The sequence below is a fragment of the Pseudomonas sp. 1 R 17 genome (assembly GCF_900067035.1).
Taxonomy (GTDB): domain Bacteria; phylum Pseudomonadota; class Gammaproteobacteria; order Pseudomonadales; family Pseudomonadaceae; genus Aquipseudomonas; species Aquipseudomonas marginalis.
The window spans coordinates 1-100,917 of sequence record NZ_FKLB01000061.1 but is presented as its reverse complement, the minus strand read 5'-3'; the positions used below and the strand labels follow the sequence as shown (position 1 = coordinate 100,917).

Sequence of the window (100,917 nt, the reverse complement as noted above, 5' to 3'; positions counted from 1 at the left end):
GGCCTTTGCTGGCATCCGCTGGCACGGCGAGCATGCGCACCTCCATACCGGCTTTCAGCTCCTTGTTTGCATCCGCCATGTGCTGCGCCAACGTTTTCTCGCCGGTCGAGAGAAACAGCAAGCGCCACTCCTGCACCTGTCGGCCCGCTTGTCCTCGATCATTCGCCCGGGCCTTGCCGGTGCCGTTGCCGAGCATGTAGACCGTCTCGCCGATAATGCGCGGATCGCACATGCCGATTTCATCCAGCACCAGGAGGCCGTCTGAGTGTGCGGCGGCGATGGACTCCAGCGCGTTGTCTGTCGAGCGCCATGAACGCACCAGGCGAGGCCCGCCATAAACCGATGCAGCGACTTGCAGGTGAGTGGTCTTGCCCCCGGAGCTGTCGCCATACAGATGGAAACCGCCCGACTCATGCCCCAGCATGTTCAGCAGAGGCCCTGCAAACGCCACAGAGACGACAAACGCCAAGCGATGGTTACCAACGCATAGCGCGCCGATTTGCTGCTGCCATTGCTCCAGGGAGCCCGCTTCGCTGATTGGTGGAAGCTGCGCACCGGCTTCATAAAAATGCAGGTGTTCGGCGTGCGAGCCGATTTGCTGTTCGGGCAAAAGGAAGGCGTTGTCGTGCCAACCCAGGCGCGTTACCAAGCGTGCGCGCTGGGCGCTGTCGAAGCCACCGAGGTAACTCTGCAGATCATTGCGTGCGTTACGTCCAGACCGGCTTCCCGCGAGGCGCAGGCCCATGTCGACCAGCGGCCCGAGTACATCCTTGCCGAAGTCGCCGGTCATGGTTCGTGCTGGAATGTTCCAGCGTTTTTTGGCGCCGTCCGGGTCGTCGAACTCGACCAATAACCCCCAGTTGTGGCCCTTGTCGTCGCGAGTACGGGCGATGATTTCGAGAGGCGAACACACAGGACGCGCCTCGCCATCATCGCCGGAATAAAACACCCCTTCAGACGTCAGGCGAAAGCCGCCCGGCAATAGGTCATTTTTCGATTTCGCAGGGCGTTTGGCGGGCTCCTTGGCCTTCGGTTGTGGAGGTTCAGTTAGCTCAGCGGCACTGCCGAAAAACTCACCGCTGCCCACCAGCTCGGCGACGTGGCCAGCGGTCCAGCCTTTGGCTATCGCATCCGCTGCATCGTCGCCGTCTGCCCATTTTCCACCCTTAATGAGCGTGGGCTTTCCGCCTTTGCTGCTGGGCTTGAGCTTGAACACGTCGAGCGAGACTCGTTGTACCGAAGCGACGCCCAGCTCAATCAACTTGAGCTCGATGGCGTCCATGCAGGTCTTGCCGCTGGCATCGTTATCCGGCCATAGCACCACCGTGCGCCCTTTGAGTGGCTTCAGGTCGGCCTTGTGCCAAGAGTTGGAGCCGTTCGGCCAGCACGTGGCTACATGGTCGGGCATCAGTTCAGCGGCGGCATCAGCAGCCTTCTCGCCTTCACACAGCACCACAGGCGCATCGGCCCGCTTTGCCAGCTCATCCCGGCGCAGCAGTGGCCGAGGCTCCAGCAATCCTTGCCAGCGCCATTGCGTGGCTTGCCCATCGGAGCGCTTGCACCAGGTCAACGGTGCGAAAACCTTTCGCGGCTTGCCGTCTTCATCGGGACTCAGGTCGAAGCGATACAGCGCCATGACCGGCTGGCCCTGAGCATCGCGATAGATCCACACTTTGGACGGAACACCGTGTTGCCGGTGTTTGGTTGGACACTCGTTCATGGCCGCGGCCGGGATCGGTTGAATCGCGATCCACTCCGGCGTTGCGTTTTTGGCCGGTGCGCTTTTGGTGGTCGCGGAACCAGCGGAGACGTTGAGCAGATCCGCCAGTTTTTTGCAGGCTTCAACGTCCGTGCCGCCGTCGATGTAGCGCACCAAATCGATCAGGTCTCCGCCCTTATCGCCGGTGGCAAAATCTGCCCAGGTGCCTTTGCTCAAATTGACCTTGAGTGAGCCTGCACGTTTGTCCGTGCGCGTCGGGTTTGGTGCGGTGTATTCCTTGCCACCATCGACGCGTTTGCCGTTCGGCAGCCAATGCGCAAGCACACGGTCGATGTGCTTCAGGGCAACGCTTTTTACGTCGGCAAAGCTGGGGCGTTTTGAGGTGTTGCCGGTGCGTTGAGTCATAGGGCGGTCCTCGACTCAAGCAACGCCTCGTTCACGTCGTCGATCAGTGCCTTGGCCATCTCGCCGAGGTAGAACGCAGGCCAACTAAAACGTTCGCCCGCATCGCTGATGGCGGCATCGAGGATCAGTTGATTGGAGTGGTGCAGAATCTGGGAGACGGCTTCAAGTGCGTCCTCTAGCGGGACACCGGCATTCACCCTAAACAGCTTTTGAGTACCGCTGGCAACGCATGAGAACTCGGCGCGCCCAAGAGTAGTGGCAGTGTTCACAGTGCACCGCCTTTCTGGCCCATTGGCACAGAGGAGGCATCACCGTACAAGGCGAGTGTTTTGATCAAGCCTAAGGTTCCACGCACGTCCCAAATGACGGATGACAGCACGCGGTTGGAGAGGGCGGGTTTATCGCCATCTAAGTGATCTTCCAGCAGCATCAGAACTGAATCGGCACGGTCGAGGGCGCAGGTGATGGCATCGATGGGGATACCTGCTTCGGCGTCCTGGCTGACGCAGAGCAGATCCTCGGGAAGTGAGAAGCCTGGGAGCATGCTCATTGGGTACCCCCTGCGGCTTCCAAGGCGCGAGCCTTGGACATATGGGCGTTGTAACGGGAAAGGCGTGTAGCGAGGCTGGAGTTGGCATGTAAAGCGGCGAGAGCCATTGCTCGATGAGCGGCGGCGCGAATTTTGGACGGATTGAGGGCGTGTTTCATCTGTGTAGCTCCTTGATTTGAGGAGCTGCCACGTTCGTTACCAAGCGAATGGGTGGCAGCTGTGCGCAGGTTGGTAAACCGGGAATCAAGGAACCCGGCAGGCACGAATGCCTCCCACGCACAGCCGCCATAACACGTAACTGCGGGCACAAAAAAAGCGCCTGCAATCGTAATGGGGGCGCTGTTGCGCCTTGATTTCGTCGGGTTACCAAGCCCGGTCGCTGAATTTGCAGCGACGGCCAGAGAGTAACGCCGGTTTTTTGAAAGTGCAACTGTCCGGAACGCTTGCGGATTTTTTCGATGCGGCATAAATTGATCAGGCATGTAGATTTACCTCAACGCCTCCGGTTGCCGCCGGGGGCGTTTTCGTTAGTGCTGGGAAGCGACACGACTCAAGCTCATCCAGAACAGGTGATTGCCATGCCGAGAGTTCGTAAGCATGAGCTCCAGCGCAGTCACGTTGGCCCGGACACTCGGAATGAGCTGCTCGGTATCCTCAGCCGGGATCCCTTCTGACGGCTCGATTGAAAGCATCACCCAATCGCGAGACGGCCAGACGAGAAGCATTACGTGGGCCCCTTTTGAAATGGCGTCATCGCGCAATGTGCGGAGGCGGTCTTGGCCTTTGGCAGTAACGTTGGGTAGAAGGCCGATACCGAGTAAGTCGCCGGTGTCTAAATTCGTTTGTGGCAGGAAAATAGGAGTCATGCCGCCACCCTGTCGCGAGCAGCGATGCGTGCGTGAGTCCAATCCAAAACTTCAGAAAGGACCCATGCAACGGGGGCCCCACGAGCGTTGCTGTCGGTGAGTTTTACTGCTTGTGGAAAGCCGCTTTCAGGCTGGCTCATGAGCTTGTAAATGGTGGGGCGGGCGAGGCCTACAATGGCCATCACTTCAGTAACTCTGATCAACCTTGTTGCAGGCGCCAGATCTTTGGTGTGTATCGGTTTGGAGGGGAGAGAGCTCGTCATAGTCGTGCCTGTAAAGTGAAAGACAGGCACAGACTAAGAGGCAAAAAAAAAGCAAACATGGTTTGCTTTTCTTCCACTGCGTAAAAATTATCTTGGTAGAAAACCGCCTATCTTTAGGTATTTCCTTACAGTGGGTATAGAGCCCTTGCCCTGTTGAACGAGTATTTTGATGAGGTCGGCCGCTGATATTTTGGGGTCAATAGCGATTTGCTTTATTGCCGATTTGCTTATCTCTTCAAGAAGATTTTTTGTGTTCTCTTGCTTCGCTGTCCCCGGCTTGCCATTGGCTTTTCCAGCTGCTTTGGCCCTTTCCGACGCTTTTGCTGCAAATGCCTGATCGAGTGCAGTTCGTAGAAACCGAGATGCGCTTAAGTCGTTTCGGAGGTTGTCCATGTGGTCAGCTTCTTGGTACAGCGAAGCTAACATCAATGCTTTTGAGGTCTCGCCATACCGAATGGCGAACTCCTCCCGGGCCTCTATTTCAAGTTCGCTGCTACGCTCCCTTACCCTTTTGAGGAGAGAAGCATACTGGGTGGCGTCAGTTAGCCTGATCTGCTCAACCAGATCATAGTCAAGGTCATAGAGACGCAGCTCTAGGTTGAAAAGCCAATTGCCAAGTGCCGATACTGCCTCGACTACCTGAATGAGCGCATAGGTTGCTACAAGCTGGGTGTCGCTGGCTGGGTGACTGATCCCTAAGACGCCTCGAATGACTCTAGGTAGTGAGGTCGCTTCGGAAAAACAAACGTGCTGATCAATCACGCTTCGAAGATGAAACATCTTCGTCGTAGTTGATTCTGCGCAGTCAGCGTAGCGGCCGTCCTCTAGCCAGTAGGACATCGCGTTGTCGATGCAGTGAAACGCATCGCTAAATTTTTCGGAGAATTGGTGATACAACGACAACCTGCGAACAGCGACTTCAACATCGTCGAGATCCCAAAGTAGACAGTCGACATCCACACCGGCGATTTCTAGTTCCACACCTGGCTCAATGTCCATTGAGTTCTCCCCGACGCCCCGAGGCCAGTGGGCTAACGCGGCGGTTTTCGGAGGGAAACGCGGATGCCAGCAGGGTTGCAGGTGTGGCCTTTCTGTAACACGACTGTCCGACGTAACACGCGGCACTCAGAGGCTTTGCAATGCGTGTAACGCTAAATATATTCAATGAATACAATGGGTTATTGTTAGGCGTAACACGCGTAACACCCGTAACACGATTTTTGAGGGGGTATAGGGTTAACGGCTTCACACGGCCTTCCCAAGTTGACCTTGCACCACATTTCCTGCCTCCAGGGAATCGAGATGGTCTGCGTACCATTGCATCATCTGTGTGCGCTGCTCAAGGTACTGAGCCTTGTTGTAAATCCCTCGAACACCTTGTGCCTTGTGGCTGAGTTGGGCCTCGATATGGTCAGCAGGATAGCCATGCTCGTTGAGGATTGTGCTGGCGATGTGGCGGAAGCCATGACCTGTCTGGCGGCCTTCGTAACCAAGGCGCCGGAGTGCCATTAGGAAAACGGTATCACTTCGGGGTTTGGTGCGGTCGCTTCGACCTGGAAACAGGAGTGGGTAAGCGCCGGTAAGTTGCCGAAGCTCTATCAGTGCTTCCACTGCTTGAGTGCAGAGTGGCACCAGGTGCTCACGACCTTTCTTGCGTCCCTTGCGCTCGACTGGAACGGTCCACAGTCTTTTGTCGAAATCGAACTCTACCCATTGTGCCTCTCGGAGTTCGCTGGGGCGTACAGCCATCAGGGTCAACAGCCTCAGGCCGAGCTGAACATCTTTGGCGTGGGGGTAGGAGCGTATCGCTCGAAGTAACCCCGGAAGCTCATCGGGGGAGACGTGGGCGTAGTTCTCTGCTTTTCCCGAGGACAGAAATTTATGCACACCCTCCAACGGGTTGTTGACGGCTCTGCCTGTTACGCGAGCCAGGTCATAGATATCTTTGCAGTAGGCCCTCACACGACTCATCTGCTCCAGAATCCCCTGACGCTCAAGCCCTCTCAATAGCTCCATCCACTCCATCGACATGATAGAGGTGTAGGGGCGTTTACCGAGCGAGGGGAATACATGGCGTTCGAGTGCGCCAAGTATCCTTTTGGCCGTACCAGCATCCCAGCCGCTCAGGCGAGACGTGTGCCACTCCCTTGCCAATGCTTCAAAGGTATCGTTGGCTGCATCGATCTCGGCGGCTTGGCGAGCTTTCTTGGATGTGATCGGGTTCTTACCTTCCGATGCGTCTGCGCGTAGATCAGCCGCTTTCTGCCGAGCGAAAGCGCCGCCCACTTCCGGGTAGCCGCCAAGACCAAGCCACGACCATTTGCCGTCTGGCTTTTTGTAGCGTAACTCCCAGGACTTTTGGCCGTTCGGCTTGACCCTGAAATAAAGCCCTGGGCTGTCTAGTTCGCGGTATGCCCCGGCCTCAGGCTCCAGGCTGGAAAGTGTAGTGTCAGCGAGAGGGCGCCGCTTGATATCGGTGCGTTTCATCCTTGTATGCCTTCAGTTCAATTATTTATGAAGCATACACGTGGGCATACACGGTGGGGAAGGATAGGGGTAGATAGAGGTGGACAGCCAGAAACAAGAAAGCCCGCACTAGGCGGGCTTCTTGAGGTGATTCATAGACTGCTGTAGACATCTATGGATCGGTACTTGGTGGCTACACAGGGACTTGAACCCCGGACCCCAGCATTATGAATGCTATGCTCTAACCAACTGAGCTATGTAGCCAAGTGGCGCGCATTATTCGCGTAGAACGGGAATGCGTCAAGCATTTATTTTGAATTTTTATCTACGCTTTCAATTGTTTATCGGAAATGAGCGAGTTGGGCGACGAGTGGTTGCTGATTCGCTTCTCCCGTGAAGAGACATCCATGGCGCCGAGCAATCCTCGACCGCCGCGCAAACCTGCCCGCCGCTCCTGCTGGCAGCTGGACTGATCGCCCGAGAGCCGTGGGGCTGATGTTCGGTGTTGGTGGGATCGGTGCGGTACTGTCAGGAGGCTGGGCGATCTGCCTGGCACGTATGAAAGAGGTCTGGTTCGGTTGGGCAGATATCCTTGTCGCCCAACGCTTTGCCAGTCAGCCGGATTTACGATTGAAACGGATTCTGGGTGGCGCGCTTGAGTTGTTCGCGTGCGCGCGACAGTCGCGAGCGAACGGTGCCGATGGGGATGTCCAATACGTCGGCTGTGTCCTGATAGCTGCCGTCGGTTTCCAGGGAGGCGTACATCGTCTTGCGCATTTCCGCCGGCAGGTGGTCAATGGCGCTCAGGGTATTCTCCAGGCGGCGGTTGATCTCAAACTCCCAATCCAGGTTGTTGTTTTCTTCCTGTCCATGCCACAACGATTCATCAAATTCGCAATGCACGGGTTTGGCATACATGCGCCTGAAGTGGTTGCGAATCAGGTTTTGCGCGATGCCGCACATCCAGGTGCTGAGCGAGGCGTTACCGCAGAAGCGCTCGCGGTTGCGCCAGGCCTCCAAGTACGTCAGTTGCAGAAGATCATCCGCATCTTCGGGGTTGAGTACGCGCTTGTGAATGAAGCGCCTGAGTTTTTTCTGCTGGTCGTCTGTCAGGTGATGCATGAATTGAGGCGAGCTGCCAACGAGGTGAGCTAAAGCTTCAATGGGGAGGTTCATGTTTTTTTTCCTTAGGGTAGACGCAGTCGAGCGGGTGTCGACAGGTCCCCTTAGCACTCCCTGTGCCAATCGAAAAAAATACATAACTGTATGATTTACATATATAAATATTTTTGGCTGGTGGGTTTTTATGCAGTGATTTGCATGCGGCGCCGAAGGCTTTTGCAAGTTTTTTCAAATTCCCAGTGAGCACGGATTTTGATGGAACTGCATGGGGAGACGTTGCCACACAGGGAAACACTCTTCCTGTACTGGCGTGTCCATGGAACAAGTATCCCGTAAAACAACTGACCCTCGTAACGATGTGCGCACCCACCCCTCTGAGGGTGAAGCGGTTGTCAGCCATGCCTCAGCGCAAGTGCACACATCCGCGAAGGGCATCGATGAGCTTGCACATCTGTTTGGTCAGGAGGTGGAGCTCAACAGCCGGGCGCTGAGCGAACGGAAGATGGCGGTACGCGTGCTTCCGGCCGAGCAGCTTGCGCAACTTTATGATCAGTTGGGCCATCCGGCCAAGAAAACGCTGGCTTTCCTTTCACTGCTCTTCAGGCAGCAATTGCAGGACAGACCTACTGTCGAAAAATTGCTGAAGCTTGCGGACGGGGACCCGGCGCGCGCGTTCGTGGTGCTCAAGCATGTGGTGGCCAAGGCAGACAGCGAGGGCCGCCCGTCCGACACTACGTTGTTGGCGCGCGATGCAATTGCCAATCTTGAAGCTCGTTTCAAAGGGGAGATCCAGGCCGGCCTGAACATTGCCTTGGCATTGCAGTCAGCCGGGGTCGACCCGCAGGAGCGCCAGGCACTGCGTGTGCTCTACTATGCCAGTGTGGTCACGCGCCAGTCCCTGCCGACGATGATGCAGGCTTTGCTGGGTGTATACGGTGGTGAGCAGTTCCACGTCGGGCTCAAGGTGATGCGTAAGGCTTTGGCGGATGACATTGCGGCCGCGGTGTCGTCAATGCCCACACCCCTGTTGCGCACTTTGCTGATGGGCCTGCGGGACTGCGGGCAACTGAGCAGCGTATTGGGCGGTTGTCACACGCTGATCCAGCGCTTGAGTATTGAGCATAACGCCGTGAGCTTGTTGCAACGCCTGCTGGGGTACGCCGGTACCGGTATCGCGGTCGATGAATTGCTGCGCTTGGGGGACGAACTGGGAGGCGGTCCGCTTGACCGTCAACTGATGTCCCTCAATGCCCTTTACCCTCTGTTTCAGCAATTTCCCCTGGCATTGTGGTCCGAAAAGCGAATACGTCTGGAAACCCTGCAGATCCTGCTGACGGTGATCGATGAACTGGACCGCGCCTTGCGTGGACCCACACGGTATGCCGGTGAGCCGAGGCTGATGACGTGACCGCACTGTCGGCCATCAACCGTGGGTTGCTCAAAGTGGCACAACGCGCCGAGGTGCTGGGCGCTGTGGTGGTCATGGCCATCGTATTCATCTTTATTGTGCCGTTGCCCACCTGGCTGGTGGATATTCTGATCGCCCTCAATATCTGCATTTCGTGCCTGTTGATCGTGCTTGCGCTTTACCTGCCGGGCCCCCTGGCGTTTTCTTCGTTCCCCTCGATCCTGCTGTTGACCACCATGTTTCGACTGGCCCTGTCGATTGCAACCACGCGTCTGATCCTGCTGGAGCAAGACGCCGGCGATATCGTCGAGGCCTTCGGTAATTTCGTGGTGGGGGGCAACCTGGCGGTGGGGATGGTGATTTTCCTGATCCTGACCCTGGTTAACTTCCTGGTGATCACCAAGGGCTCCGAACGGGTTGCCGAGGTCGCGGCGCGGTTCAGCCTGGACGCCATGCCGGGCAAGCAGATGTCCATCGACAGCGACTTGCGTGCCGGCCTGATCGACGGCACGCAAGCGCGGGACAAGCGCGAGCAGTTGTCCCGTGAGAGCCAATTGTTCGGCGCGATGGATGGGGCGATGAAGTTCGTCAAGGGCGACGCTATCGCGGGGTTGATCATCGTCGTGGTCAACCTGTTGGGCGGCTTCTCTACGGGCATGTTCCAGCACGGCTTGAGCGCCGCTGATTCAATGGCGTTGTATTCGGTGCTGACTATCGGTGATGGCCTGATTGCACAGATTCCGGCGCTGCTGATCTCCCTGACCGCCGGCATGATCATCACCCGGGTGGCGCCGGAGGGGCGCAAGGGCATCAGTAACATGGGGGCCGAAATTGCCCGGCAAATGACCAGCGAGCCCAAGAGCTGGATAATCGCTTCGGTGGGCATGCTCGCCTTTGCGATAGTGCCCGGTATGCCGACCGGGGTATTTATCCTTATTTCGCTGATAACCGGCACATTGGGGTATTACCTGATGCGCCAGCGTCAGCGAGAGGCAGCGCCCGCGGCCGAAGCCTCCGAAGCCGTGCGTCCCGAAGAGAACGGAAAAGAGGACTTGCGCGGGTTCGATCCGTCGCGCCCCTACCTGTTGCAGTTTCCCCCGGTGTTGCGTGGGACGCCTGAGGTGACGGAGCTTATTCATGGGATTCGCCAGTCCCGAAATGCACTGGTTGCCAATATTGGCCTGACCCTGCCGCCCTTCGAAGTCGAACTCGATGACTCGCTGGCCGCCGACGAAATGCGTTTCTGTGTGCATGAAGTGCCGATGGTCAAGGCCTCGGTTGTCAACTATCTGGCCGTTGAGCGTAACGGCTTGACGGTCGAGCCCGAGCATGGAATACCCGGCCTGGCTGAGCGTGATGAACAGGACTGGGTCTGGCTGGCACCGGATGATCCACTGCTCGACGATCCGCAACTGGAGCGCTTCACCGCGACCAGTCTGATCATCGAACGCATGAAGCAGGCCATGATGCTCAGCGGCCCGCAGTTCCTGGGGATCCAGGAGAGCAAGTCGATCCTCAGCTGGCTGGAGCACAACCAGCCGGAACTGGTGCAGGAACTGCAGCGAATCATGCCGCTGTCGCGCTTTTCGTCGGTGTTGCAACGCCTGGCCAGCGAAGGGGTGCCGCTGCGGGCCGTACGGCTGATTGTCGAATCGCTGATCGAGTATGGCCAGCATGAGCGTGAACCGGAAGCATTGGCCGACTACGCGCGTATTGCGCTCAAGGCGCAGATTTTCCACCAGTACAGCGAGGCCGACGGCCTGCATGCCTGGCTGCTTTCACCGCATACGGAAAACATCCTGCGCGAGGCATTGCGACAGACCCAGACCGGGGTGTTTTTCGCGCTTGACGATGAGCACAGCGCTGCGTTGATCAGCCTGCTCAACCAGGCCTTTACCTTAAGGGCCAAGAGTAAAAGTGTGCTGTTGGTGGCGCAGGACCTGCGAAGTCCCTTGCGTACCTTGCTGCTGGAAGAGTTCAACCATGTCCCGGTGCTGTCGTTTGCCGAGTTGGGGAGCTCCTCCAAGGTCAAGGTGCTGGGGCGCATTGACCTGGGCCAGGACGAGCTGATGCGTGGTGCGGTGGCATGAGTATTCGGCCATGGCCAGCGTGGAGGTTGCGATGATGTTTGAGTTAAGGGTGCTTGATGGGCTGCGCCAGGGCGCTGCGTTGCCGTTATTTGGGGAGCGATGGAGTATTGGTGCGCACGCGGACGCTGACCTGATGTTGAACGATCCGGGAGTCGTCGAGCAGCATGCGTGCCTGCGGTTTATCGACGCCAACTGGTTGGTGCAGGCCGAAGCCGGACTGTTGCGAGACCCCGAAGGCCAGGTACTGGCGCAGATCGCCAAACTGGAACTGAACGTGCCGTTTACAGTGGGGGGGGTGCGGCTGTGCGTGACCTTGGCCGAGCAACCCTGGCCTCAACCCGCAGCCCCTGCGCCGGTAGTGCCGGTAGTGCCGCTAGCGGCCAATGTGCCTGCGCAGGCGATGACGTTATCGTCAATTTCGCCCTCCCAGCAAAGGCGCCTGATCAGCCTGGTGCTGGTGGTGACGGTAATCATTGTGGCAGTGGGCATGGTTTCCACTGGGGAGCGTGAGGCGCAGGCTTCGCTGATGCCGCCCGCGGTGCAGAAACAGGAATTGGCTTCGTCTTTTGAAGTCCGTCAGCAGTTGTTGAAGATGCTCAGCGAGCGTGAGTTGAGTCAGCGGGTCACCTTGCAAGTGATCAATGACCAGGTGGCGCTCAACGGAGAAGTCTCACAGGACGAGGTGGAGCTGGTAGCGCGCATGCTCAGCCGTTTTGGCGAGCAATTCGACAGCTCGGTGCCGGTGATCAGCCGTGTGCGTGTGCGCGACGGCACACTGCCATTCAGGATTGTGCAAATCGTTGGCGGGCCGAATGGTCACGTGGTCCTGGAAGAAGGCAGCCGACTGTTTGTGGGCGACGAAGTGGAAGGGCTGCGGCTGGTGCTGATCGACAACGGCAAAGTGGTTTTTGATGGTGCGCAGCGTTACGAGGTGCGCTGGTGAGTGCGGAACTGCAAGCTCGTCTGGACGCCTGGCAACAGCGTCAGGCCCAGTCACTGAGCACCTTTGCACCGGTGACGATGCGTGGCCGAATCCAGCGCGTCAACGGCATGCTGCTGCAGTGCCGGCTACCCCAGGCGCGTATCGGCGACTTGTGCCAGGTGGAAAAAAGTCCGGGCGACTACATGCTCGCCGAGATCATCGGCTTCGATCAGCAGGACGCGGTGCTCAGCGCCTTGGGTAATTTGGAAGGCGTGCGGGTAGGCGCTGGAGTGGAGCGCCTTGGGGTATCGCATCGAGTCCAGGTCAGCGAGGCCCTGTTGGGCCAGGTGCTGGATGGTTTCGGCCGGCCGATTACAGGGCAGGGCGTGAGTGCGTTTGTCGAGGCCGACTTACCGGATACCAGTGCGGTGTTGTGTGAAGCGCCGTTGCCCACCGAACGGCCGAGGATTAACCGTGCGCTGGCCACCGGCGTGCGTTCGATCGATGGCCTGATGACGATTGGCGAGGGGCAGCGTGTAGGCCTGTTCGCCGGGGCCGGTTGTGGCAAGACCACCCTGCTGGCCGAGATCGCGCGTAACGTCGAGTGCGATGTCATCGTGTTCGGCCTGATCGGCGAGCGGGGGCGGGAGCTGCGTGAATTTCTCGACCATGAGCTCGATGATCAGCTGCGCGCCAAGGCGGTACTGGTGTGCGCCACCTCCGATCGCTCCAGCATGGAGCGCGCCCGCGCCGCGTTCACGGCCACGGCATTGGCCGAAGGTTTTCGGCGCAAGGGTCAGCGGGTATTGCTGTTGATTGACTCCTTGACCCGTTTCGCCCGGGCCCAGCGTGAGATCGGCCTGGCTGCCGGCGAACCCCTGGGGCGCGGAGGTTTGCCTCCTTCGGTATACAGCCTGCTGCCACGGCTGGTGGAGCGTGCCGGGTTGACGCGTGACGGTGTGATCACCGCGATCTATACGGTGCTGATTGAGCAGGACTCCATGAACGATCCGGTGGCCGACGAAGTTCGCTCGCTGCTTGATGGGCATATCGTGCTGTCCCGCAAGCTTGCCGAGCGTGGGCACTACCCGGCGGTGGATGTGTTGGCAAGCCTTTCACGGATCTTGAGCAACGTCGCGGAGCCGGAGGACATCCAGGCGGGTACGGCATTGCGACGGTTGTTGTCGGCGTACCAACAGATCGAGCTGATGCTCAAGCTGGGAGAGTATCAACCCGGCAGCGATGCCCTGACCGATCTGGCGGTGGACAGCCGTCAGGCGGTCGACGGGTTCCTGCGCCAGGACTTGCGTGTGCCTACGCCGATGGTGGCGACGCTGGAGCAACTTAAGGATCTGACCGCCCATGTCCCATTCTGATGTGCTTCTCGGTGAAGTGGAGACGTTGCGGCGCCTGCGCAGGCACAGGGCTGACCGCGCTGAGCGCGCCCTGCGTGAGGCCAGGCGCGCCCAGCAGGCCCTGCTCGCACATATCCAGCAGGCTAAGGATGCGCTTGAGCAGACTCGGCAGGAGGAGGCCCGGCAAAGTGCTGAATTGCTCAGTCAGCATCAGGGTCAGGTGTTGAGCCTCAAGGCCTTGAAATCCTGGGGCGCGCAGGAGCGCTCCCTATCTGCCAGTACTCAGCGGGAGATAGGCCAGTTGGAGGCATTGCGGGGCCAGCAGGGGGAAAGCGAAAGTCGGGTTGGCAGCGCCCAGAAACACGTCACGGAGTGCCTGCGGCAGGTGGAAAAACTTCAGGAGTTATCCCTCTTACTGGCTCGGGAGCCGACATGACCCAGGTTTCAAATAAACCCACTGAGCGTCCGCGCCAGCGCGAGCCGCGGGAGGAGCGTGAGCCGGGGGCCACGACAGCCGTGTCCATGGAACTCGGGCGATTATTCACTCAATTTTTTACTGGAGACGATGGCGGCGCTGGTGCGGGGACTGCCTTATCGGGCAAACAGGCGTCCGCCGGTATAGCCCTGATCGAGGCGCTTGCCGAGCAACTGGCGCCTCGTGTGCAGGCTGCGTCGCAGTGGCCGTTGCAGGCGGTGCTGTACTTGCCTCGCCTGGGGCGGATCAACGCCAGCGTGCGCCGCGAGCAGGGCGCCTGGACGATTGAGCTGGAGGCAGAGCAGGACGCTACGGCGCGCTGGCTTTGCGGTGTACGCCAACAGTGCGAGGGTCGATTCGCGGGAGCGTTGGGGCTGCCGGTGAACTTGCTTATGCCCAGCGTCGGTTGCGCATGCTGATGCCGGCGCTGACCTTTCCCTTGATTAATAGCGATACGGTTGCCGCGCGCCGTCGATTGGGGCGCGGCCTGCGCCTGCCGTTCACGGTGGCCGGGCAGGCCGGCGAGTTGCTGATTGAGCCCGGGCGTGCCCCAGCTGGCGGCAAGGCTTTGTGCTTTGAGACGGTGTGTGGCGTGCTGGCGCTTGTAGAAGCAGGGCCGTTGCTCAGTCTGCTGGGTGAGTGCCCGGTGACCCTGTCCCAGGTTGGCAACGATCCGGACTCCTGGTTCTGGGCCTTGTACCAGTACCACATGAGTCCCCAGGTGCGGGCGCTGCTGGGTTATGTGCGCTTGCTGGAAACGGATCGACCCAAGGGGTTTGGCTGCCGGCTCAGTGTGACCCAGGGGGCGTCCCGGGTTGAAGGCTACCTATGGTTGACCCCCCAAAGTTTCCTGGCCTTGTGTGAGGCAGGGCCTTGGCGCGCCACTGCGGCAGCTTTGCCGGCGCCGTTTCAACTGGCAATCGCCGTGACCCTGGGCCGCGTGCAGTTACCGATTGCGCAGGTGCGCAGCCTGCGTACCGGTGATGTGCTGGTGCTCGGCCCGTATTTTTTTTCCGTCCAAGGCAGCGGCTACGTGCAGGTTGGCAGGCAACGTTTGCATGGCCGCATTGACGATGACACCGGGCCGTTGTGCCTGACGCTTACTTCTATCGAGGACTCGTCTGTGGACGAAAATTTTGCAGCGCCCCATTACTCGGAGCATGAGGATGATGAACCGGTCGTGGATGTATTTGGCCACGAACCATTCGATGAGTTGAGCATGGCGCTGAATGTGCGTTGTGGAACGCTGAACCTTACCTTGGGCGAACTGCGTAACCTCGCGCCCGGTTCGGTGTTGGGCATTAGCGGTTACGCTCCCGGCATGGCCGGCCTGTATTACGGCGATCGGCCGATTGGCCAGGGGCAGTTGGTGGAAGTCGATGGGCGCCTGGGGTTGCAGTTGTCTCGCGTGATGTTCGGCCGATGAGTTTGCAGGGGATAGACCCCCTCATTCTGGCGGTATTCCTGGGGGCATTATCGCTGATGCCCATGCTGCTGATCGTCTGCACATCGTTCTTGAAGATCGTCATCGTGCTGATGATCACCCGCAACGCCATCGGTGTGCAGCAGGTACCGCCCAGCATGGCCATCAATGGCATCGCGTTGGCGGCCACGCTGTTCATCATGGCACCAGTGGGTTATGAGATCGCCGAGAGCGTCAAGGCATCGCCCCTGGACATGAGTAACGTGCAAACGTTTCTGCAGACGGGCAATGAGGCCATCACACCGTTACGCGCATTCATGCTGCGCAATGTGGACCCGGATATATTGACGCACCTGCTGGAAAACACCACGCGCCTCTGGCCTCCACAAATGGCGCAGGAGGTGCAACGCGAAGATCTGATCCTGGTGATTCCGGCTTTCGTGTTGTCCCAGCTGCAGGCAGGGTTCGAGATCGGCTTCTTGATCTATATCCCCTTCATCGTGATCGACCTGATTGTTTCCAACCTGCTGCTGGCGCTGGGCATGCAGATGGTCTCGCCGATGACCATTTCCCTGCCGCTCAAATTGCTGTTGTTCGTGTTGGTGTCGGGTTGGTCACGGTTGCTCGACAGCTTGTTCCTTTCCTATCTCTGAGTGGCGTATGGACCCGATTGTGCTGTTCAAGCAGGGCATGTTGCTGGTGGTGGTGCTGTCGGCACCGCCATTGATTGTAGCGGTGGTGGTGGGGGTGCTGGTGTCTCTGGTGCAAGCATTGATGCAGATACAGGACCAGACGCTGCCTTTTGGCATCAAGCTGGTGGCGGTAGGGGTTACGTTGATCCTGACGGGGCGCTGGATTGGCGTGGAGTTGATCCAACTGATCAACTTGACCTTCGAAATGATTGGCCGCTCGGCCCGGAACTGAGGCCTCACCCGTGTTGGCTTATCTTGATTTCCTTCCCAGTCTGATTATCGGCATGGCGCGAATCTACCCGTGCGGAATACTCGTGGCGGCGTTCTGTTTCCAGCATATACGCGGCATGCTCCGGCACATCCTTGTGATGGTCATGGCGCTGATGCCCGCGCCGGGTATTCATGCTGCGTTGACGGAGCACGATTACTCAGCGTTTGTGCTCGCTGCATTGGCGCTCAAGGAGTTGGCGCTGGGGGTGCTGCTGGGGATGTTGCTTGCGATGCCGTTCTGGCTGTTCGAGTCGGTGGGGGCTTTGCTCGATAACCAGCGCGGAGCCCTGGCCGGTGGTCAGCTCAATCCTTCACTGGGGCCGGATGCGACGCCGATAGGGCATTTGTTCAAGCAATTGGCGATTTTTCTATTGATGTCCACCCTGGGGTTAGGCGCGTTGACTCAGGTGATCTGGGACAGTTACCTGATTTGGCCACCCACCGTATGGTTCCCACTCCCGGCGCCTGATGGCATGAGCGTATTTGTCAGCCTGCTGGGCGACACGTTCACCCATATGATGCTCTACGCTGCTCCCTTTATCGCGGTGCTGCTGTTGCTGGAGTTCGGCATCGCACTGCTGGGGGTCTACAGTCAGCAGCTACAGGTGAGTACGCTGGCGCCACCGGTCAAGTGCCTGGCGGGGATCGGTATTCTGCTGTTGTATTTTGCGCTGCTGCAGGACTTGATCGTGGGGAGTATGAGCCAACTGAGTGACCTGAAGCACTCGCTGGGCCTTTTATTCAAGGCCCCGATGCCATGAGTGACTCGGGGGAAAAAAAGCACCCGGCGTCAGCCAAGAAGCTGCGTGACCAGCGCCAGAAAGGCCAGGTCGCTCAAAGTCAGGATGTGGCCAAGTTGATGGTGCTGGCGGCCATCAGCGAGATCGCCTTGTTCACCGCCGATACCAGCTTGCAACGTTTCCAGCAATTGATGGTGTTGCCGATCTCACGCCTGGACCAGCCCTTTGTACGGGCGTTGGAAGAAGTGCTGATTGAAGGCCTGGTGGTGTTCTTCTCATTCGGCCTGCTGATGGCCGGTGTGGCGATTGCTATGAAGCTGATCGCCAGTTGGATGCAGTTCGGATTGCTGTTTGCACCCGAGGCTCTGAAGCTCGATTTCAATCGCCTCAACCCGATCAGCCAATTTAAACAATTCTTTTCTGCCCAGTCGCTGATGAATCTGTTGATGAGCATCGCCAAGGCGTTTCTTTTGGGGCTGATCGTATTCCTGGTGGTCTGGCCCTCTCTTGGGACGTTGATCAACCTGGCCAACAGCGATCTGCAAAGTTACCTCCTGGCATTGATCGCCCTGTTCCGTTATCTGCTGCATGCCTGTCTTGCATTGTTACTGGTACTGGCGGTTATCGATTTCACCTTGCAGAAGCACTTCTTCGCCAAGCGCATGCGCATGACCCAGGTCGAGGTCGTCAAAGAGTACAAGGATATGGAAGGCGACCCGCATGTGAAGGGCCAGCGCCGTGCGCTGGCGCAGCAATTGGCCCAGGAGGAACCGAAGGTCAAGCTGCCAAAGCTGGAGGAAGCCGACATGCTGGTGGTCAACCCGACCCACTTTGCTGTCGCCCTGTATTACCGCCCGGGCAAGACGCCGCTTCCGCTGCTGGTCAGCAAAGGTACGGATGCCGTCGCCCGCCAGTTGATTGCGCAGGCGAAGGCCGCCGAGGTGCCGGTCATCCAATGCGTATGGCTGGCGCGCTTGCTCTATACCAAAGCGTTGGGAGCAAGCATTCCCCGCGAATCCTTGCAGGCTGTGGCACTGATCTATCGCACCTTGCGTGAGCTTGATGATGAAGCCAAGCGCGAAACGCTGGAATTGCCTGAGTTGGAACGTCGCTGATCAGCAGGTGGAGCGTGTGTCCAGGGCTTGGAGATTGGCCAGGGAAAGCATCCGGCTGAGGAGTCCGTCGAGCGCATCGTTTGCAGCCGGCAGCGCGTGCCAGATTACCAAGGCATCCTGCGCGTCCAGGTAGATAAAACAACCATCGAACACCACGGCAAGCTCAAAGCGCCGCTCCAATACCTGCTGCAACTGCCCTGCCTGTAATGCTGAACGAGCGACATGCAAGGCCATGCCCGGGCGTTTGCCGGCGTGCAGTGCACATGCTTTGATACCGGGAGCGAGCATCAGGTGAGCGGCAGCGCCACTCACCAGATTGTCCAGAAATACCTGGCGTTGATTGTCGGGCATTTCCTGGCGGCTCATCGTTCCAGCGAGATAGTCTGGTAATCCGCACGTTCCCCGGCGGGACCAGGCTCGGCACGCATCTGCGGTGGCCACCAGATCACCATCTTGTCCTTGCTCGATTGTGGGCGTGAGCAGGAGTCGCCCTTGCAGGTAGGCGTGCAGCCGGCGACAAGCAGTGCCGTTGCGATCAGGGTGACGCACAATAAGCGGTGTTTCATGGCGTGGCCTTCTGAGCAGGAGTAATCAAGGAGGGGCGGGGCACGCTGAGGTGTTCGTCCTTCACCACCGGGCGCATGGCGATAAACACCTCGGCTTCTTCACCCGGCTTGAGCCAGGCGCGCGGCCACACGCTGACGGCCAGGGTCTGCGAGTTGCTGCATTCCTTTTCGTCGATACGCACGTGGCGTTTGACCTGGTTGCGCAGGACCACTACCGCCACGTTGTAGTCCGGTCCCGCATACCATTGGCTGCGTTCGGTGTTCAGCGCGAGCAAGTCGCGGGTGCTGCACAAACTGTCCAGCCCCAGGGGCATTGGTGCCGCCTTGAAGGCCTTGGGCACTTTCCCGCTGACCATGTGCGCCAGGGTACTGATGATGTCGCTGCGCTTGATTACCGGCTGGTGAGGGCTGTAGCGCCGCGCCAACGGTGCGAGGGCTGCCTGCAATTCGACCTGGTCGGCCTGGGGCAGGTAGCGCGACGGATCGGCCTGGTCACCGATGACGCGCGGGGTGAGGATGAACAGGCGTTCACGTCGATTGTTCTGCCGTTCTGTCGAGGAAAACAGCGCCTTGCCCAGTAGCGGGATATCACCCAATAGGGGGACTTTGTTGCGCTTGTCGCTGCTTTCGGTGACGTGGAAACCACCGACCACCAGTGAGCGTTTTTCCGCCATGACGGCCTGGGTGCTGACCTTGCCTCGGCGTACATCGAGGTTGCCGGGAGTGGGGTTGGTTTCGTTGAAATTGCCATCTTCGATATCCACCGCCAAATGGATCTGGTGGCTGCCACGGCTGGTGATGACACGGGGGACCACCTGGAAGCTGGTGCCCACGGTGACCGGTAAAATGGTTGCATTCTCCCGGCCGGGGGTCAGGTACTGGGTGCGGTTGAAGTCGATGACCGCCGGTTGGTTTTCCAAGGTGAGCACCGAGGGGTTGGAGACCATGCTTGCCAGCCCCTTGGCTTCCAGCGCGCGTATATCTGCGTAGAAGCGCTCACGGTTCTCAATCGACACCTGCGAAGAGGTGCCCGGTGCCATATTGACGCCGCCACGGAATCGGCTGTTCTGAAACCCCCAGTTCACCCCGAACTCTCGCAATTGCGTGCGCTCGATATCGAGAATGATCGCGTCGATTTCCACCAGTTTGCGCGCGACATCGAGTTGAGTGATCAACTCTCGGTACATGCCCTGCCGCTCAGGCAGGTCATAGATCAGCACAGCGTTATTGCGGACATCGGCTTCGACGCGAACCCTGCTGGGTGAGACCGGGGCTCGCGAGGTGAGTGTCGGGAGCGGATCCAACGGCCCGGTGTTGACGTTTGTACCCAGCATCTGCCCCAGTAAGGGGTTGCTCAATCGGGGAATGTTCGGTACGAGCGGCGCAGGCTGTGACGGGGAGGGTTGGTTCAGACTGTTGAGGGTCGAATTGGAACGCGGCTCCAGCAATCCACGCAGAATGCTGGCCACCCCCGGAATAGTGAGCTTCTCGCCGCGGTAATCCACTTGACGATCCGTCGCATTGGCGAATTTAAGCGGGAAACTCAGCACGCTCTGCTTTTCATCCGGAGAGCGGCGCTGGGTACTGAACTGTTTGATCTGCTCGATATAGCGTCGAGGGCCCGAAACCAGTACCACGCCGTCTTCGGGCAACTCGCCCCAACCGAAACGGCTATCGAGCAGGCCAATATCGGTGAGCGCTTGCTTAAGGTCGGCAATGGTCTCGGAAGAAACCTCCAGGCGCGCCGAGTCTTGCTGGTCCAGCGTGCTGATATAGAGGGTGTTGTTGTACAGGTACCACTGGAAACGGTGTTCTACCCCCAGACGGTCGAGCATCGACTGCGGGGTATTGGCGCGAATCTTGCCATTTACGTTGCCTTCCAGCAGGCCCTCGACATGTAGTTGTGTCCCAAAGGTCTGGGCGAAATCCTCCAGCACTTCCCGGAGGGGCTTATGTTCAGCTTCATAAGCGTAGGCGGTGTTTTTCCACTCGGGGGGGATGGCCGCCAGTGTGTTCCCTGCTGGGATCAGCAGCCAGGAAAGCAGGATAGCGTTACGCCAGGGAAATCCCTTGGGCGAAGCACGGCGTAAGCGACTGTGCTCGTGGTTCTTGTTATGCATTGCCGGTTCTCTGGTTAGTACGACAGTGAGCGTAGTGAGGTGGGTTTGAGGTTTTGGGGGTGGCGAGCAAGGCGCGCGACTGTGGCGCGCCAGGTGTCGCGTTGGTTCAGCAGGGCTTCAAGGTAGCCGAGTACGTATGCCTCTCCCTGCCCACCTGGCAGTTTCTGGATCAGCCACAGCTCACCGCTGTCCGCTTTTTGAGCCAGTGCGCCATGGAAGTGATTCAGGCTGGCAGCGCCCAGGCGCATCCAGCGCTGCAAGGTGGCGGTGTCTGGGCGAGTCAAGGTCAGTTGAACACTCAGCACCAAAGCGTCTCCCTGACGATTCAGCATGATTTCGTCATCGCCCTCAAACAAACGGAGTTGTTCTTTGCCGCTGATTAACCAATCACGGACTAACGCTTGCATATTATTGGAAACTTTCAAAAGTGCTTTTGAGCAACATATGCGAAACACGCGTATGTTCCAGATATGCCATCTGGGACAGGGTGCTCTTTACTGCAAGCTCATAAAATAACTTTGCATCAGCCTGCTCTTGAGATGTGAGGGTATGGAGCTTTTTATAAAGTCTATGGGCATTTTTGGCGTTTTTAGAAAGCTCCTCTGGAAGGTTGTTGAAAATACTCATTAGTTACCCTCTTTATTATGTGGAGGTGCATGGATTAATAAGGTTTTTTCAAGGCTCGTTGTCGGCGATGCATAGCGGATGCAATTAAATGTCTATCCGGTAGTCTCTCCCATGATTGAAAAAGGCATCGAGCATTGAATTCCAGCTGATACGGAAATCACCCTCGTCGGTTTTCAATACAAGTGTCTGAGCAGGGATTGTTTCGTCGTGGTGAAGCTTCCAGAGCGTGGCTTTGTGATGGGCGAGATACTGTTTTACCTCCTCAAAGTCCTGGGGGTGACAGAGAAGCGCCGCGTCGATCTCCTGAATCTGGTCCGCCAGCAATTGCTTCAGCAGGGCTGACAGCCGCTGAGGGGCTACCGTTTCGCCAAGCAGGCGTCTAATTGCTTGGTTGGTGATCGATGTTGCGTACTCCTCCAGGTTGTCACACATCGCTTGACGGTCACGTTCCCAGCGTTTGAATTGGGCGTCTGCGCGTTGCCAGACATCCAGGGACGCCTTTTCCAGCAGAAGTTCGCACTGTCTCTCTGTCTGGTTTATCAGTTCATCGGCCTGTGCCTTGGCGTGGCTGATGAGCTGGTTGGCGTGCTCCCAGTTTGCAAGTTCCTCCCGGGGAATCAGGCAACGTGACAATCCCGCAGCATCCTTGGGCAATTCAACGGTGTATCGACATAACATCTCTGTTTTCCTTACGCGTTCGAGTCAAGGGACAGAGGGGCGTTCGCCGATGTCGTCACGCGCCAGACTACGGCTTGCCAGAGCGTGTTCAGTCGGCTGCTTGAGTTTTCGAGTGAGATATTACTTTTCTCAACCGCACATACGCGGTTACGGGGGAACCGCAATCGAAGGCGCTGCCACGTATCGGGTTCTATCCAGCTGGAAAGCAATTGCAGCGGATCAGCATCCGGCGACAGCATGGTAGGGGGCAACGCCTTGGACAAACGCATGCACCACAGATGCTGACTTTCGCTCAACGGCGGTGCGGCCTCGGGATTGAACGTGCCGTGAACCAGTGTCAGCGCCAGGTTGAGTTGCTCCGTTGATGCGAGGGCCAGGCGAAGTACGGTGGGGTGGGGGGCCGGAGGCAAGCACGCGGCAATGCTTGTGAGACCATCCGGGGCGGAACGTCTGCTGTGATAAAGCACGCTAATTGAAGTGTACTTGTCACCTCTCCAGTCCTCGTGAGCGTGCTCCCAGGGAAACGCCCACCATTCAGCCCAGGCCAGGCGTTCACTCATTGAATGATCGAATCTAGGCGTCATGAGCTGGGCCAATTGGTTCCTGCGCTACTTGCGGCCCTCGCAGAAGAGGCTGACGTCGATTGAGCAGGAACAGTGTACCGGCCACGGATGACAACACGCCGAGAAGTGCCGCGATAACGCTGCCTCGCCAAAAACCGAGATCATCGCTGGGCACCAGGAACGGGCCGAAATACACCAGCCGTTGCTGCTCCTGATAAGTGGCAGCAGGCACAAAGATCACGCTGAGTTTCTGCAGGTTATCCACGGCTGTGGTCATGCCTGGAATGCTGCTCGCTACCATCCTGCGAACGCGTGCGCGGATATTATCGGGGTCCAGGCGTGGGTCATGCTTAATGAAGACTGATGCGGATGCGGGCTGGACCGGTTCCCCTGGCGCGATGCGTTCCGGCAATACCACGTGTACCCGGGCAATAATCACCCCGTCAATGTTGGACAAGGTGGCTTCTAGCTCTTGGGACAAGGCATAAATGTAGCGTGCCCGTTCTTCCAGTGGGGTAGAAATAACCCCTTCCTTGCGAAAGGTATCGCCCAGCGTCGTCCGCGCCATTCTAGGTAGCCCTGCGGCTTCCAATGTACGTACGGCGCGTCCAATATCGGTGGCGTTGACCGCCACGACGACACCGTCTTTGGCCGGGATTTTTTGGGCGCGAATATGTTTATCTGCCAATTCCGCGACCACCTCATTGGCTTCTTGCTCAGAAAGTTGCCGATGAAGTTCAACGCGGTCGCTGCAACCGTTTAACGTGCATACAAGAATAAAAAGCAGGGCGGCGGGCAGGGATTTAATCATGTTCACTATTGCATGTTACAGATTTTGTCGATGCATTGGCTTGTCTTGCCAAGGCTCTTTACTAACAGTTGGGTAGTGAGCGCCACATTAGAGAGTTCGCGCGGGTACTCTCTGAATTTTTCAGAGTCCATGCCTTTACTTGATGATTTCAGCGCCCGCGCGAGGCGGTTTTTTTTATTTTCGATATAACTTGAATGCTCCGCCAGCATGGCTAATACAGCAGGGGGGGCGACGGCAGGCGTGCTGGCTTTCGAGCCTTCGAGCATTGACGCGAAGAAACTTACATCCGTGCTGGATATTGAGTTTTTCTGTGTAACATCAGTGCCTCCGCGACGCGTATTCAGCGTTGAAAAATCAAATGCTTCTATCTGCATATAGGGCCTGCGGTATGGGGGCTGAAGCAGGTTGGTGATAATGGCGGATGCCGCATTTGCGATTTAAGCTCATATGACACCTCCCCGGCTAATGAGCCAGGGAGGTGGTCCTGTTACGAGCGGATTTCTTTAGCTGCGGCGTACAAGCCAGTGATCATCTTTGCCTTCAAGCTCTCTTGGAAAGTCGCCTCTGCGACGGCGGCTGCGCGATCAGACGCGGAACCTGCACCACCTCCACCACCAGCTACCCCATCGGCACCACCGAACATCGAGGCGTTGTTGTATGCGTTTGAACCGTACGAATTACTACCGGATATACCAGCCATAATAAGACTCCGAGTTTGATGTTTTGAACGTTGATTCACTTGTCGTGAGTCAAGCTTCGTGGATGTCTGGAACTTTTTGTAACTTGAACCAGGCTGTGAGTAGGTGGTTCATGGGGCTAAACCGTTCCAAACAGGTTTGTGGCTATTTGTTTCTATATATGTGGTTTTTGAGTTGGAAGGATGGAGTTTTACTGAGTATTTAATAGTTCCCTTTGTCCTCAGGACAGTGGGATGTCCAATTTCTTCATCCTGTAGTACAGCGTGCGTTTTGCCATACCCAATTCAATCGCCACGGTATCCACGCAATACAGGTGGCGGTGCAGCGACTCTTCAATCAAGGCTTTTTCAATGTGCTGCAGGCGTGTCTTAAGGTTCACCTGGGCATCCTGCAGCTCGCTCACTGAGGTTGAAAACGGTGGCAGGCCCAGCACGAACCTTTTGGCCGTGGAGCGTAACTCCCGAACATTACCCTGCCAGGTATGGCACAGCAGTTGTTGCAGCAGCCCGTCGGAGGGCGGCGGGGCAGTGCGTTTGAACCGGTGGGCTTCCTGCTGAATCATCTCCAGGAACAACGGGATGATGTGCTCTCGCCGATCACGCAAGGCTGGAAGCTGGATGTTGACGACATTCAGACGGAAGTACAGGTCGCGCCTGAAGGTTCCGAGTTCGACCATCTGGTGGAGCGATTGTTGGGCAGACGCGATCACACGCATGTCCACCGGGATGAAGCGGGTTGAGCCCAGGCGCTCTACCCCCCGCGACTCCAGCGCGCGCAGCAGTTTGGCTTGCAGGTTCAACGGCATGCTATCGATCTCATCGAGGTACAGGGTGCCGAGATGGGCTGCCTCGATAAAACCGGCACGGGACTGGATGGCGCCGGTATAGGCACCGCTGTTGACGCCGAACAATTGGCTTTCGGCGAGGCTATCAGGAATAGCCGCACAATTGACCGCGACAAAATTGCCCCGCCGGGTCGATAGGCGGTGAACCCGCTGCGCCAGGGTATCTTTGCCAGTGCCGGTTTCTCCCAGCAACAGTATGTCTATATTGAGGGGGGCCGTGCTGCTCAGTGTGTTTTCAATATCCGTGTCTTCGAAGAGTGAAGTATCTTTTTCATTTTCTCCAAGGGTGGAGACCGACATCGAAGAGTTCTCCATTATCGCTCGACTTCAGTGTTGAGAGGACAGTCTATGCTCGTCAATCAGGAATGAGGGTATAGAACTTATACTGGGATATTGACGTAAGTGTGGGCCGGAATAATGTAGGAAAACCCCGGCATTATTGAGGTTAAATTGTGCAGCTGCCTGGCTGCATTAAAGGCGGGGGAGTAAGTAGGGGAAGTCTGATAGTGAAGTGTGAACGATGCTTGTCCTATGTTAGGAAGTTTTACCTACAAAAAAGCCGATGCAGTGCATCGGCTTTTTTATTTGTCGTAGACTTCGCAGGTAGCGTTTACACGTTAAAGCGGAAGTGCATCACATCGCCATCTTTAACAATGTATTCCTTACCTTCCAAACGCCATTTACCCGCTTCCTTGGCACCGGCCTCACCCTTGAACTGGATAAAGTCGTTGTAGGCGATCACTTCCGCGCGGATAAAGCCTTTTTCAAAGTCGGTGTGGATCACACCGGCAGCCTGTGGCGCAGTGGCGCCGACTTTTACGGTCCAGGCGCGGACTTCTTCGACACCGGCGGTGAAGTAGGTCTGCAGGTTGAGCATTTCGTAGCCGGCGCGGATCACACGGTTCAGGCCAGGCTCTTCCAGGCCCAGGGCCTCAAGGAACATGTCTTTTTCTTCGCCGTCATCCAGCTCGGCGATTTCCGCTTCAATCTTGTTGCACACCGGCACCACGATGGCGCCTTCTTCGTCGGCGATGGCCTTGACCACGTCGAGCAGAGGGTTGTTCTCGAAGCCGTCTTCAGCGACGTTGGCGATGTACATCACTGGCTTGGTGGTCAGCAGGTGGAAACCCTTGACCACGGCCTTCTCGTCAGCGCCCATGGTCTTCATCAGGCTGCGTGCCGGCTTGCCCAGGGTGAAGTGCGCGATCAACTGTTCCAGCAGGCCTTTCTGGACCACTGCGTCCTTGTCGCCGCCTTTGGCGTTGCGTGCGACTTTCTGCAGTTGCTTCTCGCAGCTGTCGAGGTCGGCGAAGATCAGTTCCAAGTCGATGATCTCGATGTCGCGTTTCGGGTCGACGCTGTTGGAGACGTGAATCACGTTCTCGTCTTCAAAGCAGCGGACCACGTGGGCGATGGCATCGGTTTCACGGATGTTGGCCAGGAACTTGTTGCCCAGGCCTTCACCTTTCGACGCGCCGGCTACCAGGCCTGCGATGTCGACGAACTCCATGGTGGTCGGCAGGATGCGCTTGGGATTGACGATGGCCGCCAGTGCTTCCAGGCGCGGATCGGGCATCGGCACGATGCCGCTGTTGGGTTCGATGGTGCAGAAGGGGAAGTTCTCCGCCGCAATACCGGACTTGGTCAAAGCGTTGAACAAGGTGGATTTGCCGACGTTGGGCAGGCCGACGATGCCGCAATTGAATCCCATGGTGTTTCCCCTCGGAAAAAAGTCAGGCCTTCTGGCTGTGCAGGTTTTTCATCGCGCGGTTCCATTCACCGGCGAAGATATCCGGCAGCACGCCGAGGGCAAAGTCGATGCTGGCATCGAGTTTTTCCTGTTCGGCGCGTGGCGCACGACCCAGGACGAAATTTGAAACCATACTGGCGACGCCTGGGTGGCCAATGCCGAGCCGCAGGCGGTAAAAATTATTCTGATTGCCCAACTGCGCGATGATGTCGCGCAGGCCATTGTGCCCGCCGTGCCCGCCGCCGAGCTTGAGCTTGGCAACGCCGGGTGGCAGGTCCAGTTCGTCATGGGCCACCAGGATTTCTTCGGGTTTGATCCTGAAGAAGCCCGCAAGCGCCGCTACAGCCTGGCCGCTGCGGTTCATGTAGGTGGTGGGAATCAACAGACGAACATCCTGACCCTGATGCGAGAAGCGTCCGGTCAGGCCAAAATATTTGCGATCGGCCACCAGGTTTACACCTTGGGCGTGGGCGATGCGCTCAACAAAAAGGGCCCCTGCGTTATGCCGGGTCTGTTCGTATTCGGCGCCTGGATTTCCCAGGCCAACGATCAGTTTAATGGCAGTCACGACAGGGGCCCTTCCTTTGGAGTTGTGGATAACATCGCTACACCCGCGTGCGGCGAAAGTGGACGACAAGAGATCATTTACTCAAGAGTAAACGCCGCGTTATCGCCCGCTTTCTCGCTACGTTTCGGTCCGCGATGTTTCCTCAAGCTCCGGCAATACAGAGTGAATTACTCTGCAGCGCCTTCTTCAGCTTCTGGAGCAACGCGTGGAGCGTGTACGTTTGCAACAGCTTTGTCATCACCGTGAGCCAGTGCGACAAACTCAACGCCTTTAGGAGCCTTGAGGTCGGACAGGTGGATGATTGCGCCGATTTCCAGAGCCGACAGGTCGACTTCGATGAACTCAGGCAGATCTTTCGGCAGGCAAGTCACTTCGATTTCGTTCAGGACGTGAGAGATCTCGCCGCCTTTCTTGACCGGAGCTTCTTCACCAACAAAGTGCACAGGCACGATAGCGGTCAGTTTCTGGCCGGCTACGACGCGTACGAAGTCAGCGTGCAGAACGTGACCCTTGGATGGGTGACGTTGCAGGGCTTTGATGATGACGTTTTGCTTTTTGCCGCCAACGTTCAGTTCGATAACGTGGCTGTAGGCCGCATCGTTTTCGAGCAGTTTGGCAACTTCTTTAGCCAGCATGCTGATGGATTCAGGGGCTTTGTCGCCACCGTAAACTACAGCTGGAACCAGGCTTGCGAGACGACGCAGGCGGCGGCTCGCACCTTTCCCCAGGTCGGAACGCACTTCAGCATTCAGAGTAAAATCGTTCATGTTGTATCTCCAAAATAACCACATTCGCCCCAGCGTTTGCGACCAGCGCTAAAGGCGATATGGGCAAAAAAGCCCCGCCCCAACAGTATGCTGGGGCGGGGCGCTTTTCGTCAGTGAGGTGTTCCGAAGGTTTGACCCTTAGCGGAACATCGCGCTGATCGATTCTTCGTTGCTGATGCGGCGAACCGCTTCGGCAACTACCGGTGCAATATCCAGTTGACGGATACGCGCACAGGCTTGAGCGGCGGCGGACAACGGGATGGTGTTGGTCACCACCAATTCGTCCAGCACAGAGTTCTCGATGTTCTCGATCGCTCGGCCCGACAGCACAGGGTGTGTGCAGTAGGCGAAGACTTTAGCTGCACCGTGCTCTTTCAAGGCTTTGGCCGCGTGGCACAGGGTGCCGGCGGTGTCGACCATGTCATCAACCAGAATACAGGTACGCCCTTCGACATCACCGATGATATGCATCACTTCAGAGTGATTGGCTTTCTCACGGCGCTTGTCGATGATCCCGAGGTCCACGCCCAGGGATTTGGCAACAGCTCGTGCACGCACGACGCCACCAATGTCCGGGGACACGATCATCAGGTTTTCAAAGCGCTGGTCTTCGATGTCATCCACCAAGACGGGGGAGCCGTAGATGTTATCTACCGGAATATCGAAGAACCCCTGGATTTGGTCAGCGTGCAGGTCAACCGTGAGCACACGGTCGATACCTACCACGGTCAGCATGTCAGCAACGACTTTCGCGCTGATAGCCACACGTGCGGAACGCGGACGGCGATCCTGGCGGGCATAACCAAAGTAAGGGATTACAGCTGTGATTCGAGTCGCTGAGGAGCGGCGGAAGGCATCAGCCATCACGACGAGTTCCATCAGGTTATCGTTGGTCGGAGCGCAGGTCGGCTGGATAATGAAGACGTCTTTACCGCGGACGTTTTCATTGATCTCGGCTGTAATTTCGCCGTCGGAGAATTTACCGACAGAGATGTCACCGAGAGGGATATGCAGCTGACGTACGACACGTCGAGCCAGATCGGGGTTGGCGTTCCCCGTAAAGACCATCATCTTGGACACGCGCAGTACCTAGAGGCTGAGGGTAACCTGGATGAGTATTATAAAATGGCAGGGGCGGCTGGATTCGAACCAACGCATGGCAGGATCAAAACCTGCTGCCTTACCGCTTGGCGACGCCCCTGTATCTGTTGCAACGAGTACCCAGTACTCGATTCCTTTTAGAGCAGACTTTGCAGCTTGCGATGCAACATCGAAACGTTGCTTCCTTTTGCTACAAACCCTGTAAGGGTCTCTGTAAGAAGGGCCGAGACTTTATCAGCTTCAGCTTTGCTTGGGAAGCCCCCAAACACACAACTTCCAGTTCCGGTTAATTTTGCTTCGGTAAATTTACCTAACAAATTCAAAGCGTTACGTACCTCTGGATAACGCCTTGCTACAACCGGTAAGCAGTCATTTCGACTGTTTCCCTTGGGAACGGGGCGCACTTTAATGGGAGGAGAGTTACGTGTCAACAGCGGATCTGAAAAAATTTCTGCTGTACTTACAGATACTTGCGGGACAAGCACGACATACCACGGCTCTTCGGGGTATTCCGGGGTGAGTTTTTCCCCCACGCCCTCAGCAAAAGCGGCGTGTCCACGCACGAAAACCGGGACGTCGGCGCCCAGCGTGAGGCCCAGCGCAGCCAGGCGATCATGGTCCCAGCCCAGTTGCCACAAATGGTTCAGACCCAGCAGTGTGGTCGCTGCATTCGAGCTGCCACCACCGATTCCGCCACCCATGGGCAGAATTTTATCGATCCATATATCGATGCCCTGGGAACAGCCGGACTGCTCCTGGAGTTTTTTCGCGGCCCTCACGATCAGGTTGCTGTCGTGGGGCACGCCTTCGAATTCAGTGTGCAGCTGGATCACGCCATCGTCGCGCAGGGCGAAGGTGAGCTCATCGCCGTAGTCGAGAAATTGAAACAGTGTCTGCAGCTCGTGGTAGCCGTCTTCACGGCGACCGAGAATGTGCAGCATCAGATTGAGTTTGGCAGGAGAGGGCAGGGTCAGTTTTTGTACGGCCACGTTATTGCCCCAGCTTGCGCGGTTGCCAGTCCTTGATCACCAGCGTGACGTCAAGGTCGGTGCCATGCAGCTTGATGCGCTCTGGCAGCCAATAACCGCCCTGTTCCACGTAGCTGAGGTACTCGACCTGCCAGCCATCCTGTTCCAGGGTGGCCAGGCGGCTGTCACCGTTGAGGCTCAGGCGGCTCTTGCTGTCCGGCGCGGGCAAGCCGCGGACCCACCACACCAGGTGCGAGACAGGCAGTTTCCAGCCAATCTGCTCTTCCAGCAGCGCTTCGGGCGAGGTGGCCTCGTAGCGACCCTGGTTGGCGACTTCGAGGCTGACTTGTCCCGGGCGGCCGGTCAGGCGCGCGGCGCCGCGCCCCAGGGGGCCGGACAAGCGAATGTCGTAGTAATCCTGGCGTTGCAGCCAGAACAAGGTGCCGCTGCCGGAATCTTTCGGTGCGCGCACCCCGACTTTGCCTTCGATCTGCCAGCCGTCGATACTGCCGAGCTGATCCTTGTGCTGCTTCCATTGCGCCGGGTTGCCCTGGCCCTCAACGGATTCGCGGGCACCGAAGCCCGCGCAACCGGCGAGCAGGGCGATGAAGCTGAAAACGATAACGTGGCGCAAGAACATAAGCTTAAAGGGTCTCGGATCCGGTCAGGCGCTTGATGGTGCCGCGCAGGATGGGGCTTTCGGGTTGTTCCTTGAGGAATTTTTCCCAGATCTGGCGGGCTTCGCGCTGCTTGCCATTGGCCCACAGCACCTCGCCCAGGTGTGCAGCGACTTCCTGGTCGGGGAAGCGCTCCAGGGCCTGGCGCAGCAAGCGTTCGGCTTCGTCGAGGTTACCCAGGCGATAGTTCACCCAGCCCAGGCTGTCGAGTACGGCCGGGTCTTCCGGGTTGAGCTTGTGCGCCTGTTCGATCAACGCCTTGGCTTCGTCGTAGCGCGTGGTGCGGTCGGACAAGGTGTAGCCCAGGGCATTCAGGGCCATGGCGTTGTCCGGGTCGCGCTTGATGATCAGGCGCAGGTCTTTTTCCATCTGCGCCAGGTCATTGCGTTTTTCCGCCTGCATGGCGCGGGTATACAGCAGGTTCAAATCGTCGGGGAATTGCAGCAAGGCCTGTTGCAGCACCTTCCAGGCGCGATCGCCCTGATTATTGGCTGACAAGGTCTCGGCCTGGATCAGGTAAAGCTGGATCCCGTAGTCCGGTTCGGCATCCCGTGCAGCGGCCAGGCGTTTTTCTGCCTCATCGGTACGCCCGTTGCTCATCAGGATGTCGGCCTGGCGCAGTTGGGCCGGCAGGTAGTCGTTGCCTGGGCCGACCTGTGCGTATTCGAGCAGGGCGGCCTGCGGGTCGCTGCGCTCTTCAGCGATGCGGCCCAGGTTCAGGTGCGCCGAGTCGACATGACTTTCGCGCTCGATCAGCTCTTCCAGGTAACCCTTGGCCTCGTCCCAGGCCTTGGCTTCCAGGCACACCAGCGCCAGGGAGTAACGCAGTTCATCGTCATCCGGGTATTGCTGGAGCAGGTTGGCGAACTGCACTTTGGCGTCCTCCATGCGGTCCTGCTCCACCAGGGTGCGTGCGTAAGTCAGGCGCAGGCGCTTGTCGTCCGGGTATTTCTTGATGCTTTTTTCCAGCAGTGGAATCGCTTCCTTGCCGCGGTTGAGGTTCTGAAGCAGGCGCGCGCGCAGCAGAATCGGCGCGATCTCGCCGTCTTCCGGCGGGTTCTGTTCCAGCAGCTTCAGTGCGGCTTCGGCTTCATCATCCTGTTGCAGCAGCAGGGCCTTGCCGAATATCAGTTGGCTGTTCTTCGGGTGTTTTTGCAGCAGGCGGTCGAAACTCTTCATCAGGCCATTGCGGGTGTCCTGGTCGGTGTCGGCAGCCGAAAGCGCAAGGAAGTCGAAATGGGTGTCGCCCTTGCCTTGCAGGACTTTCTCCATATAGACCATGGAGTCGTCATAGCGCCCGGCCCGCGCCAATTGAATGGCGGCTGCCCGCTGGGCTTCCAGATCGTCCGGCGCGTTCTTTGCCCAGATCAGCGAAGTATCCAGCGCGGCCTGATCGGCCCCGAGGTACTCGGCAATGCGGAACGCCCGCTCGGAAATTCCCGGATCCTGGGTGTTGATGGCCTGGGTCACGTAGTTATCCAGCGCAATATCGAAGCGATTGCGCTGGCCGGCCAGTTCCGCACTGAGCAGGCTGAACACCGTTTCTTCACTGAACGAGGAATAAACCTTGGGCTTTTCAGGGGCGGGTGTGCTGTCTTCCACCGGCGGTGTACCGTCCGGCGACACGGGTGCCATGGCCTGGCAGCCGCTGAGGAAGACAAAAGCAAGGAGCAACGCGGAAGATCTATTCATATAGGAAGAGGACGACTAACCTGCGGTCGGATCATCATGACACAAGCCTTCGGCCAAACATAACCGAGTCTCAATTGATGCGTTTATAGGCACAAGGCATTAGGACAATAGACGACGGTGGTTGTTCTGAATCTTTCGAAGTAGGACAATTGTCGGCTTCCCGACATCATCAGCGATATTGAATGGCCTTCCTCGCACTCGGTATTAACCACAAGACTGCTTCCGTAGACGTGCGCGAGCGCGTGGCGTTTACGCCAGAGCAGTTGGTTGAGGCCTTGCAGCAGCTCTGCCGTCTCACCGACAGCCGCGAAGCTGCGATCCTTTCGACCTGCAATCGCAGTGAGCTTTATATAGAGCAGGAACATCTCTCGGCGGATGTGGTACTGCGCTGGCTGGCCGATTATCACCATTTGAGCCTCGACGACCTGCGCGCGAGCGCCTATGTGCACGAAGACGATGCGGCAGTTCGTCACATGATGCGCGTGGCATCCGGTCTCGATTCGCTGGTGTTGGGCGAGCCGCAGATCCTGGGCCAGATGAAATCCGCCTATGCCGTGGCGCGCGAGGCCGGCACCGTCGGTCCGCTGCTGGGCCGTCTGTTCCAGGCCACCTTCAATTCCGCCAAGCAGGTGCGCACCGACACCGCCATCGGTGAAAACCCGGTGTCCGTGGCGTTTGCCGCCGTCAGCCTGGCCAAGCAGATTTTCAGCGACCTTCAGCGTAGCCAGGCGCTGTTGATCGGCGCCGGCGAGACCATCACCCTGGTTGCCCGCCACCTGCATGACCTGGGCGTAAAGCGCATCGTGGTCGCCAACCGTACCCTGGAGCGCGCCAGCATCCTCGCCGAACAGTTCGGCGCCCATGCGGTGCTGCTGTCGGACATCCCCGCCGAACTGGTGCGCAGCGATATCGTCATTAGCTCCACCGCCAGCCAACTGCCGATCCTCGGCAAGGGCGCGGTGGAAAGCGCGCTGAAACTGCGCAAGCACAAGCCGATCTTCATGGTCGACATTGCCGTTCCCCGGGATATCGAGCCCGAAGTCGGCGAGTTGGACGACGTTTACCTCTACAGCGTCGACGATCTCCATGAAGTGGTCGCCGAAAACCTCAAGAGTCGCCAGGGCGCTGCCCAGGCGGCTGAAGAGATGGTCAGCGTCGGCGCCGAAGAGTTCATGGTGCGCCTGCGTGAGCTGGCGGCGGTGGATGTGCTCAAGGCGTATCGTCAGCAGGGCGAACGCCTGCGTGATGAAGAGTTGATCAAGGCCCAGCGCCTGCTCGCCAACGGCAGCAGCGCCGAGGAGGTGCTGATGCAACTGGCCCGCGGCCTGACCAACAAGTTGCTGCATGCGCCCAGCGTACAATTGAAAAAACTGACTGCCGAAGGCCGCCTCGATGCGCTGGCCATGGCCCAGGAACTCTTTGCCCTCGGTGAGGGCGCGCCCAGCTCTTCGGATAAAAAATCGCAATGAAAGCGTCACTGCTCAATAAACTGGACGTGCTCCAGGACCGTTTCGAAGAACTGACCGCCTTGCTCGGCGACGGCGAAGTCATTTCCGATCAAACCAAGTTCCGCGCCTATTCCAAGGAATACGCCGAAGTTGAGCCTATTGTGGCCACGTACAAAAATCTCACCAAAGTGCAGGCCGACCTCGAAGGCGCCCAGGCGCTGCTCAAGGACAGCGACCCGGACATGCGTGAAATGGCCGTGGAAGAAGTCCGCGACGCCAAGGAAAAGTTGGCCGAGCTGGAAGGTGACCTGCAGCGCATGCTGCTGCCCAAGGACCCCAACGACGGGCGCAATGTGTTCCTTGAAATCCGTGCCGGCACCGGCGGTGATGAAGCGGCGATTTTCTCCGGCGACCTGTTCCGCATGTATTCACGTTATGCCGAGCGTCGCGGTTGGCGGGTCGAGATCCTGTCCGAGAACGAAGGTGAGCATGGCGGCTATAAAGAAGTCATCGCGCGGGTCGAAGGCGACAACGTCTATGGCAAGCTGAAGTTCGAGTCCGGTGCCCACCGTGTGCAGCGGGTTCCCGCGACGGAATCCCAAGGTCGCATCCACACCTCGGCCTGCACGGTGGCCGTGTTGCCCGAGCCGGACGAGCAGGAAGCCATCGAGATCAACCCGGCCGACCTGCGGGTCGACACCTACCGCTCGTCGGGCGCCGGTGGCCAGCACGTCAACAAGACGGACTCGGCGATTCGTATCACTCACTTGCCGTCGGGCATCGTGGTGGAGTGCCAGGAAGAACGTTCCCAGCACAAGAACCGTGCACGGGCCATGTCGTGGCTCTCGGCCAAGCTCAATGACCAGCAGACCAGCGCCGCCGCCAACGCGATTGCCAGCGAGCGCAAATTGCTGGTGGGCTCGGGCGACCGCTCCGAGCGCATCCGTACCTACAACTTTGCCCAGGGCCGGGTCACCGACCACCGGGTCAACCTCACCCTTTACTCCCTGGACGAGATTCTCGCTGGTGGCGTGGATGCGGTGATCGAGCCATTGCTCGCCGAATACCAGGCCGATCAGCTGGCGGCGATAGGTGAATAAATGACCATTATCGCCAGCCTGCTGCGCGCCGCCGACCTGCCCGACTCGCCCACGGCGCGCCTGGATGCCGAGTTATTGCTGGCAGCGGCCTTGGGCAAGTCCCGTAGCTACCTGCACACCTGGCCGGAAAAAATCGTCAGCAGCGAACACGCCCTGGTGTTTGCCGGCTACCTGCAACGCCGCCGCGCCGGCGAGCCGGTGGCCTATATCCTCGGTCAGCAAGGTTTCTGGAAGCTGGACCTGGAGGTCGCGCCCCACACGCTGATCCCGCGTCCGGACACCGAGCTGCTGGTGGAAGCGGCCCTGGAATTGTTACCGGCCACACCGGTCAAGGTCCTCGATCTCGGTACTGGCAGCGGCGCCATCGCCCTGGCCCTGGCCAGCGAGCGTCCGGCCTGGCACGTCACGGCCGTCGACCGCGTGCTGGAAGCCGTGGCGCTGGCCGAACGCAATCGCCAGCGCCTGTACCTCCATAACGCCACGGTGCTCAACAGCCATTGGTTCAGCGCCCTGGCAGGCCACGCCTACGACCTGATCATCAGCAACCCGCCCTACATCGCCGCCAACGATCCGCACCTGGTGGCGGGCGATGTGCGTTTCGAGCCGGCCAGCGCCCTGGTGGCGGGCCATGATGGCCTGGACGACCTGCGGTTGATCATCGCTCAGGCCCCGGCCCACCTGAACGTCGCGGGTTGGCTGCTGCTGGAGCACGGTTACGACCAGGCTGGCGCGGTGCGCGACCTGTTGCTGAGCCAAGGCTTCGAGCAGGTGCACAGCCGCATCGACCTTGGCGGTCACGAACGCATCTCCCTGGGACGCTGGCCGTGCTGACCGATCATGAGCTGTTGCGCTACAGCCGACAGATTCTGTTGCAGCATGTCGACATCGACGGCCAATTGCGCCTGAAAAACGGCCGTGCGTTGATCGTCGGCCTCGGTGGCCTGGGTGCCCCGGTGGCGATGTACCTGGCTGCCGCGGGTGTCGGTGAATTGCACCTGGCGGATTTCGACACCGTCGACCTCACCAACCTGCAACGCCAGATCATCCATGACACCGACAGCGTCGGGCAGGCCAAGGTCAATTCGGCCATGCGCCGCCTGAGCGCCCTCAACCCCGAAATCACATTGATCGCCCACCCCATCGCGCTGGATGCCGATACCTTGGCGGCGGCGGTGGCGGGTGTGGACGTAGTGCTCGATTGCAGCGACAACTTCTCCACCCGCGAGGCCGTCAATGCCGCCTGCGTGGCGGCGTCCAGGCCATTGATCAGCGGCGCGGCGATTCGGCTTGAAGGGCAACTGTCGGTGTTCGATCCACGTCGTGCCGAAAGCCCGTGCTATCACTGTTTATACGGGCACGGCAGCGACACTGAACTGACCTGCAGCGAAGCGGGTGTGGTCGGCCCACTGGTGGGCCTGGTCGGTAGCCTGCAAGCCCTGGAGGCCCTGAAACTGCTGGCGGGTTTCGGCGAGCCGTTGGTGGGACGCTTGCTGCTGATCGATGCGTTGACCACACGTTTTCGCGAATTGCGGGTCAAGCGTGATCCCGCTTGCAGTGTCTGCGGGACGCAACATGGGTAAGGACGCGCCAATCGGTGTGTTCGATTCCGGTGTCGGCGGCTTGTCGGTGCTGGACGAGATTCAGCAATTGCTGCCCCATGAGTCCCTGTTGTACGTGGCCGATTGCGGACATATCCCCTACGGCGAGAAAACCCCCGCGTTCATTCTTGAGCGCTCCCGGTCTGTCGCCGGGTTTTTCCGCGAGCAGGGCGCCAAGGCTTTTGTGATTGCCTGCAACACCGCAACCGTGGCGGCCGTCGCGGATTTGCGCCAGGACTACCCCGATTGGCCCCTGGTGGGCATGGAGCCCGCGGTCAAACCCGCCGCGGCGGCCACGCGCAGTGGCGTGGTCGGGGTGCTCGCCACTACCGGCACCCTGCAAAGCGCCAAGTTCGCCGCGTTGCTCGATCGGTTTGCCACCGATGTGCGGGTGATCACCCAGCCGTGTCCGGGCCTGGTGGAGCTGATTGAAACCGGTGATCTGGACAGCCCGGCCCTGCGTCAGTTGTTGCAGGGCTATATCGACCCGCTGCTCAGCGCCGGCTGCGACACCATCATCCTCGGCTGTACCCACTATCCCTTCCTCAAGCCGCTTCTGGCGCAGATGCTGCCTGCCAGCATCATCCTCATCGACACCGGCGCTGCCGTCGCACGTCAGCTCAAGCGTTTGCTGGGCGAACGCGACCTGCTGGCCCTCGGCGATCCTGAGCCTGCACAGTTCTGGACCAGTGGCGATGTGTATCACCTAAGAAATATCCTACCGACACTATGGAAACATTCTGCAGTTGTGCGAAGCTTCGGGTCGTGAAAATTTCGTGAAATGTCGCTGAACTTCTGAGTGTGCGTCGGCTTCTATAGCGAGATGGCCTGTAAAAAATCATACAACTTTGTTTTCAAAGGACTGTTTCTTATGAAGCGCTTGTTCTGTTTGGCCGCGATTGCGGCCGTAGTGGTGGGACACTCTGTTTCGGCCCAGGCCGCAGGCCTGGAGTTTGGGGTGGGCAGCACCAGCGATTCGACGTTGACCTATCGACTGGGCCTGACCTCGGATTGGGACAAAAGCTGGATGCAGAGCGACGTCGGTCGTCTGACCGGCTATTGGAGCGGCGCCTATACCTATTGGGAGGGGGATGACCGTGCAGGTGCCAGCAGCCTGTCGTTCTCGCCGGTATTTGTGTATGAATTCGCCGGCCAGTCGGTCAAGCCTTACATAGAAGCCGGGATTGGCGTGGCAGTGTTTTCCCGTACCAAGCTGGAAGACAACAACATCGGCCAGGCTTTCCAGTTCGAAGACCGCCTGGGCTTTGGCCTGCGCTTCACCGGTGGGCATGAAGTCGGCATTCGCGCCACGCACTACTCCAATGCCGGGATCAGCAGCAATAACGATGGTGTAGAAAGCTACTCGCTGCACTACACCATGCCGCTGTAATTCCCAGGAACGCTGCAAGACAGTGTGGGCGGGGGCAAGCCCTCCCACACTTTTTGATCGTCATCAGTCTTCAGATCAGCGGTAGGCCGTGGCGATGCCTTCGCGTTCGGTCAGGCACTCCGGTGCGCCCATCTCGAACTCCCGGCAGATCAGCGGCCGACGTTCGTAAATCGTGCACATCATCGTGTCCCGATCCAGCGCCGCGCACCAGCCGTCATCCAGGCGCAGCATCACCTCACCGCCCCAATCGTCAGTGTCGATATAGCGCTCCGGCACGCCGGTGTCGGTGATCAGCATCACTTCCAGCTGGCAGCAGCAGGCCGCGCAGGTCGAGCAGGTGACGGCGGGTTCGGTGATTTGAATGTGGGGGATGTTGGTCATAGAGCAGCAGCTTCAAGCTTTAAGCGCCAAGCTGCAAGTAGAAGCCGACCGGCTTCAACTTTTGCGCATTGCGGCAACTGTCAACAGGGTGAAAACCATGGCCCAGAGCACAGCAAGCCCAACCAGGGTGGGCGCCGCGCCGAATCCGAACTGCACCCCCGCCAAGTGGCTGCCGGCGTAATACGACATTGGTCCGCCCAGCGCACCCATTAACGTCGCACGCCACCAGGGCCGTGCACTCCAGGCCAGGCAATGGCGCAGGGTGGTTGCCAGCAGGGCCCACAACAACATCAGCCAGAACGGAATCAACGGTCCCGGCTCGTTGAACTTGAACACGCCCAAAGCGCGCAACACCGTGTCCAATAGCGTGCCGGCCAGCGTCACGCTTATGATCAGCGTCGCGTCCCCAGCCCCTTTACTTATCCACAACAGATGGATAACCAGCACCGCCAGCCCCACCAGCAACCAAGGGCTATCGCCACCGAGTACGCAGGCAAACCACCCGCACTGGAACAGCACGGCATTGGCCAGTGGTTTAAGCACTGAAGCGCCCGAGCAACGGAGGGTTGATGGCCGACGGTTTGGCCAATAGCAATTGCGCGGTGCCAATGGTGCGCTCCATAAAGCCGCCCTCGCAGTAGCACAGGTAGAACTCCCACAACCGCAGGAAATATTCGTCGTAGCCCAGCTCCGTCAGGCGGCCGTGGGCGTGGCGAAAGTTCTCGTGCCACAGGCGCAGGGTTCGCGCGTAGTGCAGGCCGAAGTCCTCCATGTGCAGCAGGTTCATATCGGTGTCGCGGCTGACGATGTGCAGCATGTTCTGCACACTGGGCAGGGCACCGCCGGGGAAGATATAGCGCTGGATAAAGTCGACGCTGTTTTTCGCCTGCTCGAAGCGTTGCTCACGGATGGTGATGGCTTGCAGCAACATCAGGCCGTCACGCTTGAGCAGGTGCGCGCACTGCTTGAAGTAGGTCGGCAGGAAGCGATGGCCCACCGCTTCGATCATCTCGATGGACACCAATTTGTCGTACTCGCCGGTCAGGTCGCGGTAGTCCTGCAGCAATAACGTGACCTGGTCTTGCAAGCCCAGGGCTGCGATGCGTTTTTCGGTGTAGGCGAACTGCTCTTTGGACAAGGTCGTGGTGGTGACCTTGCAGCCGTACTGCTGCGCCGCATACAGCGCCATGCTGCCCCAGCCGGTGCCGATTTCCAGCAGATGATCGGTGGGTTTGAGTGCGAGCTTCTGGCAGATGCGTTGCAGTTTGTTCAGTTGCGCCTGTTCCAGGCTGTCGTCGGGCGTCAGGAACTGCGCGGCCGAATACATCATGGTCGGGTCGAGGAATTCCGCGAACAGCTCATTGCCGAGGTCGTAGTGGGCGGCGATGTTTTTTTGCGAGCCCTTGCGCGTGTTGCGGTTGAGCCAGTGCAGGCCTTGCGTGAACGGCCGTGCCAATCTCGCCAGGCCACCCTCCATCGCGTCGAGCACATCCAGGTTACTCACCATCACCCGCACCACCGCCGTCAGGTCCGGGCTGGTCCAATAGCCGTGGATAAAGGCCTCGCCCGCACCGACGGAACCGTTGGCCGCCACCAGGCCCCAGACCGCCGAATCGACAATCTGGATTTCCCCCAGCAGGTGCGCTTCCCGTGCGCCGAATACCTGGCGCTCGCCGTCCTCGATCACCACCAACTGGCCATAGCGCAGTTGGCTGAGTTGGCGCAGCACGCCCTTGCGCAGCAGCGCACTGGTCATGCCGTTGACGTTCAGGCGGTGGGTCTTGACCGATAAGCTAGGGGATTTCATGGCGGCGATCCTTGGTGTACCCGACAGCTGTGCGAGAGGCGCCGTCGGCGGCCTGATGGGAAAAAATCGGTGTGCGCTTGAGCAACAGGCGCAGGGCCTGCCAATAGATGGCCAGGCAGGTCTTGGCGGTCATCCACGGATAGCGCCACAGGTAACGGTGCAGGCTGGCGCGGTTCAGCGTTTCCCTGTGCAGGCTCAAGGTGGCGTCGAAGACTTTCACCTCGCCCTGCCAATCGGCCATGTGCACGCCGAGCCTGGCGGCGGGCGGGCTGAAGCTCATGCGGTATTCCAGGTCGCGCGGCAAAAACGGCGACACGTGAAACGCCTTGGCCACGGCGAAGTGTTGGTGCTGATCCGCGCTGAGGGCCTGGGCCGGCAGCACGTAGTGATAGCGTTCGCGCCATGGGGTGTTGGTCACTTCGCACAGGATCGCGGCCAGTTGCCCATCGGCCTCGAAGCAGTAGAAGAAACTCACCGGGTTAAAAGCCAGGCCCCAACTGCGGGCCTGGGTCAGCAGGCAGATAACGCCCAGGGGTGTATGCCCCAGGGCCTTGCCGACTTCCTGGCGCACAGCATCGGTCAAGCTCATGCCGTGGCGCGTGAATTCACGCAGGTAGTCCTGCTGGCGAAAACCGAAGGGCGCCAGGCGGCTTGCGCCGGCCAGGGGCGACAGCCCGAGCACTTGGTCTTGTTCGCTTAAGTCCAGGTACAGCAGGCCGATGCGGTAGCGAAAGGCATGGGCCTTGGGTGCAAACCGCCGATGGGCGATCCAGCCGCTGTACAGGGCGCTGTTCACAGGCTTTCCCCGAAGGCTTCGGCTACGCGCAGGGCGCTGACGACGCCGTCTTCATGGAAGCCGTTGGCCCAATAGGCGCCGCAGTACCAGGTATGGCGGGTGCCGTTCAGCTCCTCCCAACGCGCTTGTGCGGCTACGGCGGCCAGGCTGTATTGCGGGTGGGCGTAGGTATAGCGCGCGAGGATCTTCAGCGGGTTGATCATCGACGTCTGGTTGAGGCTGACGCAAAAGGTGGTGGCGCTGTCGATGCCTTGCAGGATGTTCATGTCATAGGTGACAGCGGCCTGGGTCTGCACGTCGCCGCTCAGCCGGTAGTTCCAGCTGGCCCAGGCGAGTTTGCGGTCGGGCAGCAGGCGCGTGTCGGTATGCAGCACCACGTCATTGTCGGCGTAGGGCAGGGCGCCGAGGATCTCCTGCTCGGCCTGGCTCGGGTCGCCGAGCAAAGCGAGTGCCTGGTCGCTGTGGCAGGCGAACACCACCTTGTCGAAAGCTTCGGTGCCGGCGGCGCTGTGGATAATCACCCCCTCAGCGTCACGCTCGACCAAGTGCACGGGGCAGTTGAGGCGCACGTGTTCACGAAAGCTGCGGGTCAGCGGTTCGATATAACGACTGGAACCGCCCTCGATCACGCACCACTGTGGACGGTTGTTCACCGAGAGCAAGCCGTGGTTCTTGAAGAAGCGCACAAAGAACTGCAGCGGAAAGTTCAGCATGTCCGCCAGGGACATCGACCAGATCGCCGCGCCCATCGGTACGATGTAATGCCGGATAAACCGTGGCCCGTAGCCCCCGGCTTCGAGGTAGTCACCCAAGGTCATCTCGGCGCTGATGCGCTGTTCTTGCAGGTCCAGCGGGGCCTGGCGATTGAAGCGCAGGATGTCACGCAGCATGCCCCAGAAGCCTGGCGAGAGGATATTGCGGCGCTGGGCAAACAGGCTGTTGAGGTTGTTGCCGTTGTACTCGAAGCCGCTGCCCTGGTCGCACACCGAAAAGCTCATCTCGGTGGGTTTGAAGGTCACGCCGATCTGCCCCAGCAAGCGGATGAAGTTGGGGTAGGTCCAGTCGTTGAACACGATGAAGCCGGTGTCCACGGCATAGGGTTTGCCCTCGACGGTGACGTTGACCGTGTGGGTATGCCCGCCGATACGGTCGCCCGCCTCGAACAGCGTGATGTCGTGACGGCGGCTGAGCAGGTAGGCGCTAGTCAGCCCGGCGATGCCGCTGCCGATAATGGCGATCTTCACAGGTCGTCCTTTTTCGGTGGCGGGCTGCGCAACATGCGTTTGCCGATGATCAATTGCGCGCGGTTCGGCAGTTTCGACAGCGGCCACAGCGTGGCGATAAACAGTGCGGGGAAGGCGATCTCCAGCGGGCGTTTTTCCAGCTTGGCGAAGATATGCCGCGCGGCCTTGTCGGCTGGCCAGCTCAGGGGCATCGGGAAGTCATTGCGCTCGGTGAGTGGGGTGTCGACGAAGCCCGGGCTGATCACCGTGACATCAATGTTTTCGGGCGACAGGCTGATGCGCAGGGATTCGAACAGGTAGCGCAGCCCGGCCTTGGACGCGCCATACGCTTCGGCCCGTGGCATCGGCAGGTAGGTCACGGCGCTGGCGACGCCCACCAGGTGTGGTGTGCGCCCGGCGCGCAACAACGGCAGCGCCGCTTCAATGCAGTAACTGCTCGCCAGCAGATTGGTGCGCACCACGTGTTCGATAATCGAGGCATCGAATTGCCTGGCGTCGACATATTCACAGGTGCCGGCGTTGAGGATCACGCTGTCGACCGAACCCCAGGCCGCGCCGATGTGTTCACCGATCTCGCGCACGGTCTGGCTGTTGGTCAGGTCGCCGGCCACCACGAGCACCTGGCCGGGGTACCGTTGGGCGAGCGCTTCCAGCGGGCCTTTGGTGCGTGAACTGAGGGCCACGTGGGCGCCGCTGTTGAGCAGCTCCACGGCCAGCGCGGCGCCGATGCCACTGCTGGCACCGGTCAGCCAATAACGACGGGGCGGCAGTGCGTTCATCCCACTCTCCTTTTCAACCAACTGACGACCCCACCCAACACGGGAAGGTGTTCGTACAACAGGGCGCCGGCGTCGAAGTAATCGCGGTGGCGGTACACCTTGTCACGCCACATCAAATGCGAGCAGCCCTCCACGCGGATGATCTTGCCTTTGCCCAGGCGCGGGTGGCAGAAACTCATGTTCCAGCGCAGGTAACCTTCGCCTTCGGCCACCTGGTCGAAACCATGGAAGTCGAAGCGCAGCTGGCTGACGTTGCTGTACAGCTCGGCGAAATACGTGTGCAGCGCAGTCAGTCCATGGACTTCATGCAGCGGGTCGGTGAACGCGATGTCCTGGCTGTAGAGGCTGTCGAGCAGTTGCAGGTTGTGCTTGTCCAGCGAGGCAAAGGCCTGGGCGAAGCGGCGCAGGAAGTCACTCATGTTCGGCGACCTCCTGGCGTGAAGGCAGGTTGCGAAAGGCTGCCAGGGCGCGTTCGCGGGATTTTTTCAGGTCGACAATCGAGCGCGGGTAATCCGCCACGCCAAACAGGCCGCCGAGCGCCTGCGGGTTGTGCACTTCCTTCTTGTTCAACGTGGCCAGCTCCGGCAGCCAGTGCTTGATAAACACGCCTTCGCTGTCGAATTTTTCCGACTGGCTCAGCGGGCTGAAAATCCGGAAATACGGCGCCGAATCGGTGCCGGTGGATGAACTCCATTGCCAGCCGCCGTTGTTGGCGGCCAGGTCGCCGTCGATCAGGTGGCGCATGAAGAAGCGCTCGCCTTCGCGCCAGTCGATCAACAGGTTCTTGGTCAGGAACATCGCCACCACCATGCGCAGGCGGTTATGCATCCAGCCGGTTTCCAGCAACTGGCGCATGGCGGCATCGATGATCGGCAGGCCGGTGCGCGCCTGTTGCCAGGCGGCGAGGTCCTCGGGCGCATCGCGCCAGGCCAGGGCTTCGGTCTCGGGACGGAAAGCGCGGTGACGGGAGACCCGTGGGTAGCCGACCAGAATGTGCTTGTAGAACTCACGCCATAGCAGCTCGTTGATCCAGGTGATGGCGCCGATGTCGCCGCTTTCGAACTCGCCCTGGTTGGTTTGCAGGGCGGCGTGCAGGCATTGGCGCGGCGAAACCACGCCGGCGGCCAGGTAGGCGGAGAGCTGGCTGGTGCCGGGCTTGGCCGGAAAATCCCGTTCGTCTTTGTAGTAGCTGATCTGCTGGTCGGCAAAGGCGTCGAGGCGGCGACGGGCTTCGTCTTCGCCGGCGGGCCAGAGGGCGCGCAAGGTGTCGCTGGGCGGTTCGAAGCCGTCGACCTGTTCGGGAATCGGATCGCTCTTGAACGTGAGCACGGCTTGGGCCTTGGGCGTTGCGACCCGACGCGGCAGGGCGCTGTGCAGGCGCGCGTAGCAGACCTTGCGGAACTGGCTGAACACCTGGAAGTAGGTGCCGGTCTTGGTCAGCACGCTGCCCGGTTGGAAAAGCAGTTGGTCCAGGTAGCTGTGGAACGTCACGCCGCCGGCTTCCAGCGCCTCAGCGACAGCTGCATCGCGACGGCTTTCATGGATGCCGTATTCCTCGTTGACGTGCACCGACTCTACGGCCAGTTCCCGGCACAGTTCACTTAACACGGCGGGAACCTGATCCCAGGTAGCAGCGTGGCGGATCAGCACGGGAATGTTCAGGGTGCCCAGGGCCTGGCTCAAGTGCTGCAGGTTGCGCAGCCAGAAATCCACTTTGCAGGGGGCATCGTCATGGGCCAGCCATTGCTCGGGCGTGACCAGGTACACGGCCGCCACCGGGCCTCGCTGGCAGGCCGCGGCCAGGGCGGTGTTGTCGTGAAGGCGCAAGTCGGTGCGCAGCCAGATCAAGTGCATTTAGATAAGTCCACGCTGGATCAGGAGCTGATGGGCCGACAACGGGTCTTCGGCCACGAACAATTGCGCAATGTCTTGGGTTAATACGGCCAGCTCGGCCTGGTGGATGCAGACCGTGGGTCCGACGAGCAGTTTTGCGCAATTGACGCCAGCCAGCAGCTTGGTCAATGCCGGCAATTGCAGGGCCTTGCTCGAGTACAGGAGCACGGCGCGCGGTTGCAGGTGTTCCGCCGCAAGGGCCAACTCGCCGGTGGGCAACGGCCAGTCGAAGACTTCCACCGGGCAATCGGCGCTGCTGGCCAGCCAGGCGCTGAGCCACAGGTGCGGCTCCAGGGGCAGGTCGGAGTGGTTGACCAGCAGCAACGGCGCGCCGTGCAACTGCCGGTTGTTGTGGTAGATGCGTGCACCAAACTTGCTGCGCAGCCAGGACAGGAAAAACACCCGCTCCATCTGAGCGCCAAACTGGCCTTGCCAGCGCTGTTCCAGCTCCTGCAGCAGCGGCAGCAGCAATTGCTCGCACAGGGTGCGCGGCGGGTACAGCGCCATGGCCTGGTTAAACACATCGTCCACCCGGCGTTCGGCCAGTTCGCTGACGGCCTGCACCAGGTTCTGGCGCAAGGCTTGCCATTCGTTCTCTACGGCATCGGGAAGGGCCTGGGCGGAATCGATCAGGCCTTTTACCTGGCTGACCGGCACGCCGCGATTGAGCCAGGTGAGGATGGTGTGGATGCGTTGTACATGCTCGGCATTGAACAGCCGATGGCCCTTGGGGGTGCGCTGGGGCACGATCAGGCCATAACGGCGTTCCCAGGCGCGCAGGGTCACGGCGTTGACGCCGGTCTGGCGCGCCACTTCACGAATCGGCAGCCAGCCGTCTTCGAGGGCTTGGGCGATGTCTGCGCCGGGTTCGTCTTGCAAGATAGCGGTCATGACGCTTTTCATGGTTTAGATCGCATTACGCAGGCTGAGATTTTCCGGGTGCGGCTGCAAGTAGGCCTGCTGCGCGATGTAGCGGTCCGGGTGTTGGCGAAAGTGATGCTTGAGCAGGGTCAATGGCACCACCAGCGGCACGATGCCCTGGTGATACTGGCTGATGACTGTCTGCATTTCCTGTTTGTCGTCGGCGCTGATGGCCTGTTTGAGGTAGCCGCTGATGTGTTGCAGCACGTTGGTGTGGGTGCCGCGGGTGGCGCACTTTTTCAGGCCGGTCATCAGGTCGCTGAAATAGCAGGCGGCCACCTCGTCGAGGTTGACGTCCCTGGCCATGCTGCCGAGGCGGTGGCCCAGGCTCTTGTAATGCATCAGGCTGTGGGCCATCAGCAAATACTTGTAGCGCGCGTGAAACGCCAGCAGGCGGTGGCGGGTCAGGCCCTCGGCCAGCAGTTGCTGCCAACTGGCGTAGACGAAGACGCGGGTCAGGAAGTTTTCCCGCAGTACCGGGTCATTCAGGCGGCCATCTTCTTCCACAGGCAGGTTCGGGTGGCGCGCGCAGAACGCCTGGGCGTAGATGCCACGCCCGCCGCCCTCCACCGGCGCTCCGTTTTCACGGTAGACCTTGACGCGTTCCAGGCCGCAGGACGGCGACTTCTGCATGAAGATGTAGCCGCACAGGTCGGTGTGTTCGGCGGCCATTTTGCGGCCGTATGCGTCCAGCGGCGCGGTGACATTCAGTTCGCGGTGTACGGTGCCGACGGCCTGGGGCTGCTCGGCATCGCCCACCAGGCGAATGGTTTCACGGGGGATACCCAGGCCGATCGCCACTTCCGGGCACAGCGGCACGAAGTCGAAGTACTTGGCGAGGACCTCGCTGCATAGCTGGGATTGCTTGTGACCGCCATTGAAACGCACGTTTTCGCCCAGCAGGCAGGCGCTGATGCCAATCTTCGGCTTGATGGACGGTGTGCTGGGCATGGCCAAACCTCTGCAAGATTCCTGTACAAGATCTGAAATCTGTACAACTAAATCTCATCATAGGTTTGATGCTGTACAAGTCAAATATTTTGTACAAGTATTTGCGCGGAGGCTATTTCCAGCCGATTTGCCAAGCCTCGGCATTTTGCAGGGTTTGCCAGGCCAGGCGCTCAGCGCGCAGGGTCATCACGGCTTGCAACTCGATTTCCAGCACTGTGCCGTCCTCGTCACGAAACAGTTCGGTGACCAGGAAGTGTTTTTCCTTGTTGCGGGGCCGGGCTGCCGTCCACTTCGACAGCAGCAATTTGGCCGGGTTGATGCGGTTCATTGCAGGTGCTCGATCAATCGTCGCGCGGCTTCCTGGCCACTGAGCCATGCCCCTTCCACGCGCCCCGAGAGGCACCAGTCGCCACACACGTACAGGCCCAGGTCGGCGTCGGCCAGCACCCCGAACTCATGGGCGCCTGACGGTCGTGCGTAGAGCCAGCGGTGGGCCAGGCTGAAGGACGGTGGGGGCATGGCGCTGTGCAGCAATTCGGCGAAGGCACCGTGCAGGTGTTCGATCACCGCTTCCTTGGACAGGTCCAGGTGGGCCTTGCTCCAGGTGCTGGTGGCGTGCAGCACCCAGGTGTCGAGGGTCGTATCGCGCCCGGGCTTGCTGCGGTTGCGCGCCAGCCAGTCCAGCGGGCTGTCTTGCACGAAGCAGCCTTCCATGGGGGTATCCAGGGGCTTGTCGAAGGCCAGGGCAATGGCCCAGGACGGCTCCATCTTCACGCCGGCGGCGGCACTCGCCAATTTGGGCGCTGCCGCCAACAGGGCCGTGGCCTGGGGGGCGGGCGTGGCGATGATCACATGGCTGAACGGGCCGTGGTTTTCGCCGTCGGCATCCAGCAGGTTCCAGTGTTGCTTGCCTTGGAACACCTCGGTGATCCGGCAGCCGAACTCCACCGGCAGGTCGTCAAGCAGGGCGCGGGTGATGGCGCTCATGCGCGGCGTGCCGACCCAGCGGATCTGTTCATCGGGGGAGGGGGTGAGTTGGCCGGACTTGAAATTGTACAGCTGGGGCTTCCATTGCTCGGCCCAGCCGTTGCTTTGCCAGCGCTGCACTTCGTTGACGAAGCGTCGGTCGCGGGCGGTGAAGTATTGGGCACCCATGTCCAGTGCGCCGGCGTCGCTGCGCTTGCTGGACATGCGGCCGCCGCTGCCGCGGCTTTTATCGAAGAGTTGTACAACGTGCCCGGCGTCTTGTAACGCTCGGGCGGCGGAGAGACCGGCGATGCCGGTGCCGATGATCGCGATGGGGACAGTCATGGGAGGCCTCGTTTTACCGTTGGGTACAGGCTACGCCGACACCAATAGCTGTACAATATTATTTTTTGGTATAAGTTTTGGCGTACCTGATCGCTTGGCGTGACCTATGGTTAACCATGAGGCTTAAACAAAAGTCACGCTCGATTACAAATTGATCCCTGCTTATAAAATAGACTAGTGATCGGCGGCGAACGTTACATGAGGAGCGTCCCATGCATATTTTGCTGACCGGCGGTACCGGCCTGATCGGTCGCCAACTCTGCCAACACTGGATTGCCCAAGGTCATCGCCTGACGGTGTGGAGCCGCCATCCTGAAGACGTCGCCCGGTTATGCGGTGCAACGGTGCTCGGGGTGGCTCGTCTGGAGGAGGTGATTGGCGCGGTGGACGGGGTGGTCAACCTGGCGGGTGCGCCGATTGCTGACCGTCCCTGGACCCACAAACGCAAGGCGCTGCTCTGGAGCAGCCGCATCGGCTTGACCGAAACCCTGCTGGCCTGGCTCGAAAGCCAGGCGCAGAAACCGGCGGTGCTGGTTTCCGGTTCGGCGGTGGGCTGGTACGGCGACGGTGGCGAGCGCGAACTGACCGAGGCCAGCGGCCCGGTACAGGACGATTTCCCCAGCCAACTCTGCATCGCCTGGGAAGAAACCGCCCAACGTGCCGAAGCGATGGGCATCCGCGTGGTGCTGGTGCGCACCGGCCTGGTACTGGCGGCCGAGGGCGGCTTTTTGTCGCGCCTGTTGCTGCCGTTCAAACTCGGGCTGGGCGGGCCTATCGGCAGCGGGCGGCAGTGGATGCCGTGGGTTCATATCAAGGATCAAATCGCCCTGATTGATTTTCTTCTGCACAAGGATGACGCCAGCGGTCCTTATAATGCCTGCGCGCCGCACCCAGTGCGTAACCGCGAGTTCGCCAAGACATTGGGCCAGGCGCTGCACCGCCCGGCGTTCATGCCGATGCCGGCCTTTGCATTGAAGGTGGGTTTGGGCGAGTTATCGGGGCTGTTGCTGGGCGGGCAGAAGGCGATCCCCGAACGCTTGATGGCCGCCGGTTTCATTTTCCAGTTCACTGAGTTGCATGCGGCTTTGGATGACTTGTCCAGCCGCCTCTAAGAGATAGGATGTTGCATGACGGATCACGCGTTGTTACTGGTCAACTTGGGTTCACCGGCCTCCACTTCGGTGGCCGATGTGCGCAGCTACCTCAATCAGTTCCTGATGGACCCTTATGTCATCGACCTGCCGTGGCCGGTGCGGCGCTTGCTGGTATCGCTGATCCTGATCAAGCGCCCCGAGCAATCGGCCCATGCCTACGCCTCGATCTGGTGGGACGAGGGTTCGCCGCTGGTGGTGCTCAGCCGTCGCCTGCAGCAGCAGATGACCGCGCAGTGGACCCAGGGGCCCGTGGAGTTGGCGATGCGTTATGGCGAGCCTTCCCTGGAAACGACGCTCACGCGGTTGGCCGCCCAAGGTATTCAGAAAGTGACTCTGGCGCCTCTGTACCCGCAGTTTGCCGACAGCACCGTGACCACGGTGATTGAAGAAGCCAAGCGGGTAGTGCGCGAGAAAAAGCTCAACGTACAGTTCTCGATCCTGCAGCCATTCTACGATCAGGCGGAATACCTCGACGCGTTGGCCGCCAGCGCCCGACCTTATATAGACGCGCATTACGACCACTTGCTGCTGAGCTTCCACGGCTTGCCCGAGCGCCATCTGAAAAAGCTCGACCCGACCGGCCAGCATTGTTTCAAGGATGCGGACTGCTGCAAGAACGCCTCGCCTGAGGTGCTCGCGACCTGCTACCGCGCACAATGCTTCAGCGTTGCCCGCGACTTCGCCGCGCGCCTGGGCTTGCCTGACGACAAATGGTCAGTGGCGTTCCAGTCGCGCCTGGGCCGTGCGAAGTGGATCGAACCCTACACCGAGGCACGCCTGGAAGCGCTGGCCCGTCAAGGGGTGAAAAAGCTGCTGGTGATGTGCCCCGCGTTTGTTGCCGACTGCATCGAGACCCTGGAAGAGATCGGTGATCGTGGTCGGGAGCAATTCCGCGAGGCGGGCGGTGAGGAGTTGGTGCTGGTGCCGTGTTTGAATGACGATCCGCAGTGGGCGGCGGCGCTCAATACCTTGTGTGAAAGAGCCCCGCTTTCGCTGTAATCACGTCATCCAAATGTGAGAGGGGCTTAACCCCTCTCACGTTTTTGATTGTGTTACAGGTTGAGGGTCAGGCTGACGGTGAGGTTGCGCGGTTCGCCGGGATTGACCCAGTAATTGCTGTAGGACCGTTCGTAGTACTTTTCATCGAACAGGTTGTTGAGGTTCAGGCCCACGGTGACGTTCTGCGTGGCCTTGTAATGGGCCAGCAAATCGACGGTGTGGTAAGCGGGCAGTTCAAAGCGGCTGCCGGCTTCACCTGAGCGATCCCCCACATAGGTGAACGCCGCGCCCAGGTCTGAACCGCGCAGCGCGCCGTCCTGGAATTCATACACCCCCAACAGGCTGCCACTGTGCTTGGCTACGCCGAGGATGCGGCTGCCCGCAGGAATGGCTTTATCACCCTTGGTCACTTCGGCGTCGATGTAGGCAAAGGCGCCGATCACGCGTACCGCATCGGTCAGTTGTCCTGTCAGTTGCAGGTCGAAGCCCTGGCTGCGTGCCTTGCCCATGGCGCGGTTGGTATTGGTGGCCGGGTCCAGGGCCAGCACGTTTTCCTTTTCGATATGGAAAGCGGCGAGGGTGGCGCTGAGGCGGTCGTCGAACAGCTCGCTCTTGATCCCTACCTCATAGCCTACGCCTTCTTCGGGCTTGAAGGTCTTACCGCTGGCGTCCAGGCCGCTGTTGGGCTTGAACGAGGTGGAAGCGTTGGCGAATACGCCGACCTCTGGCGTCAGTTGATACAGCAGGCCGGCGCGCTGGGTAAGTGCGTCGTGGGTTTGCCGACTCTTGGCGTGGTTGCGGGTAAAGTCGTCGGTGCTTTGTTCGAAATGCTCGAAGCGCGCGCCGACCATACCGCGCAGGCGGTCGGTGAAGATGATCTGGTCTTGCAGGTTCAGCGCCTGGCTTTTGGTCTGTTCGAAGAAGTCGGTGCCGGAGCGCGCGCCATTGGGTTTGGGCTGGCCGTAGACCGGGTTGTAGAGGTCGATGGCGTAGGGGCTGCCGGCTATGGCGGTGACGCGCTCCTTCTTGCGGTAGTCCTCGTATTCGGTGCCGACCAGCAATTCGTGCTGCCAACTGCCAAGGTCGAACAGGCCGCGCAGTTCCAGCTGGGTGATGCTGTCGTGCCAGCCCGTGGAGCGTTCGCGGTAACGGCGGTTAAGGGTATGGCCGTCGGTGTTCAGTGCGCGGTTTTCCGAGGCGTCGCCCCACAGGCTGCCTTGTTTGTAATGGCTGGCCAGGCGCAGTTTCCAGGCGTCGTTGAGATGATGCTCGAGGGTCGCCTGGATGCGGTTGTTGTGGTTGTCGATATCGCCGTCGTTGGGTTCGCCGAGGAAGGTGGAGCGCGATACGCCTGGGGCATCGACGATGCCACGGTCGAAGGTGGAGCTGTGGCGTACGAATTCGCTCTCCACCAGCAGGGACGTGTCCGGGGCCAGCTGCCAGCTGAATGAGGGCGCGACAAATACACGCTTGCTCTCGACGTGATCGCGGAAGCTGTTGTTGTCTTCCACCGCCAGGTTGACCCGCGACAGCAGGTTGCCCTCGCTGTCAAGCGGCGTATTGACGTCGACGGCGGTGCGATAGCGGTCCCAACTGCCGGCGCTGGTTTGCAGGGTGGTGAAGGCTTCAGGCTGAGGTTTTTTGGTGACGATATTCACCGTGCCGCCGGGATCACCACGGCCATACAGGCTGGCGGCCGGGCCCTTGAGCACTTCGATGCGCTCGATATTGGCCGCGTCCGGCGTGCTCGGGTAGCCGCGGTTGGCGCTGAAACCATCCTGGTAGAACTCCGACGTGGTGAAGCCGCGCACGCTGTATTCGTAGAGCGTGAGGCCGCCAAAGTTGTTCTGCTTGGACACCCCGCCGGCAAACTCCAGGGCGCGTTCCACGTTGGTGCTGCCCAGGTCCGTAAGTACCGAGGCAGGAATCACGCTGATGGACTGGGGGATGTCGCGCAGGGCGGTGTCGGTTTTAGTCGCGCTGGCAGAGCGGGTGGCGCGGTAGCCGTTGACCGGGCCGGTGGCGGATTCATAGGCGTCGGTGGTGACGCTGATGGTCTCCAGCTCAACGCTGTTGTCTTCGGCAAAGGCGGGATCCAGCAGCAAACCCAAGGCCAGGCCAGCCAGGGGGGCAAACGTTCGAGACGGCATGATAGAGCGTTCCAATAGCGATATTGAAACAATATAACATGACTGATGAGAATGGATTCGTTTTGAAATATGAGCTTACAGGTACCCGCGAACGGGTACCTGGCGAGGTGATTTATTCCTCTTCCTTGACCGGGGCAGGGGGTGGACGCAAGCCGATCTCCGCCAGCAGCTTGATCTCTTTACCGTTGCGCATCACCTGGATCGCCACCTTGTCGGTCGGCTTGATCCGAGCCACCTGGTTCATCGACTTGCGCCCATCACCGGCCGGTTCGCCGTTGATGCTGAGGATCACATCCCCCAGCTGCAGGCCGGCTTTCTGCGCCGGGCCATCGCGGAAAATCCCGGCGACCACGATGCCAGGGCGCCCGGTCAGGCCAAACGACTCGGCCAGTTCCTTGGTCAACGGCTGTACTTCAATCCCCAGCCAGCCGCGAATTACCTGGCCGTGCTCGATGATCGACTTCATCACTTCCATCGCCAGCTTTACCGGGATCGCAAAGCCGATGCCCTGGGAACCGCCGGACTTGGAGAAAATCGCCGTGTTGATGCCGGTCAGGTTGCCATTGGCATCCACCAGTGCGCCGCCGGAGTTGCCCGGGTTGATCGCCGCGTCGGTCTGGATGAAATCTTCGTAGCTGTTAAGCCCCAGTTGGTTACGCCCGGTGGCGCTGATGATGCCCATGGTCACCGTCTGGCCCACCCCGAACGGGTTGCCGATGGCCAGTGCCACATCACCCACCCGCAGCCCATCGGAGCGGCCTAGGGTGATGGACGGCAGGTTTTTCAAATCGATCTTCAGGACCGCGAGGTCGGTTTCCGGGTCGCTGCCCACCACGCGGGCGAGGGTTTCGCGGCCGTCACGCAGGGCCACCACAATCTGGTCGGCGCCGGTGGTCACGTGGTTATTGGTGAGGATGTAGCCTTCGGGGCTCATGATCACCCCGGAACCCAGGCTGGACTCCATGCGGCGCTGCTTGGGCCCATTGTCACCGAAATAGCGGCGAAACTGCGGGTCTTCAAACAGCGGATGCGCCGGCTTGTTGATGACCTTGGTGGTGTACAGGTTGACCACGGCGGGGGCCGCAATGACTACCGCATCTGCATAAGTCACCGGGCCTTGCACTACCGCACTGGTTTGCGGTGCCTGTTGCAGGTTCACATCAAGGCTGGGTAAGCCCACCCACTGGGGATAACGCTGAATAATCAGCATCGCGATCAGCACGCCAGCCAACAATGGCCATCCAAAAAAACGCAGTGCCTTGAGCATCAAGTAAGTCCTGACAGGTTGCAGGGGGCGGGAGAGCGCCCATAATGTCGCGCATTATACGAGGCTGCGAGCGCCTCGGAACGGGATATTTAGGAGTCTTTTATGGCCGTCCCCCTTACCACCCTCGTCGAGGAAGCGGACCGCTACCTTGGCAGCGCAAAAATTGCCGATTACTGCCCCAATGGCCTGCAGGTCGAGGGGCGGCCGCAAGTGATGCGCATCGTCAGCGGCGTCACGGCGAGCCAGGCTTTGCTGGACGCGGCCGTCGAAGCCCAGGCCGATTTGATCCTGGTGCACCACGGTTATTTCTGGAAAGGCGAAAACCCCTGTATCACCGGCATGAAGCAACGCCGCCTGAAAACCCTGCTCAAACACGACATCAGCCTGCTGGCCTACCACCTGCCGCTGGACCTGCACCCCGACGTTGGCAATAACGTGCAACTCGCCCGCCAGTTGGACATCACCGTCGAAGGCCCACTGGACCCGAGCAACCCCAGGATCGTCGGCCTGGTCGGCTCGCTCGCCGAACCGCTGTCGCCCCGCGACTTCGCCCGGCGTGTGCAGGATGTGATGGGCCGCGAGCCGCTGCTGATCGAAGGCAGCCAGATGATCCGCCGCATCGGCTGGTGCACCGGCGGTGGCCAGGGTTACATCGACAACGCCATCGCCGCGGGCGTCGACCTGTTCCTGAGCGGCGAAGCTTCCGAGCAAACCTTTCACAGCGCGCGCGAAAACAACATCAGCTTTATCGCCGCCGGACACCACGCCACTGAGCGTTACGGTGTACAGGCGCTGGGCGATTACCTGGCGCGGCGCTTTGCCTTGGAGCATCTGTTCATCGATTGCCCCAACCCGATTTGACTGCCAAACCTTGGGGCATATTGATATACCGTTTCGATCTAGCTGGTGCCCTGAATAGAAGAAGGTGCTGTGCTAGCATGCCCCGCTCGAACACGGCCCGCTGGCCGTCCATAAGATCGTTTTTCCGTGAGTAACCATGGTCGACAAACTGACGCATCTGAAACAGCTGGAGGCGGAAAGCATCCACATCATCCGCGAGGTCGCCGCCGAGTTCGACAACCCGGTGATGCTCTACTCGATCGGTAAAGACTCCGCCGTGATGCTGCACCTGGCGCGCAAGGCCTTCTTCCCGGGCAAGCTGCCGTTCCCGGTGATGCACGTCGACACCCGCTGGAAATTCCAGGAGATGTACAAGTTCCGCGACAAAATGGTCGAGGAGCTGGGCCTGGACCTGATCACCCACGTCAACCCGGATGGCGTGGCGCAGGGCATCAACCCGTTCACCCACGGCAGCGCCAAGCACACCGACATCATGAAGACCGAAGGTCTCAAGCAGGCCTTGGACAAGCATGGTTTCGACGCCGCCTTCGGCGGTGCCCGTCGCGATGAAGAGAAATCCCGTGCCAAAGAGCGCGTGTACTCGTTCCGCGACAGCAAGCACCGCTGGGACCCGAAGAACCAGCGCCCGGAGCTGTGGAACGTCTACAACGGCAACGTCAACAAGGGTGAGTCGATCCGTGTGTTCCCGCTGTCCAACTGGACCGAGCTGGACATCTGGCAGTACATCTACCTGGAAGGCATCCCGATCGTGCCGCTGTACTTCGCCGCCGAACGCGATGTCATCGAGAAGAACGGCACGTTGATCATGATCGACGACGACCGCATCCTCGAACACCTGTCCGACGAAGACAAAGCCAGAATCGTCAAAAAGAAAGTACGTTTCCGTACCCTTGGCTGCTACCCGTTGACGGGCGCGGTGGAGTCCGAAGCCGAGACGCTGACGGACATCATTCAGGAAATGCTCCTGACGCGAACTTCCGAGCGCCAGGGCCGTGTCATCGACCACGATGGTGCCGGCTCGATGGAAGATAAAAAACGTCAAGGCTATTTCTAAGGGGCTGTCATGTCGCATCAATCTGATTTGATCAGCGAGGACATCCTCGCCTACCTGGGCCAGCACGAGCGCAAGGAAATGTTGCGCTTCCTGACCTGTGGCAACGTCGACGACGGCAAGAGCACCCTGATCGGGCGCCTGCTGCACGACTCCAAGATGATCTACGAAGATCACCTGGAAGCCATCACCCGTGACTCGAAAAAGTCCGGCACCACCGGTGACGACATCGACCTGGCGTTGCTGGTCGACGGCCTGCAGGCCGAGCGTGAGCAGGGCATCACCATCGATGTCGCCTACCGCTACTTTTCCACCGCCAAGCGCAAATTCATCATCGCCGACACCCCCGGCCATGAGCAGTACACCCGCAACATGGCCACCGGTGCATCCACCTGTGACCTGGCGATCATCCTGATCGACGCGCGCTACGGCGTGCAGACCCAGACCCGTCGCCACAGCTATATCGCCTCGTTGCTGGGCATCAAGCACATCGTGATCGCCGTCAACAAGATGGACATCAATGGCTTTGACCAAAGTGTGTTCGAGTCGATCAAGGCCGATTACCTGAAGTTCGCCGAGGGCATCGCCTTCAAGCCGAGCACCATGGCATTCGTGCCGATGTCGGCACTCAAGGGCGACAACGTGGTGAACAAGAGCGAGCACTCGCCCTGGTACACCGGCCAGTCGCTGATGGAGATCCTCGAGACTGTCGAGATCGCCAACGACCGCAACTACACCGACCTGCGTTTCCCGGTGCAGTACGTCAACCGTCCGAACCTGAACTTCCGTGGGTTTGCCGGCACCCTGGCCAGCGGCATCGTGCATAAGGGCGACGAAGTCGTGGTGCTGCCGTCAGGCAAGAGCAGCCGCGTCAAATCCATCGTCACCTTCGAAGGTGAGCTGGAACACGCCGGCCCAGGCCAGGCCGTGACCCTGACCATGGAAGACGAGATCGACATCTCCCGTGGCGACCTGCTGGTGCATGCCGACAACGTGCCGCAAGTGACCGACGCCTTCGACGCCATGCTGGTGTGGATGGCCGAAGAGCCGATGCTGCCGGGCAAGAAATACGACATCAAGCGCGCCACCAGCTACGTGCCGGGTTCCATCACCAGCATCGTGCACCGTGTGGACGTGAACACCCTGGCCGAAGGCCCGGCGAGTTCGCTGCAGTTGAACGAGATCGGCCGGGTCAAGGTCAGCCTCGATGCTGCCATTGCGTTGGATGGCTATGACAGCAACCGCACCACCGGTGCGTTTATCGTCATCGACCGCCTGACCAACGGCACCGTGGGCGCCGGCATGATCATCGCACCGCCGGTCACCCACGGCAGTGCGGCGCATCACGGCAAGTTGGCCCATGTCGCCACCGAGGAGCGCGCCCAGCGTTTCGGCCAGCAACCGGCTACCGTGTTGTTCAGCGGCCTGTCAGGCGCGGGCAAGAGCACCTTGGCCTATGCGGTCGAGCGCAAGCTGTTCGACATGGGCCGTGCGGTGTTCGTGCTGGATGGTCAGAACCTGCGCCACGACCTGAACAAGGGCTTGCCCCAGGACCGTGCCGGACGTACCGAAAACTGGCGCCGTGCCGCTCACGTGGCGCGTCAGTTCAACGAAGCCGGCCTGCTGACCCTGGCCGCATTCGTCGCCCCGGATGCCGAAGGCCGTGAACAGGCCAAGGCGCTGATTGGCAGCGACCGCCTGCTGACCGTGTACGTGCAGGCGTCGCCGCAGGTGTGTGCCGAGCGTGATCCGCAGGGCTTGTACGCGGCGGGTGGGGATAACATCCCTGGCGAATCTTTCCCGTACGACGTGCCGTTGAATGCCGACCTGGTAATCGACACCCAGGCCCTGTCACTGGAAGACAGCGTCAAGCAAGTGCTGGAGCTGTTGCGCCAGCGCGGCGCGATCTAAGCCTCGCGGCCACAAAAAAGCCCGCCACCGAGTGATCGGTGGCGGGCTTTTTCACATCTTCAAGACCTGGCGCGGTCAAATGTGGGAGGGGGCAAGCCCTAATGCCAGTCAGTTAAGCTTACATCGCCTCCTACAAAAAGCCTTAACTGACTGGCATTTGGGCAAGCCCCCTCCCACAGGTTGATCATCGCTTGCTTGGGAATTCGGTGTGAAGCTGATCCAGCAACGCATCCTTGGTTTCCCACAGCTGGTTGATCCACCCCTGGAACGCCAGTCGATACTCCCCATCCTGCTCATAATTCCTGCCGATAAACTCTGCCGGAATCTGCACCTCTTCAAACTGCACCACCACGTCCTGCACCTTCCCGCACAGCAGGTCCCAATACCCAGGACGTCCGCCAGGGTAGTGAATGGTCACATTGACCAGTGATTTCAGCTGTTCCCCCATGGCATCCAGCACAAACGCGATACCACCCGCCTTAGGCTTGAGCAGGTAGCGAAACGGCGACTTCTGCTGCGCATGCTTGCCCGGTGTAAAACGCGTGCCTTCGGCAAAGTTGAAAATACCCACGGGGTTGTCGCGAAACTTCGCACAGGTCTTGCGAGTGGTTTCCAGGTCCTTGCCTTTCTTCTCCGGGTGTTTTTCCAGGTAGGCCTTGGTGTAGCGCTTCATGAAGGGAAAGCCCAATGCCCACCACGCCAGGCCAATCACCGGCACCCAGATCAACTCCTGCTTGAGGAAGAATTTCAGCGGGCGAATCCGACGATTGAGCACGTATTGCAGGACCATGATGTCGACCCAGCTCTGGTGATTGCTGGTCACCAGGTACGAGTGCTGGTAGTCCAGGCCTTCAAGGCCTTTAAGGTGCCAACGGGTATGGCGCACCAGGTTCATCCAGCCCTTGTTGTTGGTGACCCAGGCTTCATGGGTGTGGTTCATCAGCCATTCGCTGAAGCGCTTGGCGAAGGGCAACGCCTTGAACAGCGCCACGATAAACAGGAACGAACACAGCAGGATCGTATTCAGCGCCAACAGCAGCGAAGCGATCACCCCGCGTACGGCGGCAGGTAGAAAATCCAGCATTTAGATATCCATAGGTCGGTTGGCGGCTTGGATCGCAGTCAGCGCGATGGTGTACACGATGTCGTCGACCTGGGCGCCGCGTGGCAGGTCGTTGACCGGTTTGCGCAGGCCCTGGAGCATCGGCCCGAGGCTGACGCAATCGGCACTGCGTTGCACGGCCTTGTGCGTGGTGTTGCCGGTGTTCAGGTCCGGGAACACGAACACGGTGGCTTTGCCGGCGACCAGGCTGTCGGGGGCCAGTTGGCGGGCGACGGTTTCGTTGGCGGCGGCGTCGTATTGCAGCGGGCCGTCGATCAGCAGTGAGCTTTGCTGTTCATGGGCGAGCAGGGTGGCTTCGCGGACTTTCTCCACTTCCTCACCGCTGGCCGAGTCGCCGCTGGAGTAGCTGATCATCGCCACACGCGGGGTGATGCCGAAGGCGGCGGCCGAGTCGGCGCTTTGCAGGGCGATTTCCGCCAGCTCGGCGGCACTGGGGTGCGGGTTCATCACGCAGTCGCCGTAGACCAGCACCTGCTCGGGGAACAGCATGAAGAACACCGACGACACCAGGGTGCAGCCCGGTGCGGTCTTGATCAACTGCAGGGCCGGGCGAATGGTGTTGGCGGTGGAGTGGATAACACCGGAAACCAAGCCGTCCACTTCATCCAGTGCGAGCATCATGGTGGCGATCACCACGGTGTCTTCCAGTTGCTGCTCGGCCATCGGCGCATTCAGGCTCTTGCTCTTGCGCAGGGCAACCATGGGCTCCACGTAGCGCTGGCGAATCAGGTCCGGGTCGAGAATCTCCAGGCCTTCGGGCAATTCGATGCCCTGGGCGCGCGCGACCGCTTCTACGTCAGCCGGCTTGGCCAGCAGCACGCAGCGCGCGATGCCCCTTGCCTGGCAGATAGCGGCGGCTTGCACGGTCAGCGGCTCGCTGCCCTCGGGCAGCACAATGCGTTTGTTGGCCGCCTGGGCGCGCTGGATCAACTGGTAGCGGAACACCGCCGGCGACAGGCGCATCTCCCGTGGCGTGCCGCAACGCTGGTGCAGCCAGCGCGCATCGAGGTGGCTGGCGACGAAATCGGTGATGATCTCCGCGCGCTCGCGGTCATCGATGGGGATTTCCTTGTTGAGGTTGTTGAGCAGGTTGGCGGTCTCGTAGGAACCGGTACTCACCGACAAAACCGGCAGCCCAGCCTGGAACGCGCCGCGGCACAGATCCATGATGCGCGGGTCTGGCAGGGTGTCGCTGGTCAGCAGCAGGCCGGCCAGGGGCACACCGTTGATCGCGGCCAGGCTGACGGCGAGGATGATGTCGTCACGGTCGCCGGGGGTCACCACCAGCACGCCGGGCTTGAGCAGCTCCACGGTGTTACGCATGGTGCGGGCGCAGATGATGATCTTGGTCATGCGCCGGGTTTCGTAGTCGCCGGCGTTGAGGATCTGCGCGCCCATCAGGTCGGCCACGTCGCGGGTGCGCGGCGCGTTGAGTTCCGGCTGGTAAGGAATGCAGCCGAGCAGGCGGAAATCACCGCTGCGCAGCAAGGGCGAATGCTCCTTGAGGCGCGCCGAGAAGGCTTCCATGCTTTCGTCGGTGCGCACCTTGTTCAGGATCACGCCGAGCACTTTCGGGTCTTTCGGGCCGCCGAACAGCTGGGCCTGCAGTTCCACGCGGCCGGAGAGTTCGGTGAGCACTTCGTTTTCCGGGGCCGAGACCAGGATCACTTCCGCATCCAGGCTCTTGGCCAGGTGCAGGTTGACCCGGGCCGCATAGCTGGCGCTGCGGGTCGGTACCATACCTTCGACGATCAGCACGTCCTTGCCCACGGCGGCCTGCTGATAAAGGGTGATGATTTCTTCGAGCAGCTCGTCGAGCTGGCCGTCGCCGAGCATGCGTTCCACGTGAGCCAGGCCTAGCGGTTGTGGCGGCTTGAGGCCATGGGTGCGAGCCACCAGCTCGGTGGAGCGTTCGGGGCCGGTATCGCCGGGATGTGGCTGGGCAATCGGCTTGAAAAAACCGACTTTCAGGCCGGCTCGCTCAAGGGTACGCACCAGCCCAAGGCTGATGGAGGTCAGACCCACACCAAAATCGGTGGGCGCGATAAAAAAAGTCTGCATGCGAATTCTCTGGAGGTGCATGGCTTCGGTGGCGCCCTATGGTTGAGTGCCTACCGGGAATCAGGCGCCAAGGTTATCGTTATTCGGGCGCTTGCGCACACCAGCCGCAGGCAAAGGGCTGGCCTATTTTTTCCAGGCGCTGTGTGGCGTCGAGTACCCAGGCGCGAGACTGCCATGGCGGCTGGTGGCGCAGGTGCTGGGTGTGGCCGCAGGACAGCTCGGCAACCCAGTGACCCTCCTCGTCCTGGTGGAAGCCGATGATCAAGGATGCCGTTGATCGGCCCCGTCCGTCCGGGTTCTGTTCGCTTTCGGGCAAATCCTTGTTTAGACTTGTCCGTTCTTCATTCTTATGCAAAAGGTCTCGCCCCATGACGATCGCCGCTAACAAGGCTGTCTCCATCGACTATACCCTGACCAACGACGCTGGTGAGGTCATCGACAGCTCAGCCGGCGGCGCGCCGCTGGTCTACCTGCAAGGCGCAGGTAACATCATCCCAGGCCTGGAAAAGGCTCTGGAAGGCAAGAGCGTTGGTGATGAGCTGACCGTTGCCGTAGAACCTGAAGATGCCTACGGCGAATACTCCGCCGAACTGGTCAGCACCCTGAGCCGCAGCATGTTCGAAGGTGTTGATGAGTTGGAAGTGGGCATGCAGTTCCACGCCTCCGCGCCGGACGGTCAAATGCAGATCGTCACCATTCGTGATCTGGACGGCGACGACGTCACCGTCGACGGCAACCACCCTCTGGCTGGCCAGCGCCTGAACTTCCAAGTGAAGATCGTTGCCATCCGCGACGCTTCCCAGGAAGAAGTGGCCCACGGTCACGTCCACGGTGAAGGCGGTCATCACCATTGATTGATGTTTTGATCAAGTGGTAGCAAAAACGCCCCGACTGGTTCGGGGCGTTTTTTGTGCGCTTGAAAATCTCTACCGGATCCCCCCGCCACATTTTGATCGTGGTGTATTTTCAGGCACAAACAAAAATGCCCCAGACCTTTCGGTACGGGGCATTTCTTAACTGTTTCGCAACCTGGGCTGCGTGGCAGTTGTTACCACTTAGGCAGCAGCAGGAACGCTCAGAGCCTTGATGTGGCCATTCAGGCGGCTCTTATGACGAGCGGCCTTGTTCTTGTGGATGATGCCTTTATCGGCCATACGGTCGATAACTGGCACAGCCAGAACGTAAGCTGCTTGAGCTTTTTCAGCGTCTTTGGTGTCGATGGCTTTAACTACATTCTTGATGTAGGTACGAACCATGGAACGCAGGCTGGCGTTGTGGCTGCGACGCTTCTCAGCCTGTTTTGCACGTTTTTTGGCGGAAGGTGTGTTGGCCACCGTCGAGCTCCTCGAAAGACTTTTTAGGAAATAGCAAACAAAATAGGCCGCGAATCATGCCGATGACTTGATGTGTTGTCAAGGCCGGCTGATGCGAACTGCTGAGTGGTCGATCTGAAGAGGCGGGTGATTTATTTCCGGCGCTTGACCTGTAAACTCGCGAGCTTTGGCGCTGTGCTGTTGCAGGCGCGCAGTATCGCATAAGTAGGCGCTTAGTTCGCCTGCTCTTTATCTATAGGCGCAAACTCTTTCAATGAATCTGCTCAAATCGTTGGCCGCCGTCAGCTCTATCACGATGATCTCCCGGGTTTTGGGGTTCGTGCGTGACACCCTGCTGGCGCGTATTTTTGGCGCCAGCATGGCCACGGATGCGTTCTTTATTGCGTTCAAACTGCCCAACCTGCTGCGGCGGATCTTTGCCGAGGGCGCGTTTTCCCAGGCGTTCGTGCCGATTCTGGCCGAGTACAAGACCCAGCAGGGGGAGGAGGCGACCCGTACCTTCATTGCCTATGTCTCGGGCCTGCTCACCCTGGTGTTGATGCTGGTGACCATCGTCGGCATGCTCGCCGCGCCCTGGGTGATCTGGGCCACGGCGCCGGGTTTTGCCAATACGCCGGAAAAATTCGCGCTGACCACTGACCTGTTGCGGGTGACCTTTCCTTATATATTGCTGATCTCACTGTCATCCCTGGCCGGTGCGATCCTCAACACCTGGAACCGTTTCTCGGTGCCGGCGTTCGTGCCGACGCTGCTTAACGTCAGCATGATTATTTTTGCGCTGTTCCTGACACCTTACTTCGATCCGCCGGTCATGGCCCTTGGCTGGGCCGTGCTGGCCGGTGGCCTGGCGCAGTTGCTCTACCAACTGCCGCACCTGAAAAAGATCGGCATGCTCGTATTGCCGCGCCTGAATCTCAAGGACACCGGCGTCTGGCGCGTGATGCGCAATATGTTGCCGGCGATCCTTGGGGTGTCGGTGAGCCAGATTTCCCTGATCATCAACACCGCCTTCGCCTCGCTGCTGGTATCCGGCTCGGTGTCATGGATGTATTACGCCGACCGCCTCATGGAACTGCCGTCTGGCGTGCTGGGCGTAGCCCTCGGCACCATTTTGCTGCCGACGCTGGCACGCACCTATGCCAGCAAGGATCGCCAGGAATACTCGCGCATCCTCGATTGGGGCCTGCGCCTGTGCTTTGTGCTGGTGCTGCCGTGCGCACTGGCGTTGGGGATCCTGGCCGAGCCGCTGACAGTGTCGCTGTTCCAATACGGGCAATTCGATGCCCATGACGCGTTGATGACCCAGCATGCGCTGGTGGCTTATTCCGTCGGCCTGCTCGGCATCATCGTGATCAAGGTGCTGGCGCCTGGCTTCTATGCCCAGCAGAACATCCGCACGCCGGTAAAGATCGCGATCTTCACCCTGATCGTCACGCAACTGCTCAACCTGGTGTTTATTGGTCCGCTGGCCCACGCCGGCCTGGCCCTGGCCATCAGTGCCGGTGCGTGCATCAATGCCGGCCTGCTGTTTTATCAGCTGCGCAAACAACAGATGTTCCAGCCTCAGCCTGGCTGGGGCATGTTCGCCCTCAAGTTGCTGGTGGCGGTTGCGATGATGTCGGCGGTATTGCTCGGCCTGATGCACTTCATGCCGGCCTGGGATGAGGGGCATATGCTGGAGCGCTTCATGCGCCTGGGCGTGCTGGTCGTGGCCGGCGTGGTGGTGTACTTCGGGATGTTGCTGCTGCAAGGCTTCCGCCTGCGGGATTTCAATCGCAAGTCGTTGAGCTAGAGAGTTTGCCGCGATAAAACGGTTGTTTTATCGATTCGATCCATTTGCCCTGCGCTGTTGCCTGTCGTCCAGGGCCGGGTGTGGTTATAATCGACCACTTTATGAGCAAGAAGCGCGTTATGCAGCTGGTTCGAGGTCTCCACAACCTGCGCCCTGAGCATCGGGGCTGCGTCGCCACTATTGGCAACTTTGACGGTGTTCACCGTGGCCACCAGGCTATCCTGGCCCGGCTGCGCGAGCGTGCGGTCGAGTTGGGCGTACCCAGCTGCGTGGTGATTTTCGAGCCGCAGCCGCGGGAATACTTCACCCCGGAAACGGCACCGGCACGTCTGGTCCGTCTGCGGGACAAGCTGCAACTGCTGGCCGAAGAAGGCGTGGACCGCGTCCTCTGCCTGGCTTTCAACCAGCGTTTGCAAAGTCTCAGCGCTGCCGAGTTCGTCGACCGCATACTGGTAGATGGCCTGGGCGTACAGCATTTGGAGGTCGGCGACGACTTCCGTTTTGGCTGCGACCGGGTCGGGGATTTCGAGTTCCTGCAACACGCCGGTATCACCCAGGGCTTTACCGTCGAAGCCGCGCAAACCGTCGAACTGGACGGCCTGCGCGTGAGCAGCACCCAGGTGCGTAACGCCCTGGCCGCTGCCGACTTCGCCTTGGCCGAGCGTTTGCTCGGTCGCCCGTTCCGCATTGCCGGGCGGGTACTGCACGGCCAGAAGCTGGCGCGCCAACTGGGCACGCCAACCGCCAACGTGCAACTCAAGCGCCGCCGTGTGCCGCTGACCGGGGTTTACCTGGTGAGCGTCGACATCGACGGCCAATCGTGGCCGGGAGTCGCCAACATAGGCGTCAGGCCCACGGTTGCAGGTGATGGCAAGGCCCACCTGGAAGTTCATCTGTTGGATTTTGCCGGTGATCTGTATGACCGGCGTTTGACGGTGGTTTTCCACCAGAAGCTGCGTGAAGAGCAGCGTTTCGCCTCGCTTGAGGCGTTGAAAACGGCGATCAATGCGGATGTCGCCGCCGCCCGTGCACTAGCCGCACCTAGCGCCCATCGCTAACCGAAGAGCCTTAAATGACCGACTATAAAGCCACGCTAAACCTTCCGGACACCGCCTTCCCAATGAAGGCCGGCCTGCCACAGCGCGAACCGCAGATCCTGCAGCGCTGGGACAGTATTGGCCTGTACGGAAAGTTGCGCGAAATTGGCAAGGATCGTCCGAAATTCGTCCTGCACGACGGCCCTCCTTATGCCAACGGCACGATTCACATCGGTCATGCGCTGAACAAAATTCTCAAGGACATGATCCTGCGCTCGAAAACCCTGGCGGGTTTCGACGCGCCTTATGTCCCAGGTTGGGACTGCCACGGCCTGCCGATCGAACACAAGGTCGAAGTGACCTACGGCAAGAACCTGGGCGCGGATAAAACCCGCGAACTGTGCCGTGCCTACGCTGCCGAGCAGATCGAAGGGCAGAAGTCCGAGTTCATCCGCCTGGGTGTGCTGGGCGAGTGGGACAACCCGTACAAAACCATGAACTTCAAGAACGAGGCCGGTGAAATCCGTGCCTTGGCCGAAATCGTCAAGGGCGGTTTCGTGTTCAAGGGCCTCAAGCCCGTGAACTGGTGCTTCGATTGCGGCTCGGCCCTGGCTGAAGCGGAAGTCGAATACGAAGACAAGAAGTCCTCGACCATCGACGTGGCCTTCCCGATCGCCGACGACGCCAAGCTGGCCGAGGCCTTTGGCCTGGCAAGCCTGAGCAAACCGGCTGCCATCGTGATCTGGACCACCACCCCGTGGACCATTCCCGCCAACCAGGCGCTGAACGTGCACCCGGAATTCACCTACGCCCTGGTGGACGTCGGTGATCGCCTGCTGGTGCTTGCCGAGGAAATGGTCGAAGCGTGCCTGGCTCGCTACGAGCTGCAAGGTTCGGTAATTGCCACCACTACTGGTTCCGCGCTGGAGCTGATCAACTTCCGTCATCCGTTCTATGACCGTCTGTCGCCGGTGTACCTGGCTGACTACGTCGAGTTGGGTTCGGGTACAGGTGTGGTTCACTGCTCGCCGGCCTATGGCGTGGACGACTTCGTGATCTGCAAGAAGTACGGCATGGTCAACGATGAGATCATCAACCCGGTGCAAAGCAACGGTGTTTATGTGCCGTCGCTGGAGTTCTTCGGCGGCCAGTTCATCTTCAAGGCCGACCAGCCGATCATCGACAAGCTGCGTGAAGTCGGTGCGCTGATGCAAACTGACACCATCAAGCACAGCTACATGCACTGCTGGCGCCACAAGACCCCGCTGATCTACCGCGCCACCGCGCAATGGTTTATCGGCATGGACAAAGAGCCGGCCAGCGGCGACACCCTGCGTGTACGCTCGCTCAAGGCTATCGAAGACACCCAGTTCGTCCCGGCCTGGGGCCAGGCGCGCCTGCATTCGATGATCGCCAACCGTCCGGACTGGTGCATCTCCCGTCAACGCAACTGGGGTGTGCCGATCCCGTTCTTCCTCAACAAGGAAAGCGGTGAGCTGCACCCACGCACCGTCGAACTGATGGAAGTGGTGGCCCAGCGTGTCGAACAGGAAGGCATTGAAGCCTGGTTCAAGCTGGACGCCGCCGAGTTGCTGGGTGACGAAGCGCCGCTGTACGACAAGATCAGCGACACCCTCGACGTATGGTTCGACTCCGGTACCACCCACTGGCACGTGCTGCGCGGCTCGCACCCGATGGGTCACGAAACCGGCCCGCGTGCCGACCTGTACCTGGAAGGCTCCGACCAACACCGGGGCTGGTTCCACTCGTCGCTGCTGACCGGTTGCGCCATCGACAACCACGCCCCGTATCGCGAGCTGCTGACCCACGGGTTCACCGTCGACGAGACGGGCCGCAAGATGTCCAAGTCGCTGAAGAACGTGATCGAGCCGAAAAAGATCAACGACACCTTGGGCGCCGACATCATGCGCCTGTGGGTGGCGTCGACCGATTACTCCGGCGAGATCGCCGTGTCGGACCAGATCCTGGCCCGTAGCGCCGATGCCTACCGCCGTATCCGTAATACCGCGCGCTTCCTGCTGTCGAACCTGACCGGTTTCAACCCGGCCACCGACATCCTGCCGGCCGAGGACATGCTCGCCCTGGACCGTTGGGCCGTGGACCGTACCCTGTTGCTGCAGCGCGAGTTGCAGGAGCACTACGGCGAATACCGCTTCTGGAACGTGTACTCGAAGATCCACAACTTCTGTGTGCAGGAGTTGGGTGGTTTCTACCTCGACATCATCAAGGACCGCCAGTACACCACCGGTGCCAACAGCAAGGCCCGCCGTTCGGCGCAGACCGCGCTGTACCACATCTCCGAAGCGCTGGTGCGCTGGATCGCACCGATCCTGGCCTTCACCGCCGACGAACTGTGGGAATACCTGCCGGGCGAGCGTAACGAGTCCGTCATGCTCAATACCTGGTACGAAGGCTTGACCGAACTGCCGGCCGACTTCGAACTGGGCCGCGAGTACTGGGAAGGCGTAATGGCCGTCAAGGTTGCGGTGAACAAGGAGCTGGAGGTTCAGCGTGCGGCCAAGGCCGTCGGTGGCAACCTCCAGGCCGAAGTTACCCTGTTTGCCGAGGAAGGCCTGACTGCCGACCTGACCAAGCTGAGCAATGAGCTGCGCTTCGTGTTGATCACTTCCACTGCGAGCCTGGCACCGTTCGCCCAGGCACCGGCGGATGCCGTAGCCACCGAAGTGCCGGGCCTCAAGCTCAAGGTGGTCAAGTCGGCCTTCCCTAAGTGCGCCCGTTGCTGGCACTGCCGTGAAGACGTTGGGGTGAACCCTGAGCATCCGGAAATCTGCGGTCGTTGCGTCGACAACATCTCCGGTGAAGGCGAGGTTCGCCACTATGCCTAATGCAGCCAGTCGTTTCGGACGCCTGGGCTGGCTCGTACTGAGCGTGCTGGTCCTGGTCATCGATCAGGTCAGCAAGGCTCATTTCGAGGGCTCCCTGGAAATGTTCCAGCAAATCGTGGTGATCCCGGATTACTTCAGCTGGACCCTGGCCTACAACACCGGCGCCGCCTTCAGCTTCCTGGCTGACGGCGGCGGCTGGCAGCGCTGGCTGTTCGCCCTGATCGCAGTGGTGGTCAGTGGGGTGCTAGTGGTCTGGCTCAAGCGCCTGGGCCGCGATGACACCTGGCTGGCCATCGCCTTGGCCCTGGTGTTGGGCGGTGCCCTGGGCAACCTGTACGACCGTATTGCCCTGGGCCATGTGATCGACTTTATCCTGGTGCATTGGCAGAACCGCCATTACTTCCCGGCGTTCAATTTTGCCGACAGCGCCATCACCGTCGGTGCAATCATGCTGGCGCTGGACATGTTCAAAAGTAAGAAAACCGGAGAGACCGTCAATGACTGATCAGGTATTGGCTGAGCAACGCATCGGCCAGAACACGGAAGTCACCTTGCATTTCGCACTGCGCCTGGAGAATGGCGACACGGTCGACAGCACGTTCGACAAAGCCCCGGCGACTTTCAAGGTCGGCGACGGCAACCTGTTGCCAGGTTTTGAAGCGGCCCTGTTCGGTTTCAAGGCCGGCGACAAGCGCACCCTGCAGATCCTGCCGGAAAACGCCTTTGGCCAGCCCAACCCGCAAAACGTGCAGATCATCCCGCGTTCGCAGTTCCAGGACATGGACCTGTCGGAAGGCCTGCTGGTGATCTTCAATGATGCGGCGAATACCGAACTGCCCGGTGTGGTCAAAGCCTTCGATGACGCGCAGGTAACCATCGACTTCAACCACCCGTTGGCGGGTAAAACCTTGACGTTCGACGTTGAAATCATCGACGTTAAAGCTCTTTGATCAACGCCCCGATCTAAAATGTGGGAGGGGGCAAGCCCGCTCCCGCCTTTGGTCGCCATTGTCAGTTCAGTAGCATCAACTCTGGCCCAAGCGCCAGACACGAGGCACAGCATGCAAATCAAACTCGCCAACCCCCGTGGCTTCTGCGCCGGCGTGGACCGGGCGATCGAAATCGTCAACCGCGCCCTGGAAGTCTTCGGGCCGCCGATCTATGTGCGCCATGAGGTCGTCCATAACAAGTTCGTGGTCGAAGACCTGCGCGCACGTGGCGCCATCTTTGTCGAAGAGCTGGAGCAGGTGCCGGACGACGTTATCGTTATTTTCAGCGCCCATGGTGTTTCCCAGGCCGTGCGTACCGAAGCGGCTGGCCGTGGCCTGAAAGTATTCGACGCCACCTGTCCGCTGGTCACCAAGGTACATATCGAAGTCGCGCGCTACAGCCGTGATGGTCGCGAATGCATCCTGATTGGCCATGCCGGTCACCCGGAAGTCGAAGGCACCATGGGCCAATACGACGGCAGCAATGGTGGCGCCATCTACCTTGTGGAAGACGAAAAAGACGTCGCCAGCTTGCAGGTTCACAACCCGGAGCGTTTGGCGTTCGTGACCCAGACCACCTTGTCCATGGACGACACCAGCCGCGTCATCGACGCGCTGCGCAGCCGCTTCCCGGCCATTGGTGGGCCACGCAAGGACGACATCTGCTACGCCACCCAAAACCGCCAGGATGCAGTCAAACAGTTGGCCGATGAATGCGATGTAGTGCTGGTGGTCGGCAGCCCTAACAGCTCCAATTCCAACCGCCTGCGCGAATTGGCCGAACGCATGGCGACACCGGCGTACCTGATCGACGGTGCTGAAGATATGCAGCGCAGCTGGTTCGATGGTGTCGAGCGTATTGGCATCACGGCTGGCGCTTCGGCCCCGGAAGTCCTGGTGCGCGGCGTCATCCAGCAGTTGCATGCCTGGGGGGCTACGGGCGCCGATGAGTTGGCCGGTCGTGAAGAGAACATCACTTTCTCCATGCCCAAGGAGCTGCGGGTTCGCTCCCTCCTCTGAATGCCAGGGTGCCGGAGTAACTTCGGCACAACGCCTGTTCGGCTCTATCGCTGCGCAGGCTGATGCGCCCACTGGGCGCCAGCACCACCTGGTACAGGCTCTGTACCGAGTCCGTGGCGCATATATGTACAGTGCCGGCACGAAAACCTCCCCCAGCAAATACCGGCTCGCCCAATCCGCTGAAGCGTACCTGGCTTTTGACCGGTCCATTCCCGACGATCGGCACCCGTCCGCTGCCCTGGCGCTCCAGTAACACCGGGTTGTCGTCGTCCAGATGGCCACGCCCGCTTACATCCAGCACGACCCGCCAACCCCGGCTCCAGTCATCATCCAGTGCGTGGATGACCACCGCGCGGTTACGCGTGATGGCTTCAGTGCGTGCGAAGCGAAATCCGTTTGTCAGTGATTGCGCCGCGCTTTGTCGCTGCTGTGATTCCAGCAGGCCGGTGAAACTGGGCGTAGCCAGATGCGCCAGGATGCCGCTCACGATCAGTCCGAGCAGCAGTTCGATCAGGGTGAAACCTCGTTGCTCCATAGGCCGTCCCTCCGTGGGCGTGTGTACATACAGGGTTGAAACATAGGTATAGCGTCCGGCTCGGAGTGTCGAATGATGGCCTTTATGTCCAAAGTATTTCCCTTTGTTCCGTAACCGGCGCCGGCGAAAAACCGACGCTAGTCTTGGGTCTCACAGCAGGGTTTTCCTGCTTTTTTCGGCCCTCGACACGGATGACGACGGTAATGCCTGCCTGCCTGAAAACCTGTTTCTTCCCGACTTTTCCTCGGTACCAAATCGGCATGACATTGATTGAAGTGCTGGTGGCGGTGCTGATTCTCGCCGTCGGGCTGTTAGGTGCAGTGATGCTCCAGCTCAACGCCCTCAAGTACACCGACAGTTCGAGGATGACCAGCCAGGCCAGTTTCATCGCCTACGATATGCTCGACCGAATCCGTGCCAATTCCGGTGCCGACTACTCGTTGCGTCGTGGCGCTCGAGCGCCGGCCAGTACCGCGACCACCAGCGTGCGTGACGTGGACCTGCATGATTTTGAAGCCAATATTCGCGGTTTTGCCGGGGAGAGCGGCAAAGGCTCTGTGGCGGTCAGTGCAGATGAAGTGACTGTCAGTATCAGTTGGGATGACAGCCGGGGTGCAAACACGCCTGGCGCGCGGGAAACCTTCACCCTGACCAGTCGCATCGATAATGAGCCGGGGGTGATGCAATGAGGCATCGGGTTAGAGGTTTCAGCCTGGTGGAATTGTTGCTGGCCCTGGCCGTCGGTTTGGTGCTGGTGCTTGGCGGGAGCCAGGTGCTGATCAATTCCCGAGCGACCCACGCCAGCCAGCAGGCAGCCATGTTGCTGCAGGATGATGCGCGGTTTGTGCTGGGCAAGATGATCCGGGATATTCGCCAGGCGGGTATGTTTGGCTGTTTGGCCCCGGCCTTTATCGAGAATGCCCCGCCAGCCTTTGAAAGGCCGGTCAGCTGGAATGCCGGGGGCAGTTCAAAGTCGCTGACGCTGGTCACTGCCGATGTCGGCGGCGGCAGGCCTGACTGGACGGTGCTCTCCGACTGCACTGCTGGCGCCCAAGCCTATTCAGGCAGCTCACCTGCACCTGCTCCCGGGCAGATTCGATTTGCGATTCGGCAACTGACCTACACCTTCGAGGCGGGCCAGTTGAAGGTCAGCACGCTTGCGTCGCCGGCCAGGGCTGTGTTGGTGGATAACGTACGGGCTTTCGATGTCAGTTTCGGCGTGGCTGCCAGCCCGGTATCCGTTCGGGTTGTGCGTTATGACGCTATCCCGACCGATGAGTCCTTGATCCGCAGTGTGCGCATCCGCATGACGTTGCAAGACCCGACGGGGCGGGTAAAAGATCAAACCTACAGCGTCGTGGCGGCGCTGCGAAACCGCTTGGGCTAGGGCGACCATGGTGCTTGCTGGGGGTGTTTCTTCGCGGCAGGGGGGGATGGTCCTGCTGATAAGCCTGGTGTTTTTGCTGCTGTTGTCGTTGATCGGCCTGTCTTCGATACAGGGGGCAGTCACCCAGCAAAAGATCACCGGTAGCCTGTGGCACCGCAACCAGTCGCTGCAAGCCGCAGAAAGTGGCTTGAGGCTGGGAGAGCAAGGTGTGAGGCGAAAGGGCGCGGCCTTGCCGCAGTGCCAGTCGATCGCTGCCTGCGGGCCACCGGATGAAGCGTTTTCGGTGGTGGGTGCCGGGCCCCATCCTGTGTCATCGGTTAACTGGGTTGCCATCAAGGGTGGTCTCTACGGTATTCAGTCCCTGGGGCCTGGCGCAGGGCTGCCGCATGTGCCGCCGCAAGCCCTGGCGACGTTGTACCGGGTAACAGCGGTCGGGCTCAGTGGTCAATCGCGCACGGTATTGGAGAGCGTATATGCGCGGGTGGAGGAGGAGAGTGGCTCGCGGTTTCGGCGGGTTTCGTGGCGGCAACTTCAATAAGGAGCAATGGAATGGGCATGGACAGCCAGGGTTTTACCCTGATCGAGCTATTGATCACCGTGGCGATCATCGCGTTTCTGGCCGGAATCGCTTACCCCGGGTACACCGGCCATGTGAAAAAGGTCTATCGCACGGAAATCGTCGCGCTGTTGACCGAGCAGGCTCAGCGCCTGGAGCGGTTTCATATGAGGAACGGCACTTTTATTGACGCAAGCGGCGTCAGTACGGGCAATGATCGCTATAGAATCACCGCAGCGTTGAACCCTCAGGATTTCTACCTGGTTGCTACACCGGGCGCCGATTCGTTGATGGCCGGCGACCCTTGCGGTGACTTCAGCCTGGACAGCAGCGGTGCGCGTGGCAATCCGGGGGCGGCACCTGAAATGTCGCGCCAGACATGCTGGGGGCAATGATGAGGGTGCTGGATGATTGGGCGCCGGGGGCGTTTATTCCTATTTATCGACTGGATCAAATGATGGCTAAGCAACAGCAAGTGGTGATTGTCGGTGGCGGAGTCATCGGCTTGTTGACGGCGTTCAATCTGGCAACCCAGGGGCAGGCTGTGATCTTGCTGGAGCGTGCCGGTGTGGGGCAGGAGTCGTCATGGGCGGGCGGAGGCATTGTTTCGCCACTGTATCCGTGGCGCTATAGCCCGGCGGTCACAGCGTTGGCCCATTGGTCCCAGGATTTTTATCCGCAACTGGCTGAGCGGCTGTTTGCCGCTACCGGTGTCGACCCGGAGGTCCATACCACGGGGTTGTACTGGCTGGACCTGGACGATGAAACCGAGGCGCTGGACTGGGCTGCTCGTGAAGGGCGGCCTTTGAGCAAGGTCGATGTGTCTGCCGCCCATGACGCGGTTCCTGTCTTGGGTGGCGGGTATGCCCAGGCGATCTATATGGCCAACGTGGCCAACGTGCGCAACCCGCGCCTGGTCAAATCCCTGAAGGCCGCGCTATTGGCCCTGCCTGCCGTGACCGTTCACGAACAGTGCACAGTGACCGGTTTTGTTCTGGATGGCGGCAACGTAGTGGGCGTGGATACGGCAGAGGGGCCGATTCTAGGGGATCAGGTGGTGCTTGCAGCGGGGGCGTGGAGCGGCGAGTTGCTCGGCACACTGGGCTTGGCGCTGCCGGTAGAGCCGGTCAAGGGGCAGATGATTTTGTACAAATGCGCGTCGGACTTCCTGTCGAGCATGGTCCTGGCCAAAGGGCGTTATGCGATCCCTCGGCGTGATGGGCACATCCTCATCGGCAGCACTCTGGAATATGAGGGGTTCGACAAGACGCCAACCGACACCGCGCTGGAAAGCCTCAAGGCTTCGGCTGTGGAACTGATTCCCGCCCTGGCCGACGCCGAAGTGGTGGGGCATTGGGCCGGCTTGCGGCCCGGCTCGCCGGAGGGCATCCCCTATATCGGTCGGGTACCCGGCTTCAGCGGGCTGTGGCTCAACTGCGGGCATTACCGCAACGGGTTGGTCCTGGCGCCGGCATCGTGCCAGTTATTTGTCGATTTGCTGCTGGAGCGTGCGCCGATCATCGATCCGGCACCCTATGCCCCCGAAGGTCGGATCAACGCTGGATAGACTTCGGTCCTTGCTCCAGATGCGCCTGGGTGCAATACCACTCCTGGCGCGAACTCAGGGCGCGATCCTGCGGCAAGTGCACACCGCAATGTGCGCAGCGCACCATCAACGCAGCGCCGGGCTCGCTGGTGCGTTGCTGCCTGGCGGTCGGGCTTTTGAATTTGCGCCAGAACCATACCGCGGCAGCAATAACGGCAATCCAGAACAGAAGACGAAGCATGATGGGCGGTTTCTCGATAAGGAATGCGCCAGTTTAGCCAAGGACGTGGCAGGCGCACAGCGCAATAATCCTTGCCCATAAAAAAGGAGCCCCGAAAGGCTCCTTTTTGCGTTGCGTCGACAGGCTCAGTCGAACACACCGAAGGTCATGTAGCTGAACCACGAGCGGTCCTGGTTGTTGCCCAGGGCCTGCGGCTCTTCTTCTTCGATCACGTCGCCGTTCTCGTCGTGCGGCTTGAGGTCCGAAGGAATGGCTTCCTTGGCATCCTGGAACTGCTTGATCACGTCCTGGTTGGCGCGAGTTTCGCCCGGCGGCAACGGCGGCCGCGACTCGATCAAGCCCAGGGTGTACTTGCTCAGCCACGAGCGGTTGTCTGCTTCGGCAACCTGAGGCACGAACTGGCCGTCTTTCAGGCTCGGGTGATCAGGGTAGTTGAGCTTCAGGGTTTCCAGGCTGGTGCTGGCCAAGTCGTCCAGGTGCAGACGTTGGTAAGCCTCGGTCATCACCGCCAGGCCGTCACCCACGGAAGGGGTTTCCTGGAAGTTTTCCACCACATAACGACCACGGTTGGCGGCAGCTACATACGCCTGGCGGGTCAGGTAGTAGTGGGCCACGTGGATTTCGTAGGAAGCCAGCAGGTTACGCAGGTAGATCATGCGCTGCTTGGCGTCCGGCGCGTAGCGGCTGTTTGGGTAGCGGCTGGTCAACTGGGCGAACTCGTTGTAGGAGTCGCGAGCGGCGCCTGGGTCTCGCTTGGTCATGTCCAGCGGCAGGAAGCGCGCCAGCAGGCCAACATCCTGGTCGAACGAGGTCAGGCCCTTCATGTAGTAGGCGTAGTCCACGTTCGGGTGTTGCGGGTGCAGGCGGATGAAGCGCTCGGCGGCGGACTTGGCAGCCTCCGGCTCGGCGTTCTTGTAGTTGGCGTAGATCAGCTCAAGCTGGGCCTGGTCGGCGTAGCGCCCGAACGGATAGCGCGACTCCAGGGCCTTCAGCTTCGCTGTGGCGCTGGTGTAGCTATTATTGTCCAAGTCTTTCTGTGCCAGTTGGTACAGCTCGACTTCGCTCAGGTTTTCGTCGACGACTTCCTTTGTTGACGAGCAAGCAGCAGTCATGGCGAGGATGGCGATCAGCAGCAGGTGTTTCACTTGCATGGCGGCTTGCGTCCCTATGACGGCCGCTGTCTTGGGCGGGGCCGTCCTGTTATGATGAGCGCCCCGTTGAAAGCCTCGGGGCAAAAGACGCCGTATTTAACCACAAGCGCGCAGCCGAAACCAAAGGCTGTGCCACGCCTAGTCTGAGCATGTCCGATAAAATTGAACTTCGCGCAGAGGTGCCGTCCGAATTGGGCGGCCAACGCCTCGATCAAGTCGCCGCACAATTATTCGCTGAGCACTCGCGCTCGCGCCTTTCCGCCTGGATCAAAGACGGCCGCCTGACTGTGGATGGAGCGGTTATCCGCCCGCGAGACATAGTCCATGGCGGTGCGATTCTTGAGCTGACTGCCGAGCAGGAAGCCCAGGGAGAATGGGTCGCCCAGGACATCGAGCTGGACATCGTCTATGAAGACGACGACATCCTGGTCATCAACAAACCCGCAGGCCTGGTGGTTCACCCGGCGGCCGGGCACGCTGATGGCACCTTGCTCAATGCCCTGTTGCACCACATCCCCGACATCGTCAACGTGCCGCGTTGCGGCATCGTGCACCGTCTGGACAAGGACACCACCGGCTTGATGGTGGTGGCCAAGACCATTCAGGCGCAGACGCAACTGGTTACGCAATTGCAGAGCCGTAGCGTCAGCCGTATCTACGAGTGCATCGTGATCGGTGTGGTCGTGGCTGGCGGCAAGATCAATGCCCCAATCGGTCGCCACGGCCAGCAGCGCCAGCGTATGGCGGTGATGGAAGGCGGCAAGCAGGCGGTGAGCCACTACCGCGTGCTCGAGCGTTTCCGTTCCCACACCCATGTGCGGGTCAAGCTGGAAACCGGTCGTACCCACCAGATTCGCGTGCATATGGCCCACATCAACTTCCCGTTGGTGGGCGATCCGGCCTATGGCGGCCGCTTCCGCATTCCGCCTGCGGCGAGCCAGACCATGGTCGAATCGCTCAAGACGTTCCCGCGCCAGGCCTTGCATGCACGTTTCCTGGAGCTGGACCATCCGACGAGCGGTAAGCGCATGAGCTGGGAATCGCCACTTCCAGACGATTTTGTCTGGTTGCTGTCGCTGCTCAAGCAGGATCGCGAGGCGTTTGTCGGATGAATGACTGGCTGATTCCTGACTGGCCCGCGCCTGTCGGGGTGAAAGCCTGTGTGACTACCCGTACGGGCGGCGTCAGCCAGGCGCCGTTCGACAGCCTTAACCTGGGCGATCACGTTGAGGACAGCCTTGAGGCTGTCCTTGAGAATCGTCGTCGCCTTACCGAAGCCTTTGATATTCAGCCGGCCTGGCTGCGCCAGGTTCATGGCGTGGATGTGGTCGAGGCCGACCCTGGCCGCACCGCCGAAGCCGACGGTAGCTGGAGCAGCACCCCCGGCATCGCCTGCACCGCGATGACCGCCGATTGCCTGCCTGCGTTGTTCTGCAACCGTGCCGGCACTCGTGTGGCTGCGGCCCATGCCGGTTGGCGTGGGCTGGCGGCGGGCGTGCTGGAGGCGGCCTTCGAAAGCCTCGACGCAGAGCCTTCGGACGTCTTGGTATGGCTGGGCCCGGCGATTGGCCCACAAGCTTTTGAGGTTGGCCCTGAAGTGCGTGAAGCCTTCATGCAGCACCTGCCGACAACTGCCGAAGCCTTTGTACCAAGCCTCAATCCCGGCAAATTCATGGCCGACATCTATCAGTTGGCCCGCCTGCGCCTTGCTGCGCGGGGCATCACCGCTGTTTATGGTGGTGGCTTCTGCACCGTGACCGACCCGCGCTTCTTTTCGTACCGGCGCAGCCCCCGCACCGGACGTTTTGCCTCCCTTATCTGGCTTGAACGCTAGACTCTGCTGATCTGGGTCAACGCTGATCCATATCAACCGCCGCTCGCTTGAATCTTCCAGAATCCACCCCATCTATAAGGGTATCTGGCAGGTTTCTTCATTCAGGATGTCTTATAGCTCCGGCCTGCTCAAAAGGAAGGTGACTAATGCGTATTGATCGTTTAACCAGCAAATTGCAGTTGGCCTTATCGGACTCCCAATCCTTGGCGGTGGGGCTTGACCACCCGGCCATTGAGCCTGCGCACTTGATGCAGGCACTCCTGGAACAGCAAGGTGGTTCTATCAAGCCCTTGCTGATGCAGGTGGGCTTTGATGTCAACAGCCTGCGCAAGGAGTTGAGCAAAGAGCTCGACCAACTGCCGAAAATCCAAAACCCTACCGGCGACGTGAATATGTCGCAGGATCTGGCGCGCCTGCTTAACCAGGCCGACCGCCTGGCCCAGCAGAAGGGGGACCAGTTCATCTCCAGCGAACTGGTGCTGCTCGCCGCCATGGACGAGAACAGCAAGCTTGGTAAGTTGTTGCTCGGCCAAGGCGTGAGCAAGAAGGCCCTGGAAAACGCCATCAACAACCTGCGGGGCGGTGATGCGGTTAACGACCCTAACCACGAGGAGTCGCGCCAGGCCCTGGACAAGTACACCGTCGACCTGACCAAGCGTGCCGAAGAGGGCAAGCTTGACCCGGTGATCGGCCGTGACGATGAAATTCGTCGCACCATCCAGGTTCTGCAGCGTCGCACCAAGAACAACCCGGTGTTGATCGGTGAACCTGGCGTGGGTAAAACCGCGATTGCCGAAGGCCTGGCCCAGCGCATCATCAATGGTGAAGTGCCGGACGGCCTTAAAGGCAAACGCCTGCTGTCCCTGGATATGGGGTCGTTGATCGCCGGTGCAAAGTTCCGCGGTGAATTCGAAGAGCGCCTGAAATCCCTGCTTAATGAACTGTCGAAGCAGGAAGGGCAGATCATTCTGTTTATCGACGAGCTGCACACCATGGTCGGCGCCGGCAAAGGCGAGGGCTCAATGGATGCTGGCAACATGCTTAAGCCCGCCTTGGCGCGAGGTGAGCTGCATTGTGTCGGTGCTACCACGCTTAACGAATATCGCCAGTACATTGAGAAAGATGCGGCCCTTGAGCGTCGTTTCCAGAAAGTCCTGGTGGAAGAACCGAGCGAAGAGGACACCATCGCGATCCTGCGGGGCCTGAAAGAGCGCTACGAGGTCCACCATAAAGTGGCGATCACCGACGGCGCGATCATTGCGGCGGCCAAATTGAGCCATCGCTACATTACCGACCGTCAATTGCCGGACAAGGCCATCGACTTGATCGACGAAGCGGCCAGCCGCATTCGCATGGAGATCGACTCCAAGCCGGAAGTGCTCGACCGCCTGGATCGTCGCCTGATTCAGCTGAAAGTCGAATCCCAGGCCCTCAAGAAAGAAGAGGACGACGCGGCCAAGAAACGCCTGGAAAAACTCCAGGAGGAAATCGTCCGCCTGGAGCGCGAGTATTCGGATCTCGAAGAAATCTGGACCTCGGAAAAAGCCGAAGTACAGGGCTCTGCGCAGATCCAGCAAAAGATCGAGCAGTCGCGCCAGGAGCTGGAAGCCGCACGTCGTAAAGGTGACCTGAACCGCATGGCCGAGTTGCAGTACGGGGTGATCCCGGACCTGGAACGCAGCCTGCAAATGGTCGACCAGCACGGTAAGGCTGAAAATCAGCTGTTGCGCAGCAAGGTGACCGAGGAAGAAATCGCCGAAGTCGTTTCCAAGTGGACCGGCATCCCGGTGTCGAAAATGCTCGAAGGCGAGCGTGACAAGCTGCTGAAGATGGAGCACCTGTTGCACCAGCGCGTGATCGGCCAGGAAGAGGCGGTCGTGGCGGTGTCCAACGCGGTACGGCGTTCCCGCGCCGGCTTGTCCGACCCGAACCGTCCGAGCGGCTCGTTCATGTTCCTTGGCCCGACCGGCGTGGGTAAGACCGAGCTGTGCAAGGCCCTGGCCGAGTTCCTCTTTGATACTGAAGAGGCCATGGTACGGATCGACATGTCCGAGTTCATGGAGAAGCATTCGGTGGCTCGCCTGATCGGGGCTCCACCAGGCTATGTGGGCTACGAGGAGGGCGGTTACTTGACCGAGGCCGTGCGGCGTAAGCCTTACTCGGTGATCCTGCTGGATGAGGTCGAGAAGGCTCACCCGGACGTGTTCAACATCTTGCTGCAAGTGCTGGAAGATGGACGGCTCACGGACAGCCACGGGCGTACTGTGGACTTCCGCAACACGGTGATCGTCATGACCTCCAACCTGGGCTCGGCGCAGATCCAGGAACTGGTAGGTGATCGTGAGGCCCAGCGCGCTGCTGTAATGGATGCATTGACCACGCACTTCCGTCCGGAATTCATTAACCGGGTCGACGAAGTGGTGATCTTCGAGCCATTGGCGCGGGATCAGATCGCGGGCATCACCGAGATCCAGCTGGGGCGTCTGCGCGGTCGCCTGGCGGAACGCGAGTTGTCGCTGGAGCTGAGCCGCGAGGCGTTGGACAAGCTGATCGCGGTTGGTTACGACCCGGTGTATGGCGCACGGCCTCTGAAACGTGCGATCCAGCGCTGGATCGAGAACCCGCTGGCGCAGTTGATCCTGTCGGGCAGCTTTATGCCGGGCACCAGCGTCGAGGCGACTGTGGAGAACGACGAAATCGTCTTCCACTGAGCCCGGATTGCACTGCAATAAGAGAAGGCCCTGCATCCCAGGGCCTTTTTTTTCGATAGGGCGTTGAACTGTAAGGCAAAGGCTTGTAAAGTGCGCCCCGCAGCAACGTCAGCCCACGGGTTTCTTCTCCCCAAGAAGAAATCAGAAAGAAGCGCAAATCATTGTCTTAAAAGCAATTTAAAGGGTTGACAGGGGTTTTTAAGATTGTAGAATAGCGCGCCTCAGAGACGCTAACGTAGCGATACGGACAGGGTCGAAGAGAAGGTTACACAGCAGTAAAAGTTGTACTTTGAAATATGTAGTTCCGTGATAGCTCAGTCGGTAGAGCAAATGACTGTTAATCATTGGGTCCCAGGTTCGAGTCCTGGTCACGGAGCCAATTTCAAACCGGGGTATAGCGCAGTCCGGTAGCGCGCCTGCTTTGGGAGCAGGATGTCGGGAGTTCGAATCCCCCTACCCCGACCATATTTGGGTCGTTAGCTCAGTTGGTAGAGCAGTTGGCTTTTAACCAATTGGTCGTAGGTTCGAATCCCACACGACCCACCATTTTTGAGACCAGTTAACGCTGGAATCGAATCTTAAGATCAGAGGCCAAAAGCGCTGATCGAAGAAGGCGACTGAAAGGTCGCCTTTTTTTTACCGGGGTATAGCGCAGTCCGGTAGCGCGCCTGCTTTGGGAGCAGGATGTCAGGAGTTCGAATCCCCTTACCCCGACCATATTAAAAATCCTCGTATCGAAAGATACGGGGATTTTTTTTGCCTTAAATTATCTCAACTCCAACACAATACTAATGTGGAAGGGAGCAAGCCCCTCCCACATTGACCGAGTCCCACCAGGGACTCTGTTGTCAGTGAAGTTTCAGGCGCGGCTCAGTCCCGCGTCCAATCTTGCTGCCCAGCATCAGCATCGCCGTGCGGAAGAAGCCATACAGTGCCATCTGGTGCATGCGGTACAGCGACACATAGAACATCCGCGCCAGCCAGCCTTCCAGCATCACGCTTCCGGTCAGGTTGCCCATCAGGTTACCCACCGCCGAGAAACGCGACAGCGAGATCAGCGACCCATAGTCGGTGTACTTGTACGCTGGCAGGTCCTTGCCCTCGATACGCAGTTTCAATGACTTGGCCAGCAACGAGGCCTGTTGGTGCGCGGCCTGGGCCCGTGGCGGCACATTGCGGTCGGTGCCCGGTTGCGGGCACGCGGCGCAGTCGCCAAAGGCGAAGATGTTTTCATCACGGGTGGTTTGCAGCGTCGGCAGCACTTGCAGTTGATTGATGCGATTGGTTTCCAGGCCATCGATGTCCTTGAGGAAAGCCGGGGCACGAATCCCGGCGGCCCACACCTTGAGACTGGCAGGAATCACCTGGCCACTGCTGGTGATCAATGCGTCGGCGGTCACTTCGCTGACCGCTGAGTTGGTCAGCACCGTCACCCCGAGCTTTTCCAGGGTTTTATGCACAGGCCCGCCAATCCGCTCCGGCAAGGCAGGCAGTACACGAGGGCCGGCTTCGATCAGGGTGATGTGCATGTTTTCCGGCTTGATGCGGTCCAGGCCGTACGCCGCCAGTTCGTGGGCCGCGTTATGCAACTCTGCGGCCAGTTCGACGCCCGTTGCACCCGCACCGACGATGGCGACGCTGATCTTTTCCACCACATCGGTCTGCCCGGCATGGGCGCGCAGGTAGTGGTTGAGCAGCTGTTGGTGGAAACGCTCGGCCTGCTTGCGGGTATCGAGGAACAGGCAGTGCTGCGCCGCGCCCTCGGTGCCGAAATCGTTGGTGGTGCTGCCTACCGCAATCACCAGGCTGTCATAGCCCAGCACGCGTGCAGGCACCAATTCGCGGCCTTCTTCGTCGAGGGTGGCGGCCAGCTGGATTTTCTTCTGTTCGCGGTCGAGCCCGCTCATGCGCCCCAGTTGGAACTCGAAGTGGTTCCATTTGGCCTGGGCGACGTAATTGAGTTCGTCTTCCGAGGAGTTCAGTGAGCCGGCAGCGACTTCGTGCAGCAAAGGCTTCCAGATATGGGTGAGGTTGGCGTCCACCAGCGTGATGCTGGCGGTGCCGCGCTTGCCCAGAGTCTTACCCAGGCGGGTAGCCAACTCCAGGCCGCCGGCGCCGCCGCCGACGATAATAATACGATGGGTCATGGGGGTATCTCGCAAGGCTAAAGGAAATCGGAGCAGTTACCCCCGCGAGCGCCAGGCAGCTCATAGCGTCAGGTAACTCAAAAGGCGGCTGAGCAGGCCGAGCCCGATCACCACCACCAGCACCACACCAAGGAGCAGCCACGGCCGGAAAGGCTTGCGCTCGACTCGGTTCTGGGAGAGTTGCAGGTACTCTTCGACATGCTGTTGGTCGTCGGGGTTCAGGCGGCTGGTCATATAAGGCCTCGTCAGGTAGACGTTGCAAAAGGGCGCCACGTTACAGTGGGGGATCAGAGGCTGATGCCCACATCGAACACTATGCTGCGCCCCAGGTTGTTGCGCAAGAAATCCGGCGCGTCCGGGTGGGCGAACAGCACCCGGGCAAATGTCGGCCCCACCAGCGACAGCGAGCGCCAGCCCTGGCGCAAGTATTCGGTGGGTGGGGGGAAGTGGCTGTTGAGGTCGAGCACTTCGCGCTTGAGGCTGGTGAACGCGACGATATCCAATTCGCCCAGGTCCATCCCGCGCTCTTTGTAGTTATGGGCCTTCTTGCGCAACGTGGGCGCCAGGCGCAGCAGGAATTCATGGGCGGGGATGCGCCGCGGCTTGGCTTCGCGCCGCACCAGCTGGCTCAGGGAGAATGCACTGCGTCGACGCAACAGCTCGTCACGCCATTCGTCGTTCAGGCGGCGCCCTTCATCGAGTACGAAAAAAACCTCGAAACTGGCATCGCGAAACAACACATCGGGCGGTTCTTGCCCGGCGGGGTGAAACTCTTCGGCGCGGTAGGGCACATTCAAGCCTTGCAACAGGCGCTGGCAGACCCAACGCTCACGCTCCCATTTGCGGGCATTGGACAGGAACGCATTGGCTTGTTCGGCTGCTACGGTGAGCAGGCGCAAATAATCTGAGTCATCCATGCCTGCAGCTTAGCGTCCAAATGATGACCGCAGGAAGTCCTGCTGCAAAAGCCAGGGTGTAGACTGGCCTTTCAAGCGTAATTCCCCCGAATGAGGAGCGTGCAGTGAAGTGTCTGGTGGTGCTGTTGCTGAGTCTTTTGCCGGTATGGGCACAGGCTGTTGAAGTGGGCGAACGCCTCGCTCCCTGGACCTTGCTCGATCAATTCGACCAAGCCTATACCCTCGATAACCAGGCACGGATTCTGTTGGTGGCGCGCAGCATGGACGCGGCCAAGCTGGTCGACGCGGCGCTGCAAGGCCAACCTGCAGGCTACCTCGAAGCGCGGCATGCCGTGTTCGTCGCTGACATCCAGCGCATGCCTCGACTGATCGCCAAATTGTTTGCGGTGCCGGCCATGCAATCCTACAACTACCGCGTCATGCTGGACCGTGACGCACGTATCGCCCCGCGTTATCCCGCGGCGGCGGATAAAGTGCTGTGGCTGCAGTTGGATCACGGTACGTTGGTTTCTCAACATGAATACGGCACTGCTGCCGAACTGCGCCAGGCCCTGGAGCAGGTGAAGCCGTGATCAGTGCCGCAGTGCTGGCGCCCACAACCCTCGGCATCGGCTGGCTGTTGTATGCACCGGTGCTGCTATGGGCGATCCTGCGCTCGCCATGGGTCGAGTTGTTTGCCGACCGGCGGCGCCAGCATTTGTTGTTCGGTACGGTGTTCGCACTGTTCATGTTGTGGCTGGTACGACGGGATTTCGACACCGGTGTGTCCTACCACTTTATCGGTATGACCGCCGTAACCCTGCTGTTGGATTGGCCCCTGGCCATCGTCGGTGGTTTTGCCGCCCAGTTCGGGTTAATGCTGCTTGGACGCCAGGACCTGGCAGCCCTTGGCATCAATGGCCTGCTGCTGGTCGTGCTGCCGGTGCTGGTCACCGAGGGCTGTGCGCTTGTGGTCGAGCGAGCGCAGCCACGCAATCCCTTCGTGTATATCTTCTGCTCCGGTTTTTTTGCTGCCGCGTTGTCGGCCTTGTTTTGCCTGCTGCTGGGGCTGGGGTTGCTGTGGTTCGACGGTCGTTTTGCCATGCCTGAATGGCTGGAGGATTTCGTCGGCTACCTGTGGCTGATCATCTTCCCCGAAGCCTTTATCAACGGCATGGTGATCAGCGCCCTGGTGGTGTTTTGTCCGGAATGGCTGGAGACATTCAACCGCACACGCTACCTCTCGGCGCCCTGGAAGGATGACGAATCGCAGCGTTGACCCAGATCAAATCCCGCGCAGCCGAGCAGGCCCATGCTCTGCGAAATTTTCCTAGGCAAGGCGGGAGCACGAATCATGAGTGTGTACGAGTGGGCACGGCAGGAGTTGCGCAGAAGCCAGGATGCGGCACAGGAAATCGGTTTCGACCCGGGCTTGACCCTGCGCGCCATGCTCAGCGCGGTGGTGCAGCAGAGCAAGGGCGTACGCAGTTTCGAAGACCTGGCCGACGAGCTGCAATACCTCGCAGAAAACCTCGACGACCAGCAGGAATACGCCTTTATGCGGCCTTAGTGGCGCGGCGGCAAGTCTTCGGAAAACAGCTCGTCTTCGGCATCCGGCGCCACGGGAATCTTGTGTTCCTCGGCGGCCCACGCGCCCAGGTCGATGAGTTTGCAACGGTCCGAGCAGAACGGCCGGTTGGGGTAGGCTGCATTCCATTCCACGGGTGCACCGCAGGTTGGGCAGTCGACGGTCAAGGGTTGGCTCATGATCGGCCTCCACGCAAAGTAAGGTAAAAGTGGTGCAGTCGCTCGACCTCGCTGTGCAGCCAGGCGAGATCCTGGTCATTGACTAGCACGTCATCGGCATGGTTCAGGCGGTCTTCACGGCTGGACTGTGCCTTGAGAATTGCCTGAACCTGTTGTTCGCTGATGCCGTCGCGCTGCAGGGTACGCTGAATTTGCAGCGATTGCGGCACGTCGATCACCAGGATGCGCTGGGTCATGCTGTACTGGCCGGATTCGATCAGCAGCGGGGACACCAGGATCGCGTAAGGCGAGCGGGCGCGAGCCAGGTGACCGCGAATCTCCTCGCCAATCAACGGGTGCAGCAAGGCTTCCAGCCAGCGGCGCTCTTCGGGCACCTCAAAGATCAGCTTGCGCAACGCGGCGCGGTCCAACTGGCCGTCGGGCTGCAATACGCCAGCACCAAAATGCTCGGCGATGCGGGCCAGCGCCGGCCGGCCGGGTTCGACCACCCAGCGCGCGGCGTGATCGGCGTCCACCAGGTCAATGCCCAGGTCGATAAAGTGCTGGGCTGCCGCACTTTTACCGCTGCCGATGCCACCGGTGAGGCCGAGAATCCAAGGTGTTGCAACAGGAGTGGTCATCTGAAACCGACAGACTGCAAATAGAAGTCGGTTATTTGACCACCCCAGAGCAATGCAATCCAGCCGGCAATTGCCAGATACGGACCAAACGGCATCGGCGTGGACGCCAGGGTCTTGCGCAGGCGCATCAGGATCAACCCGACAAACACCCCCACCAGCGACGACATCAACAGTGTCATCGGCAATATCTGCCAGCCGCCCCAGGCGCCGAGCAAGGCCAGTAACTTGAAATCACCGTGGCCCATGCCGTCTTTGCCGGTGACCAGCTTGAACAGCCAGAACACGCACCACAGGCTCATGTAGCCGATCACGGTGCCCCATAGTGCGTCGGGTAATGTCGTCAGTAATCCAAAGCTGTTGACGATCAGCCCCAGCCACAGCAATGGCAGCACCAGCACATCAGGCAGCAACTGGTGGTTTGCGTCGATCAGGCTCATTGCCAGCAACCCCCAACTCAACACCAGCACCGCTGCGGCCTGCCAGCCAAAGCCGAAATGCCAGGCAACCCAGGCCGAGATCAACCCACAGGCGAGTTCCGTGAAAGGGTAGCGGGGGCTGATGGCTCCCTGGCAATGGGCGCAGCGCCCCCTGAGCATCAGGTAGCTGAGCAGTGGGATATTTTCCCACGGCCGGATTGGATGATCACAGTGTGGGCAGCATGAGTTGGGGTGCATCAGGTTGTAGGTCGGCCCGCCAGGTTCGGCAGGCAAGCCGAGCACTTCATGGGCCTGGTCACGCCATTCCCGTTCGAGCATTTTTGGCAGGCGCCAGACCAGCACGTTGAGGAAACTGCCGACGATCAGCCCCAGTACCAGCGCGATGGTGACAAAGGCCAATGGGTACTCGTTCAGCAGCAGGCTCAAAATGCACTCCCCAGCTGGAAGACCGGCAGGTACATGGCGATGACCAGCGCGCCGACGATGCCCCCCAGCACCACCATGATCAATGGCTCCATCAGGCTGGTGAGGTTGTCGACCTGGTTGTCCACGTCAGCCTCATAGTGGTTGGCGACCTTTTCCAGCATGTGTTCCAGGGTGCCCGACTCTTCGCCGATCGCCGTCAGTTGGATCGCCATGCCGGGAAACAGGCCGCTGTTGGCCATGGATTGATTCAGTTGCATGCCGTTGGATACATCGTGACGCATATGTTCGATTGCCTGTTTGAACGGGCCGTTTCCCACGGCGCCGGCGACTGAATCCAATGCCTGGACCAGTGGAACACCGGCGGCGAAGGTCGTGGAGAGCGTGCGGGCGTAGCGGGCCACGGCGGATTTTGTCAGCAGTTTGCCTGCCAGGGGCGCTTTCAACAAACCTGTGTCCAGCCAGTAGCGAAAGCCCGACGAAGCCCGATAGGCCTGGCGCAGCCCAGCGGCTCCCGCGACTATGCCCAATACCAGCATCCACCATGCGTGCTGCATGAACGCCGACAGGGCGATCACGTGCAAGGTAAATGCCGGCAGTTTGCCGTCGACTCCGGCGAACAGGGCCTGGAACTGCGGTACCACGTGGACCAGCAGTATGCCGGTGACCAGGCTGGCAACCACCAGGACAGCAATGGGGTAGGTCATGGCCTTTTTGATCCTGGCCTTGAGCTGTTCACTCTTTTCCCGGTGGATCGCCACCCTTTCCAGCAGTGTCTCAAGCGCCCCGGCCTGTTCGCCGGCGGCCACCAGGTTGCAGTACAACTCATCGAAATAACGCGGTTGTTTGCGTAATGCCTCAGCCAGGCTGCTGCCGGCGGCGATCGCCTGTTTAAGTCCCAGCACCTGCTCACGCACAGCGCGATTGTCGACGCCTTCGCTGATGATGTCGAAGGCTTGCAGGAGTGGAACCCCAGCCTTCAGCAACGTAGCCAGTTGGCGTGTGAACAGCGTGATGTCAGCCGCTTTGACTGATGGGGTGAGGCTTGGCGGCAGCGGGGATTGCTTGCGCACACGACCGGGGCTGATCCCTTGCTGGCGCAGTTGTGCCTTGACCAGGGCTGCGTTGTGCCCCTTGGTTTGCCCGGACACCCTGCGCCCTTTGCGGTCGATGCCTTCCCAGGCGTAAGTCGTTGAAGCGTTGTCCATGTCGCGGTTCCGCATACAGGCTGTCGAAGATTTATAGCTTAGTCAGGTGACGGATTCGGGCATGCCGATGGCGCGGGATAAAAATGTCAGAATGTGCGTCTTGAGCGCGATTGGCCGCTTGCGGGTGAGTACACTGGCGCCGTTGCAAAAACGGGGTGCAGGACGCGCCTTGTCATGAGTTCTATTCTGGAGAGTGAATGTGATACGTCAGAAAGGCTTTACCTTGATCGAGTTGTTGATCGTCGTGGCAATCATCGGCATTTTGGCCACCATCGGCCTGCCCATGTACACCACCCACCAGGCCAAGGCCAAGTTCACTGCCGGCCTGGCTGAAATTGCCGCGTTGAAGGCTGGTTACGAAGACACCATCAACCAGGGCACCGTACCTACCGTGGCCTTGATCGGCGGCACCAGCCCTACGGCCAACTGCAAGATCGACGTGGCAGGCGATGTGGCCACGGGGGCGGGCTCCATCAGCTGCGAAATACTCGACGCACCGGCACCGGTGCTGGGCAAGACCATCACCCTGGTCCGCAGCGCCGCCGGCTGGAAGTGCGCGACGACCGCTGAAGCGAAATATGCCAGCAAGGGCTGCGGCGCCGACGGCGCATAACTGCTAAACCATCCACAGGGAAGTAGAGGTGGCCGATGGTGTTATCCGTACAGCAGCGAGGCGGTGTTTTCCTGGTAGCAGCGGTGTGCCTGTTGAGTGTCGGCATCTGTGCACCGTTCGGCGGGCATGATCTACAGCGTGTCATGCAAATTGCCATCGGGTTTTGCGCGGTGCTGTATGGGTTGTCGGTTACCTCCACTGAACCCTGGGTAGACAGGCCCACTGCCTGGGGCGTGGTGCTGGTTGTGGGGCTGGGCCTGCTGTCGTCGACGCTGGCCCATCAGCCCCTATGGGCGCTTACCGAAGTGGCGCTGTTTGTCAGCTGCGCGGCGATTGCCGTCGCCTTTGCCCTGCTTCGTCGTCACGGCGGCGAGCCTCTGGATCGCGTGCTGATCCTGGTTGTGGTGTTGCTGTGCCTGATCAAGTCGCTCCAGTATCTGTATGCCGGTACGCTGGCGTTCACCAGCGGCGAGCGCATGCTGGATCCTGACCGACTACTCTCCGGCTTTTCCAACAAGCGTTTCTACGGACAGTTTCAGACATTTACCTTGCCATTGCTGGCGCTGCCTTTGCTGATACCCAATGTCTCCCGCGCCTTGCGGGGGATGGTGTTTGCGTTGCTGTGTGTCTGGTGGCTGATAGCAATCAGCGGCGGTACGCGGGGTACCTGGCTTGGCATGGGCGTGGCGGGCGTGGTGTTGGCGCTGCTTGGGCCATGGGGGCGTCGCTGGCTGGGCTGGCAATTGGTCGCGGTGTTGGTTGGGCTGTTACTGTATTGGCTGATATTCACGGGGCTGGCGGATTACCTGGGGATTGAACTCACCAGTGATGCCGCGGATCGCCTCACCACTTCGCTGTCGGGACGGGGCCCGATCTGGTGGCAGGCGTGGCATATGCTCGTCGAGCGACCGTGGCTTGGTTACGGACCGATGCATTTTGCCGATATTGCCAACAGGATTGCCGCTCATCCCCATCAGGCGATCCTGCAATGGGCCAGCGAGTGGGGTGTACCCTCGGCGCTGTGCGTGGCGGTGTTGGCATGGCGAGGCGGCTGGACCACCTTGGCTGTGCTACGCGAGCGAGCGCTGTCCGCCGCGCGGGTTGACCTGCTGCGCTTGTGCCTGTTTGCGGCGTTGGTGGGGACGCTGGTGCAGGCCATGGTCGATGGCGTGATCGTGATGCCCAACTCCCAGGTCTGGTTGGCGCTGGTGGTGGGCTGGCTGATGGCGCTGCATGAGTTGCGCGTGCCAGCAAGCGCTGTGCTGCCGTTGGCGCGGAACCTATGGAAAGCCTTGGGTGTGTTGGCCGTTGGTCTGTTGGTATTTATCGCGGTGCGCGATGTGCCTCACCTCCAACAAGCCCAGCAGCAGTACCAGGACCGCAAAGGTAATTACCTGCAACCACGCTTCTGGGCTCAGGGGGTGATTGCTCGTTGAAGGGTGCAAGTTGCCGGGCGCCCGATGCGGTGCTAGCTTTAGTCCACCGCCCGTGTAGCTCAGTTGGTAGAGCAGCGCACTCGTAACGCGAAGGTCGCAGGTTCGATTCCTGTCTCGGGCAAAAAGGCGCTACTTTTTTAGCGGCAGTGCTTCAAAGGCAATGTTTTCAGATGATCCCAGAATGGTTCTGAAGGCCAGACGAGTTGGCACGTGTGCCCGCTCTTTTGTATCTGCGCAACCTTGATGACCCAGATGCATCCCCATTCCTCGATCTAAGAGAACGACATGACCACGACTGAAATGACCCAGGAAGTTCGGCATCAAGCAGCCCTCGAAAAATACCTTGAGGAATCGCCGCAGCTTAAAGAAGAGATCAAGGACCTGAGCGCCGATGATCAGCGCGACCAGATCCAGTGGGCGTTTGAGGACGAGGCCGAGAGCCAGGGCTTCCAGCCTTGGGAACTGACCCTCAAGTACACCTCGACGCCGGAAGAGTTCGAAGCGGCGCGGCTGGCCTTGCACAAAGAGGCGGCCGAGGTGCTGGGTGTCGAATGGGAAGAATACTGCGAGATGAACGACCTGGTCGTTTAGACGCAGCTTGTAGGAGCGAGCTTGCTCGCGAAAATCGCTAACGATGACGCGGGCTGCCTGGTTCCCTGCGGCGTTCTCAGGTTTTTCGCGAGCAAGCTCGCTCCTACAGTTAAGGTGCTCAGATACTGAGGCGCATCGACAAATCCACCGCCTTCACATCCTTGGTCATCGCACCAATGGAGATGTAGTCCACCCCCGTCTCTGCGATAGGCAGCAGGGTGCTTTCATTGATCCCGCCGCTGGCTTCCAGCTTGGCCTTGCCGCCATTCAGGCGCACGGCTTCCCGCATGTCTTCCAGGCTCAATTCATCGAGCATGACGATGTCGGCGCCCGCCGCCAGCGCTTCGCGCAGTTCGTCCAGGCTCTCCACTTCAATTTCCACCGGCTTGCCGGGTGCGATCTTGTGGGCGGCGCTGATGGCCTGGGCAATCCCGCCGCTGGCAGCGATGTGGTTTTCCTTGATCAGGAAGGCGTCATACAAACCGATACGGTGGTTGTGGCAGCCACCGCAGGTCACCGCGTACTTCTGCGCGAGGCGCAGGCCGGGCAGGGTTTTTCGAGTGTCCAGCAGCTTGACCTGGGTGCTGGCGACAAAATCCGCCAGGAACCGGGCGCGTGTGGCGACCCCGGAGAGTAACTGCAGGAAGTTCAAGGCAGAGCGCTCGCCACTGAGCAGCGAACGCGCCGGCCCCTCCAGGTGGAACAGTGCCTGGTTGGGGCTGACGCGTTCGCCGTCGGCCACCTGCCAGTGCACGGCGACCCGTGGGTCCAGTTGGCGGAATACGGCATCCACCCACGCAGTGCCGGCGATGACGGCGGCGTCGCGGGTAATGATGGTGGCCGTGGCCAGCCGTTCGGCCGGGATCAACTGTGCGGTGATGTCGCCGCTGCCGATGTCTTCCAGGAGCGCGCGGCGCACGTTGGCTTCGATTTCGGCGGTGAGGTCGGCTAGACGGAGGTTCGGCATATCAGGCTCCACAAACAAAGTGTCCCGATTATAGGGGCAGCGTGCGTTTGAACCCAGGCTCACCACTCATTTACAGCGCAATGTCAGAGTTTGCTGGCGCAACGGCACTCATTTGCAAGATAATCTCGCGCCTTGCAATTGGCGTCATAGCTTTGACGTCCTGGTGATAACCGGTTATCCACAGCCTTATTGGGCCTGTACCCGATCTTTCCCCAACGCTTTACCGCCGTTTCAGGAGGCCAGGATGCACAATGACGGAAAGGTGGTGCCAATCAATAAGGCACAAGCCACGCCATCGCCGCTCGCGCGCCTGCCGGTGGTGCTGCTGCAGGTTCGCGACAAGGCGGCGCAGCAGTTGCAGCAGGGTTTACAGGAACTGTTCGATAACGCCGACGACACCTTGTTCGAAATGGCCGACAAGGCCCGCAACAACGTGGACCACCATATCTTCTTTGAAGCCATGCGCGACCTGCGCCTCAAGCGCAAGAATTTCGAGCGTGTGTTCATGGAGCGGCTGTTCGAAGCCTTTGGCAACCTGGGGCTGGCGGGCCGTGGTGAACTTCAGTTGGTGCCGGTGGTGTCCTATGACGCGGCCTCAGGCACGTCCAAGGATGACCTGGAAAAAGCCGTCGCGCTTGAAGCCATGCTGGGCCGGGTGCGCCACCGCGACGGCCTGGCGCTGTCGCAACTCACGGCACGCCTGAGTGTCTTGCTCGGCAATCGCCTGGACGACTGTGAAAACCCCCTGGGTCCGGCGCTGCTGTGCGAGTTTTTCCTGCGTGCCGGGCGTAGCCTGGGCGTGGAGATCCGCGTCAAGCTGATCATGCTCAAGCTGTTTGAAAAGTACGTACTCAGTGATGCTGACCAACTGTACGGTGAAGCCAATCAGCTGCTGGTCGCGACCGGCGTGTTGCCGGAACTCAAGGCCGCGCCGTCCCGCCGCCCCTGTGGCCGTGCCGCCCGTGATCATCAGCGTGAAGAGGTATTGCCGAGCACCGACCAACACGTCGACGAAAATGGCCAGCAAGCCTTCAGCGCCTTGCAGGCGCTGTTGACCGTCGTGCGTGGTAGCGTGTCGCCTACCCTTGAAGCCAGTGCCGAACCCCAGCCTATCGCCACCCGCGACCTGCTGCGGCTGTTATCCCACTTGCAGCAGTACGTCCCGGAGCCGGAAGCCGAGGATGATTTCGACCTGTGTAACCAACTCGAGCAGTTGCTTACCCGTGTCAGCGTCAAGAGTGGCAAGTCGCGGGTGGTGGAGGATGCGGATGAAGATGTGATCAACCTGATCGCCCTGCTGTTCGAATTCATCCTCAATGACCGCGCAGTGCCGGACGCCTTCAAGGCCTTGATCGGCCGTCTGCAGATCCCGATGCTGAAAGTGGCGGTGCTGGACAAGAGTTTTTTCAGTCGCCCCGGTCATCCGGCGCGGCGCCTGTTGAATGAAATCGCTACCACCGCCATGGGCTGGAGTCCGGTCGATGACTTCCAGCGCGACAGCCTGTACCTGCGCATAGAGCAGGTGGTTCAGCGTTTACTCAATGATTTTGTTGAAGACCCGGCGATTTTTTCCCAATTGCTGACTGAATTCACTGCGTTCACCGCCGATGAGCGTCGTCGCAGCGAATTGCTTGAACAGCACACCCGCCATGCTGAAGAAGGGCGCGTGCGCACAGAAGCGGCGCGGGCACGGGTGGCCGAGGTACTGAATCGACGGATGCTGGGCAAGGTTTTGCCGCAGGCGGTGGTGCAGTTCCTGCAACAGGCCTGGAGCCAGGTGCTGTTGCTGGCCAGCCTCAAGCACGGCGAGCAGTCGGTGCAATGGCAAGCAGGGCTGCGCACCATGGATGAGCTGATCTGGAGTGTCAGCCTGCCGGCAGACACTGAAGCCGGGGTGCACTTGCTGGAGCAGTTGCCCGGGTTGCTCAAGGCACTGCGCGACGGTTTGACCAGCGCTGCATTCGACCCCTTCAGCACCCGTGATTTTTTTGTGCGCTTGCAGACCCTGCATGTCCGGCCGCCAGAGGGGGGCGATGGATGGCTCGAAGTGCGTGAACCCTTCGTGTTCAGCGTACTGCCGCTCGATCCCGTCGAGGGCCTGCCGGAGGATGATCCGGACCTGGCCAAGGTGCACCAATTGCGAGTCGGTGACTGGATCGTGTTCCAGCAGGGCCCGGCAGGCACCCTGCGGTGCAAGCTGACGGCGATCATGGCGCCGGCCAACACCTACGTTTTCGTCGGCCGTACCGGGCTCAAGGTTCTGGAGAAAAGTGCGGGCCAACTGGCAATGGCGCTCAAACGTGGCGCGCTGCATCACCTCGACGACGAGCCGCTGTTCGAGCGGGCGCTGGCGGCGGTGGTGGGCAAGCTGCGTCAACTCAATCGCGGCAAGTGATCGCAACCACGGGGTCGAACGCGGCATACTGGTCACACTTAGTCACGTTCAAGGATCCTGTATGCAGTTGGACCCCGCCAGCGGCTGGTGCCAGGGCATTCGCCATTGCCCTTCACCCAACTTCAACGAGCGCCCGGCAGGCGAAATCTCACTGTTGGTGGTGCATAACATCAGCCTGCCGCCCGCGCAGTTCGCTACCGGCAAAGTGCAGGAGTTTTTCCAGAACCGCCTGGACGTCACGGAACATCCCTACTTTGAAGGGATTGCCGACCTACGGGTGTCTGCGCATTTTCTGATTGAGCGCGACGGCACGGTGACGCAGTTTGTGTCCTGTATCGACCGGGCCTGGCATGCCGGGGTCTCGTGCTTCGAAGGGCGTGAGACCTGCAATGACTTTTCCTTGGGGATAGAGCTTGAGGGCACGGATGATTTGCCGTTCACCAACCCCCAGTATGTATCGCTGATCGACCTGACACGGCAGTTGCTGGCAGTCTACCCAGGTATTACGCCGCAACGTATTTGTGGCCATAGCGACATCGCTCCGGGGCGCAAGACCGATCCCGGCCCCGCTTTTGATTGGGCGCGCTTTCGCAGCGCCCTGCAGGATGGAGGACACGCACGATGAGTTTTCTGGTGTTGGTGCTGGCCGTGTGGATCGAGAAATTCTCGGCCCTGCGCCAGCGGTTGCAGCGTGATGGCGGCTGGCTGCGCGAATTGGCCAAGTTGGAGTCGAGCCCGCGCATGGGCAAGCAGCCGTGGCTGATTCTGGTCCTGCTGGTGTTGCTGCCGGTGGCGTTGCTGGCGTTGTTGCTGCTGGTGCTGGAACCGGTGGCCTATGGTTTGTTGGCGCTGCCGGTGCACTTGCTGGTGGTGATCTACAGCCTGGGCCGTGGCGATCTATTGGCTGGGCTGGGGCCATTTCGCGATGCCTGGCGCCGTGGTGACCTGCAGGCGGCCGAACATGTGGCCGAGCGAGACCTGAAGCTGGGCGCCGACAGCGGCGAGCAACTGCTGGAGCGCGTCCAGGGTCATCTGTTGTGGCAGGCCTACCAGAGTTTTTTCGCCGTGATTTTCTGGTACTTCCTGTTAGGGCCGGTTGCTGCGCTGGCCTATCGGCTGCTGGCGCTCGCCAGTGAGCACAGCCAGAACCCTCTGGTGGCTGAGCGCGCCGGGCAGCTGCGTCACGCGTTTGACTGGCTGCCGGTGCGCCTGCTGGCGGCCAGTTTTGCCCTGGTGGGCAACTTCGTCGCGGTCAGCCGTGTCATGCTCCACGAGTTGTTGAGCTGGGACATCAGCGCCGCGCAACTGGTGGAAAAAGTTGGCCTGGCCGCCGCTGAAATCCCACCGCCCGTAGTGGGCGCAGACGGTATCAACAGCCTGGATCGCCTGTGGGAACTGCTGCTGCGTGCGGCGGTGCTGTGGTATGCCGGGTTTGCGATCTGGATCGTGCTCCCCTGATTCCTGTGGTGAGCGGGCTTGCCCCGCGACGGGCTGCGCAGCAGCCCCCCGCCACTCTCACTCGTTAACTTTACGTTACAAAACTCCCTTTCAAATTGAGCTATACAGACAGAGCGCCAAATAGTGGCTTTCTGCCGCCGCCCTGCGCCTGAATAAAAATAAAACAAAGGGGAGGTCACCTGTGAAGAGCTTGCTCTATCCCGCCGTCGCGCTGATGAACCGTCTTAGCTTCGGCCTGAAGTTCAGCCTGATCAGCGTGCTGTTCCTGCTGCCGATGCTGGCCACCAACTATTACCTGGTGCGTGATTCCTGGCGCGAATTCCAGGGCACCCGTGTCGAGCTGCAAAGCCTGGATTTGCTCGGCAGTAGCCTGGTCCTGCGCCGTGACCTGGAAACCCTCAATAACCAGGTGCAGATCAACGCAACGCTCGGTCAGTCCGGCAAGGCCGCTGACCTTGAGGGCAAGATCAGCGCCTTGGAGCAGAGCGTGCTCGCCCGTCTGCAAGGCCTCAACCCGATGGCTGCCGAACCTGAGCAAATCGCTGCCTTTGAAGGTAAGCGTGACGAACTGATCACGGCCTTCCAGGCCCAGCAACAGGAAAGCTCGCTGCAGAGCAAAAGTGCGTTGATCGGCAAGTTGCTCAACAAGGCACAGATGCTCAGCCAGATCATTGCCAGCCAGTCCGGCTTGAGCCGCGACCCCCAGAGTGACTTGCGCCAGCTCAGCGAGCTGATCACCAGTGTCACCCCGCAGGTCACCCAGACCCTGGGAGAAGGCCGGGCGATGGGGGCCTACTCCCTGGGCCAGGGTTTTCTCAACTCATCTTCCAGTACCCGCTTCGACGAACTGCTGCAACAGTTGGAAAAGCTCCAGGCCGAATACGCCTTGAAATTGCAGGACGTCCTGGGCTCCAGCAACGCCGCGCACGCGGCGCTCGACAGCCTGGCCAAGGCCAGCAACGCCAGCCTCAAGCACGGCAGTGAATTGTTTGAAGAGCAGGTGGTGATGGCCGAAACCCTTGACGCGCCGTGGCAGGGTTTCTATGACAGCGTCAGCCAATTGATGGAGCACACCTATCAGCTTGATGACGCCACCCTGACGTTCCTCGGGCAGCAGCTGGAGCAGCGCCTGGCGCAGAACCGTACGCACATGGTGGTGCTGGTCTCGGCGCTGACGGCGGTGTTTTTGCTGATCTTCTACCTGTATGCAGGGTTCTACGCGTCTACTCGCACCACGTTACGGCGCCTGGGGGCGATGATGGACAAGGTGGCCGCCGGCGACATGACCGTTACCTTTGTTGCCCAAAGCCGCGATGAGTTGGGCGACCTCGGCCAAGTGTTCAACGGCACCGTGGCGAAAATCCATGATTTGATCGAGCGCGTCGGGCATACCGTCAGCCAGGTCGAGTTGCAGGCCGGCCAAGTGGAAACGGTCTCGGCCCGGAGCAATCAGGCGGTCTCTGGCCAGCGCATGCAGATTGAGCAGGTGGCGACGGCCATGAACCAAATGTCCTCCACCGCCCAGGAAGTGGCGCGCAGTGCCGCGGCGGCGGTCAGCAGTGCCCACAGCGTCAACGATGAAACCGTCAATGGCCGTGGCCTGGTGCAATCCCAGCAGGGCAGCATTGCGCGGCTGGCCTCGGAGATCGACCAGTCGGTTAGGGTGATCAACCAGTTGGCCACCGACAGCCAGTCCATCAGCAGCGTCCTGGAGGTGATCAAGAGCATCGCCGAGCAGACCAACCTGCTGGCACTCAATGCGGCCATCGAGGCCGCACGGGCGGGTGAGCAGGGACGCGGCTTTGCCGTGGTGGCCGACGAGGTGCGAACCCTGGCCCGGCGGACCCAGCATTCCACCGAAGAAATCGAGCAAATGATCAGCCGCCTGCACAGCGGCGTGGCCGCAGCCGTGAAGGCCATGGGCACCAGCCATGAAATGGCCAGCGGCACTGTGGAACAGTCGGACAAGGTCCAGCAAGCCCTGGAAAATATCCTCGGTGCCGTGGGCATGATCGTCGATCAGAATCAGCAGATCGCCGCAGCGGTGGAGCAGCAGACCGCCGTCGCCCATGACATCGACCAGAATATCGTCGAAATCAATCGTGCCGGCGAGCATGCTGCCCAAGGCGCGCATCAGACTGAAGCGGCGAGCCGGCAGCTGTCGATACAGGTGATCGAGTTGAAGCAACTGATCGGGGCCTTTCGTGTGTAAGGCGGTGGTGTAGGATTGGTCTTGGGTTGGTGTAGTGCCTGTCCTGATTTCCTGAAGTACCTTTTTTGCGCGGGTGAATGAGTGAAAATTTGTGTCACTCAATCAAGGTCCAAGGGAGGCATGACAATGACCACTGCAGTCGGCGTCAAGGGGCACTGCGCCCATTGCGACATCACGTTCGAACTCAAGCCTTGGCAGTTAAATGCCATCGCCATTGAAGAACCCTTTGATTGCCCGTATTGCCAGCGCGTCCTGGAGCTGAACTGCCCCCGGCAGTTGCGACATTTCAAGGCGCTGGACCATTGGGCGCTGGTACGCCCGAGCATGGCCGTGCTGACGTGTGTGGTGCTGATCGTGGCGCTGGTGACGGAGTGGATTGGCCTGATCAGTGTGGTCGGGCAGCTCAACGTGTCATTGATGGTGCTGCTGGTGCACTTCCTGGTGCTGCGCTATGTCCGTCATCGGCAGCGAATGACCTTGAACCTGCAAGCGGTGACCCCGGTACTACCAATTGAACAGCTCGCACGCATTGCGTGTGCTCGCCTCGGCCAGCGCTAGGGGGCTGGTGCCCATGCGCTCGGCCAGGGCGGTGCAGATCGCCGGCAGGTGCTGCGGGCTGTTGCGCTGGCCCGGGTACATGGCCGGCGCCATGTCGGGGGCGTCGGTTTCCAGTACGACCGCGTTCAGCGGCAGCTGTGCCAGCACCTTATGCATGCGCAGGGCCTGGGGCCATGTGGCTGCGCCACCCAGGCCGAGCTTGAGCCCGAGCTTGATGTATTCGTGGGCTTCTTCCCGGCTGCCGGCAAACGCGTGGATGATGCCGCCCCGTGGCAGGCGGATGCGCTTGAGCGTGGCGATCACGGCCGCGTGGCTGCGGCGTACGTGGAGCAGCGCCGGCAGTTGGAAGTCCACCGCCAGTTTGAGTTGGGCTTCGAACAGGCCTTGCTGGCCTTCGCGATCCAGCTGTTCAACAAAGTAATCCAGGCCGATCTCACCTACCGCGCAGAGCTGTCGATGGCCGTGCAGGCGGGTCAACCAGTCTCCCAACTCCGTCAGGTCGGCGGGCTTGTGCTCATCGAGGTACACCGGATGCAGGCCAAAGGCCGCGAACAAACCGGCATCCGCCTGCACCAGATCCCACAGCCTCTGCCAATTCTGCTGATACACCCCCAGCACCACCATGCGCCGCACGCCCAATGCACGGCTGTGGGCAAGGACTTCCCGGCGATCGCTGTCGAAGTCCGGGAAGTCCAGGTGGGTGTGGGTGTCGATCAGTTCCACGCTCAGGCCTCGTGAATACGCTGCTTGAAGGTCCGGCCGATGGCGTGCACGCCCGGTTGGTACTGTTCTTCTTCAATGGCGGCCAGGGCCAGGCGCAGGGCGGTGTCGGCAATCAGCTGATGTTGCTGGGCCATGGCGTTGACCGGCAGCGGCAGGAAGTCCAGCAACTGGGTGTCACCAAACGTGCCCAGGCGCAGCGGGCGTGACTTGAGCGGGAAGTCATGCAGTGCGTCGAACACGCCTTGCAGCAGCACGTAGGACGTGGTCACCAAGGCGTCAGGCAAGTGCCCCAGTTGATGCAGAAGTTGCTCCATCAGCTGTCGGCCACAGTCGCGGCTGAAGGCTTCGCCGTGTTCGACGATGACCTCGCCGGTGAAACCGCCGAGCGCTTCACGGAAACCGGCCGCACGCTCCTGGCTGATGCTCAGCTCGGGCCGCGCGCCAATCAGCACGATCTGCTTGGGCAACGGTTGCAGCAAGCTGCTGGTCAGTTGCTGGCAGGCCTGGCGGTCGTCGCTGACCACCGAGCAGAACTGGTCCGCCCCCATCACCCGGTCGATGGCAATCACCGGCAAACCCTTGGCTTGCAGCTCGCGGTAACTGTCATCGCTGGCCGGCAGGCAACTGGCGACGAACAGCGCGTCGCAACGGCGGGCGCGGAACAGTTGCAGCAGTTGGCGCTCGCTCTCGGCTTCATCGTCTGAACTGGCGATCAGCAACTGATAGCCGCGGGCCCGTGCACCTTGCTCCAGCAGCTTGGCGATGCGTGCGTAACTGGGGTTTTCCAGATCCGGGAGGATGAACCCCAGGGTACGGGTATGCCGGCTGCGCAGCCCGGCGGCCTGGGGGTTGGGCGTAAAGCCATGGGCTTCAACCACGGCACGCACGCGCTCGACGGTCGCGCTGCTGATGCGTTGCTGTGCGGCTTTGCCATTGATGACATAGCTGGCGGTGGTCACGGACACACCGGCCAGACGTGCGATATCACTGAGTTTCAAACCGGGATTTCCTTGTTTTTTGGAGCTCGCCCCGACATTTTGTCCAATCGTAACCGATTCCTGCACACGACTAATGTCTCAGCTCAAGTGCCGAGTGGTCCTTCAAGGATGCGCAATTAACGCGTAACCTGCCATAAATTCTAGATTAAACGTTTCAGCCGGCGTATTTTTACGACGTTAGCCACTGAGTACCTACTGCCAATTGACTACTCAGTCAGCTGTCCCGGAACACCATTACACTGTTTTATTCAAAACAATACCTAGTGCGTCCATCGCACTAACTAGGAGAACGGCATGCTTGAGCTCACTGTAGAGCAGATTTCCATGGGCCAGGTGGCTGTGGATAAATCTGCTGCCCTGCACCTGCTCGCTGACAAACTGGTGGCTGATGGCCTGGTCGCCGAGGGGTATCTCAGCGGCTTGCAAGCCCGTGAAGCCCAAGGCTCGACCTTTCTTGGCCAAGGTATTGCCATCCCCCATGGCACCCCCGAAACCCGCGACCAGGTGTTTTCCACTGGCGTGCGCCTGTTGCAGTTCCCCGAAGGCGTGGACTGGGGCGATGGGCAGATTGTGTACCTGGCCATTGGTATTGCCGCCAAATCCGACGAACACCTGCGCCTGCTGCAACTGCTCACCCGCGCCCTCGGTGAAACCGACCTGGGCCAGGCGCTGCGTCGCGCCGGCACGGCTGAAGCCTTGCTGAAACTGCTGCAGGGCGCACCTCAGGAGCTGGCGCTGGACGCGCAGATGATCAGCCTGGGCGTGTCTGCCGATGACTTCGAAGAGCTTGTCTGGAGAGGCGCACGCCTGCTGCGCCAGGCCGATTGCGTCAGCAATGGGTTTGCCGCAGTGCTGCAACAGGTCGATGCGTTGCCCCTGGGTGATGGCCTGTGGTGGCTGCACAGCGAGCAGACGGTCAAGCGCCCGGGCCTGGCGTTTGTTACGCCCGACAAGCCCATGCGCTATCTCGGCCAGCCCCTTAACGGCCTGTTCTGCCTGGCCAGCCTGGGTGAAGCCCATCAGGCCTTGCTTGAACGCTTGTGCGCCTTGTTGATTGAAGGCCGTGGCCAGGAATTGGGGCGCGCCACCAGCAGCCGCGCGGTGCTCGAAGTGCTCGGCGGTGAGCTGCCACCTGACTGGCCCAGCGCCCGCATCACCCTGGCTAACGCCCACGGCCTGCACGCACGGCCGGCGAAGATCCTCGCGCAATTGGCCAAAAGTTTTGAAGGCGACATCCGCGTGCGCATCGTTGACGGCCCGGTAGGCGCCGTGTCGGTGAAGAGCCTGAGCAAGCTGCTGAGCCTTGGCGCCCGGCGTGGCCAGGTGCTGGAATTTGTTGCTGAACCGACGATTGCCGGCGATGCGTTGCCCGCGCTGCTGGCCGCTGTCGAAGAGGGCCTGGGCGAAGAGGTCGAGCCACTGCCGACCGTGAGCGCACAGCCCGAAGCCCTTGATATTGCGCCAGTGATCAGCGCGCCACAGGCCGGCAGCCAGCTCCAGGCCATCGCCGCGGCGCCGGGCATTGCCATTGGCCCTGCACATATCCAGATTCAACAGGTGTTCGATTACCCCTTGCGCGGCGAGTCCTCGGCCATTGAGCGCCAGCGCCTGCAAGATGCCCTGGCCGATGTGCGCCGGGATATCCAGGACCTGATCGAACGCAGCCAGGCCAAAGCCATCCGCGAGATTTTCATCACCCACCAGGAAATGCTCGACGACCCGGAACTCACCGACGAAGTCGACACCCGTCTCAAGCAAGGTGAAAGCGCACAAGCGGCGTGGATGAGCGTGATCGAAGCCGCCGCCAAGCAGCAGGAATCGTTGCAGGATGCCTTGCTTGCCGAGCGCGCCGCCGACCTGCGCGACATCGGTCGCCGGGTGCTGGCGCAATTGTGCGGCGTTGAAACCGCCCAGGAACCGAGCGAAGCCTACATCCTGGTGATGGACGAAGTCGGCCCTT

General features: G+C 60.1%; 106 protein-coding genes, 7 tRNA genes and 2 pseudogenes. 56 read left to right on the top strand and 59 right to left on the bottom strand.

Annotation, left to right across the window (positions count from 1 at the left end; all coding sequences use genetic code 11):
* The 10 genes from BFP99_RS25265 to BFP99_RS25230 form a co-directional block, all read right to left on the bottom strand.
* The coding region (locus BFP99_RS25265) for a DUF927 domain-containing protein (RefSeq protein ID WP_370737676.1) at positions 1–2,125 on the bottom strand (2,125 nt) is incomplete at its 3' end.
* Complete coding sequence (locus BFP99_RS25260; RefSeq protein ID WP_065948481.1) at positions 2,122–2,394, bottom strand: DUF3077 domain-containing protein; 273 nt, start codon at positions 2,392–2,394, stop codon at positions 2,122–2,124. The genes BFP99_RS25260 and BFP99_RS25265, both read right to left, overlap by 4 nt.
* Positions 2,391–2,675, bottom strand: coding sequence for a hypothetical protein (locus BFP99_RS25255; protein ID WP_015636993.1), 285 nt, complete (start codon positions 2,673–2,675; stop codon positions 2,391–2,393). Before BFP99_RS25255 ends, BFP99_RS25260 begins: the two co-directional genes overlap by 4 nt.
* Entirely contained in the window at positions 2,672–3,157 is a 486-nt protein-coding gene (locus tag BFP99_RS33030) for a hypothetical protein (RefSeq protein ID WP_141690818.1), read from the bottom strand. Before BFP99_RS33030 ends, BFP99_RS25255 begins: the two co-directional genes overlap by 4 nt.
* A gap of 45 nt (positions 3,158–3,202) precedes the next feature.
* Positions 3,203–3,541, bottom strand: a complete 339-nt coding sequence (locus tag BFP99_RS25250) for a hypothetical protein (RefSeq protein WP_065948480.1) — start codon at positions 3,539–3,541, stop codon at positions 3,203–3,205.
* A complete protein-coding gene (locus BFP99_RS32435; RefSeq protein ID WP_083221250.1) occupies positions 3,538–3,804 on the bottom strand; it encodes a helix-turn-helix transcriptional regulator in 267 nt (88 codons plus the stop codon). The genes BFP99_RS25250 and BFP99_RS32435 overlap by 4 nt, the downstream gene beginning before the upstream one ends.
* A gap of 87 nt (positions 3,805–3,891) precedes the next feature.
* Positions 3,892–4,803: a hypothetical protein gene (locus BFP99_RS25245; protein WP_065948479.1), complete on the bottom strand. Its 912-nt coding sequence runs from the start codon at positions 4,801–4,803 to the stop codon at positions 3,892–3,894.
* A 246-nt stretch (positions 4,804–5,049) separates the two neighbouring features.
* Positions 5,050–6,291 carry a tyrosine-type recombinase/integrase gene (locus BFP99_RS25240; protein WP_065948478.1) on the bottom strand — a complete coding sequence of 414 codons (1,242 nt, stop codon included), beginning with the start codon at positions 6,289–6,291 and terminating at the stop codon, positions 5,050–5,052.
* Between the two features lie 166 nt (positions 6,292–6,457).
* Positions 6,458–6,534: transfer RNA gene (locus BFP99_RS25235), tRNA-Met, on the bottom strand.
* Between the two features lie 360 nt (positions 6,535–6,894).
* Entirely contained in the window at positions 6,895–7,446 is a 552-nt protein-coding gene (locus tag BFP99_RS25230; protein WP_065924015.1) for an RNA polymerase sigma factor, read from the bottom strand.
* Between the two features lie 262 nt (positions 7,447–7,708).
* Here BFP99_RS25230 and sctW point away from each other — a divergent pair, with 262 nt between their 5' ends.
* From sctW to sctU, 11 genes are read left to right on the top strand one after another with little or no spacing between them, the layout of a single operon-like run.
* Complete coding sequence (gene sctW, locus BFP99_RS25225; RefSeq protein WP_162844253.1) at positions 7,709–8,800, top strand: type III secretion system gatekeeper subunit SctW; 1,092 nt, start codon at positions 7,709–7,711, stop codon at positions 8,798–8,800.
* Positions 8,797–10,890, top strand: a complete 2,094-nt coding sequence (gene sctV, locus BFP99_RS25220) for a type III secretion system export apparatus subunit SctV (RefSeq protein WP_065948477.1) — start codon at positions 8,797–8,799, stop codon at positions 10,888–10,890. The genes sctW and sctV overlap by 4 nt, the downstream gene beginning before the upstream one ends.
* A gap of 34 nt (positions 10,891–10,924) precedes the next feature.
* Positions 10,925–11,833 carry an FHA domain-containing protein gene (locus BFP99_RS25215; protein ID WP_065924106.1) on the top strand — a complete coding sequence of 303 codons (909 nt, stop codon included), beginning with the start codon at positions 10,925–10,927 and terminating at the stop codon, positions 11,831–11,833.
* Positions 11,830–13,188 (top strand): FliI/YscN family ATPase, encoded by a 1,359-nt coding sequence (locus BFP99_RS25210; RefSeq protein ID WP_027606908.1) that lies wholly within the window; start codon positions 11,830–11,832, stop codon positions 13,186–13,188. Before BFP99_RS25215 ends, BFP99_RS25210 begins: the two co-directional genes overlap by 4 nt.
* Entirely contained in the window at positions 13,175–13,603 is a 429-nt protein-coding gene (locus tag BFP99_RS25205; RefSeq protein ID WP_065924016.1) for a type III secretion system stalk subunit SctO, read from the top strand. Before BFP99_RS25210 ends, BFP99_RS25205 begins: the two co-directional genes overlap by 14 nt.
* A complete protein-coding gene (locus tag BFP99_RS25200) occupies positions 13,600–14,061 on the top strand; it encodes a type III secretion system HrpP C-terminal domain-containing protein (RefSeq protein ID WP_065924017.1) in 462 nt (153 codons plus the stop codon). The genes BFP99_RS25205 and BFP99_RS25200 overlap by 4 nt, the downstream gene beginning before the upstream one ends.
* The gene (locus tag BFP99_RS25195; protein WP_065948476.1) at positions 14,055–15,068 is read left to right on the top strand and encodes a FliM/FliN family flagellar motor switch protein; all 1,014 of its coding nucleotides are present in this window, start codon (positions 14,055–14,057) and stop codon (positions 15,066–15,068) included. The genes BFP99_RS25200 and BFP99_RS25195 overlap by 7 nt, the downstream gene beginning before the upstream one ends.
* Positions 15,065–15,718 (top strand): type III secretion system export apparatus subunit SctR, encoded by a 654-nt coding sequence (sctR, locus tag BFP99_RS25190; protein ID WP_065924019.1) that lies wholly within the window; start codon positions 15,065–15,067, stop codon positions 15,716–15,718. Before BFP99_RS25195 ends, sctR begins: the two co-directional genes overlap by 4 nt.
* A gap of 7 nt (positions 15,719–15,725) precedes the next feature.
* Positions 15,726–15,989: a type III secretion system export apparatus subunit SctS gene (sctS, locus tag BFP99_RS25185; protein WP_027606903.1), complete on the top strand. Its 264-nt coding sequence runs from the start codon at positions 15,726–15,728 to the stop codon at positions 15,987–15,989.
* A 10-nt stretch (positions 15,990–15,999) separates the two neighbouring features.
* Complete coding sequence (sctT, locus tag BFP99_RS25180; protein WP_065948475.1) at positions 16,000–16,788, top strand: type III secretion system export apparatus subunit SctT; 789 nt, start codon at positions 16,000–16,002, stop codon at positions 16,786–16,788.
* Positions 16,785–17,882 carry a type III secretion system export apparatus subunit SctU gene (gene sctU, locus BFP99_RS25175; protein WP_065924021.1) on the top strand — a complete coding sequence of 366 codons (1,098 nt, stop codon included), beginning with the start codon at positions 16,785–16,787 and terminating at the stop codon, positions 17,880–17,882. Before sctT ends, sctU begins: the two co-directional genes overlap by 4 nt.
* Here sctU and BFP99_RS25170 read toward each other — a convergent pair whose 3' ends face one another.
* From BFP99_RS25170 to BFP99_RS25090, 18 genes are all read right to left on the bottom strand, one after another.
* A complete protein-coding gene (locus BFP99_RS25170) occupies positions 17,883–18,233 on the bottom strand; it encodes a transcriptional regulator (protein ID WP_065948508.1) in 351 nt (116 codons plus the stop codon).
* Positions 18,234–18,244: 11 nt separating this feature from the next.
* Entirely contained in the window at positions 18,245–18,448 is a 204-nt protein-coding gene (gene hrpT / locus BFP99_RS25165; protein WP_065924022.1) for an HrpT family type III secretion system protein, read from the bottom strand.
* The gene (gene sctC / locus BFP99_RS25160) at positions 18,445–20,568 is read right to left on the bottom strand and encodes a type III secretion system outer membrane ring subunit SctC (protein WP_065924023.1); all 2,124 of its coding nucleotides are present in this window, start codon (positions 20,566–20,568) and stop codon (positions 18,445–18,447) included. The genes hrpT and sctC overlap by 4 nt, the downstream gene beginning before the upstream one ends.
* Before the next feature lie 14 nt (positions 20,569–20,582).
* Complete coding sequence (locus BFP99_RS25155) at positions 20,583–20,993, bottom strand: type III secretion protein (protein WP_323145765.1); 411 nt, start codon at positions 20,991–20,993, stop codon at positions 20,583–20,585.
* Positions 20,977–21,195 (bottom strand): hypothetical protein, encoded by a 219-nt coding sequence (locus tag BFP99_RS25150; RefSeq protein WP_065924025.1) that lies wholly within the window; start codon positions 21,193–21,195, stop codon positions 20,977–20,979. Before BFP99_RS25150 ends, BFP99_RS25155 begins: the two co-directional genes overlap by 17 nt.
* An 84-nt stretch (positions 21,196–21,279) precedes the next feature.
* A complete protein-coding gene (gene sctL / locus BFP99_RS25145) occupies positions 21,280–21,873 on the bottom strand; it encodes a type III secretion system stator protein SctL (protein WP_065924026.1) in 594 nt (197 codons plus the stop codon).
* Positions 21,874–21,884: 11 nt separating this feature from the next.
* Positions 21,885–22,433, bottom strand: a complete 549-nt coding sequence (locus BFP99_RS25140) for a type III secretion protein (RefSeq protein WP_065948507.1) — start codon at positions 22,431–22,433, stop codon at positions 21,885–21,887.
* A 13-nt stretch (positions 22,434–22,446) separates the two neighbouring features.
* Complete coding sequence (gene sctJ, locus BFP99_RS25135) at positions 22,447–23,247, bottom strand: type III secretion system inner membrane ring lipoprotein SctJ (RefSeq protein ID WP_065924027.1); 801 nt, start codon at positions 23,245–23,247, stop codon at positions 22,447–22,449.
* Between the two features lie 5 nt (positions 23,248–23,252).
* Entirely contained in the window at positions 23,253–23,621 is a 369-nt protein-coding gene (locus BFP99_RS32430) for an EscI/YscI/HrpB family type III secretion system inner rod protein (RefSeq protein ID WP_074843642.1), read from the bottom strand.
* Between the two features lie 544 nt (positions 23,622–24,165).
* A complete protein-coding gene (locus tag BFP99_RS25130; protein ID WP_065924028.1) occupies positions 24,166–25,089 on the bottom strand; it encodes a sigma 54-interacting transcriptional regulator in 924 nt (307 codons plus the stop codon).
* A 310-nt stretch (positions 25,090–25,399) separates the two neighbouring features.
* Entirely contained in the window at positions 25,400–26,500 is a 1,101-nt protein-coding gene (ychF, locus tag BFP99_RS25125) for a redox-regulated ATPase YchF (RefSeq protein WP_065924046.1), read from the bottom strand.
* Positions 26,501–26,522: 22 nt separating this feature from the next.
* Positions 26,523–27,107, bottom strand: coding sequence for an aminoacyl-tRNA hydrolase (gene pth / locus BFP99_RS25120; RefSeq protein ID WP_010213318.1), 585 nt, complete (start codon positions 27,105–27,107; stop codon positions 26,523–26,525).
* A gap of 167 nt (positions 27,108–27,274) precedes the next feature.
* Entirely contained in the window at positions 27,275–27,874 is a 600-nt protein-coding gene (locus BFP99_RS25115) for a 50S ribosomal protein L25/general stress protein Ctc (protein WP_027606889.1), read from the bottom strand.
* A gap of 138 nt (positions 27,875–28,012) precedes the next feature.
* Complete coding sequence (locus tag BFP99_RS25110; protein WP_003171603.1) at positions 28,013–28,954, bottom strand: ribose-phosphate pyrophosphokinase; 942 nt, start codon at positions 28,952–28,954, stop codon at positions 28,013–28,015.
* Positions 28,955–29,000: 46 nt separating this feature from the next.
* Positions 29,001–29,075 (bottom strand) — tRNA-Gln (locus tag BFP99_RS25105).
* Positions 29,076–29,112: 37 nt separating this feature from the next.
* The gene (gene ispE / locus BFP99_RS25100; protein WP_205885421.1) at positions 29,113–29,916 is read right to left on the bottom strand and encodes a 4-(cytidine 5'-diphospho)-2-C-methyl-D-erythritol kinase; all 804 of its coding nucleotides are present in this window, start codon (positions 29,914–29,916) and stop codon (positions 29,113–29,115) included.
* Positions 29,917–29,965: 49 nt separating this feature from the next.
* On the bottom strand, positions 29,966–30,583 hold the full coding sequence (gene lolB, locus BFP99_RS25095) for a lipoprotein insertase outer membrane protein LolB (RefSeq protein WP_027606887.1): 618 nt from the start codon (positions 30,581–30,583) through the stop codon (positions 29,966–29,968).
* A 4-nt stretch (positions 30,584–30,587) separates the two neighbouring features.
* Entirely contained in the window at positions 30,588–32,312 is a 1,725-nt protein-coding gene (locus tag BFP99_RS25090; RefSeq protein ID WP_065924047.1) for a tetratricopeptide repeat protein, read from the bottom strand.
* A 182-nt stretch (positions 32,313–32,494) separates the two neighbouring features.
* On the opposite strand from BFP99_RS25090, the gene hemA reads away from it, so the two are divergent.
* The 6 genes from hemA to BFP99_RS25060 all read left to right on the top strand — a co-directional run bounded on the left by hemA (position 32,495) and on the right by BFP99_RS25060 (position 37,848).
* Positions 32,495–33,781: a glutamyl-tRNA reductase gene (hemA, locus tag BFP99_RS25085; RefSeq protein ID WP_027606885.1), complete on the top strand. Its 1,287-nt coding sequence runs from the start codon at positions 32,495–32,497 to the stop codon at positions 33,779–33,781.
* Positions 33,778–34,860 carry a peptide chain release factor 1 gene (prfA, locus tag BFP99_RS25080; RefSeq protein ID WP_065948474.1) on the top strand — a complete coding sequence of 361 codons (1,083 nt, stop codon included), beginning with the start codon at positions 33,778–33,780 and terminating at the stop codon, positions 34,858–34,860. Before hemA ends, prfA begins: the two co-directional genes overlap by 4 nt.
* Positions 34,861–35,691 (top strand): peptide chain release factor N(5)-glutamine methyltransferase, encoded by an 831-nt coding sequence (prmC, locus tag BFP99_RS25075; protein WP_065948473.1) that lies wholly within the window; start codon positions 34,861–34,863, stop codon positions 35,689–35,691. It begins immediately after the preceding gene.
* Entirely contained in the window at positions 35,685–36,440 is a 756-nt protein-coding gene (locus BFP99_RS25070) for a molybdopterin-synthase adenylyltransferase MoeB (protein WP_065948472.1), read from the top strand. The genes prmC and BFP99_RS25070 overlap by 7 nt, the downstream gene beginning before the upstream one ends.
* Positions 36,433–37,227, top strand: coding sequence for a glutamate racemase (gene murI / locus BFP99_RS25065; protein ID WP_065924050.1), 795 nt, complete (start codon positions 36,433–36,435; stop codon positions 37,225–37,227). Before BFP99_RS25070 ends, murI begins: the two co-directional genes overlap by 8 nt.
* A gap of 102 nt (positions 37,228–37,329) precedes the next feature.
* On the top strand, positions 37,330–37,848 hold the full coding sequence (locus tag BFP99_RS25060; protein WP_027606880.1) for an acyloxyacyl hydrolase: 519 nt from the start codon (positions 37,330–37,332) through the stop codon (positions 37,846–37,848).
* 75 nt (positions 37,849–37,923) lie between these two features.
* Here the strand turns inward: BFP99_RS25060 and BFP99_RS25055 are convergent, their stop codons facing one another.
* From BFP99_RS25055 to BFP99_RS25000, 12 genes are all read right to left on the bottom strand, one after another.
* Entirely contained in the window at positions 37,924–38,229 is a 306-nt protein-coding gene (locus tag BFP99_RS25055; protein WP_027606879.1) for a YkgJ family cysteine cluster protein, read from the bottom strand.
* 54 nt (positions 38,230–38,283) lie between these two features.
* Entirely contained in the window at positions 38,284–38,772 is a 489-nt protein-coding gene (locus BFP99_RS25050) for a DUF2878 domain-containing protein (protein ID WP_065948471.1), read from the bottom strand.
* Positions 38,765–40,036: an SAM-dependent methyltransferase gene (locus tag BFP99_RS25045; protein WP_065924052.1), complete on the bottom strand. Its 1,272-nt coding sequence runs from the start codon at positions 40,034–40,036 to the stop codon at positions 38,765–38,767. The genes BFP99_RS25050 and BFP99_RS25045 overlap by 8 nt, the downstream gene beginning before the upstream one ends.
* Positions 40,023–40,832 carry a DUF1365 domain-containing protein gene (locus BFP99_RS25040; RefSeq protein ID WP_065924053.1) on the bottom strand — a complete coding sequence of 270 codons (810 nt, stop codon included), beginning with the start codon at positions 40,830–40,832 and terminating at the stop codon, positions 40,023–40,025. The genes BFP99_RS25045 and BFP99_RS25040 overlap by 14 nt, the downstream gene beginning before the upstream one ends.
* Entirely contained in the window at positions 40,829–42,076 is a 1,248-nt protein-coding gene (locus tag BFP99_RS25035; RefSeq protein WP_065948470.1) for an NAD(P)/FAD-dependent oxidoreductase, read from the bottom strand. Before BFP99_RS25035 ends, BFP99_RS25040 begins: the two co-directional genes overlap by 4 nt.
* Positions 42,073–42,855: an SDR family NAD(P)-dependent oxidoreductase gene (locus tag BFP99_RS25030; RefSeq protein WP_065924055.1), complete on the bottom strand. Its 783-nt coding sequence runs from the start codon at positions 42,853–42,855 to the stop codon at positions 42,073–42,075. The genes BFP99_RS25035 and BFP99_RS25030 overlap by 4 nt, the downstream gene beginning before the upstream one ends.
* On the bottom strand, positions 42,852–43,274 hold the full coding sequence (locus BFP99_RS25025) for a nuclear transport factor 2 family protein (RefSeq protein ID WP_065924056.1): 423 nt from the start codon (positions 43,272–43,274) through the stop codon (positions 42,852–42,854). The genes BFP99_RS25030 and BFP99_RS25025 overlap by 4 nt, the downstream gene beginning before the upstream one ends.
* A complete protein-coding gene (phrB, locus tag BFP99_RS25020) occupies positions 43,267–44,709 on the bottom strand; it encodes a deoxyribodipyrimidine photo-lyase (protein ID WP_065948469.1) in 1,443 nt (480 codons plus the stop codon). The genes BFP99_RS25025 and phrB overlap by 8 nt, the downstream gene beginning before the upstream one ends.
* A complete protein-coding gene (locus tag BFP99_RS25015) occupies positions 44,710–45,639 on the bottom strand; it encodes a MerR family transcriptional regulator (protein WP_065924058.1) in 930 nt (309 codons plus the stop codon).
* A 15-nt stretch (positions 45,640–45,654) separates the two neighbouring features.
* The gene (locus BFP99_RS25010; RefSeq protein ID WP_065948468.1) at positions 45,655–46,620 is read right to left on the bottom strand and encodes a YbgA family protein; all 966 of its coding nucleotides are present in this window, start codon (positions 46,618–46,620) and stop codon (positions 45,655–45,657) included.
* Positions 46,621–46,732: 112 nt separating this feature from the next.
* Positions 46,733–46,948: a TIGR02450 family Trp-rich protein gene (locus BFP99_RS25005; protein WP_065924060.1), complete on the bottom strand. Its 216-nt coding sequence runs from the start codon at positions 46,946–46,948 to the stop codon at positions 46,733–46,735.
* On the bottom strand, positions 46,945–47,931 hold the full coding sequence (locus BFP99_RS25000) for an NAD(P)/FAD-dependent oxidoreductase (RefSeq protein ID WP_065948467.1): 987 nt from the start codon (positions 47,929–47,931) through the stop codon (positions 46,945–46,947). The genes BFP99_RS25005 and BFP99_RS25000 overlap by 4 nt, the downstream gene beginning before the upstream one ends.
* A 212-nt stretch (positions 47,932–48,143) precedes the next feature.
* On the opposite strand from BFP99_RS25000, the gene BFP99_RS24995 reads away from it, so the two are divergent.
* Positions 48,144–49,043, top strand: a complete 900-nt coding sequence (locus BFP99_RS24995) for a TIGR01777 family oxidoreductase (protein WP_065948466.1) — start codon at positions 48,144–48,146, stop codon at positions 49,041–49,043.
* A 15-nt stretch (positions 49,044–49,058) separates the two neighbouring features.
* A complete protein-coding gene (hemH, locus tag BFP99_RS24990) occupies positions 49,059–50,084 on the top strand; it encodes a ferrochelatase (RefSeq protein WP_065924063.1) in 1,026 nt (341 codons plus the stop codon).
* A 53-nt stretch (positions 50,085–50,137) separates the two neighbouring features.
* Here the strand turns inward: hemH and BFP99_RS24985 are convergent, their stop codons facing one another.
* Entirely contained in the window at positions 50,138–52,234 is a 2,097-nt protein-coding gene (locus tag BFP99_RS24985; protein WP_065948465.1) for a TonB-dependent siderophore receptor, read from the bottom strand.
* 112 nt (positions 52,235–52,346) lie between these two features.
* Positions 52,347–53,501 carry a Do family serine endopeptidase AlgW gene (gene algW, locus BFP99_RS24980; protein ID WP_053131789.1) on the bottom strand — a complete coding sequence of 385 codons (1,155 nt, stop codon included), beginning with the start codon at positions 53,499–53,501 and terminating at the stop codon, positions 52,347–52,349.
* 102 nt (positions 53,502–53,603) lie between these two features.
* On the opposite strand from algW, the gene BFP99_RS24975 reads away from it, so the two are divergent.
* The 3 genes from BFP99_RS24975 (at position 53,604) to cysN (ending at position 57,324) form a co-directional block, all read left to right on the top strand.
* Positions 53,604–54,362: a Nif3-like dinuclear metal center hexameric protein gene (locus tag BFP99_RS24975; RefSeq protein ID WP_065948464.1), complete on the top strand. Its 759-nt coding sequence runs from the start codon at positions 53,604–53,606 to the stop codon at positions 54,360–54,362.
* A gap of 136 nt (positions 54,363–54,498) precedes the next feature.
* Positions 54,499–55,416: a sulfate adenylyltransferase subunit CysD gene (cysD, locus tag BFP99_RS24970; protein WP_017137614.1), complete on the top strand. Its 918-nt coding sequence runs from the start codon at positions 54,499–54,501 to the stop codon at positions 55,414–55,416.
* 9 nt (positions 55,417–55,425) lie between these two features.
* Complete coding sequence (gene cysN / locus BFP99_RS24965) at positions 55,426–57,324, top strand: sulfate adenylyltransferase subunit CysN (protein ID WP_065924067.1); 1,899 nt, start codon at positions 55,426–55,428, stop codon at positions 57,322–57,324.
* A gap of 184 nt (positions 57,325–57,508) precedes the next feature.
* Here the strand turns inward: cysN and BFP99_RS24960 are convergent, their stop codons facing one another.
* The 3 genes from BFP99_RS24960 to BFP99_RS24950 form a co-directional block, all read right to left on the bottom strand.
* A complete protein-coding gene (locus BFP99_RS24960; RefSeq protein ID WP_065924068.1) occupies positions 57,509–58,408 on the bottom strand; it encodes an acyltransferase in 900 nt (299 codons plus the stop codon).
* Positions 58,409–60,508 carry a phosphate acetyltransferase gene (pta, locus tag BFP99_RS24955; RefSeq protein ID WP_065924069.1) on the bottom strand — a complete coding sequence of 700 codons (2,100 nt, stop codon included), beginning with the start codon at positions 60,506–60,508 and terminating at the stop codon, positions 58,409–58,411. It abuts the gene before it with no gap.
* A gap of 79 nt (positions 60,509–60,587) precedes the next feature.
* Positions 60,588–60,878, bottom strand: coding sequence for a DUF3565 domain-containing protein (locus BFP99_RS24950; protein WP_065948463.1), 291 nt, complete (start codon positions 60,876–60,878; stop codon positions 60,588–60,590).
* Here BFP99_RS24950 and BFP99_RS24945 point away from each other — a divergent pair.
* Positions 60,877–61,362 carry an FKBP-type peptidyl-prolyl cis-trans isomerase gene (locus BFP99_RS24945; protein ID WP_027606858.1) on the top strand — a complete coding sequence of 162 codons (486 nt, stop codon included), beginning with the start codon at positions 60,877–60,879 and terminating at the stop codon, positions 61,360–61,362. The two genes, BFP99_RS24950 and BFP99_RS24945, sit on opposite strands and share 2 nt — an antisense overlap.
* 201 nt (positions 61,363–61,563) lie before the next feature.
* Here BFP99_RS24945 and rpsT read toward each other — a convergent pair whose 3' ends face one another.
* Positions 61,564–61,842, bottom strand: coding sequence for a 30S ribosomal protein S20 (gene rpsT, locus BFP99_RS24940; protein ID WP_003188401.1), 279 nt, complete (start codon positions 61,840–61,842; stop codon positions 61,564–61,566).
* 253 nt (positions 61,843–62,095) lie between these two features.
* On the opposite strand from rpsT, the gene murJ reads away from it, so the two are divergent.
* The 6 genes from murJ (at position 62,096) to ispH (ending at position 69,547) form a co-directional block, all read left to right on the top strand.
* Positions 62,096–63,634, top strand: a complete 1,539-nt coding sequence (gene murJ / locus BFP99_RS24935; protein WP_065948462.1) for a murein biosynthesis integral membrane protein MurJ — start codon at positions 62,096–62,098, stop codon at positions 63,632–63,634.
* Positions 63,635–63,753: 119 nt separating this feature from the next.
* Positions 63,754–64,692: a bifunctional riboflavin kinase/FAD synthetase gene (ribF, locus tag BFP99_RS24930; RefSeq protein WP_065948461.1), complete on the top strand. Its 939-nt coding sequence runs from the start codon at positions 63,754–63,756 to the stop codon at positions 64,690–64,692.
* Between the two features lie 14 nt (positions 64,693–64,706).
* On the top strand, positions 64,707–67,538 hold the full coding sequence (gene ileS, locus BFP99_RS24925; RefSeq protein WP_065948460.1) for an isoleucine--tRNA ligase: 2,832 nt from the start codon (positions 64,707–64,709) through the stop codon (positions 67,536–67,538).
* Positions 67,531–68,043 (top strand): signal peptidase II, encoded by a 513-nt coding sequence (lspA, locus tag BFP99_RS24920; protein ID WP_065948459.1) that lies wholly within the window; start codon positions 67,531–67,533, stop codon positions 68,041–68,043. The genes ileS and lspA overlap by 8 nt, the downstream gene beginning before the upstream one ends.
* Before the next feature lie 7 nt (positions 68,044–68,050).
* Positions 68,051–68,488, top strand: coding sequence for an FKBP-type peptidyl-prolyl cis-trans isomerase (gene fkpB, locus BFP99_RS24915; RefSeq protein WP_174562729.1), 438 nt, complete (start codon positions 68,051–68,053; stop codon positions 68,486–68,488).
* A 111-nt stretch (positions 68,489–68,599) separates the two neighbouring features.
* Positions 68,600–69,547, top strand: coding sequence for a 4-hydroxy-3-methylbut-2-enyl diphosphate reductase (gene ispH, locus BFP99_RS24910; protein WP_027606852.1), 948 nt, complete (start codon positions 68,600–68,602; stop codon positions 69,545–69,547).
* Here ispH and BFP99_RS24905 read toward each other — a convergent pair.
* Complete coding sequence (locus BFP99_RS24905) at positions 69,501–70,082, bottom strand: GspH/FimT family pseudopilin (RefSeq protein ID WP_065924074.1); 582 nt, start codon at positions 70,080–70,082, stop codon at positions 69,501–69,503. The two genes, ispH and BFP99_RS24905, sit on opposite strands and share 47 nt — an antisense overlap.
* 203 nt (positions 70,083–70,285) lie before the next feature.
* Here BFP99_RS24905 and pilV point away from each other — a divergent pair, with 203 nt between their 5' ends.
* The 5 genes from pilV to thiO all read left to right on the top strand — a co-directional run bounded on the left by pilV (position 70,286) and on the right by thiO (position 73,592).
* Complete coding sequence (gene pilV, locus BFP99_RS24900; protein WP_065948458.1) at positions 70,286–70,771, top strand: type IV pilus modification protein PilV; 486 nt, start codon at positions 70,286–70,288, stop codon at positions 70,769–70,771.
* Positions 70,768–71,469: a prepilin-type N-terminal cleavage/methylation domain-containing protein gene (locus BFP99_RS24895; RefSeq protein ID WP_065924076.1), complete on the top strand. Its 702-nt coding sequence runs from the start codon at positions 70,768–70,770 to the stop codon at positions 71,467–71,469. The genes pilV and BFP99_RS24895 overlap by 4 nt, the downstream gene beginning before the upstream one ends.
* Before the next feature lie 7 nt (positions 71,470–71,476).
* Positions 71,477–72,007, top strand: a complete 531-nt coding sequence (locus BFP99_RS24890; RefSeq protein WP_065924077.1) for a pilus assembly PilX family protein — start codon at positions 71,477–71,479, stop codon at positions 72,005–72,007.
* 11 nt (positions 72,008–72,018) lie between these two features.
* On the top strand, positions 72,019–72,420 hold the full coding sequence (locus BFP99_RS24885) for a type IV pilin protein (protein WP_065948457.1): 402 nt from the start codon (positions 72,019–72,021) through the stop codon (positions 72,418–72,420).
* Between the two features lie 62 nt (positions 72,421–72,482).
* The gene (gene thiO / locus BFP99_RS24880; RefSeq protein ID WP_065948456.1) at positions 72,483–73,592 is read left to right on the top strand and encodes a glycine oxidase ThiO; all 1,110 of its coding nucleotides are present in this window, start codon (positions 72,483–72,485) and stop codon (positions 73,590–73,592) included.
* Here thiO and BFP99_RS24875 read toward each other — a convergent pair.
* Together BFP99_RS24875 and BFP99_RS24870 are read right to left on the bottom strand one after the other, a co-directional pair.
* Positions 73,579–73,812, bottom strand: coding sequence for a PP0621 family protein (locus tag BFP99_RS24875; RefSeq protein WP_027606845.1), 234 nt, complete (start codon positions 73,810–73,812; stop codon positions 73,579–73,581). The genes thiO and BFP99_RS24875 overlap by 14 nt on opposite strands.
* 125 nt (positions 73,813–73,937) lie before the next feature.
* Positions 73,938–74,963 carry an outer membrane protein assembly factor BamD gene (locus BFP99_RS24870; RefSeq protein WP_027606844.1) on the bottom strand — a complete coding sequence of 342 codons (1,026 nt, stop codon included), beginning with the start codon at positions 74,961–74,963 and terminating at the stop codon, positions 73,938–73,940.
* 149 nt (positions 74,964–75,112) lie between these two features.
* Here BFP99_RS24870 and rluD point away from each other — a divergent pair, with 149 nt between their 5' ends.
* The 7 genes from rluD (at position 75,113) to BFP99_RS24835 (ending at position 80,225) form a co-directional block, all read left to right on the top strand.
* Complete coding sequence (rluD, locus tag BFP99_RS24865) at positions 75,113–76,075, top strand: 23S rRNA pseudouridine(1911/1915/1917) synthase RluD (protein WP_027606843.1); 963 nt, start codon at positions 75,113–75,115, stop codon at positions 76,073–76,075.
* Positions 76,072–76,797 carry a peptidoglycan editing factor PgeF gene (gene pgeF, locus BFP99_RS24860; RefSeq protein ID WP_065924078.1) on the top strand — a complete coding sequence of 242 codons (726 nt, stop codon included), beginning with the start codon at positions 76,072–76,074 and terminating at the stop codon, positions 76,795–76,797. The genes rluD and pgeF overlap by 4 nt, the downstream gene beginning before the upstream one ends.
* Positions 76,798–76,943: 146 nt before the next feature.
* Positions 76,944–79,508 carry an ATP-dependent chaperone ClpB gene (gene clpB / locus BFP99_RS24855; protein ID WP_027606841.1) on the top strand — a complete coding sequence of 855 codons (2,565 nt, stop codon included), beginning with the start codon at positions 76,944–76,946 and terminating at the stop codon, positions 79,506–79,508.
* A 303-nt stretch (positions 79,509–79,811) separates the two neighbouring features.
* A tRNA-Asn gene (locus BFP99_RS24850) sits at positions 79,812–79,887 on the top strand.
* A 9-nt stretch (positions 79,888–79,896) separates the two neighbouring features.
* Positions 79,897–79,973, top strand: a tRNA-Pro gene (locus tag BFP99_RS24845).
* A 5-nt stretch (positions 79,974–79,978) separates the two neighbouring features.
* Positions 79,979–80,054, top strand: a tRNA-Lys gene (locus BFP99_RS24840).
* Between the two features lie 94 nt (positions 80,055–80,148).
* Positions 80,149–80,225 (top strand) — tRNA-Pro (locus BFP99_RS24835).
* A gap of 131 nt (positions 80,226–80,356) precedes the next feature.
* On the opposite strand, the gene BFP99_RS24830 is transcribed toward BFP99_RS24835, so the two are convergent.
* Genes BFP99_RS24830 through BFP99_RS24820 form a run of 3 tightly spaced genes read right to left on the bottom strand, consistent with a single transcriptional unit; the run spans position 80,357 to position 82,572 of the window.
* Positions 80,357–81,655 carry an NAD(P)/FAD-dependent oxidoreductase gene (locus BFP99_RS24830; RefSeq protein WP_065924079.1) on the bottom strand — a complete coding sequence of 433 codons (1,299 nt, stop codon included), beginning with the start codon at positions 81,653–81,655 and terminating at the stop codon, positions 80,357–80,359.
* A 60-nt stretch (positions 81,656–81,715) separates the two neighbouring features.
* Complete coding sequence (locus BFP99_RS24825) at positions 81,716–81,889, bottom strand: DUF3094 family protein (protein ID WP_016976295.1); 174 nt, start codon at positions 81,887–81,889, stop codon at positions 81,716–81,718.
* Positions 81,890–81,942: 53 nt separating this feature from the next.
* Positions 81,943–82,572, bottom strand: a complete 630-nt coding sequence (locus BFP99_RS24820) for a DUF1780 domain-containing protein (protein ID WP_027604891.1) — start codon at positions 82,570–82,572, stop codon at positions 81,943–81,945.
* A gap of 104 nt (positions 82,573–82,676) precedes the next feature.
* On the opposite strand from BFP99_RS24820, the gene BFP99_RS24815 reads away from it, so the two are divergent.
* The 3 genes from BFP99_RS24815 to BFP99_RS24805 all read left to right on the top strand — a co-directional run bounded on the left by BFP99_RS24815 (position 82,677) and on the right by BFP99_RS24805 (position 84,121).
* Entirely contained in the window at positions 82,677–83,144 is a 468-nt protein-coding gene (locus tag BFP99_RS24815) for an FAD/FMN-containing dehydrogenase (RefSeq protein WP_065948455.1), read from the top strand.
* On the top strand, positions 83,141–83,830 hold the full coding sequence (locus tag BFP99_RS24810) for an energy-coupling factor ABC transporter permease (protein WP_065924081.1): 690 nt from the start codon (positions 83,141–83,143) through the stop codon (positions 83,828–83,830). Before BFP99_RS24815 ends, BFP99_RS24810 begins: the two co-directional genes overlap by 4 nt.
* Positions 83,831–83,905: 75 nt before the next feature.
* The gene (locus BFP99_RS24805) at positions 83,906–84,121 is read left to right on the top strand and encodes a hypothetical protein (RefSeq protein ID WP_003171680.1); all 216 of its coding nucleotides are present in this window, start codon (positions 83,906–83,908) and stop codon (positions 84,119–84,121) included.
* Here BFP99_RS24805 and yacG read toward each other — a convergent pair.
* Genes yacG through BFP99_RS24785 form a run of 4 tightly spaced genes read right to left on the bottom strand, consistent with a single transcriptional unit; the run spans position 84,118 to position 87,006 of the window.
* Positions 84,118–84,318, bottom strand: coding sequence for a DNA gyrase inhibitor YacG (gene yacG / locus BFP99_RS24800; RefSeq protein WP_065924082.1), 201 nt, complete (start codon positions 84,316–84,318; stop codon positions 84,118–84,120). The genes BFP99_RS24805 and yacG overlap by 4 nt on opposite strands.
* A complete protein-coding gene (coaE, locus tag BFP99_RS24795) occupies positions 84,315–84,938 on the bottom strand; it encodes a dephospho-CoA kinase (protein WP_065948454.1) in 624 nt (207 codons plus the stop codon). Before coaE ends, yacG begins: the two co-directional genes overlap by 4 nt.
* Positions 84,935–85,801, bottom strand: coding sequence for a prepilin peptidase (locus tag BFP99_RS24790; protein ID WP_065948453.1), 867 nt, complete (start codon positions 85,799–85,801; stop codon positions 84,935–84,937). The genes coaE and BFP99_RS24790 overlap by 4 nt, the downstream gene beginning before the upstream one ends.
* On the bottom strand, positions 85,798–87,006 hold the full coding sequence (locus BFP99_RS24785; RefSeq protein ID WP_065924085.1) for a type II secretion system F family protein: 1,209 nt from the start codon (positions 87,004–87,006) through the stop codon (positions 85,798–85,800). The genes BFP99_RS24790 and BFP99_RS24785 overlap by 4 nt, the downstream gene beginning before the upstream one ends.
* A gap of 202 nt (positions 87,007–87,208) precedes the next feature.
* On the opposite strand from BFP99_RS24785, the gene BFP99_RS24780 reads away from it, so the two are divergent.
* From BFP99_RS24780 to BFP99_RS34200, 5 genes and pseudogenes are all read left to right on the top strand, one after another.
* Positions 87,209–87,619, top strand: a complete 411-nt coding sequence (locus BFP99_RS24780; RefSeq protein WP_027604884.1) for a pilin — start codon at positions 87,209–87,211, stop codon at positions 87,617–87,619.
* 35 nt (positions 87,620–87,654) lie between these two features.
* On the top strand, positions 87,655–89,055 hold the full coding sequence (locus tag BFP99_RS24775; RefSeq protein WP_065948452.1) for an O-antigen ligase family protein: 1,401 nt from the start codon (positions 87,655–87,657) through the stop codon (positions 89,053–89,055).
* A gap of 48 nt (positions 89,056–89,103) precedes the next feature.
* Positions 89,104–89,176 (top strand) — tRNA-Thr (locus BFP99_RS24770).
* Between the two features lie 164 nt (positions 89,177–89,340).
* Positions 89,341–89,646: a DUF6388 family protein gene (locus tag BFP99_RS24765; protein WP_027604882.1), complete on the top strand. Its 306-nt coding sequence runs from the start codon at positions 89,341–89,343 to the stop codon at positions 89,644–89,646.
* A gap of 21 nt (positions 89,647–89,667) precedes the next feature.
* Positions 89,668–89,757: pseudogene (locus BFP99_RS34200) on the top strand (outer membrane lipoprotein carrier protein LolA); the annotation flags it as partial.
* Between the two features lie 7 nt (positions 89,758–89,764).
* On the opposite strand, the gene nadC reads toward BFP99_RS34200, so the two are convergent.
* Positions 89,765–90,613, bottom strand: coding sequence for a carboxylating nicotinate-nucleotide diphosphorylase (gene nadC / locus BFP99_RS24760; RefSeq protein ID WP_027604881.1), 849 nt, complete (start codon positions 90,611–90,613; stop codon positions 89,765–89,767).
* A gap of 244 nt (positions 90,614–90,857) precedes the next feature.
* Here nadC and BFP99_RS24755 point away from each other — a divergent pair, with 244 nt between their 5' ends.
* The 6 genes and pseudogenes from BFP99_RS24755 (at position 90,858) to BFP99_RS24735 (ending at position 97,236) form a co-directional block, all read left to right on the top strand.
* A complete protein-coding gene (locus tag BFP99_RS24755; protein WP_065948451.1) occupies positions 90,858–93,008 on the top strand; it encodes a DUF1631 domain-containing protein in 2,151 nt (716 codons plus the stop codon).
* Positions 93,009–93,069: 61 nt separating this feature from the next.
* On the top strand, positions 93,070–93,633 hold the full coding sequence (ampD, locus tag BFP99_RS24750; RefSeq protein ID WP_065948450.1) for a 1,6-anhydro-N-acetylmuramyl-L-alanine amidase AmpD: 564 nt from the start codon (positions 93,070–93,072) through the stop codon (positions 93,631–93,633).
* The gene (ampE, locus tag BFP99_RS24745; protein ID WP_065924089.1) at positions 93,630–94,466 is read left to right on the top strand and encodes a regulatory signaling modulator protein AmpE; all 837 of its coding nucleotides are present in this window, start codon (positions 93,630–93,632) and stop codon (positions 94,464–94,466) included. Before ampD ends, ampE begins: the two co-directional genes overlap by 4 nt.
* Positions 94,467–94,680: 214 nt before the next feature.
* Positions 94,681–95,820: pseudogene (locus BFP99_RS34195) on the top strand (HAMP domain-containing protein); the annotation flags it as partial.
* Positions 95,821–95,937: 117 nt separating this feature from the next.
* A complete protein-coding gene (locus tag BFP99_RS34190) occupies positions 95,938–96,678 on the top strand; it encodes a methyl-accepting chemotaxis protein (RefSeq protein ID WP_370737678.1) in 741 nt (246 codons plus the stop codon).
* Positions 96,679–96,804: 126 nt separating this feature from the next.
* Positions 96,805–97,236, top strand: a complete 432-nt coding sequence (locus BFP99_RS24735; protein WP_065924091.1) for a hypothetical protein — start codon at positions 96,805–96,807, stop codon at positions 97,234–97,236.
* Here the strand turns inward: BFP99_RS24735 and BFP99_RS24730 are convergent.
* Entirely contained in the window at positions 97,183–97,959 is a 777-nt protein-coding gene (locus BFP99_RS24730) for a TatD family hydrolase (RefSeq protein ID WP_065948448.1), read from the bottom strand. The two genes, BFP99_RS24735 and BFP99_RS24730, sit on opposite strands and share 54 nt — an antisense overlap.
* A gap of 2 nt (positions 97,960–97,961) precedes the next feature.
* The gene (cra, locus tag BFP99_RS24725; protein WP_065948447.1) at positions 97,962–98,957 is read right to left on the bottom strand and encodes a catabolite repressor/activator; all 996 of its coding nucleotides are present in this window, start codon (positions 98,955–98,957) and stop codon (positions 97,962–97,964) included.
* 294 nt (positions 98,958–99,251) lie between these two features.
* Between cra and fruB the strand changes: the two genes are divergently transcribed.
* Positions 99,252–100,917: fused PTS fructose transporter subunit IIA/HPr protein (gene fruB / locus BFP99_RS24720; RefSeq protein ID WP_141690817.1), on the top strand; the 1,666-nt coding region annotated here is incomplete at its 3' end.

Bases quoted from the DNA above. Each gene is read 5' to 3' on its own strand.
- BFP99_RS25255 (WP_015636993.1), bottom strand. From the start codon at position 2,675: ATGAGCATGCTCCCAGGCTTCTCACTTCCCGAGGATCTGCTCTGCGTC.
- BFP99_RS33030 (WP_141690818.1), bottom strand. From the start codon at position 3,157: ATGCCTGATCAATTTATGCCGCATCGAAAAAATCCGCAAGCGTTCCGG.
- BFP99_RS25250 (WP_065948480.1), bottom strand. From the start codon at position 3,541: ATGACTCCTATTTTCCTGCCACAAACGAATTTAGACACCGGCGACTTA.
- BFP99_RS32435 (WP_083221250.1), bottom strand. From the start codon at position 3,804: ATGACGAGCTCTCTCCCCTCCAAACCGATACACACCAAAGATCTGGCG.
- BFP99_RS25245 (WP_065948479.1), bottom strand. From the start codon at position 4,803: ATGGACATTGAGCCAGGTGTGGAACTAGAAATCGCCGGTGTGGATGTC.
- BFP99_RS25240 (WP_065948478.1), bottom strand. From the start codon at position 6,291: ATGAAACGCACCGATATCAAGCGGCGCCCTCTCGCTGACACTACACTT.
- BFP99_RS25230 (WP_065924015.1), bottom strand. From the start codon at position 7,446: ATGAACCTCCCCATTGAAGCTTTAGCTCACCTCGTTGGCAGCTCGCCT.
- sctW (WP_162844253.1), top strand. From the start codon at position 7,709: ATGGAACAAGTATCCCGTAAAACAACTGACCCTCGTAACGATGTGCGC.
- BFP99_RS25215 (WP_065924106.1), top strand. From the start codon at position 10,925: ATGTTTGAGTTAAGGGTGCTTGATGGGCTGCGCCAGGGCGCTGCGTTG.
- BFP99_RS25205 (WP_065924016.1), top strand. From the start codon at position 13,175: ATGTCCCATTCTGATGTGCTTCTCGGTGAAGTGGAGACGTTGCGGCGC.
- BFP99_RS25200 (WP_065924017.1), top strand. From the start codon at position 13,600: ATGACCCAGGTTTCAAATAAACCCACTGAGCGTCCGCGCCAGCGCGAG.
- BFP99_RS25195 (WP_065948476.1), top strand. From the start codon at position 14,055: ATGCTGATGCCGGCGCTGACCTTTCCCTTGATTAATAGCGATACGGTT.
- sctR (WP_065924019.1), top strand. From the start codon at position 15,065: ATGAGTTTGCAGGGGATAGACCCCCTCATTCTGGCGGTATTCCTGGGG.
- sctS (WP_027606903.1), top strand. From the start codon at position 15,726: ATGGACCCGATTGTGCTGTTCAAGCAGGGCATGTTGCTGGTGGTGGTG.
- sctU (WP_065924021.1), top strand. From the start codon at position 16,785: ATGAGTGACTCGGGGGAAAAAAAGCACCCGGCGTCAGCCAAGAAGCTG.
- BFP99_RS25170 (WP_065948508.1), bottom strand. From the start codon at position 18,233: ATGCCCGACAATCAACGCCAGGTATTTCTGGACAATCTGGTGAGTGGC.
- hrpT (WP_065924022.1), bottom strand. From the start codon at position 18,448: ATGAAACACCGCTTATTGTGCGTCACCCTGATCGCAACGGCACTGCTT.
- sctC (WP_065924023.1), bottom strand. From the start codon at position 20,568: ATGCATAACAAGAACCACGAGCACAGTCGCTTACGCCGTGCTTCGCCC.
- BFP99_RS25150 (WP_065924025.1), bottom strand. From the start codon at position 21,195: ATGAGTATTTTCAACAACCTTCCAGAGGAGCTTTCTAAAAACGCCAAA.
- sctL (WP_065924026.1), bottom strand. From the start codon at position 21,873: ATGTTATGTCGATACACCGTTGAATTGCCCAAGGATGCTGCGGGATTG.
- BFP99_RS25140 (WP_065948507.1), bottom strand. From the start codon at position 22,433: ATGAGTGAACGCCTGGCCTGGGCTGAATGGTGGGCGTTTCCCTGGGAG.
- sctJ (WP_065924027.1), bottom strand. From the start codon at position 23,247: ATGATTAAATCCCTGCCCGCCGCCCTGCTTTTTATTCTTGTATGCACG.
- BFP99_RS32430 (WP_074843642.1), bottom strand. From the start codon at position 23,621: ATGCAGATAGAAGCATTTGATTTTTCAACGCTGAATACGCGTCGCGGA.
- BFP99_RS25130 (WP_065924028.1), bottom strand. From the start codon at position 25,089: ATGTCGGTCTCCACCCTTGGAGAAAATGAAAAAGATACTTCACTCTTC.
- ychF (WP_065924046.1), bottom strand. From the start codon at position 26,500: ATGGGATTCAATTGCGGCATCGTCGGCCTGCCCAACGTCGGCAAATCC.
- BFP99_RS25115 (WP_027606889.1), bottom strand. From the start codon at position 27,874: ATGAACGATTTTACTCTGAATGCTGAAGTGCGTTCCGACCTGGGGAAA.
- ispE (WP_205885421.1), bottom strand. From the start codon at position 29,916: ATGCTGCACATTCTCGGTCGCCGTGAAGACGGCTACCACGAGCTGCAG.
- lolB (WP_027606887.1), bottom strand. From the start codon at position 30,583: ATGTTCTTGCGCCACGTTATCGTTTTCAGCTTCATCGCCCTGCTCGCC.
- BFP99_RS25090 (WP_065924047.1), bottom strand. From the start codon at position 32,312: ATGAATAGATCTTCCGCGTTGCTCCTTGCTTTTGTCTTCCTCAGCGGC.
- hemA (WP_027606885.1), top strand. From the start codon at position 32,495: ATGGCCTTCCTCGCACTCGGTATTAACCACAAGACTGCTTCCGTAGAC.
- prfA (WP_065948474.1), top strand. From the start codon at position 33,778: ATGAAAGCGTCACTGCTCAATAAACTGGACGTGCTCCAGGACCGTTTC.
- prmC (WP_065948473.1), top strand. From the start codon at position 34,861: ATGACCATTATCGCCAGCCTGCTGCGCGCCGCCGACCTGCCCGACTCG.
- murI (WP_065924050.1), top strand. From the start codon at position 36,433: ATGGGTAAGGACGCGCCAATCGGTGTGTTCGATTCCGGTGTCGGCGGC.
- BFP99_RS25060 (WP_027606880.1), top strand. From the start codon at position 37,330: ATGAAGCGCTTGTTCTGTTTGGCCGCGATTGCGGCCGTAGTGGTGGGA.
- BFP99_RS25055 (WP_027606879.1), bottom strand. From the start codon at position 38,229: ATGACCAACATCCCCCACATTCAAATCACCGAACCCGCCGTCACCTGC.
- BFP99_RS25045 (WP_065924052.1), bottom strand. From the start codon at position 40,036: ATGAAATCCCCTAGCTTATCGGTCAAGACCCACCGCCTGAACGTCAAC.
- BFP99_RS25030 (WP_065924055.1), bottom strand. From the start codon at position 42,855: ATGAACGCACTGCCGCCCCGTCGTTATTGGCTGACCGGTGCCAGCAGT.
- BFP99_RS25025 (WP_065924056.1), bottom strand. From the start codon at position 43,274: ATGAGTGACTTCCTGCGCCGCTTCGCCCAGGCCTTTGCCTCGCTGGAC.
- phrB (WP_065948469.1), bottom strand. From the start codon at position 44,709: ATGCACTTGATCTGGCTGCGCACCGACTTGCGCCTTCACGACAACACC.
- BFP99_RS25015 (WP_065924058.1), bottom strand. From the start codon at position 45,639: ATGACCGCTATCTTGCAAGACGAACCCGGCGCAGACATCGCCCAAGCC.
- BFP99_RS25010 (WP_065948468.1), bottom strand. From the start codon at position 46,620: ATGCCCAGCACACCGTCCATCAAGCCGAAGATTGGCATCAGCGCCTGC.
- BFP99_RS25005 (WP_065924060.1), bottom strand. From the start codon at position 46,948: ATGAACCGCATCAACCCGGCCAAATTGCTGCTGTCGAAGTGGACGGCA.
- BFP99_RS25000 (WP_065948467.1), bottom strand. From the start codon at position 47,931: ATGACTGTCCCCATCGCGATCATCGGCACCGGCATCGCCGGTCTCTCC.
- BFP99_RS24995 (WP_065948466.1), top strand. From the start codon at position 48,144: ATGCATATTTTGCTGACCGGCGGTACCGGCCTGATCGGTCGCCAACTC.
- hemH (WP_065924063.1), top strand. From the start codon at position 49,059: ATGACGGATCACGCGTTGTTACTGGTCAACTTGGGTTCACCGGCCTCC.
- BFP99_RS24985 (WP_065948465.1), bottom strand. From the start codon at position 52,234: ATGCCGTCTCGAACGTTTGCCCCCCTGGCTGGCCTGGCCTTGGGTTTG.
- algW (WP_053131789.1), bottom strand. From the start codon at position 53,501: ATGCTCAAGGCACTGCGTTTTTTTGGATGGCCATTGTTGGCTGGCGTG.
- BFP99_RS24975 (WP_065948464.1), top strand. From the start codon at position 53,604: ATGGCCGTCCCCCTTACCACCCTCGTCGAGGAAGCGGACCGCTACCTT.
- cysD (WP_017137614.1), top strand. From the start codon at position 54,499: ATGGTCGACAAACTGACGCATCTGAAACAGCTGGAGGCGGAAAGCATC.
- cysN (WP_065924067.1), top strand. From the start codon at position 55,426: ATGTCGCATCAATCTGATTTGATCAGCGAGGACATCCTCGCCTACCTG.
- BFP99_RS24960 (WP_065924068.1), bottom strand. From the start codon at position 58,408: ATGCTGGATTTTCTACCTGCCGCCGTACGCGGGGTGATCGCTTCGCTG.
- pta (WP_065924069.1), bottom strand. From the start codon at position 60,508: ATGCAGACTTTTTTTATCGCGCCCACCGATTTTGGTGTGGGTCTGACC.
- BFP99_RS24945 (WP_027606858.1), top strand. From the start codon at position 60,877: ATGACGATCGCCGCTAACAAGGCTGTCTCCATCGACTATACCCTGACC.
- BFP99_RS24950 (WP_065948463.1), bottom strand. From the start codon at position 60,878: ATGGGGCGAGACCTTTTGCATAAGAATGAAGAACGGACAAGTCTAAAC.
- murJ (WP_065948462.1), top strand. From the start codon at position 62,096: ATGAATCTGCTCAAATCGTTGGCCGCCGTCAGCTCTATCACGATGATC.
- ribF (WP_065948461.1), top strand. From the start codon at position 63,754: ATGCAGCTGGTTCGAGGTCTCCACAACCTGCGCCCTGAGCATCGGGGC.
- ileS (WP_065948460.1), top strand. From the start codon at position 64,707: ATGACCGACTATAAAGCCACGCTAAACCTTCCGGACACCGCCTTCCCA.
- lspA (WP_065948459.1), top strand. From the start codon at position 67,531: ATGCCTAATGCAGCCAGTCGTTTCGGACGCCTGGGCTGGCTCGTACTG.
- ispH (WP_027606852.1), top strand. From the start codon at position 68,600: ATGCAAATCAAACTCGCCAACCCCCGTGGCTTCTGCGCCGGCGTGGAC.
- BFP99_RS24905 (WP_065924074.1), bottom strand. From the start codon at position 70,082: ATGGAGCAACGAGGTTTCACCCTGATCGAACTGCTGCTCGGACTGATC.
- pilV (WP_065948458.1), top strand. From the start codon at position 70,286: ATGCCTGCCTGCCTGAAAACCTGTTTCTTCCCGACTTTTCCTCGGTAC.
- BFP99_RS24895 (WP_065924076.1), top strand. From the start codon at position 70,768: ATGAGGCATCGGGTTAGAGGTTTCAGCCTGGTGGAATTGTTGCTGGCC.
- BFP99_RS24890 (WP_065924077.1), top strand. From the start codon at position 71,477: ATGGTGCTTGCTGGGGGTGTTTCTTCGCGGCAGGGGGGGATGGTCCTG.
- BFP99_RS24885 (WP_065948457.1), top strand. From the start codon at position 72,019: ATGGGCATGGACAGCCAGGGTTTTACCCTGATCGAGCTATTGATCACC.
- thiO (WP_065948456.1), top strand. From the start codon at position 72,483: ATGGCTAAGCAACAGCAAGTGGTGATTGTCGGTGGCGGAGTCATCGGC.
- BFP99_RS24875 (WP_027606845.1), bottom strand. From the start codon at position 73,812: ATGCTTCGTCTTCTGTTCTGGATTGCCGTTATTGCTGCCGCGGTATGG.
- BFP99_RS24870 (WP_027606844.1), bottom strand. From the start codon at position 74,963: ATGCAAGTGAAACACCTGCTGCTGATCGCCATCCTCGCCATGACTGCT.
- rluD (WP_027606843.1), top strand. From the start codon at position 75,113: ATGTCCGATAAAATTGAACTTCGCGCAGAGGTGCCGTCCGAATTGGGC.
- pgeF (WP_065924078.1), top strand. From the start codon at position 76,072: ATGAATGACTGGCTGATTCCTGACTGGCCCGCGCCTGTCGGGGTGAAA.
- clpB (WP_027606841.1), top strand. From the start codon at position 76,944: ATGCGTATTGATCGTTTAACCAGCAAATTGCAGTTGGCCTTATCGGAC.
- BFP99_RS24830 (WP_065924079.1), bottom strand. From the start codon at position 81,655: ATGACCCATCGTATTATTATCGTCGGCGGCGGCGCCGGCGGCCTGGAG.
- BFP99_RS24825 (WP_016976295.1), bottom strand. From the start codon at position 81,889: ATGACCAGCCGCCTGAACCCCGACGACCAACAGCATGTCGAAGAGTAC.
- BFP99_RS24820 (WP_027604891.1), bottom strand. From the start codon at position 82,572: ATGGATGACTCAGATTATTTGCGCCTGCTCACCGTAGCAGCCGAACAA.
- BFP99_RS24805 (WP_003171680.1), top strand. From the start codon at position 83,906: ATGAGTGTGTACGAGTGGGCACGGCAGGAGTTGCGCAGAAGCCAGGAT.
- yacG (WP_065924082.1), bottom strand. From the start codon at position 84,318: ATGAGCCAACCCTTGACCGTCGACTGCCCAACCTGCGGTGCACCCGTG.
- coaE (WP_065948454.1), bottom strand. From the start codon at position 84,938: ATGACCACTCCTGTTGCAACACCTTGGATTCTCGGCCTCACCGGTGGC.
- BFP99_RS24785 (WP_065924085.1), bottom strand. From the start codon at position 87,006: ATGGACAACGCTTCAACGACTTACGCCTGGGAAGGCATCGACCGCAAA.
- BFP99_RS24775 (WP_065948452.1), top strand. From the start codon at position 87,655: ATGGTGTTATCCGTACAGCAGCGAGGCGGTGTTTTCCTGGTAGCAGCG.
- BFP99_RS24765 (WP_027604882.1), top strand. From the start codon at position 89,341: ATGACCACGACTGAAATGACCCAGGAAGTTCGGCATCAAGCAGCCCTC.
- nadC (WP_027604881.1), bottom strand. From the start codon at position 90,613: ATGCCGAACCTCCGTCTAGCCGACCTCACCGCCGAAATCGAAGCCAAC.
- BFP99_RS24755 (WP_065948451.1), top strand. From the start codon at position 90,858: ATGCACAATGACGGAAAGGTGGTGCCAATCAATAAGGCACAAGCCACG.
- ampD (WP_065948450.1), top strand. From the start codon at position 93,070: ATGCAGTTGGACCCCGCCAGCGGCTGGTGCCAGGGCATTCGCCATTGC.
- ampE (WP_065924089.1), top strand. From the start codon at position 93,630: ATGAGTTTTCTGGTGTTGGTGCTGGCCGTGTGGATCGAGAAATTCTCG.
- BFP99_RS34190 (WP_370737678.1), top strand. From the start codon at position 95,938: ATGCAGATTGAGCAGGTGGCGACGGCCATGAACCAAATGTCCTCCACC.
- BFP99_RS24735 (WP_065924091.1), top strand. From the start codon at position 96,805: ATGACCACTGCAGTCGGCGTCAAGGGGCACTGCGCCCATTGCGACATC.